We start from the raw sequence: 114,919 nt of genomic DNA, 5'->3' as shown, positions 1-114,919 counted from the left end.
GCCGTGCCGAACGCCCGGAAGGAGCCGACCGGTGCCACCCGGAACGACGCCATGATGAAGCCGAGCACGAGGGCCAGGAGGGAGGCGTAGACGGTGAGTTCGACGGTGCCGAGGAACCCTTCGCCGAAGGTGGAGAAGTTGTCTGTCAGTACGTCCACGACGCCTCCTCAGCTCGCCGGGTAGCGGTCGATGGCGGGCGGCTTCGGCGCAGGGACCCCGGAGAGGCCGAGGGTGGCGTCGTAGGCCTTCTTCCAGTCGCCGTTCTTCTCCCGGGCGGCGAGGGCGTCGTCGACGGCGAACCGCAGGGCGTTGTCGCCCTTGGGGACGCCGATGCCGTAGGGCTCCTCGGAGAACGGCTTGCCGACCACCTTGAGCTCGTCGGGCACCTTGGCGGCGTAGCCGATCAGGATGGCGTCGTCGGTGGTGACGGCGTCGACCTGATAGGTCAGCAGGTTGTCGACACAGACCGAGTAGGTGTCGTACGCGACGAGCGTCGCCTTCGGGTAGTCCTTCTGGATGCGCTGGAAGGGGGTCGACCCGGCCGCCGAGCAGACTTTCTTGCCGTCCAGGTCCTGCGGTCCCTTGATGTCGTCCTCGTCGGAGCGCACGAGCAGGCCCTGTCCTGCCATGTAGTAGGGGCCGCCGAAGCCGACGAGCTTCTTGCGGAGATCGTTGATGGTGTAGGTGCCGACGTAGTAGTCGATCTGCCCGTTCTGCAGGGCGGTCTCGCGGTTCGCCGACGCGATGGTCCTGAAGCGGATCGACTTCGGGTCGAAGCCGAGCGAGGCCGAGATCATCTTGGCGATCTCGATGTCGAATCCCGTGTACGCCCCGGTGGCGGGGTTCTTCTCGCCGAGGAACGGCTGGTCCTCCTTGGCCCCGACGACGAGGTGGCCGCGCCTCTTGGCCTTCTTCCAGGTGCCGGAGGCCGGCAGCGTGAACCCCGTGGCCACCTGGTACTTGGGCAGTTCGTCGGGCTGCGGCCCCTTCACCGGAGGGCTGCCCTCCTTGCCGCAGGCGGTCGCGGCGCAGGCGGCGAGGACGAGCGCCGCGAGCAGACGTGTCGTACGCATCATGCCTGTCCCCCCGTCAGTGCTTGAGGATCTTGGAGAGGAAGTCCTTGGCGCGGTCGCTCTCCGGGTTGCTGAAGAAGTCCTCGGGGGCCCGGTCCTCGACGATGCGGCCGGCGTCCATGAAGACGACGCGGTTGGCGGCCGAACGGGCGAAGCCCATCTCGTGGGTGACGACGACCATCGTCATGCCGTCGCCGGCGAGTCCCTGCATGACCTCGAGCACTTCATTGATCATCTCGGGGTCGAGGGCCGATGTCGGCTCGTCGAAGAGCATCACCTTGGGCTCCATGGCGAGCGCGCGTGCGATGGCCACGCGCTGCTGCTGGCCGCCCGAGAGCTGTGCCGGGTACTTGTCGGCCTGCGTCGAGAGGCCCACCCGTTCCAGGAGCTCGCGGGAGCGCCGCGTGGCGTCGTCCTTCTTCCTGCCCCGCACCTTGACCGGTGCGAGGGAGACGTTCTGCAGCACTGTCTTGTGTGCGAAGAGGTTGAAGGACTGGAACACCATGCCTACGTCGGCACGGAGCGAGGCCAGGGCCTTGCCCTCTTCCGGAAGCGGCTGCCCGTCCAGGGCGATGTCTCCCGACTGGATCGTCTCAAGCCGGTTGATCGTCCTGCAGAGTGTTGATTTCCCCGACCCTGACGGGCCGATGACCACGACCACCTCCCCCTTGCCGACGGTGAGGTTGATGTCCTGGAGGACATGCAGCTCCCCGTAGTACTTGTTCACATCACGCAGCTCGATCAGCGGATCGACGGCCATGCCCTGCCCTGCCCACTCTCAGCGGTGTCGGTCCGCGCAAACTATCCACGTGAAAACGGGACTTACTGGACGACACGCACTTATGGGCATTAACCGTATTTGCACTTACGTCATCCCGCGGCTACGTCTCCGACGCCTCCGCGTAGACCTGGGACAGCTCGGGAGCGCCCTGCACCGCCCAGTCGAGCCCCGCCTCCACCACCTGGATCTCCCGCCCCGAGGAGAGCCGCACGACGGGGCTGCCGCCGGGCCAGACGTGCCAGGTGGCGCCGGGCACCCTGCGGACGATGACCGAACCGAGGTACAGACCCGCGTCGTTGCCGAGCCACGGCAGCAGTTCGGGGTCGTCGCGCCAGCGCGGCAGGAGCTGGTCGAGCGCGGTCAACGAGGCTGGGGAGTCGTCGAGTTCGAGCCCGGCGGTGGCCGCCTGGGAGCGCAGCAGCTCGCATTCGGAGAGCAGTTCGGCCACACCGGCCGGATCCTCGTCGAACGCCGAGGCGAGTCCTGGGCTCCGTTCGGCGGACTGCTGCCTGCGCCACCTGCCGAAGAAGGAGATGTTCATGATCGGCCTCTCCGTGAGGGTGCCTCTGCTCGCCGGTCCCATGAATGTAACTTGCGTCAGTTGATCACGGAATCATGCGAGTGCCCCGACGCGTCGGCGAACTGCCGGTGCGTGGCATCCCGGCGAGTTCGGGTCGTGTTCACGCGCACCTCATTGACGCTTCTCCCCGACCTCCTTAGCTTCATGGCGCACCTGTCGTCGCGTCAGCTACAGCCATGGGGGTCTTCATGCTCCAACGTCCAGGCCGGCGTTCATGGGGTGCGGCAGCCGTTCTCGCGGTACTCGCCGGCCTCGTCCCCGTGGCGACGGCGCAAGCCGCCCCGCACAGACCCGAGCCGCTCCCCTTGGAGCGGCTCTTCGACAACAGGGCGGTCAGTGACGACGCCCGCCCCGGCGACGCGGACTTCGACGGCTCGGGTGGCTCGCTGTCGGCGCGGGACCTCGACGCGGCGGGCTGGACACCCGGCCGCTCGCTCGCGGTGGACGGGGCGCGGCTCACCCTGCCCCGCACGGCCGCGGGCGAGGCGGACAACGTCCGCGCCGACGGGCAGTCCGTACGGGTGCGCGGGCGCGGGGACGCCCTGGCGTTCCTGGTCGCGGGCACGGGCGGCGAGGCGAGCGGCACGGGGACGGTGCGCTACCGGGACGGTTCGAAGGGGACGTACCGCCTGACGGCACCGGACTGGCGCGCGGGCCCGCTCGCCACGAAGGCGGTCGCGCTGCCGCATGTGAACACTCCGGGCGGCCAACTCGCCGAGAAGGCACGGCTGTACGCCGTGACCGTGCCGCTGGCGCGCGGGCGCGAGGTCGCTTCGGTGACCCTGCCGAAGGACCCGGGCGCCCCGGATCTGCACGTCTTCTCGCTCTCCGTGCGGCAGCCGGCCAAGGGGTGGACCGGCAGCTGGTCGACGTCGACGGCCGGGTACACGGCAGTGGGCCCGTGGGCCGACCGGACCGTGCGGCTCGTCGTCCACACCAGCACGGGCGGACCTCGGGTGCGGATCCGGCTCGACAACACCTTCGCCTCGGCGCCGGTACGGATCGGGAGCGCGACGGTGGCGGTGCAGGAAGCCGGTGCCGGGGCGCGGGGCGAGCCGGAGCGGCTGTCGTTCCGGGGCGAGGCGGGCACCCAAATCCCCGCGGGGGCACAGGCGTTCAGCGATCCGCTCGACTTCGATGTGCCCGAGGACACCAATCTCCTGGTGAGCTTCCACCTCCCGGAGACGGTGACGACCGCGCCCGTCCACAGCCAGGCCATCCAGCGCTCGTACGTGAGCGGCCCCGGCGACCACGCGGCCGACGGCTCCCCGGCGGCGTACACGTCGATGATCTCTACGTGGCCGCTGCTCACGGGGGTCGACGTGGGCGGTGGTCCCGGGTCCGTGGTGCTGCTCGGCGACTCCGTCACGGACGGCGTGAAGTCGACGCAGGACGCGAACCACCGCTGGCCCAACGTCCTTGCGACACGGCTGCTCCAGCAGGACGAGGTGCCGCGCTTTGGAGTCCTCAACCAGGGGATCTCGGCGAATCGCGTGATCACGGACCGCTACCCCGGCGACGGTGTCTCCACCGACACGGGCGGCGTGAGCGCGCTGCACCGCCTGGACCGTGACGTGTTCGCCCAGACGTCGGCCCGTACGGTCGTCGTCTTCGAAGGCGTCAATGACGTGCGGTGGGGTGCGTCGGCGGATCAAGTCGTCGCCGGGATGCGGGAGATCGCCGAGCGGGCGCACGCCCGGGGTCTGCGCGTGGTGGCCGCGACGATCGCGCCCTGCCAGGGCGAGACGCTGTGCACCGCGGCGGCGGATGCCGAGCGGGTGAAGGTCAACGCCTATCTGCGGGGCGGCGATGACTTCGACGCCGTCCTCGACTTCGACGCGGTGCTGCGGGATCCGGTGAATCCGGCGCGGATGCTGGCCGCGTACGACAGCGGAGACCATCTGCATCCGGGGGACGCGGGGCTCGCCGCGATCGCGGAGTCGGTGGATCTGCGGGTGCTTGAGCCGTAGGGAACGGGCGGCGGGCGCCGCCGGCAGGTAAGTCTCCGGCCCGGCGGCACCGCTCACCGCTCACCGCTCACCGCTTCACGTCACACGTCGAGGTCCACCACGACCGGTGCGTGATCGGACGCGCCCTTGCCCTTGCGCTCCTCACGGTCCACGTACGAGTCCGTCACGGCCTTCGTGAACGCCTCGTTCCCGTACACCAGGTCGATGCGCATCCCCTTGTTCTTGGGGAAGCCGAGCTGGCGGTAGTCCCAGTACGTGAACGGGTGGTCGTACTTGAGGGGCCGCGGCACGACGTCCGAGAGGCCCGCCTCCCGCAGCGCGGCGAGCGCCGCACGCTCGGCGGGTGTCACGTGCGTGGCGCCCTCGAACAGGGCGGGGTCCCAGACGTCCGCGTCGGTCGGCGCCACGTTGAAGTCCCCGAGGACCGCGAACGGCCGGTCGCCCGCCGAATCGGCGGCGACCGCGGCCTTCAGCGCCTCGAACCACTGCAACTTGTACGCGTAGTGCGCGTGGTCCACCTCGCGGCCGTTCGGCACATACACCGACCAGACCCGGGCGGGGCCGCAGGTGGCGGAGATCGCGCGCGGCTCCTGGATCCCGTCGTAGTCGGGACCGCCGGGCAGCCCCGTCGTCACGTCGTCGAGGCCCACGCGGGAGACCAGCGCGACGCCGTTCCACCTGCCGGTCGCGTTCACCACCGACTCGTAGCCGAGCTCGCGCAGCTCGGCGGCGGGGAACTGCTCCGCGGTGGTCTTGGTCTCCTGGATGCACAGCACATCCGTACCGCTGCTCTCCAGCCAGGCGAGCAGCCTGGGCAGCCGAGCAGTGATCGAGTTCACGTTCCAGGTGGCAATGCGCATGCTTCACAACCTACCGGGCGCCACTGACAGTCCCGGGCCCCGCCCGGTCACAGCTCCGCGGACTCCCCCGGCGTGAGCCGCAGGTGCTCGGCGCCGCCGAGGGACCCGATCTGGGAGTCGTAGATCGGCCGGGCCAGGTCCGTGAGCAGCGCGTCGTGGATGTCGTAGGCACGCTGGGGCTTGACCTCGCGTACGTAGTCGATGACCTCGGAGATCTTGTTCCAGGGCGCCATCACCGGCAGCATCAGCGTGTCCACCGGCTGCTCGGGCACCGTCAGCGCGTCTCCCGGGTGGAAGACCGAGCCCTCCACCAGATATCCGACATTGGTGATCCGCGGGATGTCCGGATGGATCACGGCGTGCAGCTCGCCGTGCACCTGCACGTCGAACCCGGCGGCCTCGAAGGTGTCGCCGTGCCCGACGGTGTGCACCCGCCCGGGGAAGGCCGCCGAGATCTTCTCCGCGACGGAGCGCAGGGTCCAGATCTCGGCGGCGGGGTTGGCCTCCAGGCCCGCGCGCAGCCGGTCCTCGTTGAAGTGGTCGGGGTGCTCGTGCGTGACGAGGATCGCGTCGGCGCCGAGCGCCGCGTCCTCCTCGCTGAAGCCGCCCGGGTCGATGACGAGACTCCGGCCGTCCCGCTCCAGGCGGACACAGGCGTGCGTCTTCTTCGTGAGCTTGATGCGCTTCGCGGCAGTCGTCATGTCCCCATCCTGCTACTCCTGAGGCGTGGTTTCCTCACGGATCACGGCCTGGGCGACCTTGAAGGCGGAGTTCGCCGCGGGTACGCCGCAGTAGACGGCCGCCTGGAGCAGCACTTCCTTGATCTCCTGCGGGGTGAGGCCGTTGCGCAGGGCCGCGCGGGTGTGGAAGGCCAGCTCGTCGAGGTGGCCGCCCGCGACGAGCGCGGTGAGGGTGACGCAGCTGCGGGAGCGCCGGTCGAGGCCCGGCCGGTTCCAGACCTCGCCCCACGCGTAGCGCGTGATGAGCTCCTGGTAGTCCGTGGAGAAGTCGTCGGCCTCGGCGAGCGTGCGGTCGACGTGCGCGTCGCCGAGCACCTCGCGGCGGACCTTGATCCCCACTTCGTACGGGTCGGGGCGTCCGCCGCCCACGGCCTCGGGCTGCTCCGTGGGACCGATCTCGGCGACGGGGAAGACGGGCGACGAGGGGGCGAGGACCGGCTTGACCGGCGGGGCGCTGATCGCCGCGTGCGAACCGGTGGCGTCGTGCGCGAGCGGCCAGGCGGTGGAGAAGTGACGTACGAGAAGGTCGGTGACGGCCGCGGGCTGCTCGACGGGAGCGAGGTGGGAGGCCGCCGGCACCACGGCGAGGCGGGAGTCGGGGATGCCCGCGACGAGGGTGCGGGCCTCGCCCTGCCCGGTGACCTGGTCCTCGGACCCGACCAGAACGAGAGTGGGCACCCCTATTCGCCCCAGCTCGGCACGCACGTCGAAGGCGGCGAGTGCCTCGCAGGCGGCGATGTAGCAGCCCGGGTCGGTCGTACGCACCATCTGTACGGCCCAGTCGGTGATCGCGGGCTGCGCGGCGGCGAAGCCGGGCGTGAACCAGCGCTCGGGGGACGTACGCGCGATGGGGTCGAGGCCATTGCTCCGCACTATCACCCCGCGCTGACGGAACTCGTCGGCGCTGCCGAAGCGCGGCGAGGCGGAGATCAACGCCAGGGAGGCGACGCGCTGCGGGTGCCGCAGGGCGAGCTCGGCGCCGATCGCGCCGCCGAACGCGCAGCCCGCGTAGCCGAAGCGCTGCACGCCGACTTCGTCGAGCGTGGCAAGAAGCCGCTGAGCGAGCTCACCGACCGAGCCACAGGGGTGCGCGGGGGCGCCCCCGTGTCCAGGCATGTCGAAGCGGAACACGCGCCACTGCTTGACCAGCTCGGGTACCTGCCGGTCCCACATGTGCCATGTGGTACCCAGTGAGGGACCCAAGATCAGGACAGGGGCGTCTTCTGGCCCGTCAAAGCGGTGCTGCAGGGTGCTCTTCGGTGTCTCACTCACTCGCCTGACCCTCTCATCTGTCACGACAGCCCCTATGAGCGGGGTCCGTGCTGTAGCCGTCCGACCAGCTGGAAGACCTCACGGGCCGCATCACATTCCGTGCAACGGACGCTTTCACGCCGGGCCTTGCCCCCCTTGATCCGGCGCCAATAGTAGTCGGCGGTGCAGGGGCCACCGGCGGGCACGGGAAAGCCGACCCGGTGCAGCACGGCATCGGCCTGCCGGCCGCCGTCGCGGTTGAGGTGAGGAACTGCCGGCGGCTCAAGGAAGGTGCAACGAGGTGACCCCGAATGAAGCGTGCCAACGACGCCTCATCGCCGAGCCGTTCTGAACTTGGTCGAACTGGCTAAGCCCGCTCCCCTTCCCGTCCGATGACGTGTGACTGTGCTGCCGGTACCGGGCCGCGTCGGACGGTCAGGTTCGTGAGTAGGCCGTGGTGATCGGCAGGCCCCTATCGGGACACGCCCCGCCAGCCCGGCACCGACAACACACCATCCCCGGCCAACAGCCGACACTGTGACACTCGGACACTTTTCGGTCACACTTTTCGGTCAGGCAAGTCATGAGTCAGACCCCCGACCCGGGACACCCACCCGCCCTCCCGCTCCTAGCTCGCCTCTGCTCGGACGCCGCAGAACTTGCGCAATCGCCCTCACTCAACAGCCCACCCCTGATACCGGCCGACCAGAACAGGGAAAAAAACACGGCGTCACGTTCAGAGCACCTCGAACCCATGGAGCGGCCCCTGATAGATCCGCGAGCGCACGAACGACGTACTCGCCGACGAACCGAGCCAGGCGTACATGCAGCCGCACCAAGGAACACTGCGCACAGCTCGACGCTATCGTCACCGAGCTGCCCACCAAGCACGGTCTGGCCTGCGCTTCGACGAGATCGTCTATCGCGAAGACCTCGACAAGCTGCCGCAGTCGACGGTCTCCTGACAGGTCAGCTCGCGAAGGGCTGTACTCGACGTTGGCCCGGAGAACCCGGCGCTCGGCTCTCCGCCGCCCGTCGCTGAATCCCCAACAACCCCAGAAACACCGTTAGCTTTACAGACCCGCTGGAGGGGGAAGCCGCCCACGTGCTCCGAATGGTGGTCGATGAAGACTGCTGGCCGCTACCAGCAGCCGAACGAAAGACGATGACGGACTGGGTCGCTGCACAGTTTTTGCGGGTCCCGGCCAGGAGGCGGGCTGCCAACGAGGTGTTCGACCACCTGACGAAGATCACGTTGGCGATCGAGGGAAAGCAGGGGTTGCGCGAACGGCTCGAATCGGAGTCTGGCGGACCGGTCTGTGACGAAGAGGTCGAGCGGAAGTGGGCCGAGAAGACGGACTTCTCCAGCTACACCGTGAAGCCCCCAGTCGTACACCACCTGGCGAACATGGCTAGCGGCATCCCGGCGGCAGCTGATGTCCTGATGCAGCGCGGTTGGGTTTTGTACCGATTCAAGCGCAAAAGGTTGATCACGTCGGACCACCCCGTGACCCTAATACGTGACCCTCGGAGACCGCCCTGGATAGGCGTGGGCCTGGCAACGGCCGCTGGGGTCGCGATTCCCCTCGCCAGGCAGGTGGTGCTGCTGATGTCGGCTCCCGGAGCTCCGGACCGCACGGGGGCGCCGACTGCGGCACTAGCCCAGGACTTCAATCAGCGGTTCGCGTTCAGTGCGCGATCCGCGGTCTTCCATCATCCGGACGACACGCCTCTGGTCGGGGTGGAGTTGCCCTCTAGACGGACAAGCGAGATGCGGATTAGCCAAGATCCGGAGGACTTCATTCGGCCCGAACCTCTTCGTGACGCGTGAGCTGGCGACCCGGACACGTGAGGGCGACTGCGTTCACTGACACAGCGACTAACTTCGCTGACAACGGACAGGCACCCTGAAGGGCCCGGTGCATGAGGCTCCTGTTCCGTCTCAGTCGATCTGATCCCTGTCTCAAATGATCTGGCCCGATTCACTCGTCGTCTCAGATGATCTGTTCCCGTTCGTGCGGTTGTCGGTGGGGGCGGCAAGCGATCTTCTTTATCACGGCCTATAACCGGGGCGACATCACTCCATCGACTCCAGAATGCGGTCGAGTGTCCGGCGCCCCATTCTGCTCATCGTCGGATTACTTTCGACGTAGTACCAGACAACGCCCATCGCCTGTTGGAACGCCCATGCCTTGCCGCGCTCCCACTCCAGTTCGTCACAGACCAGTATCCGCCGAAGCACTTCCCGCGGGCCTGGCTGCAACAGGTGCCAGGCACTGACCAGATCCAGCGCAGGGTCGGCCGGGCCGAAGCCGCCGGCGTCGAGTACGCCGCTGAGCCGGCCCCCAGTAACCAGTACATTGCCGGGAATCAAGTCACCATGGCTCATCACGTCGACACCCGTGCGTGGCAACTCCCGAAAGAGGCCCCACACTTGGCGCAACCGGGGCACGTCGAGCAGCCCCTTGCTCTCCTCGAAGCACTTCGCCATCCAATCGTCGTGGTGAGCGAGAACGCCGCCACGACCCTCGCCGCTGAAGAGCCGCCCCCGCGTCTCGGCCTCCCGCAGGGCTGCGATGAAGGCCGCAAGGTCCTCGGCAAAAGCATCCGACCCGCTCGGGTCGGCATCAAAGGCGACCGTCCCCGGTAGCCATGTCTGGACCGACCATGGCATGGGGTAACCCGCTCCAGGCTTTCCCAAGGCGACGGGTTCCGGGGCGGGGAATCGAGACACCTGCGCCAGCTCCGCGCTCGCCTGGGCTTCCTGTTCCAGCACCGCCAGAGCCTCGGCAGCATCGGCCAAACGCAGTGGGAAACGCGCCGAGAGGTCGTTCCCGATGCGGAAGATAGCGTTGACCGTCCCGGTCGACGGCAGGAGTTGGATCGCCTTGCCGCTCCACTGAGGGAACTGTTCCTCGATCAGAGTCGCAACGGTTTCGGTGGTCACGTCCACTTGGTCATCGTGCATGGTCATCCTCGCAGGCCCTTCCACTAGTCCAGTTCGAAACGCCGGAAGCAGACCAGATCAACTGAGACGACAGCCAGTATTCATGCGCCAGGGTCCAGATCAACTGAGATTTGCGGCTACCCAGGTGTCTCAACCGTTCTGGTCGCCCCAGGTCACAGCCGCGGCTTCGGACCAGATCACTTGAGACGGGACAGCTCCTGCTCTGTCGCAGCGAAGGATGAGCGTTTCTCATCGAAGGCTGAGCGAGGAGGGTCATTCATTTCCGTCGTGCTGGCGAGCGGCGAGGATCGCGACGGCGTCCTCGTACGCACCGTTCGCCAGCAGGGCCAGGAACGTGTCGAGCATGTCGTCGAGAGGGCAGTCCGCTGGCAGGCTCACCATCTCACGCGCCTGCACCGAGATGTCGATGTCTGTGCCGCGTCGTTCTACCAGGCCGTCGGTGTACAGCAGCAGAGTGGTGCCGCGGTGCATTCGTACGGTGAGCGATTCGTAGCCACCGAGTCCGGTGCCGATGGGCGGGCTGGCCGGGAGCCACAACACCCCGCGCGTCCAGGCTTGCGGGCTCGTCGCCTCTGGGTGCCGCTCAGCTGCCCAGCGCCCAGCAGCAAGGGGCACTTGGTGCGGACGGTGCCGGGCTCGTTGGTGCTGAACTTCCGCCAGCGCAGGACCATCTCCAACCGCTCTGGCGGGACCGAGGCCACGGTCTCCGACGCGTTCCGCGCTGCTGGTGCCCGTTGACCAGCGGCGCGGAAATGCAGCCGTTGGCCGCCAGGACCCGGGACATCTTGAAGAACCCGCGGCGTCGTGCACTGGATGCGGGATGGTCGGCGACCAGGTCCTGCAGCAGTTCCAGGGTCACGTCCTTCAGGTGCGGGCTGCCGGCGCAAGGGGTGGGGGTTGTGGGCTGCTTCCACTTTCTGCAAGATCGATAGTGGCCCCGATGGTAAGTCGGGGCCACTCGGGGCAGTGTGCGTGCCTACTCCGCGCCCCTTCCGCATGCATACAGAGCGGTTCACGCCCTAGCGTTCGCGGCCAAACGAAAACAGCACTTCCAGAACGCGAAGCGCGCGCCCCCTGAGCTCCGGATCGTGGTGTGTTGTTGCCAAGAGGGCAAGCGCACTAACCAACGCGACGAACGACAAAGCGGCTGATACTGCCGGAATCTGCGTCATGCGTAAAGCGAAGCAGGGGCATGTGATCAGTTCAAATCCTCATGGCAAAAATATCGGCCACGGGCCCCATATTTTACGAACTGCGCACGGACCGTGACGGCAGACACCTTTCCGCCTGGCCCTCCAAGGAGGGCGACAACGATATCGCACCAGGTCAAAGGCTTGCCTCGCCTCATCCGAAGCGAGGCTGAATTTGATTCGTTCGCCGTGCGTCTTCCCGTCGAAGACGCACCCGCACCCCGCCCTCGCCCTCGCCCTCGCCCCAGTCGAACCGGTCAAGGCCCAGGCAAGACAGTGGTTTTACACAGAACGAGCGGCCACGAACTCCGTGCTCGTCTTGAGCTGGTGGCGTCCACGGCACAGCACTTGAACGTTGCCTGCCGTGTCCGTCCCGCCGATGGCGACGGTCATGCTGCTACTGCACCGCACAGCGGCGAGAACCCTGCCCTGAACGGGGCTTCTCAGACACCCACTACGGAACTTGAACGGGCGATGTCGTGTGATTACCTGACAGGTGAGGGATGGGTCCGGTAGATCTGTGCGGGTGACTGAGTCCACGCCCAGCGAGCCCACCCCCGAGGACGGCGAGCCCGCCTCCTTCGCCGAGACTGCGAAGACCTGGGTCAAGAAGCACAAGACGAAGATCGGCGTCGTCGGGGCCGCTGTGGGCCTGGCGGTCGTCGGCGTGGCCGCCCGTCTTTCCGAGAGGCAGGCCGCCGAGGACAACGAAGACTACGAGTCGACCTCTGGCTCTGTAGACGCGCGCCAGCCACGCGAGCCCTCTGTCCTTCATGTCGTAATCGATCACCTAAGGACACTCCCGGACGGTCAACACGCCAGCGAGGAGCGCAGGGCGGCGTACAAGGACGCGACTGGTGAAGACCTTCCAACTGGCCAAACCCACGTATCAGGGACTTCCCGTGGCGGCTCCCCGGAAGAGGATGAGGCTCCCCACGGAGCCGCAGCCTGAGCTCCTGAGCGAGAGCCACCGCTGCCTTCGTTCTGCTGCGGCTTTCCCCCCCCCCGTGCAGCATCAAGGTCGACGGCAAAACCGTCGCCGAGTACGCAGGGGGCGAGTCCGCGAAGGGCTGCAAGTACCACCTGAAATAGCGGGGAAGCTAACTCTCCCCGCACCCTCAGGGGACCGCGCCCCGAGCCGGGGGCTGCCCCTTGTCGTAGTTCCGCGGTGCTTCGGAGGCGGGGCCGGGTACCTGATCTACCCAGTGTCCAGATGATCCGTAACCGTAAGAGCGGCCAGGCCGTCAATGCCGTCGTCGTCGGCTGTAGTCCGCCATCCTCGGCGGCGTCCTGATGGTCCGGGAGTTCCCGGCCGAAGGGATGTTCGGTGTCCTAGCAGGACGCATCGGCGACTGGCTGCGTGGGCGTGGCAGTTCGCCGCCGGATGGACGCGGCAACCGGGCGCGTGCTCACCGGACTGGGCGTCACCGTCGCCCGTGAAAACGCCACAACAATCGGCAGGCTCCTGCCTGTTTACGCACTCGACCGCTGTCAAAACCTACGCGAAAGCTGGCGTTCGTTGACGGCAACGATCGCGCGCAAGTGGTCTACGTGCCCGCCGGTGGCAAACCTACGAAAGGCCGTTCACGTGACGGCTCGCCCTCCACCGAGGACAAGCCCCGTGCTGACGCGTGACGCCCGCCTCGGTGAACCGAGGCGGGCGTCACGGAGTTGGACAGCTCAGGCGGGGGTGATGTTCTCCGCCTGCGGGCCCTTCTGGCCCTGGGTGATGTCGAAGTTCACCTTCTGGCCTTCCTGGAGCTCACGGAAGCCGGAGGCGTTGATGTTCGAGTAGTGGGCGAAGACGTCCGGGCCTCCACCGTCCTGTTCGATGAAGCCGAAGCCCTTTTCCGCATTGAACCACTTGACGGTTCCGGTGGCCATGTGTCCTCCAAGGGGACTCGAAGTCGGCTCCCGCACTTTGCAGGGGCCCGAGGTGGTCGTCCTGGTCCTCAGAGACGCTGAACAGCAAGCTGCCCATGAACTCACGTCCATGGGCGGTACTTCGGAACCATGACTGCTGACTTGGACGCTACACGGCCCATGCAGTCGAAGCTACGGACGACGGGAGCGGGATGCCTTCCTGCCAGGCACCTCGGCGGGACACTGGCTTCAACAGCCCTGCAGAAGCCCTCTGACGGCCCGCAAGTCGCCGCACCGAACCCGGCAACACCTGGAAGCACGCCCCAACCCTGTCCGCCACCGTATGCCGTCTACCAGCTGCCACCGTGTCCACATCGGTGGACGGCCCGACTTGATGCCCTTCGGCAACAACGGCTCCAGCCGGACCCACTGGTCGTTCGTCAGATCACCACGCCCCACGAGATGTGATCATCCACGACCAAGATCCACTTTCGCAACAGGCCCTAACGGTGGCTGAACCGGTCTTCCTCCTCGAAGGGGCCATCATGACGGCCGACATCAGTGGCGATCCTGCCCCAGCCCGTCATGCCCGCGCAGCTGTCGCGGCATGGCTCGGGGCGCCGCGGGTCCCTGGCCCCGGAGTCACAACCTCACGACATGCAGTGTTTAGGCGCCCACGGTCCCGTCAATGCCCTCGCGGAGAAAGTCCGCGTGCCCGTTGTGGCGGCCGTACTCAGGAGTACGTGCACCATCACCATCCGCAGTGACACGTTCTCGTCCCATCTCGGCTGATACCCGGCCTGGTCGAGGGACTCGGCTTCCCGCTCGATACGGCGCGAGTTCTTCACCTCGGCTTCCCAGGCTGCGAACGCCTCCTGTCCGGTCGATGCGCTCGCGTCGTACGCCGCCTGGAAGTCGATCCTGTCGGACCAGACCATGGGCGCGTCATGGTTCTCGAACGCTCGACGGAACCAAGCCCGCTCCACCTCTGCCATGTGCCGTACCAGGCCGAGCAGCGAGAGTGTGGAGGGAGGCATCGACTGCCGGCGCAGCTCCTCGTCGGTAAGTCCTTCGCATTTCATGGCGAGCGTCGCGCGGTGGTAGTCGAGGTAGGCCCGCAGCATGTCGCGTTCCCTCCCGAAAATCGGCGGGTCTATGCGGGTGTCGCTGGCCACTGGTTGCGCTCCCTTGTTCGTTCCTGCGTCGGGCGTCTGTGTCTTGCTTTCCGTCGGCCAGCCCTTGATGTGGGCCGTCAGCCTGACTTGTGTCCGGTCTCGCCGCCGGGATGCTCACCTCAGGTGAGGGTGGTGTCGCCGAGTGACTGGAGCAGGGTGCGCAGCGCGTCGGCCAGTCCATCCGCTTGGTCGCGGTCGAGGGCCTGGAGCAGGCGTACCTCGTTGGCGATGTGCAGGGCGAACAGGTCGTCGACGGTCTGGCGGCCGTGTGCGGTGAGCCGGATCCGCACCGTGCGGCGGTCGTTGGCGTCCGGGACCCGTTCGACAAGGTTCTTGGTGACCATGCGGTCGATGCGTTTGGTGACGGCTCCCGAAGTGACCATGGTCGCCCTGACGAGCTGGCCTGGGGTCAGTTCGTAGGGCTCGCCGGACCTCCGGAGCGTGGTCAGGACGTCGGCCTCACTGTTGTCCAGGCCGTACTGGCGGAAGAAGTCCTGGATCTCCGCCTCAAGCAGTCGGGCTAGGCGCTGGATCCGGCCCACCACTCCGATCGGCCAGATGTCCACGTCGGGGCGTTCCCGGCGCCAGGCGTGCATCACTGCGTCGACGGCGTCGCCCATCTCGAACCTCCCTTGCTAGTCTCTTCTAGGTATCTTACTAGGAAGAGATATCGAGGAAGGTGTTGCCCATGTCCAGAAACATGCAGGCGGTCCGGGACGTTTACCAGGCGTTCACCGACGGCGACCTCGACGGGTTCATCGAGTCGCTCGCCCCTGATTTCGTCTCCCGGCAGTCGGACGCAGTCCCATGGCACGGCACCTACCAGGGACACGACGGCGTCCGGGAGATGTTCGGCAAGGTCGCCGAACGTGCCGACGCCACCTACGAACCGTCCCAGTTCATCGAGGGTGACGAGCACATCGTCGTCGTGGGCGACGCCCGGATCACCCCCAGGGGCACCGGCGCGGCAACCACCGTCCGGGAACTGCACATCTGGCGGGTCGCAGACGGCCGGCTGCTCGGCCTGGAGGTCTTCCTCAACGCCCCTGCATCCCTGCTGGCCGCGCTCGAATCCTGAGCATGCTGTCGCTCCCGGCTCTCGCCCGTCACTCCAGCGTGGTGTCGGGCGCAAGGGCCCGCAACGCGTGGTCGACGAGGGTCTCCAGTTCGGCCGGGCTGTGCAAGCCGCCCTGGTGGAGGAGGAGTCGGTAGTAGACCGGGCCGTAGAGGAGTTCCACGGCCAGGCCGAGGTCGGCGTCGGCGTGGAGCTGGCCGGCCTCACGGGCCTTGGCCAGGCGGGCGCGGCCGTCGTCGATGCGCGGCTGGAAGAGCACTTCCTGCATGCCCTGAGCCAGGTCGACGTGGTGGTGGCTGTCCGCGATCAGGCCGATGAGCGCGCGGCCGAAGCGCGGACTGCCGAACAGGCCACGTAGCAGCGCCTCCATCTGGGTCAGCAGGTCGGCCCGCAGGTCACCGGTATCGGGGAAGCTGAGGCTGTCCCGCTCGATGATTGTCTCGGGGCGTCTGGTCGTCTTCCCGACGTCATTGCGGGTCGTGGGGCGACGATTTCTGGGCCCACGGGGCCGGCCTGGTCCGGGTGTTGAGGGTTTCGGTGCACGGACCGGACAGGCCAGGTCCGGGCGGAGGTTCTCTGCCCTCGACTGGTCGACGGGCACCGTATTCAGCGCCCCTGTCCATTAGGAGCGGCAGTCCGGTCGCCGACGGTCACGCCAGGACGCAGCGTGTACCGGAGAAGTTGGTCGGCATGCACTTGTTGCAGTGCACGCACAGCGATCGGGCTGCGCTTTCCTCCCGTACGCGGTTGACGAAGTCCGGCTCGCGCAGCAGCGCGCGGGCCATCGCGACGAACTGGAACCCCTCCGCCATGGCCAGATCCATGGACTCCCGGCCGGTGATGCCGCCGAGGAGGATCAGTGGCAGGTCGAGGGCGGCCCGGAACTGGCGGGCCTCCTCAAGGAGGTACGCGTCACGGTAGGGGTACTCGCGCAGGAAGCGGTGACCGAGCATCCGTACGCCCAGACGCTGCGGCTGCGGCAGCGCGGCCGCGAAGTCCCGTATCGGCGCCCTGCCCTTGAACAGATACATGGGGTTGAGCAGCGAGCTGCCGACGGTCAGCTCAAGGGCGTCGACGGTGCCGTCGGCCTCGATCCAGCGGGCGACCTGCAGTGCCTCGTCCAGCCAGAATCCTCCGCCGACCCCGTCGTCCATGTTGAACTTCGCCAGGATCGCGATCCGGTCACCCACCGCGTCCCGCACCGCGCGCCCCGCCGCGCGGGCCACCTTCGCCCGGTTGTGCAGCGAACCGCCGTACGCGTCCATGCGCTTGTTGATCCGCGGGCTGAGGAAGGAGCTGGCGAAGTAGTTGTGCCCGAGGTGCACCTCGACCGCATCGAACCCGGACTCGACGGCCAGCTCGGCGGCGGTCCCGTGGGCACGCGAGATGCGCTCGACGTCATCCTCGGTGGCGGCGCGCGTCAGTCGCCCGCCCAGCTGGTTGAACCGCCGGCTCGGACCGAGTGCGGCCATCCGGTTCGACCGGGGGTTCGCGACCGGCCCGGCATGGCCGAGCTGCGCCGATACGGCGGCCCCCTCGGCGTGCACGGCGTCGGTGAGTCGCCGCAGGCCGGGGACGGCGGCAGGCCGCATCCAGATCTGGTCGTACTGCGTACGCCCCTCGGGCGCGACGGCGCAGTAGGCGACGGTGGTCATACCCACTCCGCCCGCCGCTACCGCCCGATGGAAATCGATCAGCGCATCGGTGACGAGGGCGCCGTCGCTGCGCCCTTCGAACGTCGCGGCCTTGATGGTGCGGTTGCGGAGCTTCAACGGGCCGATCCGGCCCGGCGACAGCACATCGGGAATCGCCCTGTCTGTCATGCCACCTCCTGAGTTGGGTATGGTCCCTCGACCGCGCGTCATCTCTAGCGGCTCACGCCACCGATTTCCATGGCCGCGGTGTCTCCGCTCAGTGGCCGGATGTCGCACACTGTGCGGCCACGCGCCGGTGCGGTTCTGAGAACGCCAGCTTGCCCATCAGTGACGGCTCGGCCTCCCGGCGCCGCCCGAACACCTCCACGTAACATTCTTGCGCCGCCTCCGACTGCGGCTCGGCGAGGTACGCCCATTCGGCGAGGTGGCAGGCCAACTGCAGGTCGGAGTCGGCGAGTTCGCGGGCGCGGGCGGCCAGCGCCGGCACACCGCCCGCCAGTTGGGCGATCTCATGCGCCTGCGCGGCCACCGGTGCGGGCAGCAGGTTCGCAGCGTGCCCGTCCCACCAGCCGCCGTAACGACGGATCACGTTGCGGCAGATGAACTCCGGCCGGTCGTAGCGCGGTTGCAGGCGCGGGTGGGCGGCCAGGTGCTCGGGGACCGCAAGTGACTGCACGATCTCGTCCGGCCGCAGGCCCGCGTTGAGCCCGTCGAGGGTGTGGCGCACGATGTGCCGGAGGTACGCGGCCATCGTCAGCAGTTCGTCGCGGATCGCCTCGGATCCTCGTACGCATTCACCATGGCCGGTGATCACACAGTCCGCGCCGAGGGCGGCCATCTCCTCGGCAGCGTCCGCCCACTCCTCCGCATACCGCTGGACCTTGCGTGGGTTGCCGGCGTTGGGCAGATAGCCGACGACGAGGTCCCCGGCGGCGATCACCCGGCGCCGCGGTGCCCACACCCACGCGGCGTCGTCGGTCTCGCCCTTGGCGTGCCGCACCACGAACCGCTCGCCTCCGATGCGGAGTTCGAGGCTGTCGCGGAACGTGATGTCCGGGACGACGAAGTCCTCGGCCGCGCTCGGCCAGCTGCGGCCGTTGGCACCGGGGCGCTGTCCGTTGATCGCGGCGTTCAGGCCCGCGGTCTTCGCGTAGCGGGCGTAGTGGGTGAGCAAGTTCTCGTGGGCGACGACACGGGGCCGTTCGCCGGCCTCCAGGAACGACCACAGGCCGAAGGCGTGGTCGATGTGGCCGTGTGTGAACACCACAGTGTGCAGCGGGAGTTCACTGCTCTGTCGCACAGCTTGCAGGAGTGCGGGGCCGTCGCCCGCGCAGCCCGCGTCGACGAGCAGCAGGCCCTCGTCCGTCTCGAACAGGGCGACGTTCGCCATGCCGGGCTGGATCATGAAGGTGCGGGGGGCGATCTCCACGACCTGGGGCGGGTGCGGTGCGGCGACCTCGCGCGCTGCGATGTGCTGGAACTGCGCGTTGCCGATGTTGCCGAAGTTCTGCCGCATCAACGCGTGTGCACCTGGGCCCAGTTGACGGTCCGCCGGGGTGGACGGCTCTTCCGCACGGACAGCCTGCGCGTTGGACGAATCGGTCACGGGAGTCTCCTCGCTGCACGATGTTCGACTAGGCGTTGACCCCGATTAAACCACGCGGTTTAATCGATCCACAGAGAGAAGGAAGACCGTGGAATCATCGACCCGATTGCAGATCCTGCTCACCGCGGAGCGCCTGTTCGCCACTCAAGGAATCGACGCGACCTCCTTGCGGCAGGTCAGCTCCGAAGCGCAGCAGCGCAATACAGCAGCGGCGAAGTACCACTTCCAGAATAAAGTGACACTGGTCAGAACCATCTTCGATCACCGACTCGACGTCATAGACGCCAGGCGCGGCGAGATGCTGAAATCCGCCGAGTCCGGGGACCGTCTCGGCGACCCGAGGGAACTGGTGGAGATCCTGGTCCGCCCTCTGGCCGAGCAGGCGACCCGTGTGAGCAGCTACTACGTCCGCTTCCTGCACCGCGTCTTCGAGTACGTCGGGCGCGATGTCACCGCCCTCCCGGAACTGGGCGGGCTCGAGGAGGCGGTGGCTGTCGGGCGCCTGGTCACCGAACGGCTCCCCGGTCTGGTCCAGCCGCCGCTGCGCCCCCGGATCAGGTGGGCAGGCCAACTGATCATCTCCGCCCTCGCCGACCTGGAGGGATCACACGGGGCCTCCACCGCACCGGAGTTGGACCCCGACTCGTACGTGACGGCGTTGATCGACGCGGTCACCGGCCTGCTCACGGCCGAGACCACCGCCCGGCCCGCCGGCGAACGGTGACGGCCGGGCGTCACAGAAGGGGAATCTCGGATGACGCCGGGATCAGAACCGACCACGACCGGCCTGCGTCTCGCTTATGCCACCGCCGGGCTGCTCATCGGCGGAGCGTGGGCGTACGGCAAGGACATGCCGCTGTGGGAGCACGCGCTGCGTCTGTGCGTGATCGTGGTGGTCGTACCGCCCGCCCTGCACCTCGTACGCAGCCGCCTGCGGCGGCGCTCGGCGGCTCGCCACCTGCCCTTGCGGCAACTGGTCGTCGCCAAGGTCCTGCTCGTGGCGGCCGCGGTGGTGGCGGAACTGCTGCTGGACCCGCTGACCGCGTGGGCCTCGTTCATCACCGCGGCGGCCCTCGCGGCCGTGGTCACCGTCGCAGGACCGACATGGCATCGGAGGCAGAGAAGCCCTGCACATGGATGAGAACCCCGCGAGTCAGTGGATGTCGGCGGCCCAACAGGCCCCGCAGGACGCCAAGTTCTTCTGGACCGGCGGTCCGGTCGAGGTCGCGGCGGACATGTGGTTCGCCTCCCTGGGTTCCGGACACGGCCTTCCCGCCAACGCGCAAGCAGTGGCCGCCCTCTACACCCACCGCGGCACCCAGGAACCCAGCCTGATGGCAACGAACCTCTACAGGTCCGCAGCCGCCGGCGCACTCGCCCACCTGCCTTCCGCATAGGTTCAGAATTCCCGGTCTCCGGCGAGAGGGAACCCCTCTCAGGAAACTCCCAGGAATCACTCCGGAACCGGTCAAGTGGAGATGCAACTCTTGCCCCCGTTCTGTTGATCGGCAATATGACCGGGGTCCGCCTGTGGCTGCTTTCCTCTACAAAACCGGCAAGTTCTCCTACCGATGCAGGTGGTGGGTCACCGTCCTGTGGGCGGGACTGCTCGTGACGGCAGGGCTGCTCGCCTCCCGCGCCGACGCCGCGCCGCCGAACGATTTCTCCGTGCCGGGAACCGAGGCACAGGAAGCCTATGACCTCCTGGAGCAGCGCTTCCCCGAGATAAAGGCGGACGGGGCCACCGCGCGTGTCGTCTTCAAGGCCGACGACGGCAAGGTGACCGCTCCGGACCAGAAGCAGGCCATCGAGGACGCCGTGCGGGCGCTCGGCGAGGCACCGCAGGTGGAGCGGGTGACCGACCCGTTCAAGACGGGCTCCGTCAGCAAGGACGGCACCACCGCCTACGCGCAGGTGTCATACGGTGTAACGGTCACCGAGCTCGCGGACACCTCGCGCGAGGCGCTGACGGACACCGTGGAGGAGATGCGCTCGCCGGGCCTCACGGTCGAGGCCGGCGGCAACGCGGTCTCCGAGAAGGCCGCGGGCGGCCACTCCTCGGAGGCCATCGGACTCGCGGTGGCCGCCGTCGTACTCGTCATCACCTTCGGCGCGCTGATCGCGGCCGGACTGCCGCTGCTCACCGCGCTGCTCGGCGTCGGCATCGCCACCAGCGCGATCAAGGCGCTCGCGGCGCCGCTCGACCTGGGCGGCACCACGTCCGTATTGGCCTCCATGCTGGGCCTGGCCGTCGGCATCGACTACGCGCTGTTCGTCGTCTCCCGCTACCGCGACGAGCTGGCCCGCGGCAGGAGCCGTGAGGACGCCGCCGCCCACGCGGTGGGCACGGCGGGCTCCGCGGTCGTCTTCGCCGGCCTGACCGTGGTGATCGCCCTCGCGGCGCTGCCTGTCGTCGGCATCCCGGTGCTGTCCCAGATGGGTCTCGCCGCGGCCGGAACCGTCGCCCTGGCCGTGCTGATCGCCGTCACGCTGATCCCGGCCCTGCTCGGCATCGCCGGGAAGCGCGTCAAGCCTGCCCGCCCCCGCCGCCGCGAGCGCCGAACCGGCGACGCACCGTCAGGGGCGGAGTCACGTCCCGGCCTGGGCGTGCGCTGGGTCCGGTTCATCACCCGGCGCCCCCTCGCGGTTCTGCTCCTTGGCACCACCGCCCTGATCACCGTCGCGGTGCCCGCCGCCTCGCTCGAACTCGGCCTTCCCGGCGACGAGTCCAAGCCGACGTCCACGACCCAGCGCCGCGCCTATGACCTGCTCGCCGACGGCTTCGGCCCCGGCTTCAACGGCCCCCTGACCGCGGTCGTACGAGCCGACGACGGCGGAGACGCCCAGGCCGCCGCACGCGACGCCGCCACCCGGATCAATGACACGGACGGCGTGGCCACAGTGACGCCGCCACGTTTCAACGACACCAAGGACACCGCCGTACTCACCGTCGTCCCGACCACGGCGCCCGGCAGCGAGGAGACCTCCGACCTCGTCCACACGCTACGCGCGCCCGAGACCGAGGGAGAGGACGCCGAGGTGCTGATCGCGGGCACGACCGCGATGAACATCGATGTCTCGCAGAAGCTCGCCGACGCGCTGCTGCCCTACATCGCGCTCGTCGTGGGCCTTGCGTTCCTGCTGTTGATCGCCGTGTTCCGCTCGATCCTGGTGCCGCTGAAGGCCGCGCTCGGCTTCCTGTTGTCCATCACCGCCGGGCTCGGCGCAGTGGTCGCCGTCTTCCAGTGGGGCTGGCTGGGCGCCCTGTTCGGGGTCGAGGTGCCCGGCCCTGTGATGTCCATCATGCCGATCTTCATGGTCGGCGTCGTGTTCGGTCTGGCCATGGACTACGAGGTCTTCCTGGTGACCCGAATGCGTGAGTCCTACGTTGCCCACCGACAGCCGCTGCGTGCCGTGGTCAGTGGGTTCAGGCACAGCGCCCGGGTCGTGGCGGCCGCCGCGATGATCATGATCGCGGTGTTCGCCGGGTTCATGGGGTCGAACGAGCAGATGGTCAAGACCATCGGGTTCGGCCTGGCGATCGCCGTCCTCTTCGACGCCTTCGTCGTCCGCATGACGCTCGTGCCTGCGGTGCTCGCCCTGCTCGGCCACCGCGCCTGGCGGCTGCCGCGATGGCTGGACCGCTGGGTGCCGCACGTCGATGTGGAGGGTGAGAACCTCCAGACGTCCGAGCCGGCACGGGCCGAGGCGGCACCGACCGACACGGGGCGGCCGGACAGCGTCGAGGTACCCGCCGAGCCGTTCGAGGTGCGCTGACGCCATGAGCCGTACAACCACGACACGGTCGGCCCGGTCCACGGCACGAACCGAGCCTGCCCCGGCACCCGGCAGCAGGCAGGACAGGACGGGAGGGGAACAGGCCCCGCTCAGGCCCAGCGGGGGTGCCCCGCGCCACGCGGCCGAAGGAGGGGCGGCCGCCGTCGCCGCGCTCGCGGCCATGGCAGTCGCCGGATACCTGGCGCTGCGCGCCCTCGGCGGCGACGGCAGCGCACCGCTGACCCAACTCGTCCCGGCCGTCATCAGCCTCGCCCTCGGCGGGAAGATCGACCTGACCGCCGACGTCGCGCCGAAGGCCGGTGCCGGCGGAGGCATGCTCGACATGCTCGGTGGCGGTGGCGGTCTCAGCCTCGGTGTCGCCGGTCAGGTGTGGGCCATGCCGCTGATGCTCAGCTTCCTGGGAGCGGCCGTCCTGGGCTGGTGCTTCTTCCGGCCGCTGCGCCGTCGCAGGCGTCCGGCACCGGCGCTGCTGATCGCCCGCACCGGCGGGGCGCTCGGTGTCACCGCCGTCATCGCGCCCGTAATGGCGTCCCTGGCACGCGGCTCGCTCAGTCTTCCCCAGAGCGTCTCGGAGAAACTCGGCAAGGGCGGCGGCTCGGGCGGCGGACTGGGCAAGCTGACGGGCGGCGAAGGAATCCCCTCCGTCGACTTCACCACGGACATCGTCCTGACCGGGTTTCTCGCGGTGCTCGAAGTGGCGCTCGTCATCGGCCTCGGCTGTGTGGCAGCCCGCCGTACATCGCTGCCGGGCCCCGTCGCGCTCAGCCGGGCACGCCTCAAGTGGAACCCGGTCACCTCCACCCTGACCGGCATCTTCACCACCCTGTGCACGCTCGCCCTGTTCCTCGCACTGCTCGCAGGAGCTGCCGCGGCGACCGGCCGCGATCAGGCGGCGAAGGCCGCGGGTGCGCTGCTCCTGGCCGCCCCGAACCTGATCTCAGGGGTCCTCACCTCCGGCCTGGGCGCCTCCTGGCAGGCCGGTATGGAGCGCCGGCAGCCTGAGGGCGGCGGCATGATGGGCGGTATGGGCGGAGGTGCCGGCGGCCTCGGTGCAGCGGCCGGCTCCGGTGCCGGCGCAGGGGCCAAGCAGGTCGACGTGAGCGGCAGGGCGGTGGCGGGCCTCCCGCTGTGGCTGATCGGCCTGACGCTCCTGGTGTGCCTGCTCGTGTACGCGGGTTACCGCACCGCCGCCCGCACCCCCGCGCGCACGGCCCGCGAAGAAACCGACGCTCTGTTGGGCCGCCACCTGGAGATCGCGCTGCGCGCCGGTGTGGCTGTGGGCCTCTGCGTCGTGGTCCTTGGCCTGGTCTCTCAGGTCTCGGTGGGTATCGGCTTCTCCCTCATGGGCAACGAGATGGGCGGGATGGACGCCGGGCTCGACGGATCGGTACGGCTCCCGGCGCTCACCGGCTTCGTCCTGGCCGGCCTGACCTGCTACGCGGGCAGTCGCCTCCACACGGTACGGGCCGGTGGGCAGCGGCAGGTGCGTCCGCGACCACGCACAGGTTCGTGAGGTTTCCTCGGAGCCGAGTTCCCGTCCGCGTGACGGACACCAGGACATGACATGTGCCGGGGAGCCGGCTCGGCCGATCGGCGTCACCGATCGGCCGGACCAGCTCCCCGGTACCAGCCCCCGTACAGCGAAGCGGAACGAACCAGCCATGACATCAGCCCGTGCGGCACGCCGCGGCACCCCGCCCAAGGGCCACCTGCTCGTCGTCGACGACGAACCGACCGTCCGCGAACTCCTTCCGGCCGCCCTGCGCTACGCGGGGTTCGACGTCGATGTCGCGGCCGACGGGGAAGAGGCCCTTCAGGTGGCGGCCCGTCGTCCCCCGGACCTGGTGCTCCTGGACGTGATGCTCCCGGGCATCGACGGCTTCGAGGTCATCCGGCGGCTGCGCGCCCAACCCCGCAGGACCGGCCAAGGGTTCGGCGGCGACGTGCCGGTCCTGTTCGTCACCGCCCGGGAAACCCGGCAGGACCGGATCGCCGGCCTCACCCTGGGCGGCGACGACTACATCACCAAACCCTTCGACCTCGAGGAGCTGATCGCCCGCATCCACGCGGTGCTGCGCCGCACCAAGGGCGAGGCGTCCGACGCACTGGCCGTCGGCGACCTCGAACTCGACCCCGAGGGACACCTGGTGACCCGGGCCGGGCAGCCGGTTCGCCTCTCCCCCACCGAGTTCCGCCTGCTGCACTTCCTGATGGCCAACGCCGGGCTGACCATGTCCAAGGCCCAGATTCTGGAAAACGTCTGGCGTTACGACTTCGAGGGCGACCCCAGCATCGTCGACACCTACATCAGCTATCTGCGCCGCAAGGTGGACCAGTCCGGGCCCAAGCTCATCCACACCGTGCACCGGATCGGATATGTACTGCGCGGACCCCGGGCATGACGGCGCCAGGACCGCTCCACAACCGGCGCTCCCCGATGGGCAGCGCGCGGCATGTCCTCGCGCGCATGTCCCTGCGCACACGCCTGCTGTGCCTGGCCACCGCCCTGGTCGCCACCGGCCTCCTCGCGGCGGGGGCTGTCGTCAGCACCACTCTCCACGGCTACCTGGAAGGGCGTGTCGACGCGCGCCTGCAGACCACGGCGCAGATCGCCGCCCGCATCACACCACCGCCGGGCACCGAGTCCCCGCAGAACGTCCGCGTCCTGAGCTCCTTCGAGGACACCACGGTGTCGTACGTGGACGACACGGGCGCCGCCCACAGCACCTTCGACTCCACCACCGCCGCTCCCGGAGGCGGGCCCCAGCTACCGGATCTCGACCGGGACGCCGTCCTCGACCGCTCGGGACAGCCCTTCACCGTCTCGGCCCGCGACGGCGACCACAGGTGGAGGGCCGTCGCGCTCACCCGTCCCGACCAGCTGATCGAGTCAGCGGACCAACCGGCCGGCAACGGCAGCGTCGTCATCGCGACCTCCCTCGACGAGGTGGACCGCACCGTCCAGAAGACCCGGACCGTCTCCCTGACCGCCGGCGGGGTCCTGCTCGCCGTACTGGCCCTGGTCGGCTGGTTCGCCATCCGCTCCGGCCTTCGGCCGCTGACCCGCATCGAGGACACCGCCGAGGCCATCACCTCGGGCGACTTCTCGCACCGGATCCCCGAGACCGCCGGTTCACAGACCGAGGTGGGACGCCTGACCACCTGCCTGAACCGGATGCTCGACCAGATCGACACCGCGTTCCGCGCCCGCGCGGAAGCGGAGTCACGGATGCGGCGCTTCTTCGCGGACGCCAGCCACGAACTACGCACCCCGCTCGTCGGCATCAAGGGATACACCGACCTGTACCGCATGGGGGCCTCACAGACCCGGCAGGAGACCGACCACATCATGACGCGGATCGCCGAGGAGTCCGGGCGCCTGACCCGTCTCGTGGGGGACATGCTCCTGCTCGCCCGCCTGGACGAGGCCGCACAGGGCCCAGCCCTCGGAATCGGCCCGGCTCCCGCCTTCCCGCTGGAGCGCGCCCCGATGGACCTGCGCACGCTGGCCGCCGACGCACTGCACGACGTACGGGCCCTGGACCCCAGCCGCCCCGTCACACTCACCGGACCGGACGGCGGCAGACCAGCCACCGCCCCGACGCTCGCGGACGAGGAACGCCTGCGGCAGGTCGTCACCAACCTGGTCGGCAACGCCGTCGCGCACTCCCCCGACGGGACGCCGGTCCGGATCGGCGTGGGCGTCAAGGACGGGCTCGCGGTCCTGGAGGTGGCCGACCGAGGGCCGGGCCTTTCTCCCGAGGAACGACTGCGGGTCTTCGAGCGGTTCTACCGCGCCGACGCATCCCGCAGCCGCACCACCGGCGCCGGTGCGGGCCTCGGCCTTTCGATCGTGCACTCCCTCGTCACGGCTCACGGCGGCGACATCGAGGTCGACACCGCCCCGGGCGAGGGCTGCACCTTCCGCGTGCGGTTCGCCCTGCTGGAACCGATGGACTGAGGATCATGGTCGAAGGCACGGTACGGACGCCATGTCTGCGCATGGGGACCCGTATCGGCAACCGACTATCCCTGGTCGAACAGGTGCGGGCGATGGTGGTCACGGCGCCCGGGCGTCGTCGGCAAGGACGTACCACGGCTGTTCGGCCGCTCCGGGATGGCCGCCGACCAGGAGGGCGGGGTGGTCGACAGGACAGCCCGAACGGAAACGTTCGCGGTAGGCGGACGGGGAGATCCCGAGGACACGTTGGAAGGAGCGGCGCATCCTCTCGGCCGAACCGAAGCCACAGCGGCGGGCGATCGCCTCGGTGTCGATGTCGGCGCTCTCCAGGAAACGCTGGGCGGCGCGTACCCGGACCTGCTCGAGGTAGCGCGCCGGGGTGGTGCCGATGTCGCGGGTGAAGGTCCGGGTAAAAGGTGAGCCTCGGGCTCCTCGACGAGGAAGAGCGTCAGCTCCATGTGCTGGGCGTTGCGCAGCTCCAGGATGACCGTCGCGATGAAGAGCAGGTTGGCGTAGCCGAGACCCGACTCGGTGAGGTCGGCCGGCGCGATACCGGCCTCGGCCATCTTCACCCGCAGGCTCCGAGCCAGACGGTGCAGCTCGTACTCGGCAAAGGTGACCTCAACAGTCTGCCCCCGGACCGAATCCGTCAGTTCGCCCAGGTGCCCCTGGATCTCGCTGGTCGTGGCGGTCAGGACAGGGTGGTCCTTGAGCTTCGTGAACGACTCGTTGGCCTGCGCGCGGAACCCTTCCTGCTCGGCCTCCCCGATGATCCGCAGCAGCCGATTCCCGTCCGAGGAGTCCAACTCCCGCTGAGCATCTCGCAGCGGCGCCAGGTAGACGCCGATCACACGGGACTGCGGGGTGAGACGTATGCGTCCGTACGTGTGCGGGAGCCGTCGGCTCCGCCTGAGCGGAACTCCCACGGGGTCAGCGGCATTCTGACGGTGTGAACAGGGAAGCCGTCGGCACCGAGTGCCTCGGTGGCGGCTTCGGGGTCAGGGCGTGTGGTGGTCATGCGGGATTCTCCTTCGTCGTGGATGAAGGGGTGTGCGTGGTACGGGAGTTGAGGTTCCGGCGGAGTGCGGGCGCGCCGGTGCCGCCGGTTGCCGGATCCCGGCCGTGGCGCATCAGTGCCGCCATGGTGAGCGCGAATGCGGCGCAGGCCAGGTAGGCGGGGCCGAACGTGACGGAGGAGGCAGGTCCGGAGCCTCCGCGCAGCCCTCCGAGCAGTGCGGAGCGCGGCGTGAACGGGGTGTCGCTGCGCGAGATCGAGGCTGCCGCGGGGCAGCGCAATACCGGGGCCGTGCGTTACCACTTCGGCTCGAAGCCGGAGTTGCTGGAGGCCGTCATCGCGCGGCGCATGGTGCCGGCCAACGAGGCGCGCGCGGCGTTCCTCGCCGAAGCCAAGGCGGGCGAGGGGACGGCCCTTGAGACCCGCACCCTCGTCGAGGCGCTGGGGTGCTGCCGCTGGTGACGCAGCTGGGCGAGCCGGGGCGGCCCCGCTGGTACCTCCGGTTCCTGGCACAGGCGTTCAGCGACCGCGAAGTGGGACGGATCATCGCCGAACTGCCGTACGGGCAGGGCCCCCGTGGACCGACGTGCAGCGGCGCGTGCTGGCCAGGCTCGACTGGGTCCCGCCTCAGCAGCGTCACGAACGCTGGATGTTCCTGGCCAGCTTTGTCACGTACGCGCTGGCGGACCGGGAGAGCCTGATCGCCACCGCCTCCTCGGACCCGCTCACGCCCCCCGACGAATTCGTGGCACACGTCATCGACGTGGGCGAGGCGCCCATCACCAGGAGGTGAGGTCTGGCAAGGCAACACGGCGTGCTCTGCTGCTGTGGCTGACCGTGTGACCGCCTGGTTCAGGATGACCGCAGGACGTCCAGGACTTCGGCGCGCCACTGACGAGCGGAAGGCAGGGCGGCGGTGAGCATCATCGACGTGTGCACATGGCCTTGGCCCAGCGTGTGGGACACCTCGACTCCTGCTGTGCCTAGGCGTTCGGCGTACGCCACTCCTTCGTCTCGCAGCATGTCGTACTCGGCGGTCATCACGTGCGTCCGCGGGAGGCCGGAGAAGTCGGTCGCCCGAAGCGGCGAGGCGAGCGGGTGGGAACGCTCCTCGGGCGAGGCGACATAGGCGGCCTTGGCCAGAGCCATAGTGGTCGCGGACAGTGCGAAGCCCTCCCCGAACTGTCGGTGGGATTCAAACTCCCCCGCCAGGTCTGTCACGGGGACCTCCAGGATCTGGAGGCGGATGTCGGGACCGCCCTCGTCGCGGACCTTGGCCGAGAGTGCGGCCGCGAGATTCGCGCCCGCGGACACCCCTCCGATGCTGATGCTGTCGGCCCGGCCACCGATCTGCGCCGCATGCTCGGCAGCCCAGAGCAGGGCGGCGTAGCAGTCTTCGAGACCGGTGGGGAACCGGTTCTCCGGAGCCTTTCGGTAATTGACCGCCACGACGACCCGGCCGGCACCGGCGGCACGCTCGCGACAGCAGACGACGGTCGAGTTCTCGAAGATCGACCCCGAGATCCAGGCGCCGCCATGCAGGTAGAGATGGATCGGATGAGGGCCCGGACCGGCCGGGCGGTACACCCTCAGGGCAATTTCGCCGCCCGTGACCGGCAGTCGCACCAGGCGCACTTCTGCGACAGCGGGAGCAGGTTCCATGTACTCCCCGGACAGCCGGTCGAACAGTTGGCGTTTCGCCGTGCGGAACTGCTCCAGGTCGTCGATCTCCGTGGCCGGGGCGGGCAGTTGCTTGACGAGCGATGCGAGCAAGGGATCAAGAGGCATGGCGTACTCCTGAGTTGGCGTGCGGGACGGCCGGCATCAGTCGGCCTCTGCGAGGCCCGGCAGTTGGACTCTGGTGGTGCCGGTGGAGGCGGCTGCCGTCGAGCGCTGCCGGGAGCGGACGAGCGGAGTGAGCACCACGATGGCCGCTGCCAGAGCGGCCACGAGATACATGCCGTTCAGTGCCGATCCCGTCGACTGTTCGATGGAGCCGAACGCGAACGGACCGGCGAAGGCCCCCAGCGCCCCGATGGAGTTGACAGCGGCCAGGGCGGCTGCGGCACCGACGCCGGACGTCGCCGTCATGGCGAAGGCCCACACGACGGTCGCGATCCCCATGACGAGCAGCATCGCGATGCCGAGCAGCAGTGCCTGCGCGACGACTCCACGGGCGCTGGGCAGCGCGAGGCTCGCCGCGAGTGCCGCGCTCATGGATCCCGCGATCAGCGCCCACTCGCTTCCCGTGCCCGTCCGACGGTAGATCCGTGGAAGCAGCAGTACGCCGAGCAGAGGGCCGACGGTGACCAGGGCGACCACGCCGCCGATGGCCGGGGTGCCGCTCACCCCCATCTCTTCGACCATCGCAGGACCGAAGAACACGGGACCGGAGAGGGCGGCCTGGAGAAGCAGGTAGACAGCGGCGCTGATCAGGACGGTCGGGTTGGTCAGCGAAGCGCTGATCGTAGAGGCGGGAGCCGGGTCCGTCGGCCCCCGCTCGGCGGCGGCCTCGGTGAGCGCCGACGCTTCTTCTGCCCGTAGCCAGCGCGCATTCTCGGGCCGGGAGGGAAGCCGCACCCACACCACGATGCCGATGACGACACTGGCGGCTCCCTCGATCAGGAACATCCACTGCCACCCGTGCAGCCCGGACGTTCCGTCCAGGGAGAGCAGGCCGCTGCCGATCGGTGCCCCGGCGATGCCGGCGGTCGTCGCCGACGCCAGCAGGAGGCCGACGGCCTTGGCCCGCTTCGCTTGTGGGAGCCAGACGCTGACGAGGTACATGAGCCCGTAGAGCCCGGCCTCGGCCGCGCCGAGCAGGACGCGGGCGAGGTAGAAGGTCCATTCGTCGTGGACGAACATGGTGGCAGCGGTGACGACGCCCCAGGTGACGGAGATACGTCCGATCCACCACCGTGGTCCGACCTTGTGCAGGATGAGGTTGCTGGGGATTTCCAGCAGCATGTAGCTGATGAAGAAGATGCCGGCGCCCAGACCGTAGGCGGCGGCGGACAGCCCGATGTCCGCCCCCAGCGAGTCCTTTGCCATGGCGATGTTCGCCTTGTCGATGCTGGCCGTGAAATACACGACCATCAGCAAGGGGATGAGACGGACCATGACTTTCCTGGCCGCCTGATCGCGGATGGTCGTCTGCTGTGTGCTCATCCTGGCCTCCTGGGACCGCACTTGCCGGGGACGGCGGGCTCGCTGATGCGCTACTCGAAGAGGTCGGGTTCGTCCCGGACGATCTCGTCCCACAGGGGACGCAGCTGGAACCACCCCGAAAGGGGGGTGCCGATCTGTTCCCGGACCACGACCGCACCGTCGTGGTCAATGTGTTTCGGAGTGCCGGCGGCCATCGCGAGAAGCTGCGCCTGGCAGGAACGCTCCATGGTGATGAACCACCAGGCCGCTTCCGGAACGGTCTGGCCCACGGTGAGGTTTCCGTGGTTCTGGAGGATGACGGCCTTGTTCGGGCCGAGCGCCCGCCCGATGCGCCGTCCCTCCTCGGTGTCGTTGACGACACCCTGGTAATCCGCGTAAAGGCCGTGGTCCTCGTAGAAGGCACAGGCGTCCTGGGTCAGCGGGTCGAGTCGGACCCCCAGGCTGGAGAAGGCTTTGCCGTACGTCGAGTGGGCGTGAGCCGCGGCGACGACGTCGGGGCGGGCGCGGTGCACCTCGGAGTGGATGCAGAACGCCGCGCGGTTCACCGGGCGCTTTCCCCCCACGACATTGCCCGCGCCGTCGACCAGAAGCAGGTCGGAGACCCGGATGTGCCGGAAGCTCATGCCGAACGGGTTGACCCAGAAGCGGTCCGGGTCGCCGGGGTCGCGTGCGGTGATGTGTCCGGCGACTCCCTCGCCGAATCCGAGCTTGCCGAACAGCCGGAACGATGCGGCGAGTTCCTGCTTGCGCAGCTGCCGCTCGTCCTCGACCGAAAGACCGGCGGGACGCAGGTTCAGAGCCGCGATCTGTTCTTCGGTGCCAAGAGCCGCCTGCGTGTGGGCTGCGAGTGTCTCCATGGAGCCCTCCATAAAATACGCGCCTGTTCATTTATGGCTGGCCGGTACTCTGGCACGCGCCGCAGGCACCGTCAATGGATCGGGGAGGATGCCCATGGCGAAGGGTGCGCAGACTCGCGCGCGAAGCGTGTCGAGACTGCAGGCAGCGGCACTCAAGGTGTTCGCGGAGCGCGGCTTCCACGGCACGTCGATCGAAGAGATCTGCACGCGAGCCGGGCTGTCACGAGGGGCGTTCTACTCGAACTTCGAAGACAAGGAAGCCCTGTTCTTCGCCCTGTTCGACGAACACGCCGACCGTGAGGTGGCCCGCCTGGACGCGGCGGTCTCGGATGCCTCAACGGTCGAGGAGGCACTCGACGGCCTGACGGGCGACGCGAACAGCGACGAGGAACGACTGTGGTTCCTCGCGTCCACAGAATTCACCCTCCACGCGATCCGGCACCCGCAGACCGCCGAGCGGCTCGCCGAGCACGATCGCCTGCTGCGGGCCCGGCTCACCGAACTTCTCACGGGATTCTTCGCACGCGTAGGGCGGCACGGGAACCCCGACCTCGACTCGCTCGCCCGCCTGCTCATCGCCCTCCACGAAGGCGCGTTGATGCAGTCGCTCGTCGAACCCGATCGGCTGCCACCGGGTGAACTGCAGCGCCGGTTTCTGCCGGCGATCCTGAGGGCCGCGGACCAGTAGGCGGTCAGGGCTGCGCGTCCACGGCGGCGAGTTCCGTGGCGATGGCCCGGAGCAGGTCGCGAGCGATGAGCCCCACCGCGAACGCGGCGATCTGGAGCAGGCACAACTCCGCGGCCATGCGCGCGAACGGACCATCCAGGAGTGCCGAAGTGCGCACGCACGATGTGATCTGCGGCTCCAGTCGGCGGAGGCTCAGGGTGTATCAGGCCGGTCGTCGTTCCTCGGTGTTCCGCTACTTGAGAATGCTCGCCCCATAGCCAACACCCCGATCAGTAGGGTCACTGTGCCGCGAACTGGACACCTGCCCTTTGCATGGAGGCAGGAAGCGACGCACCGTCGATGCGGGCCAACAGACCGGCTCCGACAGCGACCAGAAGTGCCAGCAGCACCGAAACGAGCAGAGCAAGAGCGAGCAGAACCCAGGTTGGTTGCTGGGAGGCGGTGCGGTCGATCTACTTGCGCAGGCTCACCTGCGGCCTGGCGCTCTGCGGAGCGTAACTGATCGTCTGATTCAACTGCTCTGCATTGCGCGCCGGCTGGACCAACATCGCCAGCGGCCGACGCGCTCACACCCGATTCGAAGCCGTCCTGCCAGGGCCTTCAGCCGCTCGTGCGTGGCATCCCGCCCATTCGTTCTCCCCGCGGACCCCGTCGCCGCCGCCCGTCGAAGCTGCACGCCGACAAGGGCTACGACTACGACCACCTGCGCCGATGGCTCCACAAGCGCGGCATCCGCCACCGCATCGCCCGCAAGGGGATCGAGTCCTCACAGCGGCTCGGCCGCCACCGGTGGGTTGTTGAGAGGACCGTGTCCTGGCTCGCCGGCTGCCGCCGGCTCCACCGCCGCTACGAATGCAAGGCAGAGCACTTCCTCGCCTTCACCGCCATAGCCGCAACCGTCATCTGCCACCGCCGACTCGTCCGTATGGACGGGCAGCACCAGTCAGTCTGAGGCTCCGACACTGCTGACCCAGACCCCGAAGGGCCTGCTCTCCCACTCGGCCTTGGTCTGCTCCGAGAGGCTCTGCGCGTCGTCCATGTTCGACCAGGCGATGGAGCCTGGCTCGCTGTCGGCCAGAAAGCCCTCGACGATCGGACCGAGGTCGTCGGAAGCCACATAGATACCGCTGAACGGCAACGCATCCGGGGACACAGAACCGGTTGAGCACCGGAGCTGTCCTGCCAGTTTGTCGTGCCACACGTAGAACGTCGCAACCTCAGAGAAGCTCAGATCTCGAATGCGTTCCCGGATGGCGGCAGCAGTCCACTCGAAGGCGGCCACCACCTCGGCGACGGACAGCGAACTCCTGTCCTCCTCAGTCGCGCCCAGCGACCAGGTGTTGGTCTCCCACTCCGCCCGTCGGTCAGCCGGCTCCAGTACCAGCGGCTCGTCCGCCACCTCAGCGATCCACGTCAACAGCACCACAGCAGTATCCCTGCACAGCTCGACCGAGAACTGCCAAAAGAAACGACGTCTGAAGCCGCCGCAGGCGGCCTCGGAGCCTTCCGAGTCGAGGAGGTAGTACGCGTCCTCCTCCGCGCCGATCCGGGACCAGATCATCTCGGACTACAGGGCGGAGGTGGTGGTGCCGGTGACACGCCGCAGGACCTCGGCGAGGGCTTCGACGTTGCCGTTCTCGTAGCGGAATGCGGTACCCGGCTCGGCGGTCGCCCGGGCGGTGCCGAGGTGTTCGCGGATCGTGTCCGGCCCGGTGTAGCCGTAGGGGCGCAGTTGGGGGGCGAGGACGGCGAAGTAGCGCTGGGCTTCGAGTGCCTTGTCGTACGGGCGGCCCGCGTAGGTCATCTGCGTGCCCATGTGGAGGAGGTGGTCGACCTGGGCGTCGCCGAAGGCGGTTCCGGCGAGCTCGGGAATGTATTTCGAGACTTGGGCGCCGCGGTCGAGCTGCCCTTCGTGGGCGAGGGCCGCTGCGACGAGTCCGAGGTAGGACTTGGCGGCCGAGGCGGCCGAGGCGTTGAAGTGCGGGACATGGGCTCGTACCCGTGGAGGTACTCCTCGTGCACGAGGAGTCCGCGGTGCATGACCAGCAGAGCGTCGGTCTCGGCCCGGGCGAGCAGCTCCGCGAGAGTGAGGGACTGACCGTGTGGTCCTGTGAAGGTCAGGTCGTCGAGGGCGCCAGCCGGCGAGGCGGGCAGTGGGGACGGGCCGGCGGAGCCTCGCCAGACACTGCGGCTCGGAACGAGTTCGCGCCCTGAGGTCGTGTGGCGTCGGGCCCAGGCCGGATCGGTGTACCCCCGGGCCCATATCCGGTCGGCCAGCGACGATGTGCCTGTCATGCGTCCGCTCCGCTCTTCCGGCATGCACCGTCTGGTCGAGTTACAGTACATGCTGTTCGATAACTCGACCAGATCGGTCAGTCAGCAGGCGAGGGCCGTGGTGCAGGCGTGGTTCAGGGGGTGAGGTCGAGAGCTCCCGGGGCGTCGGACGGGGTGACTCCGGTGGCCCAGACGCGGCCATAGACCGAGAGGTCGCGCAGATGCGCGGTGATTTCGGCGGCGCTGTAGCCGGTGTCGTTCTCGACCCACCAGGTGAGCAGGCCGATGAGTTCACCGGTCCATGCCCGGGCGACGACGTCGAGGGGGATGCGCGGGGTCACCGCGAGCTGCTCGGTCCGGGTGCGGAAGGCGGCCTCGGCGTGGGCGCAGATGAGGTCCGTGAACTCCCGCAGGGCCCGGCCGTCGCCCTCGCCTCGCAGGACGACTCTGTAGACGGGTTTCTCCTGCTCGGCGTGTTCGAAGATGTACTTCACCGGCAGTCCGGTGAACCCCTCCACGTGCGCCTGCCGGACCGCCGGCAGGAGGCGGTCCCGGTCCTCGGCCAGGTCGCGGACAATGCCGACCAGGAGGTCCTCCTTGTCTCGGTAGTGGGCGTAGAAGGTGGCCCGGCCGATATCGGCGCGTTCGGTGATCTCCTCGACCGTGACCGCGTGGAACCCCTTCTCCAGGACCAGTGCGACCAGGGCCTGGCGCAGTGCGGCTCGCGTCCTGCGGACGCGGCGGTCTCCCGCGGGCTTCATGTCCACTTCGTTTCCTTCTCGTCCGAACCGTTGACCTGACCCTAACGCTGCCTTTACGTTGCCGCACACCAAGCTTGTTAACGAACACACTGTTCGAAACTTCTGGAGGTGCGATGAACCTCGGACGGTACGTACGCCGGACTGCCGGCCACCAACCCGATGCCGAGGCGGTGGTCTGCGGACCCGTTCGGCTGACGTACGCGGAACTCGACGACCACAGCGACCGGCTCGCGACGGCCCTGCGCGCACTCGGCCTGAGCCGGGGCGACCGGGTTGCGACCCTCGTCGGCAACCGCGCCGAACTGGTCGTCACGGAAGTCGCCCTCTACAAGGCCGGCCTGGCCCGTGCACCGATCAACGCCAGGCTCGGCGCCGCCGAGGTGGCCCACCTGCTCGCCGAGTCCGACGCGCGGCTACTGCTGATGGACGCGGCCCATCTGGACATCGCCCGCGCCGCGGTGCCCGGTACGGGGGTGAAGGCCGTTCTTGGCTACGACGGCCCGAGCGATCTCGGTCCGGGGTACGCCGAGACCCTCGCGGGCACCGAGCCGGAACCCGTCGACACGGAGTGCGGTGAGGATGACATCGCCGTACTGCACTTCACCTCGGGCTCCACCGGCAAGCTCAAGGCGGCGGTTCAGACGTACGGCAACCGGCTGGCGCTGCTGCGCAAGTCGGTGATGAGCGCCGACACGAGGGTCGGCCCCGGGAGCCGGCAGATCCTGGCCGGGCCGGTCACCCACGCCTCGGGCATGCCGCTGATGGGCATCTTCTTCGCCGGCGGCTGTGCGGTCGTACTGCCGCGCTGGGACGCCGAGGAGTTCCTCGCCACGGTCCAGCGCGAGCGTGCCACCCATGCCTTCGTCGTGCCGACGATGGTCAACACCGTGCTCGCGCTGCCGAACGCCCGCGACTACGACGTCTCCACCCTGCGCCAGCTGATCTACGGCGCCGCACCGATGTCACCGTCCCGGATCAGGGCCGCCTGGGGCCTCTTCGGCCCTGTCCTCTCCCAGGGATACGGCTGTGGCGAGACCACCTCCGGTGTGCTCTTCCTCTCCACAGAGGACCACCGGCGCGCGATCGAGGGCGAGGACGAGGAGCTGCTGCTGTCCTGCGGACGTGCGCTCGCCGAGGCCGAGGTCGCCATCGTCGACGACAGCGGACAGCCCGTCGCCGACGGAGAGATCGGAGAGATCGCCGTCCGCGGCCCCGATGTCGTCCCCGGCTACTACAACGAACCTTCCCTCACCGCGGAGAGCTTCCGGGACGGCTGGTTCCTCACCGGCGACGTCGCCCGACGCCGCGCGGACGGCTACGTCTTCATCGTCGACCGCAAGAAGGACATGATCGTCTCCGGCGGATTCAACATCTACGCCGTCGAGGTCGAGTCCGTCCTGCACCAACACCCCGACGTCTACGAGGCCGCCGTCGTCGGCGTCCCGGACGAGCAGTGGGGCGAGGCCGTCAAGGCCGTCGTCGTGACGCGCGACGGCGCCCCCCTCACGGAGGCCGAGCTCATCGCCTTCTGCTCCGAGCACCTGGCCCGCATGAAGAAGCCCCGCTCCATCGACTTCGTCGACGCCCTGCCCCACAACCCCAACGGCAAGATCGACCGCCGCGCCATCCGCGACCCCCACTGGGCGGGCGCCGAGCGCCGCGTCAACTGAACAGGACTGGCATGCCCTTCACCCTCGAACCCTCCTATGACGACAACCCTCGCCTCCAGGAGCTCGTCGTCCGCCTGCGCGCCTACCTCACCGACGAGCTCATCCCCTACGAGCGCGAGCACGGCATCACCGCGGAGACCAAGCTCGACCGCACCACACTGGAACACGTCTGGAAGCGCAGCGCCGAACTCGGCTTCTACGGCATCAGCCTGCCCCCCGAACTGGGCGGCCAGGGCCTGAGCTTCTACGAACTGTGCGCCCTCAAAGAGGAGCTGACCGCCTCCGGCGCCGCCCTCTCCCACTCCGTGCTGGGCGACATGGGCGGCCCGCTGCGCGTCGGCGCGATCGTGAAGTACGCCACCGAGGAACAACGGGAGCGCTACCTGCTGCCCGTGGTCCGGGGCGAGCGAGCCTGTTGCTTCTCCATCACGGAGGAGGACGCGGGCTCCGACGTACGCCGCATGACGACGACCGCCACCCCGGATGGGGACACCTATGTCCTCAACGGCAAGAAGGTGTTCAGCTCGGCCGCCCCCTTCGCGGACTTCGCGATCGTCGTCGCCCGCATGGCCGGCACCGAAGAGGCGTACAGCGCCTTCCTCGTCGACCTGGACACCCCCGGCTGCACGGTTCTCGACGGTGAAGTCCCCATGTCCGGGCAGCAGATGGAGGGCGACCTCGTCTTCGAGGACTGCCGCATCCCCGCCGCCAACCTGCTCGGCGAGATCGGCCAAGGGCTGCGCATCGGCATCGGCCGCATCACCCTCAACCGCCTGCTGCACTGCCCGTCCCTCATCGGCGCCGCCCGCCGCGCCTGGGACCTGTCGGTGCACTACGCCATGAACCGCACCGTCTTCGGCCAGCCGCTCCTCGCCCATCAGGCGATCCACCACAAGATCGCCGAGATGGCCACCGAGATCTACGCCGCCCGCGCGATGGTGATGGCCACCGCCGCCAAGGCCGACCGGGGAGACAACGTCTCCGTCGAAGCCAACATGTGCAAGCTCTTCACCTCCGAGGCGTCCTTCCGCGTCGCCGACCAGGCCGTCCAGATCCACGGCAAGGCCGGGCTGACCCGCGGCAACGAGGTCGAGCAGATCTTCCGCAGCCTGCGGATGTTCCGGATCGTCACCGGCACCACCGAGATCCACAAGAACGCGATCGCCAAGGGCCTGATCTGACCCACCCCTTGGTGCCCAGGGCGGTGCCGCGGGCCCCCGCTTCGGCGAGCGGGCCCGCGGCCTCGGGGGACAACCGCCCACCTGTACGACCCCCCTGCTCCCACCCGCATCCGCAGGAGTTGCCCCATGGCACCCCATACCGCCACGCAGTCCCAGCACGCCCCCGCCCCCGCCCCCGCCGCTGACAGCCGCAGAGCCTGGCTGATCACGGCGATGATCGTGACCTTCATGGTCATCAACTTCGCCGACAAGTCGGTCCTCGGCCTCGCCGCCGTTCCGATCATGGAGGAACTCGACCTGAGCAACAGCACCTACGGCCTGATCTCCAGCTCCTTCTACTTCCTCTTCAGCATCTCCGGACTCCTCGTCGGCTTCCTCTCCACCCGCATCTCCAGCCGGGTCCTGCTCTTCGGCATGACCCTGCTGTGGGCCGTTGCCCAACTCCCGGTCCTGTTCCTGGCGTCGGTCCCGACCCTGATGGCCGGCCGTATCCTGCTCGGCGCCGCCGAGGGACCGGCGGCGTCCATGTCCATGCACGCCCTGTACAAGTGGTTTCCGCCGGAGCGCCGCGGCTTTCCCTCGGCCCTCCAGATCGGCGGTGCGGCCCTGGGCACCCTCATCGCGGCACCTGTGGTCACCTGGCTGATCGAGGGATTCGGCTGGCGCTCGGCCTACGCCGTCCTCGCTGCCGTGAGCGCGACCTGGGCACTGCTGTGGTGGCGCGTCGGCCACGACGGCCCGTACGACCACAAGCGCACAGCCGGGGGATCCAGTGAGCCCAGATTGCCTTACCGCAAGATCCTGCTGACCGGAACCGTGCTCGGCAGCATTTCCAGTGCCTTCGGCGCGGCATGGGCGCTGTCCCTCAGCCATGCCTGGCTGCCCGCCTACTTCAGGACGCAGATGGACATGTCGGCGGCGGCTTCCGCGACCGCAATCAGTGTCATGTCCGGCTTCGGGCTGGTGCTGCTACTGGCGGTCTCCCCGTTCATGGACGCGCTGAAGTCCCGTGGAGTGAGCAGCCGTTGGTCCAGCGGGGCGGGGCAGAGCATCGCCGTGTGTGTGGCCGGGTGCGCGATGGCGGCCTTCCCGTTCATCGACGCTTCCGGTCCGCGGCTCGTGCTGATCGCGCTGGCCTTCGGCGGCACCGCGGTCGCCATCCCGCTCCACTACATGACGACCGCCGAGGTCGTTCCCCCTGCCCAGCGCGGCGCCGTCTTCGGCATCGTCGCCGGCGTCGGCACCCTGCCCGGCCTCGTGGCGCCCTTCTTGACCGGCCATCTCATCGACGCGGCCGACACCCCGTCCATCGGCTACACCACCGCATTCCTCGGTGCCGGCGCGGTGATGCTCACGGCCGGTGCCTTCGCCCTGGCGGCAATCCGCCCAGAGCGCGACGCGCGGTGCCTGGGGCTCGGAGCCGAGCCTCAGCCGTTGGGGTAGGCGCCCGCTCACGGAAGTCGCACAGGAGGTCAGCGCTGCGGCCGGGCGGCGAGGGGGGCGATGTTCGGTGTTTGGTGGATGGGACAGGGGTGCCCCAATGGCGTCCGGTAGGACAGCACCTACAGGGTCAGCTCTCAGGCACTGCAAAGAGCTCGTAACAGGATCTTGGGTGAACCTTCTTTAGCCGCTTCGGTGTCGATGGTGAATGGTTGACGGAGCGGGGCGGTTGGCCCAGTCTTGGTCAGCTTGGAGCCGTCGAGAGGGCAACAAGCATGACTGAGTACGGGAACGTCTACGTCGACATGGTCGGGGACCTGTTTCACCCGGGGCACGTCGCTCTACTCAGGGCCGCGCGAGCTTTCGGGGAGCGGCTGATCGTCGGAGTGCTCTCTGACGAGGACGTGGCCGCATACAAGCGCAAGCCCATCATGACGCTGGCGGAGCGGGTGGAGGTGATCGAGGCATGCCGGTACGTCGACGTGGTGCTTCCGAACGCGCCCTACCGTGTCACGAACGAGTTCCTGGACCGGCACGGCATCGACGTGGTCGTGCACGGGGACGACCTCACGGCTGACGCGCTCAAAGAAGTCTTCGGTCCAGTGGCCGACGCGGGGAAGCTGCGCCTTGTGCGGTACACAGCCGGCGTCTCCACGACCGAGCTCATCCGACGGTGTCGCGCGGCGTCCTCTTCATCAGGGGGCGCGGCGACCTCATAAGCTCGTAACGGGGTCCTGCGATCTGGCCTTCTTCAGCCGCCTGAAGCAGATGAGGCTGCAGCCCAACAAGACGAAGGCTTCGTGGAGTTCAAGGCGTCGCTCCCAGCGGGCGGCGAGGCGTTTGAATTGGTGAAGCAGGGCGAAGGTTTGCTCGAACGTAGCGGATCCTGCCCAGGCCCTTGATATTCGGAGAGCCCTTGCGGGAGATCACTGGCAGGACCCGACGCCTGCGCAGTTCGCGGCGCATGGCCCGGGAGTCGTACGCCTTGTCGCCGAGTGCGGCATCGGGACGTCGGCGGGGACGGCCGGGACGTCCGGCCACTGGCGGGATGCCGTCGACCAGAGCGAGGGTCTGGGTGATGTCGTTGACGTTCGCGGCGGTGGTGATGACGTGCAGCGGGGTCCCCTTCCCGTCGCAGATCAAGTGGTGTTTGCTGCCAGTCTTCCGCCGGTCGACCGGCGACGGGCCGGTTGCTGCTCCCCCTTTTTCGCGCGGATGTGGGAGCCGTCTACGCACGCGCGGGACCAGTCGAGTTCGCCAGCCGCGTGCAGCTTCGCGAGCAGGATCCGGTGCAATTGGTCGAAGACGCCTGCCTGTTGCCAGCGGTCCAGGCGGCGCCAACAGGTCTGCCCGGAGCCGAACCCTAGCTCCGGGGGCAGGAGTTGCCAGGCGATGTCCTGGTGCAGGACGTACAGGATCCCCTGCAGACAGAGCCGGTCGTCCACCGGCTTCGGCCCCGGCGACCGCTCGGGCCAGGGCGGCAGCAGAGGCTCGATCAGCTCCCACAGGTCATCGTCCACGATCCACGGCCGAGTACTCACACGGCCATCAACGGCCAGATCATCACACCGGACACGCTCGACCAGCACACTCACTCAAGATCGCGTTACGAGGTCTATGCGAGCCTCGGAAGAGACAGCCCGCGCCGGTCTAGCTCACACAGACGCCAGCTACTGAGCCGCTCTCGACGCAGTACAGCCCCGCCGCCGGACCTCACGCAGCCTGACGACCAACTGCAGGAGGTTTTCACCTCAGCGTCCGGATATACCGGCTGGGGCTTTCGTGTCAGATCGTCGCGGCGGGCAGCAGCCCTTCCAGTATCTGCCTTCGGGGAAGACTCAGACCGAACCGGTCTTCCACCACCGACAGAGACCTAACATGGGCGGCGTCACGGTCCTCCTCCCCTCGATGCCGGCAGCCTGAACATCACCGCGGATGAGCTCCGGCTCCGTACCGTCCACATCCGCCGACGAGGCCGCGGTAGCGACGAGCAGCAAGTGCGGGGAGAACTGTCACAGGCTGCCCTCTTCGGACGGATATTGCGGTGCGGCGACCACGAGGCCCGCGTAGGAGAAACCCCCACCGAAGCCAAACAGGAGAAGGGGCGCGCCGGACGGGATCGAGTGCTGCCGGAGTAGTTTCGACAGAGCCAGGGGGATACTTGCCGCGGACGTGTTACCTGATTCCTGGACGTCGGTTGCGACGACCGCGTCCGTCAACTGAAGCTGGTCGGCAAGGTGCTCAACGATGCGGAGATTCGCCTGATGCGGGATGAACGCCGCCACCTGGTCAGGACGGAGGTTCGCGGCTTCCAGTGCTTTTCTGGCGTGAGGGGCGGCTTCTGTGATCGCCCAGCGGAACACCTTGCGGCCTTCCTGGACGAAAGTGCCCTCCGGCGCCTCGATGCGCGCCGCGTCGGCGAGGCCGGGCACAGTGCCCCAGACGATGGGTCCGAACGTGTCGTGCGCGCTCGCGCAGAGGACAACAGCGCCTGCGCCATCACCGACAAGGATGCAGGTGGAGCGGTCGGTGAAGTCGGTGACGTCTGTCATCCGCTCGGCGCCGACCACGATGACGGTGCGCGTGGCGCCGCCGGCGAGCAGTTGCCGGGCAGTCTCCAGTGCGTGGACGAATCCGGAGCAGGCGGCATTGACGTCGAATCCTGCCGCGCCCGTCAGGCCCAAGGACTCGATGACTCTCCCGGCCGTACTGGGTGAACGGTTCACATTCGAGCAGGTCGCGACGATCACCAGGTCGACTTCTTCACCGTGGACACGGGCATCAGCGAGAGCAGCGCGGGCTGCCTCGGACGCCATGCCGGCGACGGACTCAGTGTCCGCGAAGCGCCGGCTGACGATCCCGACGCGCTGTCTGATCCATTCGTCTTTGGTATCGACCATGCGCGCGATCTCGTCGTTGCTCACCACCCGCGGGGCTGGTAGTGGCCTACGCCCACGATTCGGGCTCCCGGCTGCGGCGACGACGTAGTCATTTCAACTCTGCCTTTCTGCTGTTTCGAGAATGGGACCTGCGGTGTCCCCGGGATGGGTCAAGGCGAGGCGCCAACTGGCCTCACCCACCCCGTGGACGGGTTCCGGGGGAGGTTGACCGGGCCTACGTCAGTAGTCGAACTTCTCGAACTGTACGTATTCCCCTGCCGTCCATTCCAGGACCGACCTCCTCAGGCCGGGACCTGTACACACATAGAATCGCCGCCGAGCCGCTGTGCCCTTGGTCAGAACGTCGTTCTTCTGGATCCGTCGGGTGCGTACTACTGTGCCGAGCCGGCGGATCCTGTCGATTTCTGCGTTTTGTTTTCCGTCGACCGATCGGGTCACGAACAGCTCCGTTACCGCTCCCAGGCCGTCGACTTTTTCCAGGACGTCGACTGCCAGCGGCAGGTCATCCGTTTTCAGGCTCCAGAGGATTCTCATCCTCCGACCGGATTCCAGCACGGGCTGCGCCTGCGCCATGAGAGGTGTGATTCCTACTCCAGCAGCCACCACGATGATGTCGTCATCGGTGCGCGACCCCTTGGCTGCGTCGGCGTACCTCACCTCTTCTTCGCCGCCGAAGTCCAAAACGGTGGCGGAAAGCGGCGCACCGGGCTTCCACTTGGCCAGGAGTGACGTGACTGGCCCGTTCCTCCGGACAGTGACCTCGAATTCGGCCCCGCTCAGCGGTCCGCGGTGTTCCGTTCCTGCGGTGCGTTCTTCAGGGGTGGGAAGCGTTGGGCTCGAGATGGTGAAGGCCCGGATGTAATCGTCGTTGAGTGAGCGGGGGTCGTGGTCGCGCATGTGTGACCATCCGCGATCGAGCGTGGCGGAAAAATCAAGAGTGACGTGCTGCCCCGCGCGCCATGGTTCGAGCTGCTGGAACTCTGCGCTCGACCGTGGGGTGGACAGATCGGGGGCGAGCCGGAAGGTGTATCGCGAGATCGTCGGCGTCAGATGGTGTGCGCGGATCAATGTCGCCGTCGCTTTCCCTACCGGTCGGCCGTCCGCGTCGACGCTGTCGGCTGAGCGGGACTCCGCTCCGCTGATTTCGTGAGCCAACCTGCGTACCGGCGGGTTGTAGGGCGACTGGTCCAGCAGTTGCCCACGGAACGGCAGCCCGTCCTTCACGAATCGAGCTGCCTCCACCCGCACGCGGACAGCGAGTTTGCTGTGCGGGATCATGGATGTGGCGTCGGCGCGGGCCAAGATCTCTGCCCGTCCTGTCAGGTAGAGGACGTCGCCGGTTTCGAAGTCGGGAAAGGTAATTCCCACGACAGGGTCGGACTTGATGTTTCCCAATGTCTGGAAGAGGCGATTCCCTGAATACTCGGGATACACCAGGACGACACCGTCTGCATCGGAGTTCGTGTGTACTCGCACGAACCCGGGAGCTCCACCCCGGTTGTTGGTGTCCATGCTCTCAGCGCCGTGCCTGCTTGAGATGAAAAAGAGGTCGGACTTGGCGATGAGTTGCACCGCCTCGGGCGGCAGCGGAAGCCGGTCGCCGACCAGGTGAGGAAATGCTTCATGAGGCTGGACGGTTTTCCTGTTCAGGTACTTCGGGCAGTTCCCCAGTGTCTCGTCCACAGCGAGGGCCACCTGCACTTCCGCAGGCCCTCCAGCCCTCCCGGCCACCATATTCTTCTCCAACGGCCTGGCCAGAACCGCTCCGCCGAGCACTCTCCCGGCAATTTTGACCCGCGTCCTGGTTTCCAGGTCGATCACCAGGCCGGCGGCCAGCCTTCCCCCGTCCTCGTGCCTGACGAGGATCCCGTCGCGGTCGCGCCCTTCCTCATCCCTCTCCTTCTCCTCGCTGCTTGCTCGGTGCATGTGGCCGTCCTCGTCGGAGAACAGCGCCTCCAGTGCCGGGTCATATCCGAGCGTGCCCTCACTTCGTCCCCCGGGCTGGTGCGCGACGTGAGCCAGCGAAGTCACCTTCAACACGCCTCTGGCCAAGGGAAGCGTGGTACCTGGTTGCCCGCCGAGCACCGTTGTCCATACGCGGCCGTTCCGGTCGACCGCCCCCAGTGCGATGAGAGGGCTCTGCGTCATCCAGGGCACGTACTCCATGGGCAGCCCGGGAGCCGTGGGATTGAATTCGTACGGCACCTTGAGAAGCCGGTGCATGGCTTCTTCACCCTCGTGCCACTGGGGCCGCGAGTGCGAAAGATTCGTCGTCATAGGCTCTTCTCCTCCCACGGTGGTTCTGCGAGAACCGCTGGGCTGTTCATCGTCGAGAACCCATGTTCTGGGCGTTGGTCCCAAAAGGTGCCTCGGTGCGGGGTTCCGGCCTGCTCGGGATTGCCGAAAGCACGGCCGCGCCGGCACTCAGGAGGGCGGTCCACGCCAGTGGCGCGGCGGTGGTGGTGTGTTCGGCGAGAACGCCTGCCAGCCACGGCCCCACGGTCTGTCCCGCGGCGAACAAGGTCGTGAACGCTGCCAATGCCGCGGTCCAGTCGACAGGCTGGGGCACGGTCCGGATGCAGGCGGTGACAGCCGCCGGGACTGCCATGAACGTCACGCCGTAAGCCGCCGCCGAGGCGACCACCGCAATCGCCGAGGATGACAGCAGAGGCAGGGCCGCGCCACCGGCGAGGCCCGCCCAGCACGGCAGCCAGGACACGTGTGCCGGGCCAGCGGGTCATCGGGCGGCTCCACAGGAACGGGGTTGCCATGACTCCGCCTCCCAGCACCGTCCAGGTCAGGATCTCCTGAAGGACCGAGGCGTGTCGATCAGCGAGGTAGACGGACAGGAAGGTGATGCAGGTGATGTAGCCGACCGCAAAAAGGAGGTAGGCCAGGGCCACGCGCCGCAGTGGGCGTACCCGCGCCCGCCCCGCTCCATCGGTGGCTTTCTCCTCATCCGGGCCCGTCGCCGACCAACTGATCAGCGTTGCAATCCCCGCCGCGATGCCCAAGCCAATCCATGCAGCCCACCAGTGATCACCCAGGGCCGGGATCGCCGCACCGCTCAGGACGATTCCTGCGCCCGTGCCAGCGAAGTAGACGGCGACGGGGGCGCTGGAGCCGGCACGAGCGGCCAGCCGGGCCGCAATCACGCCACCCGCGATGAACACCGCAGCCCCCGCCGCTCCGGCCAGGGCGCGCATCGCCACCGGTACCACGAACTCGTTACTCGCCGCCGTGCCCGCCAGCGTCACCGCGGTGGCGGCCATTCCCCAACGGAAGACGGACGCGGTGCCCCACCTGCGTACCAAGGCAGCAGTCAGCACCGCACCCACCACGTAACCGAGTCCGTTCGCGGTGCTCAATGCGCCCGCGTCGGCCAGGGTCCACCCCAGACCACCCGGCATCGCCGGCACGAGCAGTCCATAGGCGAAGCGGGCGGGACCCAGCGCTGACGCGGTCCCCAGCGACAGCCGCACGGCGGTGGCCATACCCACTCCCAGGATCGAACCGATCAGTACCATCTGAGGCTAGCACCACGATCGAACCGGTTGGTACCATCACCTCATGCCTGTTGCCAAAGGTTCGACCATCGACCCCCAGCGAACCCGCGCCACGATCGTGCACGCGGCCACCCGGGTGCTGTACGAGCGGGGGCTGGACGGCATCGGGGTGGCGGAGCTCTGCGCACGTCTTGGCGTGTCCAAGGAGACGCTCTACCGGCACTTCGGCACCAAGGACGGGCTGGTGCACGCGGTGCTCGACACGCGAAGCGACCGGGTCATCCACTGGCTGACGGATACGGTCTCATCGAGCGGAGACCGTCCTGCCGACCAGCTCACAGCTCTGTTCCGGGCTCTCCAGGGCTGGTACGACGGTCCTGAGTTCCGCGGCTGTGCGTTGATCAACGCCGCCACGCAACACCACACTGACGCCGTCCGCGCCATCGTCGCGCGCCATGTCGAGCGTTACCTCGAACTGCTCACCGGCATCGCCGAGAGGGCCGGCGCCGACGATCCGCACCGCCTCGCGCTGCAACTGCTCATTCTTGCGGAGGGTGCCACCGTCGTGGCCGACCATCACAGCTCTGCGCGGGCGGGTGAGCTGGCTCGCCAGGCCGCCCTGGCTCTCCTCGCCGCTGCGGAGCGATCCTGACCAGTCCCGCGGGTCGAGTCCCAGCGAAGGAGCCGCTCCGCCCCCTGTAACGACGGTGTCGGCTATTGATGTTCGGGTTTGCTGACCTGGAAGTTCGGCTGGTGGGTGTTCCAGCGGGCCAGGGTGCTTACGGATACGAGCTCGGTACTTGCCCTGCGACGGGTGGCCCGCTGGGCGGCGCGGTCGGAGACCAGGCTGGCAACTGCTCGGTGCGTGGCGGCGTAGGTTCCGCGGTGTCCGAGAAACCGTTGTAGCGGGCGCCACTGTTTGTGCTCGGCATTGGCGTGCTCAACACAGATCCGTGCAGAAGACTGACGGCGCCGTTGCTCACGCCAGGCGTGCTGGTCGCCGAGCGGGGCATCGTCCTTCGACTTACGGGGTGGGGCAGTGATCTGCTCTGGGAACTCGTTGGCCAGTCCGCGGTATCCCTCGTCGACCTCAGCCTTCACATTCGGGCGCAACCGGAGTTGCTCAGCGATGCCTTCGGTACGGACCGAAGTCTGGTCGTGCGTCCGTCCCGGGCGATCGACCCAGGACCACAAGGTGCGGCCCTGGGAGTCGCTGATTGTGGTGGTCTTGCAGGTGTTCTTCTTCTTTTCCCGGAGATGAAGGCGCAACGACCCGCCTGGTGGGCTTTGGGGCGGCGGATATGGGTTTCGGTGCCGTCGATCCGTAACTTCACGCCTTCGGCATCGGCGTAGGCGAAAACGTCTGCCAGGGTTTGCAGCCGGATTCCGGGCCGGTCGGGGACGGCGAAGCCCCGGCTGGCGAGCAAGGGCCGGATCTCGCCGATGGCCTCGGTGACGGTGGAGCGGCCCACTGCGTACAGCTCGTCGAGCGCGGCGTGCGGGAGCTGGGTGCGCAGGTGGGCGAGGGTGAGAAGGACCCGGTCGGTGAACACCAGCTCGTGCTTTCGACCGACCCCGGCCTGTCGGCGCCGGTCACCTCCGCGTCGTTCACGTAGCGCGGATTCCCGTCGCGCCTGCCATGGGCCAGCCAACTCCTCGATCAAACCGCCTAGATGTGTTGGGGAGAGGCCGCAGAAGGCAGGATGGGACAGGGCTGCACGGGCCCACTTCGTCTTCACACCCGAAGAACCCGTGCGGCCCTTGTCACGTCACGCCCGGAGGGTTTCGAGGGGAAGCGCGTCAGGCCAGTTCGCCTGCGAGCAGATCCATCAGCAGGCCGTTCTGCCAGGCGCCTGTGCGGTGATCGCGTCCGTAAGCGCGTATGACCCCCACGGGTTTGAACCCGACCTTGCTGTAACAGCGGATCGCCGCGGCGTTGGCCGCGGCAGGGTCGATGCACCTCGCAGCGCCCTCCCCGGCGCTTCCGGCGGAGTGAGAGCCGGGGTCCGGGATGGCGCGGCCTCGGCTTCCCGCGGGCGGCGCGCCCGGATCCACTCCTCGCCCGCGCACTCGGTCCACGCGCGGAGAAGCGCCGCTCCGGTGGGGACCAGGAAGTCGGTGAGCACCTCGACGAGGCGTTCGGGCTGGCGTCGCAGGCGGCATGCCGCTGGATGCTGAGGACCGGGCTACGGCCATAGCGGCTGACGGCCCGCCGGACCGTGGCGTGCTTGCCGGCGAGGGCGACGGAAGGCGCCACGTCCGCACTCTTCAACTGCGCTCCCCGGAGCAGGATCCACCTTAGCGGGCGCGCCCACAGACCCGGCCGGGCGCGCTCAGAACACGCGGTCGCGCCGGATGTGGTGCGGGATGAGGTCGAGGAAGGCGTGCAGCGCCCGGGTCGGCGGACGCGTCGCCGAGGCGACCACGCTGAGCGTCCAGGACAGACATTCGTCCGCGAGGGGGACGGAACGTACCGCGTCCCCGGCCGCCGTCGCGAAGTCCGGGGGCAGCAGTGCGACGCCCAGACCGTGCGCCACGTACTCCGCGATCGTGGTGATGTCCGATACCTCGATCAGGACGCGCCGGGACAGCTCCGCCCTCGTGAAGGCGTCGTCCACGATCTGGCGCTGCCCGAACCCTATGGGCATGTCGACAAAGAGTTCCCCGGCTACGTCCCTCAGCCGCACGCTCTCGCGGAGAGCCAGTGGGTGACCGGCGGGAACCAGCAACTGGACCTGGTACCTCTTGACGGCCCACACCCTGATGTACGCATCCGTGATGTCGGCTCCCACGAAGGCCACGTCGACGTGGCCTTCCTTCATCTTTTCGATCAGCCCGGAGGTCCCCCGCTGGGAGGTCTCGGTACGCAACCGGACCTCCGGATGACGCCGGTGGAAGTCGCCCGCCAGTGCGGGCACGTCGATAACGGTCAGCCCGCTGAGAACGCCCACGGTGAGGCTGCCACGCAGCCCCGTGGAGAGCGGCTCCACCGCGGCTCTGGCCCGGTCGAGGGCCTCGATCGCGCTACGCGCCTCGGGCAGGAACGCCGAACCGGCCTCCGTCAGACTGACCGACCGGGTGGAGCGGATGAGCAGTTCGGCCCTCAGCTCCTGCTCCAGGGCCTTGATTCCGGCCGAGAGCGTGGACTGTGTGACGTGCAGTTGCTGGGCCGCCCGGGTGAAGTTCAGTTCCTCGGCGACCGTGATGAAGTACTCCAGTTTTTTCTGGTCCACCGATCCCTCATTCATCGTCATTCCCGATTGGACTTTCGGAAACATTCGTTGGACACGATAGCCAATCGGGGCGACCGTTGCGTGCGGGCCACCACTTCGTCCAGGAAAACGTCAGTGACATCAGCGAAAGAGGATGACCATGCGTGTACTGCTCACCGGCGGCACCGGCTACATCGGAGCCTCGGTGCTCGACCGGCTCACCTCCGGCGGCCACCAGGTGACGGCCGTGGTCCGCTCCGCAGAGAAGGCCGAACTGGTGCGGGCCAAGGGCGCGGCGCCAGCGATTGCCGACCTGTCCGACGGTGAGGCCCTCCGGGGGCTCGCGGCCGCGAGCGACGGCGTGATCCACGTGGCGTCACCGGGTGACGAGAGCAGTGCGACCGTCGACGAGGTAGCCGTCACCGGCTTTCTGCGCGCACTGCGGGACACGGGCCGGCCCTTTGTCTACACCACCGGCGTCTGGCTGCATGGCAGCGGTTCCGCGATCACCGAGTCGACCGCCATGAACGCCCCGCGCCTGACCGCCTGGCGGGTGCCGCTTGCCAAGCAAGTACGTGACGCGCAGGGCGTCAGGACCTCAGTCATCGCACCGGCGGTGGTGCACGGGCACGGCGGCGGCCTGCTGAATCTCGTGGCCGCCGGCCCGCGCACCGCGGGGGACGCCCCGGCCCTCACCATGGTCGGGCCCGGTGACCAGCACTGGAGCACCGTGCACGTGGACGACCTGGCCGAGCTGTACGTGCTCGCGCTGGAGAAGGCCCCGGCCGGTTCGTACTTCTTCGGAGCCGACGGCGTGAACCCGACCGTACGGGAGATCACCGAAGCGGTGAGCCGCTCCGTCGGTCTGGCCGGACGGGTCGAGCCCGAGCCCGTCGTGCAGACACTCGACCGGCTCGGCCTGCTCGGCGAGGCCCTCCTGCTCGACCAGCAGGCCTCGGGCGACACCGCCCGGCGCGTGCTCGGCTGGTCGCCCCAAGGGCCGTCGATCCTCGACGACATCGCGCGTACGGACTTCTGAGCGAGAACCGCGTCACCCCGGGCTCCGCGGCGGGTGGGGCCCGACCGACACCCAGTGGCCGGACACAAGGCCCTGTCCGGCCGCCCCCTTCCTGCCTTACTGAAGGGCTTCGACATGACCATACCCACCGCACCGCCTGCGTCAGACCGCCGTCCTGCCGGATCCGGTCCGCCGTCACCGGGGCACTCCCGCCCGTCCGCGGCCCGCGGCGGTTTCCTGGCCGTCGCGGCGGCCATCGCCGCCGGAATGGTGGTACCGATACAGGCCCGGCTCAACGGCGAACTGAGCCAGCACCTCGATGACGGTATCGCCGCAGCGGCGATCAGCTTCTCGGGTGGATTCGTCCTGCTGTCCCTCGTTGCGGTCTTCTCCTCCGGACTGCGTGGCGCGCTGCGCCGAATGGCCGAGGCCGCCAGGGACGGCCGGCTTCCCCGCCGATATCTGCTGGCCGGTGTACTGGGCGGCACGTTCGCGCTGGCCCAGTCCACCGCCGCGCTGATCACCGGCATCGCCGTGTTCACCGTGTCGGCCATCGCCGGTCAGACCCTCGCCGGTCTGATCGTGGACGCCCAGGGCATCGGCGGCGGCTTGAGACAACACCCGGGCGCCGCCCGGCTCACGGGAGCGGCCGTCATCCTGGTGGCCGCAGTCGTGTCCGCGCTGCCCCGCTTCGCCGACACCCCAGCGCCAGCCACCATCGTCCTGCCAGCCCTCGCCGCGATAGCCGCCGGCTGCATGCTCGGCGTGCAGCAGGCCCTGAACGGTGCGTCGACCGCCGCGTCGGGGTCGCCGCTCGCCGCGACCTGGCTCAACTTCTTCGTCGGAGCGGTGTTTCTCACCGCCGCCTGGGGCGTGAAGACTCTCGTCCAGGGAACGTCGGGGCATCCGCTGCCCACCAGCTGGTGGGTCTACCTCGGCGGCCTGTGCGGCATGGTGTTCATCGGCGCCTCGGCATTTCTCGTACGCCGGATCGGTGTCCTGCTGCTGAGCATGGCCTCGATCGCGGGACAGCTGGCCAGTTCGATCGCCCTGGACTTCCTGGCACCCTCCGGCGGCCAGTCCCCCTCCGTCCTCACCGTTTTCGGGGCGTTGCTCACCTTCGTCGCTGTCTGGATCGCCTCCCGGCGCCCACGTGGCACCACCGGCAAGTGATCCACGTCCGTGTCCGGACCGGGCGCGGACCTGACCCACCGTCTCTTTCTCAACGGACAAGCAACACAGTGCTGCCCGCGGCACGGAAGGAACAACAGATGTCCCACAACCAGCCACAGAACAAGGAACGCATCCTGATCAAGGGCGCGTACCTGATGACGCAGGACGACAAGCTCGGCAACTTCGTGGGCGACGTCCTCGTCGCCGACGGCAGGATCGTCGAAGTCGGCCGGGAGCTGTCCGACGACCGGGCCCGGGTCGTCGACGGCACGGGGAACGCCGTGCTGCCCGGCTTCATCGACACCCACCGCCACAACTGGCAGGGGGCACTGCGCAACCTGGGCCCCGCCTGGACCTACGAGGAGTACCGCCGCAACGTACAGATCGGCCTCGGCCAGCACTTCGAGCCTCGGGACGTCCACGTCGGCAACCTGGCGGCGGACCTGATGTCCCTCGACTCCGGGGTGACGACCGTGCGGGACGAGTCCCACATCAGCAACAGCCCCGAGCATTCGGACGCGGCGATCGCGGCGCACTGGGAGTCGGGCATCCGCGCCGTCTTCGACCACGGCTGGCCGTCGACGGAGGCCGAGCAGTGGCAGTTCGGCAGCGATCGCACCCATCCCGCCGACATCCAGCGCATCCGCGACGAGGTGCTGTCCGACGATTCGGCGCGGGTCACGCTGAACGCGATGCTTCGCGGACCGGAGCTGTCCACCCCCGACGTCTCCGCGCACGACATCCGGCTGGCCCGGGAGCTGGGCCTGCGGATCAGCATGCACGTGGGGCTCGGTGAGTGGGGCTCGCAGCAGCAGGCCGTACGGCAGCTGGAGGAGTCGGGGCTGCTCGCCTCGGACATGACGTTCATCCACCTGTGCACCTCGACCGACGACGAGTTGAGGATGCTGGCGGCGCACGGGGCCACCGCGTCCGTGGCCGGCGCCCTGGAGGTCTTCATGCCGGGCCTCGGCCAGCCGGCCACCAACCGGCTGCTGGCCGCCGGTGTCCGGCCGAGCCTCAGCGTGGACACCGAAACGATCGTGAGCGGTGACATGTTCGGCGTCATGCGGGCAACGCTCGCCTACCAGCAGCTGATCCTCGCCGGCGCGGCCGGGCCCATGGACCGCGTCCCCGGGCTGCCGACCTTCGACGCCGCCGACCTGCTGTCCTTCGCGACCATCGAGGGCGCACGGGCCGCGGGCATCGACAACCGCACCGGCAGTCTGACCCCCGGCAAGGAGGCCGACCTGATCATGATCCGCCTCGACCACACCAACACGCTGCCCGCCACGGACTTCGCCGCCACGATCGTCGCGGGCGGCCACGCCGGCAACGTCGACCTGGTCATGGTGGCGGGTGAGGTCCTGAAGGAGAACGGTGTGCTGAAGGCCGGGGACGCCGTCTTCGACGAGGCCACGGCCTCCCGTGACCGGCTGTTCCACGCCGCCGGCCTGCCGCTCCCCGCCTGAGCCGACCGGTCCGGCCACGTTACCGCTCACCGACGGCGCGTGGCGTACTCGGTACAGACTCTCGTTCAGATGCCGGGAGTCAGGCGCACCCGCGCTTCCCCCATCCGGTGCTGTCACCGGGTGCGCGGTTCGCCGGAGGTGGGTGCGTAGCTGCGGCTCACGCAGGCTTTGGCAGGCATTCCCCGGAGCGGTCGCGTCCGACGCCCTCGCCGCAAAAACGACTCAGGCATCCTTCCACCCTGCCCGACCACTACCTTCAAAGCTCAATAGCCTGGCCTGACACTTGATCCGCTCCCGGGACAACTCGTCAGACGATCTACTCCGCAGACAGCCGTCGACGACCAGCGTGAGCCTCTCGCGAACCGGTCACACCAGCCCTTTGACCTGCGGCGTCAAGTTGGCGGAGGCTCAGTGGAGGTGCCTTTAGCCATGTCATGAGCTGATCCACTCAATAGCCGACCATGTCGTAAGGGGACGGAGCTGGGTGCGTTCGAGGTCTTCAGCCCTCGGATGCTGTCTTGCGGCCGGACGCCGACTCAGCGGGCGTTGTGGAAGATGACGCCGAGGGCACGCAGAAGCTGTCACAGCCCCTATGACCGGGGTCCTGGCTGTAACTGTATGACCAGGTGGAAGACCTTTCGGGTCGCCTCAGGGCTCCCCAATTCCTGGCCCACTTCAGCAGATCGCGGTATCCCGCCGCGGTGGCCGGGAACTCGCCGACGGCGAGCACTGTCGCTGTCAAGGAGAGCACCGCAGCCACATGGGCATCCTGGTGCGTGTCCACTCCCAGCACCACATCCCCCGCAGGGCGACGACGACGGATCTACGGAGCAGACGGCGTATTCGACGTGATCTTTGTGCGCATGGTCGATCCGGACATGCCTGTTCCCCTTCCGGTCCGACTGCGCGTCGCGTTGCCGGTACCGGGCTGCGTCAGGCGGTCAGAAACGTGAGGACGCCACAATGATCGGCAGGCCCCTATCGGGACACACCCCGCCGGCCCGGCACCGACAACGCACCGTCCCCGGCCAACAGCCGACACTGTGACACCAAGACACCACGGTCAAACAACACCTGAGTCAGACCCCGGACCCGGGACAGCACCCGCCCATCCTCCCGCCCTCTCACAACACCCGCACCCCTCGTGTTCCAACTCGACCGTCGACCGAGGCCATATGGCGGCTGGCGTTCGGAAATGGCAGGAAACGCGCATAGAAGAGACGCAGCAGGGACGTACGCGTTGCGGCAGACCTGTGTTCCTCCCAGAGCGACCCCCTGGGCTCGGGCCCCCAAGATCGGCAGCACCGCTATGTGCGGAGTGGGCGCTAGCGAATCTGAGACTCGGCCTCTCGGTTGCGCTGGAGGCTGGCGGAGCCGACCGCCAGGAGCGCTGCGGCGAGCGAGGTCACGGAGAGCACGGTGAACAACTCGGCGTAGCCGCCCAGTTGTTGGGCCAGGCTCGCTCCGGCCCAGGGTGCCAGTGCTGCGGCGACGGTCGCCGGGGCGGCCAGGAGTCCGGACAGGCGGCCGTAGTGGGTGGTGCCCCAGCGGTCGGTGATGGCGGTTGCCTGGAGGAGGGTGAGGTTGCCTCGGACGATGCCGGCCAGGACGGCCAGGAGGATGAGGAGCGGGATGGGGCCTGGGACGAGGCCGAGCGCCAGTGTGGTGGCCCCGCCGGCTGCGAGCAGCGCGGCGGTGCGGGTGGCAACGCCCGTGCGGCGGGCGAGGGTGGCGTAGAGGGTGCGGCCCAGGGTCTGTCCGGCTCCGCCAAGTCCCAGGGCCCAGGCTGCCGTTGTCGGATCTGCGCCACGTTCCGTCAGGAGTGGTACGAGGCCGATGACGACCCCGTACACGGCGAATCCCGACAGGGTGAAGGCGGCGGCGAGCAAGAGGAAGGGGCGCCCGCGCGCGATGCTGCGGTGCCCTTCGGCCGTCAGATGGTCGGGTTGTGGTGGCGCCGGTGGCCAGGGTGCGCGCAGTGCGAGGGCGTGGGCGGGGATCGTGATGAGGGCGAGGATCGCGGCGAGGACTGCGTAGGTCGCACGCCAGCTCAGGTGGTCCGCCAGGACAGCGGTCAGCGGGGCGAAGACGGTGGAGGCAAGGCCGCCCGCGAGGGTCACCACGGTGAGGGCGCGCACGCGGTGCGGGCCCCACCACCGGGTGAGGGCAGCGAACGCCGGGTGGTAGAAGGTGGCCGCCATGGCTACCCCGGCGAGCAGCCAGGCCGCGACGAAGGCCGCCAGGTTCGGGGCGGCCGCGATGGCCAGTACAGCCGTCACGGCAATGACCGAGCCCGCGGTCATCACCATGTGCGGGCCGCGGCGATCGAGGGCGCGCCCCACGGGTATTCCAGCGGCGGCGGATACGAGAAGGGCCCCTGAGAAGGCTGCGGTTGTGGCCGCCGTCGACCATCCCGTGTCGGCGGTGATGTGGGAGTTCAGGACGGGGAAGGCGTAGTAGACGATGCCCCAGCTGGTGATCTGGGTGGCGCACAGCGCGGGCAGAACAGCGCGCGGCCGCGAGCGGTCCGGTGTTCCGGTCGCGGCCGCGTCTGCGTCTGCGTCGGTGCGGGACACGGTGGTCAGCAACCGCCGGAGGTGATTGGCGCGCCGACGCCGAGCTGCACCACGGCCGGGGTGGCGCAGCAGCCCCCGCCGGACTCCTCCGCGCTCTCGGGCTCGTCGAACAGTCCGGCCCCGCCGCAGACGCCGCTTTCGGGGAGCGTCAACTCCACGCGCTCGGCGGCGTCTTGGTCGCCTGCGAGCGCCGCGGTGATCGAGCGGACCTGCTCGTATCCGGTCATGGCGAGGAAGGTGGGCGCGCGGCCGTAGCTCTTCATGCCGACGACGTACACGTCCTGCTCGGGGTGTGCGAGCTCCTTCGCGCCGTGGGGGTACACGGTGCCGCAGGAGTGGACGTTGGGGTCGATCAGCGGTGCGAGTTCGACCGGGGCCTCAAGGCGCTCGTCCAGGTTCAGGCGCAGTTCGGCCAGGACCGAGGTGTCGGGGCGGAAGCCGGTGAGGACGATGGCTTCATCGATGGGGTCGAGGCGGCGGCCGTCTTCCCCGACCAGGACGAGCTGCTCCGCGTCGCGTTCCACGGCCTGGGTGCGGAAGCCGGTGACCGCGCTGGCGTATCCGTCGTCGACGGCGGCCTTGGCTCGCAGGCCGAGGGCGCCGCGCGCGGGGAGCTGGTCGGACTCGCCGCCGCCGAAGGTCGAGCCGCCGATGCCGCGTCGCAGGATCCACACGGCGTGTGTGCCGGGGGCCTCCTTCGCCAGGTCTGCCAGGTACGCGAGGGCGGTGAAGGCCGAGGCGCCGGAGCCGACGACCGCGGTGCGCTTGCCCGCGTAGCGGGCCCGTACGGCAGGGTCCTTGAAGTCCGGGACGCGGTACGAGATGTGCTCGGCGGCGGCCTTCTCGCCGAGGGCGGGGAGGCCGTCGCCGCCCGCCGGACTGGGAGTGCTCCATGTGCCGGAGGCATCGATCACCGCGCGGGCCGTGAGCCGCTGCTCCGTCCCGTCGGCGTTCACCACGTGGACGGTGAAGAGCTGCTGCTCGCGTTCGGCGTCGACGACACGGTCACGGCCGACGCGGGAGACACCGGTGACCCGGGCGCCGAAGCGGACCTTGTCGCCGAGCACGTCCGCGAGCGGCTGAAGGTAGCGGGAGGCCCAGTCGCCACCGGAGGGATACGTCGCACCGTCCGGCTTCACCCAGCCCATCGGGGCCAGGAGCTTCTCCGCCGCCGGGTCCACAACCTCGGCCCAGGTCGAGAACAGCCGCACGTGCGACCACTCACGCACCGCCGCGCCCGCGGACGGGCCGGCCTCCAGGACCAGCGGTTCCAGGCCGCGGTCGACCAGGTGCGCGGCGGCGGCCAGGCCAATGGGGCCCGCACCGATGACGACTACCGGAAGCTGCTGCTCACTCATGACTGCTGTCTCCTCATGCACGGATGTTGCGTATGGCTGGGCGGGCGAAGGTGAAACGGGAGCGCCGGGGTGGCGGGTCAGCGGAGCGGACTGAAGTGAGTGACCGAAAGCTCCGTGCGGCGCCGGTGGGCGGTGGAGCGGCAGGCGGCGTCGCAGACCTGCGAGCAGCTGTCGCAGAAGCTGGTGCGGGCCAGGTGGCGGGCGGCGATGCGGGCACTGGTGTCGCTCAGCAGCGTGCGGATACGTATGGCCATGACGGCCTCCCTGATTCGACATCTATCGATGCGGCGTGATGGGGCCGAGCTTGCCATCTACATAGACGAGTGTCAACATAGACGTATGTCGAATATAAAGGTGCTGGAGCTCACCCCCGTCGTGACCGACGGCGGCATGGTGTGCTGCCCTCCCGTGGTCGAGAAGGAACTGTCCGCGCCGGACGCCGAGCGGATCTCGGCGATGTTCAAGGCGCTCGGCGATCCGGTGCGGCTCCGCCTGTTCTCGAAGGTCGCCTCGCACGCGGGCGGCGAGGCGTGCGTGTGCGACATCTCCGACGTCGGCGTGTCCCAGCCGACGGTCAGCCACCACCTGAAGAAGCTCAGGGATGCGGGCCTGCTCACTTCGGAGCGGCGCGGCACCTGGGTCTACTACAAGGTCGCCCCGCAGGCGCTGACCGTCCTGGCAGGTGTACTCACCGTCGCCCGCTGAAGCCGGGGCCTCCCCTTGCCCCCCGTACCGCAGCGCGTCGCTCGATGTTCGCCTTGACGCCACCCTTCGACTTCATTAATCGGCGAGCATCTATGTTCCATTCGCGGCATCCCGAGGGGGACAACGGTGCGGAGCGCACGCCCAAGACGTACGTATCAAGGCATCGGATCGATCGCTGCGATCTCACTGGCGACCGTGCTGTCGCTGGCCGGTTGCGGGTTGGCGGGCTTCGGCGAGGACGACGACGGCGGTGAGGGCCGCGCGTCCGCCGACCATGCTGCCGTCGCCGGGATCGATTGCGTGAAGAAGGGCCAGGTTTCCGGATCCGGGTCGACCGCCCAGCAGAACGCGATGAAGTACTGGATCAAGCAGTACCAACGCGCCTGCCCCGGCGTGCAGATCGCCTACAACCCGCTCGGCTCCGGAGCCGGCGGCGCCCAGTTCCTGCGGGGTGCGACCGCATTCGGCGGCTCCGACAGCGCGCTGAAGCCCGATCAGATCCAGCAGTCGAAGGAAGTGTGCCCGGGCGGCAGAGCGATCGACCTGCCGATGGTGGGTGGTCCTATCGCGATCGGGTACGACGTGCCCGGCGTGGACGACCTCGTCCTGGACGCACCGACCCTTGCCAAGATCTTCGACAAGCGGATCACCAGGTGGGACGACCCTGAGATCCAGGAGCTGAACCCCGGCGCCAAGCTGCCGTCGATTCCAGTGCGGCCCGTGCACCGGTCGGACGACTCAGGCACTACGCAGAACTTCCAGGCGTACCTCGCGGGCGCCGCCCCTGAGGTGTGGTCGTATCCGGCAGAGAAGTCCTGGCAGGGCAGGGGCGGTGAATCCGCCAGCGGGTCGAGCGGTGTCGCCTCGGAGGTGACCTCGGGATTTGGCGCGATCGGATACTTCGAGCTGTCCTTCGCCGCGGCCAGCCATATCAAGACCGTCAGCATCGACACGGGGGCGCCCGAGCCCGTCGTCCCGACACCCCAGACCGCATCAGACGGTATCGCTGCGGCCCAAGTCGCTGGCAGGGGCAAGGACATGACCCTGAAGTTCCGCTATCGGACCTCTGCGCCTGGCGCCTATCCGATCTCCTTGGTCACGTACGAGATCGTGTGCGACAAGGGCAACCAGAAGGAGACCCTGCCCGCCCTCAAGTCCTTCCTGACGTACACCGCGAGCGAGGAGGGGCAGAAGCACCTCTCCCGGATTCACTACGCTCCACTGCCGAGGTCCCTCGCGGACCAGGTGCGTCACGTGGTGCGCACGCTCTCCTGACGGATCGTGGCGTACGCGGATCAGCTCTACGGCGTGAGCAGTTCGGCGATTTCTCGGGTGGCATCGCGGGCCGGGCGGCCGACGCCGATGAGGGTGGCGGAGGCGGGCCCCGTCCAGTCGCCATAGCCGAGGAGATGGAGTCGAGGTTCGTCGATGGCGCGCGTCCCAGTGGTGGGGATGTGGCCGCGTGAGCCTCGGAGTTGGAGCGGGGCCAGGTGGGAGAGGGCGGGGCGGAAGCCCGTGCACCAGATGACCGCTTCGGCCTCGGCGAGGGTGCCGTCGGCCCACTGCACGCCATGCGGCGTGAGGCGGGTGAACATCGGTGACGCCTTGAGGAGCCCCGCGTCGCGGGCCTCGCGCACCGGCGGTACGGCGACGATGTCGCCCAGGGAGGCCACGCCGCCCGTGTCGCTGCGGCCCTCTTCGAGGGCTCGGCGGCGGGCGGTCGCCGCGTCGAACAGGGCGCGGCCGTCGATGTTGTCGGCGAGGAAGCGCGGTGGACGCTGGGTGACCCAGGTCAGCTCGGTGTCATACGCGAGATCGGCGGCGATCTGCGCGCCCGAGTTGCCGCCTCCGACCACGACAACGCGCTGCCCGGCGAAGTCGCGCGGTGTGCGGTACTCGACGGTGTGCAGTTGGCGGCCCCCGAAGACGTCCCGACCTGGGACAGCGGGAAGGAAAGGCCGCCACCAGGTGCCGGTCGCGCTGATGACGGCGCGGGCCAGCCAGGTGCCGGTGTCGCCCTCCACCCGCAGGAAGGCCCCGTCGCGGTGGACGCCGCGCACGGACACCGGCCGCACGACCGGGAGTCCGTACCGCTGCTCGTAGTCGGCCAGGTAGTGGACGACGTGACCGGCGTCCGGGTACATCTCGCCGCTCTGTACGGGCATGGGGCGGCCCGGCAGGGACGAGAAGGCTGCCGGGGAGAACAGGTGGAGAGAGTCCCAGGCGTGCTGCCACGCGCCGCCCGGCTCGGACCCCGCATCGAGGATGACGAAGTCCAGGCCCAGGCGGCGCAGGTAGTAGCCGGCGGCGAGCCCGGACTGGCCGCCGCCGATCACCACCACGTCAGCGTGCTGTGTCACGCCGCTCGTGCCTCCGCGCACTTGGGGCAGCGCACGGTGCGTGCCACGGCTTCGTCCGGAGCACCGAGCACCGTCCCGCGCCGAACAGGCCGTGCGTCCACGCGCGCGTGCGTCTCGCAGACGGCGGCTCCGCAGTCGTGGCAGACGCCGACGGCCGTGCTGGTCGTCGCCCGCTCTCGGCAGTCGAGGCAGTGCATCAGTACTCCTTACTCAGCGTTGTGACTACTGGGTGTCGTGATCGCGGACGCGGCGAACTTCTTCCGCCAGGCCAGCGCGACGTACACGAGCCCGATCAGAACGGGGACCTCGATGAGCGGACCGACGACGCCGGAGAGGGCCTGGCCGGACGTCACGCCGAAGGTGGCGATGGCGACGGCGATGGCCAGCTCGAAGTTGTTGCCCGCCGCAGTGAACGCGAGCGTCGTAGTGCGGTCGTAGGCGAGACCGAGGCCCTTGCCCAGCAGGAAGGTGCCGAAGAACATCACCGCGAAGTACACGAGCAGCGGCAGCGCGATCCGGACGACGTCCACCGGCTGCGAGGTGATCGTCTTGCCCTGCAGGGCGAAGAGGATGACGATCGTGAAGAGCAGCCCGTAGAGCGCCCAAGGACCGATCTTGGGAAGGAAGTTGGACTCGTACTTCTCGCGGCCGAGCTTCTTCTCGCCGATGCGGCGGGTGAGGAAGCCGGCGAGGAGTGGAACGCCGAGGAAGATGACGACGTTCAGTGCGATCTTCCACATGGAGATGTCGAGGTGCTCGCCGTCGCCCAGGCCCAGCCAGCCCGGGAGCAGGTCGAGGTAGAACCAACCCAGCAGGCCGAACGCGATGACCTGGAAGACCGAGTTCAGCGCGACCAGGACGGCCGCCGCTTCACGGTCGCCGCAGGCGAGGTCGTTCCAGATGATGACCATGGCGATACAGCGGGCGAGACCGACGATGATCAGGCCGGTGCGGTATTCGGGCAGGTCGGGCAGGAAGATCCAGGCAAGCGCGAACATGACGGCCGGGCCGACGATCCAGTTGATGACCAGCGACGACGCCATCAGCTTGCGGTCGCCGGTGACGGCGTCGAGCTTGTCGTAGCGGACCTTCGCCAGGACCGGGTACATCATGATCAGCAGGCCGATCGCGATCGGCAGGGAGATGCCCCCGATCTCGACCTTGGCGAGCGTGTCGTTCAGGCCCGGGATCAAGCGCCCGAGGCCCAGGCCGACGCCCATCGCGATGAGGATCCACACCGCGAGATAGCGGTCGAGTGTGGACAGCTTGGCGACGATCGAGGCATCCTCACCGCCCTGGGGCGGTGAGGTGGTGCCGGGTTCGGTCGCGGTCATCAGCAGGCTCGCTTTCGGTCGGTCTCGATGGTCGTGCGCGCGGTCTCGGCGAGGTCGCCGAACATCCCCGCGAGGCCGTCGAGGACCTCGGGGTGGAGCTTGTAGTAGGTGAAGCGGCCGCACGGCTCGGTCTCCACCACGCCCGCCTCGCGCAGTACGCGCAGATGGTTGGAGAGGTTCGTCTGCCGGGCGCCCGTCTCCTCCACGAGATGGCTCGTACAGAGGGTCTCGTGGGCGAGCAGGGTCACGATCTGAAGCCTGAGCGGGTCGGCAATCACCCGGATCAGGTCAGTGTTGGCTGACGTCATCATGGACTGATACTGTCACATCAGTTCACGGTGATGCCACCGGGTGCTGATATCAATCGAGCCTGACTTCGTCGCGTAGATCCGCGAGACCGCGAGACAAGAGAGACCTCTGATGTCTGAGAAGCCCTCCGTCCTGTTCGTCTGTGTCCACAACGCCGGCCGTTCCCAGATGGCCGCGGCCTGGCTGACGCACCTGGCGGGTGACCGCGTCGAGGTCCGCTCGGCCGGCTCCAACCCGGGCGACGCCGTTAACCCGGCCGCCGTCGAGGCCATGCGCGAGGTCGGTATCGACATCTCCGCCGAGACCCCCAAGATTCTGACGGTCGACGCTGTCAAGGAGTCGGACGTCTGCATCACGATGGGCTGCGGCGACACCTGCCCCGTCTTCCCCGGCAAGCGCTACCTCGACTGGAAGCTCGAGGACCCGGCAGGCCAGGGTGTCGAGGCCGTCCGCCCGATCCGCGATGAGATCAAGGCCATGGTCGAGGGTCTGATCGCTGAGATCGCCCCGGAGAAGACGGCATGAGCACCGACACCGACATACACAACGTCATCGTCATCGGTTCCGGCCCTTCCGGCTACACCGCTGCGATGTACGCGGCGCGCGCCCAGCTGAAGCCCGTCGTCTTCGGCAGTTCGATCTTCGTCGGCGGAGCGCTCACCACCACTACTGAGGTGGAGAACTTCCCCGGGTTCCCCGAAGGCATCGACGGCCCGGTCCTCATGGAGAACATGCGGGCCCAGGCCGAGCGCTTCGGCGCCGTGATGATCGACGACGACATCGTGTCCGTCGACCTGACCGGCGACATCAAGGAGCTCACCGACAGCGAGGGCACCGTCCACCGGGCGAAGGCCGTGATCGTCTCGACCGGCTCCGGCTACCGCAAGCTCGGCCTGCCGAACGAGGACGCGCTCTCGGGCCGCGGTGTCTCCTGGTGCGCGACCTGCGACGGCTTCTTCTTCCGTGACCGCGACATCGTCGTGGTCGGCGGCGGGGACACGGCGATGGAGGAGGCCACCTTCCTCACCCGGTTCGCCAAGTCGGTGACCGTCGTCCACCGACGCTCGGCTCTGCGGGCCTCCCAGGTCATGCAGAATCGCGCGTTCGCCGATGACAAGATCTCCTTCGCCTTCGACAGTGAGATCGCCGAGATCAAGGAAGAGAAAGGCATGCTCGCAGGGGTCGTGCTCCGCGACACCATCACCGGGAAAACCCGGGACCTGGACGCGACGGGCCTGTTCATCGCGATCGGTCACGACCCGCGCACCGAACTCTTCAAGGGCCAACTGGAGTTGGACGACGAGGGTTACCTCAAGGTCGAGTCCCCCTCCACCCGTACGAACATCCCCGGCGTCTTCGGTGCGGGCGATGTCGTCGACCACACCTACCGCCAGGCCATCACCGCCGCTGGTTCCGGCTGTGCGGCCGCCCTGGACGCCGAGCGCTACCTCGCCGCCCTCGCCGACACCGAGAAGACCGCCGAGCCGGCCATGGCTGCGGCCGCGGTCTGATCGACCCGACACACCAGGAGGCCCTCATGGCTCTCAAGAACGTGACCGACGATTCCTTCGAAGCGGACGTCCTCAAGAGCGACAAGCCCGTCCTCGTCGACTTCTGGGCGGCCTGGTGCGGCCCCTGCCGCCAGCTCGCCCCGTCCCTCGAAGCCATCGCGGCCGAGCATGGCGAGCAGATCGAGATCGTCAAGCTCAACATCGACGAGAACCCGGCCACCGCCGCCAAGTACGGCGTCATGTCGATCCCGACCATGAACGTCTACGTTGGCGGCGAGGTCGCCAAGACCATCGTCGGCGCCAAGCCGAAGGCCGCACTCGAGCGCGACCTCAAGCACTTCCTCGGCTGACCGCAGCTTCAAGGAGGGGTCTCCAGGGCCCCTCACTCCCCCACCCAGGCATGCAACAGACTTGGATGACGCATGCCGAAGCGGCTGATCCCTCACCACCGGGGCGGCCCATCTCACGAAGGAGCCATGAATGTCCGCTGTCGAGGTGTACGACCCGGCGATGTGCTGTTCCACCGGTGTCTGCGGACCGTCGGTCGACCCGGCGCTGACCCAGTTCGCCGCTGACATCGAGTGGCTCGGCACCGCCGGTGTCGAAGTGAACCGCTTCGGGCTGTCGACCGACCCCGGCAAGTTCGTCGCGGACTCCCAGGTGAACTCGCTCCTGAAGGAGAAGGGCGACGACGCACTGCCCGCCGTCCTCGTCGACGGCGTCGTGCGCTGCTCAGGCCGGTACCCCACCCGCGTGGAACTGGCCGAGTGGACCGGTGCGCCCACGGAACGTCCTGGCCTCATGATGATCCAGGACTCCGGCGCCGACGGCGGCTGCTGCGGCCCGGAGGGCTGCTGACATGACCCTCGCCGCACCGTCCGCTGTTCTCGGTGGCCTGCGCGCCACCGCGACGCCGTATCTGTTCTTCACCGGCAAGGGCGGTGTCGGCAAGACGTCGACCTCCTCGGCGGCCGCCGTCGGTCTTGCCGACGCCGGCCGCAAGGTGCTCCTGGTCAGCACCGACCCGGCCTCCAACCTCAACGAGGTCCTGGGAGCCGAGGCCGGACAGGAACCCACACCCGTCCCCGGCGTGCCAGGGCTGTACGCGATGAACATCGACCCAGCCGCCGCCGCAGCGCAGTACCGCGAGAAGGTCGTCGGACCCTACCGAGCGGCCCTCCCCGCCTCGGCGATCGCCCAGATCGAGGAGCAGCTCTCCGGAGCGTGCACCGTCGAGATCGCCGCCTTCAACGAGTTCGTCGCGCTGCTGACCGACCCGGAGATCGCGACCCGGTTCGATCACGTCGTCTTCGACACCGCGCCGACCGGACACACCATCCGGCTGCTCAGCCTGCCGGCCGCGTGGTCCGACTTCCTGATCACCAACCCCGGCGGCGCCTCCTGCATCGGACCGCTGGCCGAGTTGGGCGCACAGCAGCAGCGGTACGCCCAGGCGATGGAGGCGCTCGCCGACCCGGCGCGCACCACCGTTGTCCTGGTCACCCGCCCCGATACCGGCCCCCTGGAGGAGGCGGGGCGCACCGCCTCGGAGCTACGTGCCCTCGGCATCGGCCACCAGCGCCTGGTCATCAACGGCGTGTTCACCGCCGAGCGCCAGGACGACCCCCTGGCGGTCGCCTGGCAGCGGCGCGCAGAGGAGGCGCTGGCCCAGCTGCCCTCCGGCCTGGCCGACATCACCGAGGTGGACCGAGTGCCACTGCTGGCCGTCCCGCCCATCGGGCTCTCCGCACTGCGCGCCATGCTCGCCCCGCAGACGGCCGCTGAGCCGCTCACTGCTACGCACGCCCCGGGAGTCGAGACCACGGGGCTTGGCCCGCTGGTGGACGAGATCGCCGACGGCGGCAGCGGCCTGGTGATGACGATGGGCAAAGGCGGGGTCGGCAAGACCACCGTGGCCGCCGCGGTTGCTGCCGACCTCGCCCGCCGCGGACATCCGGTCACGCTGACCACCACCGACCCGGCGGCCCATGTCGAGATGATCGCGGGCGCCGGGAGCGCGAACATGCGGATCACCCGCATCGACCCCGCCGCCGAAACCGCGGCCTACACCGCCGCCGTGCTGGCACAGGCCAGTACGAGCCTGGACGAGGACGCCCTCAGGCTGATGGCCGAGGACCTGGACTCCCCGTGCACCGAGGAGATCGCGGTCTTCTACGCCTTCGCCCGCACTGTGGCCGAAGCCGCCGACCGGTTCGTCGTGGTCGACACCGCCCCCACCGGACACACGCTCCTGCTGCTCGACGCCTCCCGGGACTACCAGCGGCAACTGTCCCAGCAGACGGGGCAGACGCCGCCCGCGGAAGCCATGGAGCTCCTTAACCGGCTGACCGATCCGGACTACACCCGGATTCTGCTGGTGACACTGCCGGAAGCGACTCCGGTGCACGAGGCCGCAGCCTTGCAGGCCGACCTCAACCGGGCAGGCATCAAACCGTTCGCCTGGGTGGTGAACCAGAGCCTCGCCGTCGCCTCACCAGTCGACCCCCTCCTCGCGGCCAAGGCCGACGCCGAATGCCGCTACCTCACCGAGGTCACCACGGAGCACGCCGAGCGCACAGCAGTCCTTCCATGGACGGCGGCTCCGCCCATCGGCACGGAGCGGCTGGTCGAACTGGCCGCAGGCGGCCGGTAATACAGCAAGCGGTGGGCCGCGCCGGTGAGGCTTCAGCATTTGGGGCGCGCCAATTTGCCCGCGCCTGGATGGCATCCACCTCTAAAGTGGCGCAATGGCGCGCTCTTGGACTCGGCTGCACGAGCAGCTCGGTCAACCTCCTGGTCCTCTCTCGTACGACATGGTCACCGCCGCCGTGGCAGACAGGTTGGACGAGAAGGACGACCTCGACTGGAAGGAAAAGCTGCCGAGCTTCGCGCCAAAGCCAGGGATCTGGAACGAGTTTGCCAAGGACGTCGCCGCCATGGCGAACACTCGCGGCGGGCTGCTCGTGTACGGCGTCAGCGACCAGATTGAGCTGGTCGGCGTCGACTTGGCGATGGTCGACAAGAAGCAGATGCTCAGTGCCGTGCGCAACGGCATCCAGCCCTACATCTCCGGCGTCGACTTCATCGAATTGCCTGCCCCGGGCGGCGGCGGTCCAGACTTCCTGGTCGTCGATATCCCGCCTAGCGAGATGGCGCCGCACTTTCAGTACGGCTGGGAGCAGAAGGACAAGGACCGGGTCACCTTCAACGCGCCGTACCGGATCAACGACGACACCTTCTACATGACCGAGCACCAGGTTGCCCGCGCCTACCAGGACCGCTTCACCCGCCGGGTCACCGCCGATGCACTCCTCAAGGAACGCCTCGTACAGGCAACAGAGATCGTCTTGAGTGAATCGCCGGAGGCCCACGCTTGGTTGGTCATCGTCACCCAGCTCACCCGCCCCGTCCCTCACCTGGTGCCGCGGCCGCTCCAGGCTGAGGCCAGAGAGGTGCTTCAGCTGGCGATCAGGAAGGCCGTTCGGGTCGGGGGTGCCACTGGTCGGCCAACGGTCCTATCTGGCCGTCTGGCTGACGATTTGCGTGTCGGTCTACGCCGGTGGACCGGGAGCAACTTTCTTACCTCTGACTACCGCAGCCTCAGCTCCGGGAAGCGGGGCGTTCTAGTCGAGCTCCATCACGACGGGGCAGTCGTGGTCGGAGTGGACTTGAGTACGCGCCTGGCTGCTGGAGACGACATCGCTGTCGACACGGGGGAACTGGGTGCTGTCGCCCAGGAAGCTGTCACCCTGGCCGATACCCACCGTCTGCATCGTGCTCCTGACACCGCTGTCGAGATCACCGCCGCGGTGCCAACAGCCCACACGAACCGGCGCATCGTCCCGTTCGAACGCGAATTCGGCATGTCGGCACCAGCCGAGGGGGCGCGGCACCCGAGGCACCTGCTGCCCTCATCCACCGAGCTGGCCCCCAACGCCGACGACGAGACCCTGCGGTCGTGCGCCCACGAGCTCGCCGACGGCCTCCTCCACCAATTCGGGATCGACTTCCAACGCTGACCGCGAAGCCTCGATCCTGCGCACCGGCGCTGCGGCGGTAGGTCAGACAGTCACAGGCTCAAGGATTTCGCGGACCCTGCGCAGACCTTCGTGATTCAGCGAGTACCAGGACCAGGTGCCCCGGCGTTCACGGTCGAGGATGCCTGCCTCGGTCATGATCTTCAGGTGATGGCTGACCGTCGGCTGCCGGAATCCCAGGCAGTCAGCGAGGTCGCATACACACGCCTCGCCGCTCGGCGCGCGTTCGATCAGGCGGAGGATCTGCAGACGCGTGGGGTCGGCGATGGCCTTCAACGCCGCCGCAAGCCGTTCGGCCTCATCGCGGTCGATCAGCAGGCATGCGAGAGCTGGAGTGCACGTTTCTGCTGCCGCGTCGTCCGGCGTCGTCTCCGATGCGCTCAATGCAGTGATGGCCATCTATTCACCATAAGCGCCGGTCAAGTGGGCCCCATGTGGTCGAGACCACAGCTGGGACCTTGTTCACCCACCGTTCACCTTCGCTTCCGCCTATGCAGAACATAGACAAGTAACTATCCTCCGAGGTGGGGGAGGATCGATCCCGGAGGAGGATCTGCCGCATGGATGAGCTGGCCCCACTTGGCCGCCGCACTCCGCCGCTGCGGGATCTCGGTCCCGTACTGGAACGCATCACGGCCCGCCTGGCCGCGCGGTACAGCAGGTCGTTCTCGCGGGAAACGGTCGAGAGCTACGTCGAGGAGTGCTCCTGGCAGCTCTCGGCAAAGTCCCGTGTGGGGCACCATCTGCCGGTACTGGTCGAGCGGTTCGCCGATCAGCGGCTCGGTGCGCTGGCACGGGGCCGAGGGCTTTCGCCGAAGCCGGTGCCCGAGGTGCTGTTCGTGTGTACGGAGAACGCGGGGCGGTCTCAGTTGGCCGCTGCTCTGATGCGCCACCGGGCAGGCGATGGGATCCGCGTGCTCAGCGCCGGGTCCGAGCCGGGTACGGAGATCGCCCCGGTGGTGTTGTGGCTCCTTGGCGAGCAAGGGCTGGGCGTGGGCGGGGAGTTCCCGAAGCCGCTGACCGCCGAGGTCGTCACGGCCGCCGACGTGGTGGTGACCCTGGGGTGCGGTGACGCGTGCCCCGTGCGACCGGGGCGCCGCTATCTCGACTGGGATCTGCCAGACCTGGCCGGTCTGGACATCGAGAGCGCTCGTGCGGTGCGGGACGGATTGGCCGTACGCATAGCCGCACTGGTGCGCGAGCTGTTGCCCACCGCGCCGGCCCAGGTATGAGTTGCTCCGGCACAGGGGTGAGCCTAGGTTCGGCAGCCTGACTCGTGTGATCGCCATCGGCGGGAGCGACGCCGGAATCAGCACCGCGCTTCGGGCCCGGGAACTCGACCCGGACAATGAGGTCACCGTAGTGGTGGCCGACGCCTACCCCCAACTTCTCGATCTGCGGCATCCCTTAATACGTATCCGGTGAAGTGCCCCACTAGAGCGACCTCGCACACCGCACCTCCGACGATCTGGCCCCCACCGGTATGGACGTGCGGGTCAACACCCGTGCCACGCACATCGATCCGGCCGGGAAGTGGCTCACTGTGCGGGACGCAGACGGGCGGAGCGAGGAACTGGCGTATGACGCGCTGGTCGTGGGGACGGGGGCCATCAGTGTGCGGCCGCCCATCGAGGGGCTGGAGAGCCTGCGTCCCAAGGACGGTGTGCATCTGCTGCACAGCATGGGCGACACCTTCGAGCTGGAGCAGTCGCTCGTCGAGCGGCGCCCTGCCAACGCCGTGATCATCGGAGCCGGTTACATCGGTCTGGAGATGGCCGAAGCACTCACCACACGCGGCATCGCCGTCACACAGATCGAGGCGCTGCCCGAAGTCCTGCCGACTGTCGACGCCGAACTCGGCGCACTGGTACGCGACGAGCTGGTCGATCATGGCGTCGACGTACTGACCAACACCACCGTCCGGGCCATCTCACGCGACGCCGATGACCGGCTGCGCGTGGCAGCCGTCGGAGAGGACGGTTTGGAGCTGATCCGGCTCACCGACCTCGTCCTGGTCGTGGTTGGCGTACGACCCGACACCACCCTCGCCGCGGAGGCGGGCGCCGAACTCGGCTTCAAGGGCGCGATCGCGGTCGACGAGCGGATGCGTACGTCGCTGCCCGGTGTGTACGCCGCCGGGGACTGCGTCGTCACTCATCACCGGCTGCTCGGCGCGACGTGGGTGCCGCTGGGCACCACCGCGCACAAGCAGGGCCGAGTCGCCGGCGAGAACGCGCTGGGTGGACAGCGCAGCTTCGCGGGCAGTCTGGGCACGCAGGTCGTGAAGGTCTTCGACCTGGTAGCGGCGCGCACGGGGCTGCGGGAGCACGAGGTGCTGGCCGCCGAGCGCGGCTGGAGTCCGGCGACCACCTCCTCCAGCCCGGACGACCACAAGGCGTACTACCCGGGCGCCACCCAGATCGCCGCTCGCATCACTGGTGACAGCGGCAACGGACTGCTGCTCGGCACCCAACTCGTCGGTCGGCGCGGTGCGGAGATCTCCTAGCGCGTCGACACGTACGCGACCGCGCTGTTCCACGGCATGGACGTGGACGAGGTCAGCGACCTCGACCTCTCCTACACCCCGCCCCTGGGGTCGCCGTGGGATGCGGTGCAGGTCGCCGCGCAGGCGTGGGTGCGGGAGCACGGGCTGAAGTGAACCGGCCGATGGCTGGTGTCGCCATGCAGCCAGTAGGCCGGAGGCGGCGAGAACGCGCTTCCGTCAGGGATCCGTGTTCGTGAGTCACAAATGCTCCGGGGAACTCTTGTACGTCAGCTTGATGCAGTGCGGCAGACTCGACGTTGCCCCTCGCCGTCGCGGACGGGCGAAGCCCCGTGCGGTAGGGATTGAGACCTTGACAGCTAGCGCAGACAGCACAGGAACCATGCAGACGACCCCGCATCCGGGCAGCGAGTCGAACGCCGCGGCGCCATCCGCCCATGAGGTGGACTTCCCACCGGTACAGAACGGCGTCGACTACCTTCTCAGCGTCGTCGACCACCTCACTGCCGCCGAACAGCCTGGCCCTCGAGACCTGAAGTACGCCGTCCTGCACCTCCAAGCCGCGGCCGAGGTCCTACTCAAGGCCCGCCTTCAGCTCGAACACTGGAGCCTCGTCGTCAAGGAACCCGGCCTCGCGATCCGTAAGAAGTTCGAGGCTGGCGACTTCGACAGTTGCACGACTGCCGGCGCCATCGACCGCCTCAGAGGCATCGCTGGCGTGACCGTGGGTGACAAGTCGGCCAAGAGTTTGGCCATCCTGTCCCACTGGCGTAATGCTCTCCAGCACTACGGCCTCACAGTGAACGCCCGTGCAGTCGAGAGCCGCGCGGCCCAAGTCCTGGACTTCCTCATTGCGTTCGTGCACGACGAGCTCTTGCCTGCCCTGTCCGGGGAAGAGACCGCTTCGGTCAGCACCCATCTGAACCAAGTCGGAGACAAGGTCCGCACAATCCAGTCGTTCATCGACGCACGCCTCAAGCGACTGGCTGACGAACTAAAGGACGACCAGCACCGCACCCTGGAGTGCTGCATCTGCGGCGAAGCCACCCTCGTGGTCGGCGAGAGTCCCAAGGCCTTGTCGTGCCGCTTCTGCCACACCACTTGGGACGACCCGAATCATGCGCTCACCGACTACGTGATGACCTACGACGTCAATATGGACAGCAACGTTCAGCAGTGCCCGAACTGTAGTGAGCACGCGTTGTTGGTCGACGGGGCGCGCGTTGTCCAGGCACCCGAGGAACGCCGCTCGCTGTGCTTCTCGTGTGGCACAGACTTCGACGCACTGGCCGAGTGCAGCGACTGCCTGAACACGTACATACCCGCCTCAGAGGACGATCTCGGCTTGTGTGAAGACTGCCTGGCTGCCCGGTACACCAGGTTCTGACAGCACTCCCGCAGGGCCCGACAACTGGTGGCCACCTCTCTGTGTCGACCGGCGTTGCCAGTCACGAGGTGGGCATCGGGCGCGATGACGCGGCCGTGCTCCCCGCAGCCCGGCACTCCAGGCGATAGCCCATGCCGCGGATCGCGTCGATGGTGCAGCAACTTCCGCCCTCGTCCATCAATTTGTGGCGCACGCGCCGCACGTGGACGGTGAGGGTGTTGCTATCGAGGTGGTCCGTTCCCCACAGAGACTGGGTCAGTTCCGCACGTGAGACGACCCGGTTGGCGTGCTCCATCAGATACCGCAGCAGCATGAATTCCCGCACCGGCAGTTGCAGCGAGCGCCCGCGGACATAGACGTGAAATCCCGCCGGATCAAGCTCTATGTCACCCACCACCAGAGGCCGGGCCGAGTCGTCACCGCCCCCGCGGTCCGACTTGAGGAGCGGGACGATCTCCTCTGCCCGGTAGGGGCGGGCCACGAAAGCGATAGCGCCGGCCGCCACCGCGGCCGTCGCCTCCTCGGCCCCCTCTGGTCCGGCTCCCACGAGGACCGGCACCGGGTGAAGCCTAGCGATCAGCTCGGTCACCCGCGCCGCGTTGACCACCGGGAGTGGGGCTCCGAGCAGCACCGCGCGCGGGTGGAGGGTGCCGACCTGCATGAGGGCCTCGGCGCCGTCGTGACAGACGACGGTCCGTACGCCCGCGTTCTCGAAGCGGGCCAGCGCCTCGGCGGCCAGCTCCTCGTCGGGCTCGGCGAGCAGCAGGTCGGGATGCGCGTCGTCGGCCGGACCGCCGCGCACGGCGGCGATCTGCGGCCGGTGTGATTCGGGAGTCACCCGAGATACTCCTTCACGTACTGGTGCGCAAAGGGACGCCACTCGGGACTGCTCTCAGCCGAAGCGGCCGGAGATGTAGTCCTCGGTGCGCTGGTCGGAGGGGTTGGAGAAGATGCGGGCCGTCTCGTCGTACTCGACGAGCCTGCCGTGCCGTTCGCCCTTGTCGTCCACGTCCGCGGTGAAGAAGGCCGTACGGTGCGAAACCCGCGCCGCCTGCTGCATGTTGTGCGTGACGACAATGATCGTGAACTCCTCCGTGAGGCGCTCCATCAGGTCCTCGATCTTGGCCGTGGCGATCGGGTCAAGGGCCGAGCAGGGCTCGTCCATGAGGATCACCTCGGGCTTCACCGCGATGGTGCGCGCGATGCACAGCCGCTGCTGCTGGCCGCCGGAGAGGGCGAGCGCGGAGGTCTTCAGCTTGTCCTTGACCTCGTCCCACAGGGCGGCGTGGGTGAGGGTCTCCTCGACCAGGTCGTCGAGATTGCCCTTGAAGCCGCCCACCCGGGGCCCGTACGCGATGTTGTCGTAGATCGACTTGGGGAACGGGTTCGGCTTCTGGAAGACCATGCCGATGCGGCGGCGGACCTCGATGGGGTCGACCTCGCGGCCGTACAGATCCTCGGTGTGGTAGCGCATCTTGCCCACCACGCGGGCGGTGGGGATGAGGTCGTTCATGCGGTTGAAGCAGCGCAAGACGGTCGACTTGCCGCAGCCGGAGGGGCCGATCATCGCGGTGATCTGGCGGTGGCCGATGTGCATGTTCACATCGCGTACGGCCTCGTGCTCGCCGTAGAAGACGGACAGGCTGCCGATCTCGAAGACCGGGCTGGTGAGGGCCCGCGCCTCACGGTAGGCGACCTGCGGGGTCCGGGTGCCGCCGCCGGTGGCGTCGGAGGGAGAGGTCATGGCTGCCTCCTGGTCAGCGGGAACTGTCGTGTCCCCGCGGTCAGTTGCTGGATTCATGGCGGTCACCACTGGCGGGAGTAGCGGTTGCGGATCCAGATCGCGAAAGAGTTCATCGCGAGGAGGATCACCAGGAGGATGACGATCGCGGCGGAGGCGAGCGAGACGAACTCGGCCCTCGACTGGCTGATCCAGTTGAAGATCTGGATCGGAAGCACCGTGAACTGGCTCTCCACGCCGGTGGGGTTGAAGGTGATGAACGTCAGCCCGCCGAGCAGCAGCAGCGGGGCGGCTTCCCCGATCGCCCGTGACAGGGCGAGGATCGCGCCGGTCGCCATGCCAGGCACGGCCGCCGGGAGAACCTGGCGCCAGATGGTCTGCCACAGGGTGGCGCCCAGAGCGAGAGATGCTTGGCGGATCGACTGCGGTACGGCACGGATCGCCTCCCGCGAGGAGATGATCACAACTGGCAGGACGAGCAGCGACAGCGTCAGGGACGCCGTCAGGACGGTCTGCCCGAAGCCCAGGCCGCGGGAGATGACGCCGAGCCCGAGGATGCCGTAGACGATGGAGGGGACGGCGGCCAGGTTCTGGATGTTGATCTCGATCGCGCGGTTCCACCAGCGGTCCGGATCGGCGTACTCCTCCAGGTAGATCGCGGTGAGGATGCCGACCGGCAGGCAGTACAGGGCGGTGAACGCGATGACCCAGATCGTGCCCATGATCGCCGACTGGGCGCCGCCCTTGGTCGGGTCGATGATGTCGGGGAAGTTCGACCAGAGGCGGGAGTCGAGCCGGGGCCAGCCCTCGACGACCACATAGGTCAGCAGCCCGGCCAGGAAGACCACGCCGACGGCGAGCGACGCCAGGAGGCTGAGGTGGAAGAACCGCTCACGCCACGGGGTGCCACTGCCCTTGAGGCGGGGCGGCTCCGGAACGTCCGCGACACTGATGTCGCGATCCATGACCTTGCTCATCACTCGTACACCTCCCGGTACTTGCGCACCAGGCGAATGCTGACCAGGTTCATCACCAGCGTCAGCACGAAGAGCAGGGAGCCCACCGCGAAGATCGTCTGGTAGCCGGTGGAGCCGGTCGGCAGGTCACCGATGCCGGCCGCGGCGATGAACGCGGTCATCGTCTGCATGCCCTCAAGCGGGTTGAAGGACAGGTTGGGCCGGCCGCCCGCCGCGATCGCGACGATCATCGTCTCACCCAGCGCCCGGGAGATACCGAGCACGACGGCGGCGACGATCCCGGACAGCGCGGCCGGGAAGACGACGCGGGTGGAGACCTGCATCCGGGACGAGCCGAGCGCGAAGGCGCCGTCGCGCAGGGCACGGGGCACCGCGTTCATCGCGTCCTCGGACATCGACGCGATCGTCGGGATGATCATGATGCCCATGACGAAGCCGGCGGCCAGGGCATTGAAGATCTGCGGCCCCTCACCGCCGGGCCAGAAGTCCTGGAGCATCGGGGTGATGGCCTTGAGCGCGAAGAAGCCGTAGACGACGGTGGGGATACCCGCGAGCACCTCGAGCACCGGCTTGAAGACGGTGCGGACACGGCGGTTGGCGTACTCGCTCAAGTACACCGCAGCGCCCAGACCGAGCGGCACCGCGACGAGCAGCGCGATGAGCGTGACCATCAGCGTGCCGCCGACCAGCGGGAGCACGCCGAAGGACGGCGGCTTGAACAGCGGCGACCAGTCGGTTCCGGTGATGAAGTCGCCGAAGTTCACCTTGCCGAAGAACTCTCCGGCCGGGGGGATCAGCGCGATGACGATGCCGACCGTGGTCAGCACCGAGACCAGGGAGGCGGCCACCAGGAGGACCTTGATGGCCTTCTCGCCGTGACGCGGCTGGGACCGCTTCAGGAAGCCGGGGCTTCCTGAAGCGGTCCGCCGCCCAACAGGTGGGGACGTCATGACTTGCGCTGCTCCCGCAGTGCCTCGAGGTCCTTCTTCAGCTCCGTCTCCTGCTCTGGGTTGAGCGGGACGAACTGAGCCTTGGAGGCGATGTCGGCGTTGTTCTCCACGTAGTACTCAACGAACGCCGTGACTTCCTTTTTGTCCAGAGAGGAAGCCTTGGGGTAGATGAACAGCGGCCGGGAAAGCGGCTTGTAACTGGCGTCCTGCACGGTCTGCTTGGTGGGCTCGACGCAGCCGTCGCCGCCGTCGACCTTCAGGACCTTGAGCTTGTCCTTGTTCTCCTCGTAGTACGAGAGGCCGAAGTAGCCCATGCCGCCCTTGGAACCGGAGACGCCCTGGACGGTGACGTTGTCGTCCTCACTGGGGCTGTAGTCGGTGCGGGAAGCACCTTCCTCGCCGTTGATGGCCTCGGTGAAGTAGTCGAAGGTGCCCGAGTCGGTGCCCGCGCCGAAGAGTTCGAGCTTCTGGTTCGGGAACTTCGGGTCGACCTCATTCCAGTTCTTGACCTTGGACTTCGGCTCCCAGATCTTCTTGAGCTGGTCGACCGTGAGGCACTCGGCGAAGTCGTTGTCCTTGCTGACCACGACGGCGAGCCCGTCGTTGGCGACCTGGAACTCCTCGAACTTGACGCCCTTCTTCTCGCAGGCCGCCTCCTCGTCGTCCTCGATCGCACGGGAGGCGTCGGAGATGTCGGTCTCGCCGTTGCAGAACTTCTCGAAGCCACCGCCCGTACCGGACGTGCCGACCGTGACCTTGACCCCGGCGTTCTCCGCCTGGAAGAGCTGGGCCGCCGCTGTCGACAGCGGGGCCACCGTGCTGGACCCGTCGACCTTGATGGTCCCGGCCAGCTTGTCTCCGTCACCGTCCCCGGAACCCGCGTCGGCACCGCCGCACGCGCTAGCGGCCAGCAGGACAGCTGCCGTCAGAGCCAAGGGAGCCTTGGCCCGGCGCAATGAAGTGGGAATGTTCACGACTCTCGACCCTCGTTCTGCCAGGTGATCTGGCGATTTGGATCGGTGCGCAGCGCGCTCCGTTCGGACACCTTGGATCGAAGCTGGCCTATATGAACTAAGGGTGTACGGGCGCCTCCTCAAGCGTGAACGATAGAGGGTCATCTATATAGTTCGATCATGATGCAAGGTGACAGGTGGGCGCGCGGGGGCGGAGTCGCCCGGGGATGCTCCTGAACGCTGACTGAACGCGGCACGGGCGGAGGTGCGGCCCGCGAGGGGCGACTCGCTTCCCGGAGGGGCAAGTTCGATCGGAGTTCACCCTTCCGCCTCCTCGCATGGGGGGCGCGCGCCTAGCGTCATTGATCGACAGTCGCCTATCTTCCTGGTGACTCTTCCCGGTGGCTGGCTTCTGCCCGCCCTTCTTCGCGTGGAGGATTCGTGCTCGATCAGCCCGACGGCCGCACCGACCGTTCCGCCGACCTGCCCCTGCTGCCCAACGGTCACAACACCGCACGGTCCGCGCTGACATGCCGCTATCGCTGCGGTGAGGCGTGCGCACACGAGGCCCCCAATCGCTCGCTCAATCCCTACTTCGGCGATGTCGTCCAGAGGGTGCTCTCCCGCAGAGGCGTCCTGAAAGCGGCGAGTGTGGTGACGCTGGCAGCAGGGGTTGGCGCAGCGGCCACCGCCCCTGCCGCAGCGAACGGCCATCCCTCCGGCGGACGTCCGCCCCGTGGCTTGGACTTCGAGCCGGTGGCACCGAACACCGCGGACGCCGTGACAATCCCGCCCGGCTACGCGCAGCAGGTCGTCATCCGCTGGGGCGACCCGGTCCTCGCAGGCGCTCCCCGCTTCGATGCCCGCAAGCAAAACGCCAAGGCCCAGGCGAAGCAGTTCGGCTACAACGCCGACTACATGGCGCTGCTCGACGCGCCCCGACGCCGCGGCCACCAGCTGCTCGTGGTCAACCACGAGTACACCAGCGAAGAGATCATGCACTTCGGCTACGACCCGGCCAACCCGACGCGCGCGCACGTCGAGATCGCCTGGGCCGCACACGGCCTGACCGTCCTCCTGGTCCGCGCCGACCACCGCTCCGGCCGCCTGTGGCCGGTGGTCGGGGACCCCCTCAACCGCCGCATCACCGCCACCACCCCGATCCGCCTCACCGGCCCGGCGGCAGGCAGCGACCTGCTCAAGACCCACGCCGACCCGACCGGTCGCACCGTCCTGGGCACGCTGAACAACTGCGGCGGCGGCATCACCCCCTGGGGCACGGTCCTGACCGGCGAGGAGAACTTCAACCAGTACTTCGCCAACGCCGCCGCCGTTACCGACCCGACCGCCAAGCAGCGCCTGGCGCGTTACGGCCTGCCCACCGGAGCCAGCGGACGCCAGTGGGAGCGTTTCGACGACCGCTTCGACATCGGCAAGGAGCCCAACGAGCCCAACCGGCACGGCTGGGTCGTCGAGATCGACCCCACCGACCCGACCTCAACTCCTCGCAAACGCACGGCACTCGGCCGCTTCAAACACGAGGCCGCGGAGCCGCGCCTGACCCGCGACGGCCGGGTTGCCCTCTACATGGGCGACGACGAACGCTTCGACTACCTGTACAAGTTCGTCTCCACGCACACGTACAAGAAGGGCGACAGCCGCGCCGCCCGCGAACACAACCTGCGCCTGCTCGACGAAGGCACCCTGTACGTCGCCAAGTTCACCGGCGACAGCCCGGACGCCGAGATCGACGGCACCGGAAAGCTGCCGGAGGACGGCGAGTTCGACGGTTCCGGCGAGTGGATCCCGCTCGCCACCGGCAACAAGTCCCACGTGCCCGGCATGAGCGCCGAGGAGGTGTACGTCTTCACACGCCTGGCCGCCGACAAGGCGGGCGCCACGAAGATGGACCGTCCCGAGGACGTCGAGCCGCACCCGCACACCGGCCGCGTCTACGTCGCCCTGACCAACAACACCGACCGGGGCAAGGCCGGCAAGGCGGGCCCGGACGAAGCCAATCCCCGCAACGGCAACAAGCACGGCCACATCCTGGAACTGGACGAGCGCCGCTCCGACGCCGCGTCCACGTCCTTCCGCTGGCGCCTGATGCTGGTCTGCGGTGACCCCGATGACCCCTCGACGTACTTCGCGGGCTACGACAAGTCACAGGTCAGCCCTATCTCCTGCCCCGACAACGTCGCCTTCGACGCCCACGGCAACCTGTGGATCGCCACCGACGGCAGTGCGCTCGGCTCGAACGACGGCCTGTTCGCGGTACCGGTCAAGGGATCCGAGCGCGGCCACGTGAAGCAGTTCCTCACCGTGCCCGTCGGCGCGGAGACCTGCGGCCCCATCATCACCGAGGACCGCATCCTGGTCACCGCCCAGCACCCGGGCGAGGTGGACGGCGCCAGCGCCGAGAAGCCGGGCTCCCGCTGGCCGGACGGGGCGGGCTCCATTCCCCGTCCGTCGGTAGTGACGGTGTGGAAGGAGAAGCACCGCTAGTAGTTCAGGTGCCTGTCCGGGCCCCGCAGCCTCCGTGGCTGCGCGGGCCGGACAGGTCACGATCGGCCACGGACCAGCTTTCGCAGCACGTATGCCGCATCGCGCCCGACACCGCGCAGGGAGGCGGAGGCGTTGTTGTGCTGATACTCGAGACCGACGTACCCGAGACCGGGAACGCTGGTCGAGACACCGGCGCGATGCAGCGGAGCTCCGCGCTCGTCCAGGGCTCCGGTCCCGGCGAGATAGGCGACGTCCGGCCGGAAGCCCGTCGCCAGGATGACGGCATCCGCACGCTCGCGGGTGCCGTCGGCCCACACGACCGTGTCACCGTCGAGCCGCGTGAACAGCGGCCTGCGGTCGGGGTTGCCGCTGTCGAGTGCGGCCCGGTACCGGCCGTCATCGATGACGGGCATGGACTTCTTCCCTAGGAAGCGCCCCAGCGGCGCACTGTCGATGCCGGTCCGGGTAAGCCACCAGTGCAGATCGCGCCCGAGGGGCCGCTGGTCGATCCACCGCACGGGCACCCGAGAGGCAAGGCTCACGCGAGCGGTCTTCGCCAGCTCGACCGCGATCTGGACGGCGGAGTTGCCCGCGCCCACGACGATGACGCGCTGTCCGGCGTAGTCATCGGGCGCGCGATAGTCGGAAGAATGCCGGACCGAGCCGGGGAAGTCGTCGAGACCGGGCAGCTCGGGAATGCTGGGGTTGCCGAACCCGCCGGTCGCGGCGATGACGTACGTCGAACCGACCTCAAGACCGTCCTCAGTGGCCACGATGAACCGGGCATCACGGCCTTCGACGGACACCTTCGCCACCCGCTGGCCGCAGCGGATGTCGGCGCCAAGCCTGTCGGCGTACGACCTGAGATACCCCACCACCTCGTCCCGGCGCTGGTATCGCTCACGATCGCCAGCGACTCGTACGCCGGGCAGGGAGGAGAACCGGGCGGGCGAGAAGAGGGTGAGGCTGTCGTAGTAGTGGCGCCACGAGCCCGTCGCTTCGCCCCCGGCCTCCAGGACGACGGCCCGGCGACCTGTCTTCTTCGCTGCGTATGCGGTGGCGAGTCCCGACTGGCCGCCACCGATCACGACAATGTCTGTGTGTTCCATGAGCACACCGTATCGTCATATCGGGAGGTGACGATAGATAGATGTGGAATCCTGTCTCCCGACGCAGAGGAGAACGCCGTGACCGCCCCCGCCCAGCCCGACCAAGATCTGCAGGACTTCCTCAAGGCCCTGGCCAGCGAGACCCGTCAGCAGCTGATGCTCCACTTCACCGGCGGCATCGAGCTGACCGTCAACGAGGTCGCCGAGCGCGCCGGTCTGGGACAGTCCACGACCTCGGAACACCTGTCGATCCTCCGGCGCGGAGGGCTGCTCGTCTCCACCCGCGAGGGCAAGCTCGTGCGTTACCGCACGAACGCGGAGGGCATCACGGAGCGACTGGCCGGCCTGCAGAGCTACTTGGTGAGCTGCTGTCCGCCTTCGGAGCGATCCGACAACACCTGCTGATCGCCGGTGCGGCCAGCGCTATCAACTCATACGCATCAGAGGCCAGTTCAGCATCCCGATCGGGGCGGATCTCGTCAGCCGGCCTCGAACCACCGACCGACCAAGTCGCCACGCGCCGTGCTCCGCCCCCGCTGAGGCTCGGCTCACCCTGTCTACGGCACTGGCGCGCCTCAGTCACGCCCACTTCGATCTTCAATAGTTCGAGCACCACTTCGATGCCCCATAAATGGACGGCTGCGAACAGGATTGGTTGTGCCGGTGCCTTCTCCGGCGTCGAGGTGCTGGAGCGAGTAACTACCAAGGCTACGAGGCAATACCCAACTGAGCGACGTCCGGTGTGCCGAACAGGTCGTCGAAGCGACGGGCTCCCTGGGTAGAGATCAGAAAGTACGGGGCGCCCGATCCTGCAATGCTGTGTGGCCCTTTCTGTCCCTCGACGAGCACGTCGTACGGCGACCACGCATCAAGGCCATCGAACACGTAGTAGACCGGGAGCTGCGTCCAGGCAACGAGCTGCAAATGCGCCAGCACCGCAGACCGTTCGACAGCATGTCGGCCCGTTCGCCTGCTGGTCATGCCGCCCTTGCAGTCGATCAGTACGAGTTCCTTGGCCTTCGCCGCAATGAGATCCGGGAACCAGCGAATGGAACTGTCGGTCTTCCGGAGCGCGCATTGAAGCGCGCGGCTCAGCTGCCCTTGGCCCCAGAAGTCGACGTCCCAGCCTCGCTCGGTGAGTTGTTCGGCGACGTACCGCTCATGCGCGTCACCTATTGCTTTCCGCTGCTGAAAGCTCGTCATGGATGCAGTGTGGCCCGCAGAGGAGAGCAGGTAACCTGGCGTGGATTGAACCTAGCCAGTCCCATCCTGTCTCAGTAGTTCTCACTGTGTTCGCCCCAGTCCGTGGACGTCCGGCTACGTCCGCAGACGTTCATCGCAACTTGGCCGAAATTCGGCAGCATAACGGTGCGGGCTACCGTCGCCACCTACCTAAGCGTCTCCGCCCCTATGCGCAGGGTTCTGGCTGTGGCTGTTCAATAAGGTGGAAGACCTCCCTGGCCGCATAGCGCTTGAGGCACCGGATGATTTCACGCCGGGTCTTGCCCTCCTTGATCCGGCGCTCGTAGTAGGTCTGGGTACGTGGGTCGACCCGCAGACGGGTGAACACGATCCGATGCAGCGCTGCGTTGGCCTGCCGGTCGCCACCGCGGTTGAGACGCCGGAACTGCCGGCGTCCCGAGGAACGCTCGACGGGACTGACCCCGCACAGCGCGGCGAACGACGCCTCACTGCCCAGCCGTTCCGGGTTGTCCCCCACCGCGATCAGCAGAGCGACAGCCGTGTCCGGACCGATCCCCACCACCTCAAGCAGCTGCGGGGCATGGCATTCCACGAGCCGGGCCAGACGAGCGTCCACCTCCCGGATCTGCTGGGAGAGCTGGCCGATCCGGTCAGCCAGCAGACCCAGCGTGATCCGCGTGGCCTGCAGCACGGACTCCTCGCCGACCCCCTGATGACTGCTCAGGTCGGCGAAGCCCGCACAGGTACGGAAGAGTTCGGCATTGCCCAGTCCGGCCAGTTCTTCCCGTAGAGCTGGGTCGGCAGTGATGAGGACAGCCTTGAGCTGATTGATAGCCTGCGTGCGGGCCTTGACGCCCGACACCTTCGTGAGCTTGTACATTCTCGCGATCTGCACCGGCCCATCACCCGCCTTGGCCTGGGCGCGGGCCCGCCCGCTCAACACGGCTCGCGCGGCGTTCTGCGCATCGAGCGGATCCGACTTGCCGCGGCGCCGGCCGTCGGCCCGATCCATCCGGTTCACGTCCAACACGTCGACGCCCTGCGCCAGCAGATAGCGCGACAGGGATGCCCCGTAGGAGCCGGTCCCCTCCACCCCAGCCCGCCTCACCACACCCGACTTCCTGGCCCACTTCAGCAGATCCCGGTACCCGGCAGCGGTAGCCGGGAACTCGTCAGTGCCCAGCACTGCCCCTGTTACGGCAAGCACCGCACCCACGTGGGCATCCCGGTGCGTGTCCACTCCAACACCACCTCCCCCACAGGACGGCGACGGCGGGTCTGCGGCGCGAGCGACGTACTGGGCACCGTCGAAGTCGACATGCCCGATCCCCTTCCGGTCCGACGACGTGTCGCGTTGCCAGCACCAGGCCAAGCCAGGCCGTCAGAATCGTGAGAACGCCACAACCATCGGCAGGCCCCTATCGAGACACACCCCGCCAGCCCGGCACCGACAACGCACCATCCCCGGCCAACAGCCGACACTGCGAAATTCAGACGCTCCGGTCAGAGATGTCATGAGTCAGACCCCAGACCCGGGACAGCACCCACCCATCCTCCCGCCCGTCACAGCATTCCCACCTGGAAACAGGGAGCATGCTCAGTCTCAGCTCTTACGGCACCGGGATCTGACACCAGCCGATCGTTCGCGACCGATTCGCAACAGGTGGCCGAGCAACAGCGCTGCTCACGGCGAGCACTCGATACGCTCGCAGACGCCGCATCCGTATGAGCAGCACCTGGTCGGCAAGGGCCTCAGCTGTCACATCGCTGTCACCAACAGCGTCGACGCACCAAGACCACCAAGACCAAACCTGCGCGAACGCCGCCGAACTGGACCACGTGGACGTCAGAAGACGGTTCCGACTACCTGTGCCATGTGGTACCGAGGGAGGGGCCCAGGATGAGGACCGGGGCGTCTTCCGGCCCGTCAAAGCGGTACTGCAGGGTGTTCTCAGGTGTCTCGCTCACTCGCCCGACCCTCTCATCTGTCACGGCAGCCCCTCTGAGCGGGGTCCTGGCTGTGGCGGTTCAACCAGGTGGAAGACGTTCCGGGCAGCGTATCCGTGTGTTCGGCCGAGGGGTGAGCGGGACCGGCCGCGCCCGGTACGGCAGCAGGGCCCGGACCGCGTATCGCGGTCCGGGCCCTGCCCCATGCGGTGCCGCCCTGCGGCGACGCTGCGTCAGCTCTGTGCGGTGTCGTCGCTCGTCTGCCCGGCGCCCTCGGCGGTGCCCACCTTCTCGCGCATCTTGCGCACCAGCTCCGCCTTCTGGTCGGCGGCGCTCTGGCGGTCGAGGTTGCGGTGCGGACCGTTGTTCTGGCGTTCGGCGCGGGACAGCTTCTTGCGCTTGCCGCCGCCCATGCCCACGGGGTTGTTGATGTTCTTGCTCACGGGTTCTCCCGGAATGATGTGAAGTGATCAGTGATCTACGGATTCATCGGTGGGGGACGGGCGCGCGGCGACGTCGAAGGACGTCAGCGGGGGCCCATCGCGCTCTCACTCGTAAATCGGCGTCTGGAAGAACATGGCCAAGACGTTACCCGGTTCCGTCGGCCCCGCACACCACGTTTCTCGCCGTCCCGGCGTCGGCCGGGCCTCCTTCGGCTTGTGACTTATTGCGTTGCGGGGAAGTCCGGGGGCGTTTTAGCCTCGTGTGGTTCCGCCGGTGCCCGTTCCGGGGCCCGGCGCTGTGTTTCGAGGTGATGACGTATCTCCCAGGCCAAGTAAGCAGCCGCTCGTTCCGAGGCTCTTTCCGGTCGTCCGCGATGGCGGGCTTCCGACGCATACCTCGACGGCGGTGCTTCCTGATGGCCTGGGCTCGTTGCACCCTGCTCTCCCCTGTCGCGCTGTAGGCGTGCGGGGGCATGCCCAGGCCTGCCCCCGCCCCTTTTCCTTCTGTACGCGAACAGGAATCTTCCTCGTGTCGACCGACACCCATACCCACGGTCACCCACGCCCCGCAGGGGCTGCCCGTGCCGCCACGATCACCCTGGTCGTGGTGCTGATCGCCGAGCTGATGAACGCGCTCGACGGTTCCATCGTCCACACCGCCCTGCCCTCCATCCAGGCGGACACCAGCGCCTCCAGTGCCGCGGTGCAGTGGATCCCCGCCGCCTACACCCTCACCTTCGCCCTCGCCCTGATCACCGGCGGGCGCCTGGGTGACCTCTTCGGGCGCAAGCGGGTCTTCATCGCCGGTACCGTCCTGTTCACGCTGGCCTCGCTGCTGTGCGGGATCGCGACCGGACCGGAGTTCCTGGTCGCCGCCCGGGTCCTCCAGGGCGCCGGAGCGGCGGCCATGGTGCCGCAGGTCATGGCCACCATCGCGGTCACCTTCGACGGGGAGTCCCGTGCCAAGGCGTTCGGCTTGTACGGCATGATCATGTCGCTCGGCGGCGTCCTCGGCCCGGTCCTCGGCGCCGTCCTGACCTCCGCCGACATCGCCGGTCTCGGCTGGCGGACGATCTTCCTGATCAACCTGCCCATCGGCCTGGCCACCGTGCTGTTCGCCCTCCGGTACATCCCGGAATCTCGGGACCGGCAGGCCAGGCGTCTGGACCCGCTGGGCATGCTGCTCTCCAGTGCGGGTGTGCTGCTGATCGCCTTCCCGCTCACCGTGGGCGGCGAACGGAACTGGCCGGCCTGGAGCCTGGCCATGCTCGCCGCGGGCGTCGTCGTACTGGCCGTGTTCGTGGGCCAGCAGCGGGCCAGGACCGCCCAGAACGGGTCCGCGCTGGTGGCACTCTCGCTGTTCCGCGGCAAGGCGTTCGCCGGCGGGCTCGCCGCCCAGCTGGTCTTCGGCCTCGTGTCCGGCGTGTTCCTGCTGACGTGGGTGCTGTTCATGCAGTCCGGCCTCGGGCTTTCGCCCGGGCAGTTCGCTCCGGCGTCCGTCGCCATCTCCGTCGGCGGCATGGCCGGCGCGATGCTCGCCTCCAAGTGGGCAGGACGCCACATGCGGCGCGTGCCGCAGGCCGGGGCGGTGCTGATCGCCTGCACCCTGGTCGGCTACCAACTGCTGGTCTCCGCCCAGCGGACCGAGGTGCCGTTCGTGGCCGCCGTCGCCCCGATGGTCCTCGTCGGGGCCGGGTTCGGCATGGTCGGAGCGGGTCTCGCCGGTCTCACCCTCAGCCAGGTCGGCCACGAGGACGCCGGATCCGCGGCGGGACTGTTCAACACCGCCATGCAGCTCGGCACAGCCCTCGGTATCGCGACGGCCTCCGTCGTGTTCTTCAACCACGCCCCCGCGGGCAGCCACGGCACCACCGTGACCGAGGCGTTCGCGGGCAGCATCTGGTACGTCGTCGCCGCTCTCGCGGTGATGTGGGCGCTGATGTTCCGGTTGCCGAGGCCGGTCAAGGCCGCCTGAACCACGTCCGGCGGCCTGCCCTGCGAGGGGGCGGGCCGCCGGGCCCCTTTCCCCCTCCCTCGGGGTGCCGCACCGCCCTGCCGGAAGCGACGGCGCCCATCCCGGCCCGGGCCCCGAACCCCGCTTCTCCTGTGCGCAGTCGGCGTACGGGACAGCCCTGGCCTGCCCGTATCCCCGGACCCCACAGCAACAGGAGCCCCTCTCCCGTGTCCCGCGACACCCACACGACCACCATCAGCAGCCGGCCCGCGGGCCGCGCCCGGGCCCTCACCCTCGCCGTCGTCCTGACCGCAGAGTTGATGAACGCCCTCGACGGCTCCGTCGTCTACACCGCCCTGCCCTCCATCGCCGCCGACACCGGCGCCACCACCGCGGCCCTCCAGTGGATCCACGCCGCCTACGCCCTGACCTTAGCCCTCGGCCTGATCACCGGCGGCCGGCTCGGCGACCTCTACGGGCGCAAGCGGATCTTCCTCGGCGGCACGACCGTCTTCACTCTGGCCTCGCTGCTCTGCGGAATCTCGACCGGACCGGACCTCCTGATCGCCGCCCGCGTCCTGCAAGGCGCAGCGGCCGCGGCGATGGTCCCGCAGGTCCTGGCCACCCTGCACGTCACCTTCGAGGAGGGCTCCCGGGCGAAGGCGTTCGGCCTGTACGGGACGGTCATGTCGCTCGGCAGTGTCACCGGACCGGTCCTGGGCGGTGTCCTGACCCAGGCCGACCTGTTCGGCCTGGGCTGGCGGCCGATCTTCCTGATCAATCTGCCCATCGGGATCGCCGCGGTCGTCCTCGGCCTGCGCTGCATCCCCAAGTCCCGCGACCGCACCGCCGGGCGCCTGGACCCGCTCGGCATCTTCCTGTCCGCGCTCGGCCTGCTGCTGATCACGCTCCCGCTGACGGTGGGCGGCGAACACGGTTGGCCCGCCTGGTCGTTCGCGACGTTCGGCGCCGGCCTGCTCGTCATGGCGCTGTTCGTGGGCCAGCAGAAGGCCAAGACGCGCAAGGACGGCTCACCCCTGGTGGTCCTCTCCCTCTTCACCGGCCGCGCCTTCAGCGCCGGGCTCGCCACCCAGCTCGCCTTCGGCCTGCTGTCCGGGGTCTTCTTCCTGTCCTGGGCGCTGTTCATGCAGGACGGCCTCGGCCTCACGCCGGGCCAGGCCGCTGCCGGTTTCGTCGCCGCGTCCCTCGGTGAGATGAGCGGCGCCTGGCTCGCCATGAGCCTCGTAGCGCGCTACGGGCGAGCCGTGCCGCAGGCCGGGGCCCTGCTCGCCGCCGCCACCCTGTGCGGGTACCACCACCTCATCACCACCGAGGGCACCGGCATGGGAACGGTGCCGGCCGCGGCGCCGATGCTCGCCGTCGGTTTCGGCCTCGGCATGATCGGCGCCCCGCTCGCCGACCTGACCCTCGGCAAGGTCTCCCACCAGTACGCCGGGTCAGCCTCCGGCCTCTTCAACACCGGAACGCAGCTCGGCATCGCGCTGGGCACCGCGCTGACCACCGTGGTCCTCTTCACCGACATCAGCGCCGGCACCCGCGGCCCAGCCATGAACGCCGCTTTCGCCGACAGCCTCGGGTACGTCGTCGGCACACTCGTCACGATGTGGGCGCTGATGCTCCTGCTTCCCAAGCGAACCCGCACCAGCTGACGGTCGACGGTACCGGGCTCAGACGAGGGTTCCCGTGACGTCGTCCTCGGCCTTGCGCACGGCGGCGCGCAGCAGGGATGCGCCCGTGGGTGTGAGGGTGTGCAGCACGGCCGGGCCGTTCCGAACGGTGGTGATGAGTCCCGCGTCGCGCAGCGCGGTGGCGTGTCTGCTGGCGGCGGAGGCCGAAACTCCGGCAGCGCGGGCGATCTCGCCGGTCGTGGCGCCGGCGGACGCGGCGCGCAGGGCGACCGCTCGGGCACGTCCGAGGACGTTGGTCAGGGACCGCTCGGGGGCGCTGCCAGGCACGGGGCGGGCCTCGGGCTCGTGGAGCAGCGAGTACCAGAGCACGGGCGGCAGCCCCGGGTCGGCGAAGGCGACCGGCTCGCCCCAGTTGAAGTACGAAGGGACGAGCGTGAGCCCACGGCCGTTGAGGTGCAGGTCCCGGTCGTCCGCCTGTCTGGGGTAAGCGACCTCCAGGACGGGAGGGCGCCAGTGCAGCATGGGCCCGAGTCCCGCGAGCATGCCCTCCACTCCGCCGTCGAGGAGCCCTCGGCAGCATGCCGCCCTCTCGGCCTCGATGCGCGCCTGGACCTGCTCCTTGTGGGGGGCGACGACGGCCTCGTAGTAGGCGCGCAGCACCCCCACGAACTCCTTGCGCGCTTCCAGTCCGGCCAGTTGCCCGGCCCAGGCAGGTGCTCCGACGGTCCGGTCGAGGATGTTCATCTCCGTGATGACCCGTCGCGCAGGCGTAGCCAGAATTGACTCAAGACCCGCGTCCAGTCCGTCCACCGCACCGACCGGGGTGAGAAAATCCGGATAGTACGCGGCCCTTGGATACAAGGGCAGCAGAACACTCCGCAGTACGCGCTCCAGTTCCTTCTCCCGAAGCCGCTGCCGTGCCGCGCGGTGCCACCCGGCGAAGGCCCACCTGCCCCTGCGGGACTGGAACCGGTGCAGAGTCGCGGCTATCTCGGAGAGCGGATCAGGAGCGGAGGCGAGCCTGGTCCTCGCCAGATCCACGTCGGTGAAGTGAATGCGGAGCATGTCGTTCCCCCAGGTGAGTACGGCTCTCGCTCTACAGCGCACCAGTGTTCGTTCGGCACGGGATCGGCCCGACGATCGTAGGTAGCTGCGATCAAGAATCGATAAACAGGGGTTCAACGAATGTGCGGCGTAGGCGTGGGCCGGCGGCGAGGCGGCCGCGGGGCCGTTCCAACAGGTCGACGCCCGGACACCGCGCCCCCGACATCGTTGTCGAAGGCGCGGCCTGCGCGGGTCGCGGCCCTACGGGATGAGGCAAGCCCCAAGTGAGCACCACGCGGGGGAGAGTGCGGTCGCCCTACGGTGTGTAGACGGCGTCACTGCCGTACAACTCCCTGGTGAACGCCGAGACATCGGCGCTGCGATCGGTGCCGTCGAGGTTGTACGTCAGATAGACGCCGTACCCCTCGCTGACGGTGCGGCGGGCTAGGTCGGCGGCCGTGCTCTGCGAGGTCCGGCCGATCTCGACGGCCGCCGGCGACAGCTTCGACTTGGGCAGTGCGATGCGGGGGACCTGCCAGGTGCCGTAGTACGGGTTCCAGGCGTAGTCGAACTTCGACGAGATGTCGACGCCGCCGTAGGAGAGGCGCGACGCGGCCGGGCCGATGTTGTAGAGGCTGATGATCTTGTCCGGCATGTTCGCGCGCAGCGCCGTCACCAGGTGCACGAACGAGCCGGCGTTGGGCTGGCCGGTGCCGTTCTTGCCGTACTCGGCGTACTCGTCGTCGAAGTCGATCCCGTCGAGACCGTACTTGGTCACGGTGTCCGACAGCTGCTTCGCGAACGCCGAAGCCGCTTGCTGGGACGGGAAGTTGGCGAACCCCGCGCCCTGGTGGTTGCCGAGCACCGAGAGGACGACCTTGATGCCCTGCCGCTGCAACGGCCGTATCTGCGTGGCGGCGTTGTCGAGGACGCGTTGCACGTTCTCGTTGAAGTGCAGATACGCCTTCTTCTTGCCCGTGTCGTAGTTGATGTTCGCCGCGAAGATCACGGCGACGTCGAAGGCGTTGCCGCCGCCGTTGGCGAGCGTGTACTTGCCGACGTTGAGCATGCTGTTGTTATTCACCTCGACGTACGCCACCGAGGTCGGTCCCTGTTTCGCGGGAGCGGGAGCGGGGGCCGCCGCCGCGCCGGTCGCGGCGGTCGTGCCGAAGGCGAGGGCCGCGACGGCCGAGAGCGCGAGCACCGCCGTCCGCGCTCTGCTCCGTACAAGAGTGAACATCGTTGTCCGGTCTCCTATCGCATGGGTCGGCGCCCGGCCTGTTCGCAAGCGCCGAGTGAGCCTCCGATCTTTCCGCTCCCGTGACCGAATCCCCAGAATCATGCGCGAACTCTTCACAACTCCCGCGGGTGGCTGCGCCGCAGAAGGCGCCTACCGTTCAGTGCTCGTGCGGCTCCTCGCGGTGCACCGGGCCATGCGGCTCCTGGCAGTGCGAGGAGCCGTCCGCCGCTTCCCCGTGCCGGGCCACCTGCAGCACCTTCTCCGCCAAGTGGTCGACCTGGACCGTGGTGTGGGTGATGCCGTAGTCGTGACGCAGCAGTTCCTCGAGATCACGGCGGACGGCGTGGCAGTCACCGCCCGGTTCGACCAGGACGTGCGCGGACAACGCGGCCTGGCCGGACGTGATCTGCCAGATGTGCAGATCGTGCACCTCGACGACGCTCGGCTGGGCGACGAGTTTGTCGCCCAGGGAGTCGGGGTCCACGTCGGCGGGGGCGGCTTCCAGAAGAATGCGGCCCGACTCACGTATGAGCCCGTACCCGGCCTTCACCATGAGGGCGACCACGACGAGTGTGGCGATCGCGTCGGCGCGGGAGTAGCCCGTAAGGACGACGACCAGGGCGGCGACGGCGGTGCCGATGAAGGCGAACAGGTCGTTGAGTATGTGCTGGTAGGCGCCCTCGACGTTGAGCGAGGAGCGGTTGGCCCTGGAGATGCACCAGGCGGCGGCCACGTTCACGACGATTCCGGCGAGGGCCGTGACGAGCATCAGTCCGCCCTCGACATCGGGCGGGTCGATCAGCCGGCGCACCGCCTCGTACGCCAGCCAGGCACCGAGCAGCAGCAACGTAAGGCCGTTGGCCTGGGCGGAGAGGATCTCGGCGCGCTTGAGGCCGTAGGTGAAGCCGCCGCGGGCCGGGCGCGCGGCCAGGCGCATCGCGATCAGGGCGAGGACGATCGAGGCGGCGTCCGTGAGCATGTGCGCCGCGTCGGAGATCAGGGCCAGGGATTGCGCCATGATGCCGACGACGACCTCGGCCGCCATGAAGGTGGCGAGCAGTGCGAGCGCGATCCCCAGCCACCGCCGGTCCGCGTCCGCCGATACGCCGTGCGAGTGCCCCGCGTGCCCGCCCGCGCCGTGCTCATCCTTGTGGTCACGCATGGTGCGCACTTCCCCCCTCGCGACAGACGCCTTGGCCCGCAGTGAACCGCATGAGGCGAGGGATCGACAAAGGCTGCACCGGTGACCGTTGTCATGTCCGTTAGGAGCGCTCTGACCTGGGGAAACACCTGGGAAGTACCTGGGGAAATATCCAGCCGCCAGACGACCGACTAGGCCGCCGACGGACTCAGCAGGCCTCGGACGATGACCTGGACGACCTCCCAGAGCTTTTCCTCCAGGTCGAAGGCCGTGCGCGCCAGCGTCCAGCGCAGGGCGAGACCGTCGACGGCGGACGCCAGGGCGAGGGCCGCGGCCTCGGCTCGTCGGGCGGCTTCGTCAGACGCCTCGGGAGTCGCCTCGCACACTTCGAGGAGAAGTGTGCGCATGTATTCCGTGTACTGCTCGTGGTGCAGGCTGTAACAGGCCCTGATATCAGGGATGTTCTGGGCGAGCGAGAGCAACTCCAGTGCCAGCGGGCCCTTTTCCGGGTCTTTCGTGAGTTCCCTCGCGAACCCGCGGACCAGTTCTTCCAGGCGCTCGGAGGCCGGCCCGGGGGCGGCCATCAATGCGTCCATGCCGCGCTTCTCGGCCGACAGCATCTGGTGGACGAGCCCGGTCGCCAGCTCTTCCTTGTTCTTGAAGTACCAGTACAGAGCGCCTTTGCTCAGCCCTGATTCCTTGACGATGTCGTCCATGCGAGCACCGTGATAGCCCTGCCGGGCGAAGACCGTGGCCGCCGCCTGGAAGATCTGGCGCCTCCGTGCCGCGCTGCGCTCCTCGTCCGCCATTTCGCCCTCTTTCCCCGTCGTTCCGTCATTCCGTGCCCGCCGTTTCTGGAATCGAGCACTGTTTTCATCACCAACAAGATAGCGCTAGACCGGCCAGTCGGTCTAGCGCTATGGTGAGGCTCGACCGACTGGTCAGTCGAGTTCTTTGAGGAGTCGCGGTGAACCCCCAGAAAGCTCCGGACGAGGCACGTCCGGCCCCGCCCCTGCTGCACAGGCTCGGCGTCTGGAGTGCCACACATGCCTGGCGAGTGGTGGCCGTCTGGCTGGTCGTGCTGGTGGGGGCCGGGCTGCTCGTCCCGCGGTTCACCGACAGCCTGACCGGCTCCTCGCTGAGCATCACGGGCTCCGAGTCCGCCCGCGCGGAGAAGCTCATGAAGGAGCGGTTCGACAGCGCGATCACCGAGGACGTCGTCGTGGTCTTCGACTCGGCGACACGCTCGGTGAAGGACCCGGCGTTCCGCGAGGCCGTCGAGCGCGGCATCTCCGAACTGCGGGACCAGGACGGCGTGGCCAGCGTCGAAGACCCGTACGCCCCGGACGGAGAAGCCCAGTTCTCCGACGACGGCCGGACAGCGCTCGTGCTGGCGGGTCTCACCGGCGACGAACGTGACCGTCAGGAAGTCGCGCCCAAGCTCCAGGAGGCGCTCGACGGCACCGCGCGCGGCGACATCGAGGTCATGCTGACCGGGTCGAGCGCGCTCAACGCGGCGGTGGTCGAGCAGGAGGACAAGGACCTCGCGCGGGCGGAATCGATCGGCCTGCCGATCGCACTGATCGTCCTGCTCATCGCCTTCGGCACGCTCGTCGCCGCTGGACTGCCGCTGATCCTTGGTGTGTTCGCGCTCATGACGTCCTTCGGCGCTCTCGGGGCTCTCAGCTACCTCACGACCTTCGACACCTTCGTCCAGGCCGTGGTCACCATGCTCGGTCTCGCCCTGGGCATCGACTACTGCCTGTTCATGGTCACCCGGCAGCGTGAAGAGCTCGGCAGCCGCCGCGGCCGGTCGATCCCCGAAGTCGTCGGTGCCACCATGGCGACCGCGGGCAAGGCCGTGCTGTTCTCGGGGTTCACGGTCCTGGTGTCGGTGGCCGGGCTCCTTCTCGTCCGCGCACCCGTCTTCCGGTCGATGGCGCTGGGCGTCATGGTGGCGGTGGCCGTCATGCTCGCGGTGGCGATGACGCTGCTGCCCGCCGTGCTGGCCCTCCTGGGCACCAGGATCAACCGGTTCGCCGTACCAGGACTTCGACGTGCCGTGCAGCACCCGGACCCCGAGCACTCGGTCTGGGCACGCTGGACACGCTTGGTGTTGCGCCGTCCCGTGCTCGTCGGAGGCGCGGCCACGCTGGTACTGCTGCTCGCGGCAGCTCCCGTGTTCGGGCTGAAGCTCGGGTTCGACGTGGGCGCGAGCGCCGTCGCCGACGCCCCGGCCGGCGCGGGCTACAACCTCGTCGCGAAGAAGTTCGCCCCGGGGACGGCCACCCCCGTACAGGTCGTCGTGACCAGTCCCGACGGCCGGCTGGACAACGCGGGGCTGAAGTCCATCGACCGGCTCAGCACGCTCGTCAAGGACAACAAGCAAGTCGACGGCGTCCTTTCACTGACGGACGCGCTGAAGGAACAGACCGGCGCCACGGATCAGGAGGCCCTGCGCACCGCGCTCGCCGACGACAAGGGCGAACTCGACCGCATCGTCAGCTCATCGGGCGACGCCACGATCCTGACGGTGTTCTCCAAGAGCGCCCCGGACTCCGACGCGACCATCGACCTCGTCCACTGGATCCGCGACACCGCGGCTCCCCGGGCGGCCGGACCGGAGAGCGGCATCGTGGTCGACACCGGAGGTCTGACCGCGCAGACCATCGATGTCGGCGCGGAGATCAACAGGGGAACGCCGTGGGTCCTGACGGCCATCCTCGGGATGTCCTTCCTGCTGCTCCTGCTCGCCTTCCGCAGCCTGGTCCTGGCGCTCAGCGCGATCGTGATGAACCTTCTCTCCGTGGGCGCCGCGTTCGGCCTGCTGACCTGGGTCTTCCAGGACGGCGCGGGCGAGGCCCTGTTGGACTTCACCAGCCGCGGCTTCATCCAGGCCTATCTGCCGATCCTGACCTTCGTCGTCCTCTTCGGCCTCTCCATGGACTACGAGGTGTTCCTCATCTCCCGGATGAAGGAGGAGTGGGACCGCACCAAGGACAACACGCGCGCCGTCACCGTCGGGGTCGTCCACACCGCCAAGGTCATCACGGCGGCAGCCGCCATCATGGTGGTGGTCTTCGCCTCCTTCATGATCACCAGCGTGGTCGAAGTGAAGCAGATGGGCTTCGCCCTGGCTGTCGCGGTGCTCGTCGACGCCACGCTGATCCGCGTCGTGGTCGTACCGGCCGTGATGCGGCTGCTCGGAACGGCCAACTGGTGGCTTCCCGCGTGGCTCGACCGGGCGCTTCCTCGCGTGCAGCTCACGGAGGGGCCGAGTCCCGCGGCTGACGACGGCACGGAAGACAGCGATGCGGGCCGGGACGACCCGGCCACAGCACGGTCGACAACCTCCGCCTCCTCATCCGATTGAGCCCGTGCCGCAACGGCCGCGCACACAGGGAGCACCAGTGTCTGGCACTCACGAGGCAGCTCACCGCTGGCTCGGTCTACTCTCGCTGAGTCTCGGCCTCTTGGTCATCGGTCTTGACACCACCATCCTGACCGTGGCCCTGCCGACCCTCGCCACGTCGCTGGAGGCGACGACCTCCCAACTGCAGTGGTTCACCGACGCGTACACGCTGGCCTTCGCCGCCCTGCTCCTGCCGTCGGGGGTGCTGGGCGGCAGGCTCGGCCGTAAACGCGTCCTGGTCGCGGGCTTGTTGCTCTTCACGGCGGGTCTTGTGCTCGCGGTGCTCGCGGACACCTCCGGCGGCCTCGTCCTCGCCCGCCTCGTCATGGGCGTGGGCGCGGCCGCAATCGCACCACAGGCACTGGCACTTGTGCCTCTGCTCTTCCCGCGGGACCAGCGGCCGCGGGCGGCAGCTCTCGCGACGGCCACGTTCGCGCTGGGGCTGCCGCTCGGCCCGCTGATCGGTGGCGGTCTGCTGAACTCGTTCTGGTGGGGATCGATCTTCCTGATCAACATCCCCGTGCTGGCCCTCGCACTGGTCGGTGTGGTGCGGTACGTGCCTGAGGCCAGGGGCCCGCGGGTGCCTCTCGACGTCGTCGGGTCGGTGCTGGCCCTGACGGGGATCTCCGCTCTTCTCTACGGCATCATCGAGGCACCGAACCGGGGATGGGGCGACCCGCTGGCGCTGCTCGCGATCTTCACGGGTGTGGCGCTCCTCTGCGCGCTGCTTCTGTGGCTGCGGCAGGCCCCGCATCCCCTGGTCGACCTCTCCCCCTTCCGCAGCGCTCACTTCGCGTGGGGTACGGCCACCGTCTGCGTGGTCATGTTCGTGCTCCTGGGCATCCTGTTCGTGGTCCCGCAGTTCCTCCAGCAGGTCCAGGGGCATGACGCCATGGCCACCGGGATCCGGCTGATGCCGATGTTCGTCGGCGTGCTGTTCGCCACGGTGGCGGCCGAGAAGCTCGTGAGCAGGTTCGGCATCAAGTGGGTCGTCGCGGTGGGCATGCTGCTGTGGGCGATCGCGCTGATACTCCTGGGACGGCTCGCCGCGGACAGCACGTACGCGGCGACCGCTCTCGCGTTGGCGATCGCCGGCGTGGCGCTCGCCCTGACGCTGCCGACCACGTTCGACGCCGTGCTCAGCTCCCTCCCGCCGGACACCGCCGGTGCGGGATCGGCGCTTGCCAACGCCTGCCGACAGGTCGGTGCCGCCGCGGGCATCGCCGTACTGGGCAGCGTCCTGAACACCGTCTACCGCGGTGAGCTCGACGACGGGGCGGTGCCCCAGCTCGCCGGTGGGTCCATGGATGCCGTGCGCGACCATCTCGCAGGAGCCGAAGCGGCGGCGGCCGCGCTGCCCTCGGGCCAAGGGCAGGCGGTGCTCGCCGCCGCGCGGGACGCATTCGTCTCCGGCATGTCGGCGGCGTCCCTGGTCGGCGCCGGGGTCGCCGCCGTGATGTCGCTCCTGGTCGTGGCCATGCTGCCGGCGCGGGGCGGCGACGGGGCTTCAGCGAGGGCTGACCCGGGCCCTGACTCCGGGGCTGGGGCGCAGGTTCACCAGTAGTTCGGGCTTCACGTCGGAGCCCTGCGGGAGGAGCTCGATGTCCAGGCGCTGATTGAGCAGGGCCGTCAGCAAGTGGCCTTCCATCATGGCCAGATGGCTGCCGGGGCACACATTGCTGCCCGTACCGAACGGCAGATAGGCGCCCTTCGGCAGCGCCTTCTCCGCCTCCCGGGTGAAGCGGTCGGGGTCGAAGCGTTCGGGATCGGGGAAGACCTCCCGGCGCCGGTGCAGGCTGAAGGCGTTGATGAACACCATCGTCCCCGCCGGGACCGCGTAGCCGCCGATCACGGTGTCCCGGATCGCCTGGCGCGGTATCACCGCGGCGGGCGGGTACAGCCTCATCGCTTCCTTGAACGCCCTCAGGCAGTATGGGAGTTGGGCCAGGTCCTCATAGCGCACCGGCCGTTTTCCGAGGACCCGGTCCACTTCCGCGCGGACTCGTTCGAGGATTTCCGGGTGGCGCGCCAGCAGATACAGTGTCCACGCCTGGGCGTCGGCCGACGTCTCCTGTGCGGCGCCCCAGGCGGTGAGCACCTCATCGAGGAGCAGCTCCTCGGTCATGGTGCCGCCGTCCTCGTATCGCGCGCCCATCAGGTCGGACAGGAAGTCCTGCGGCAGTTCGCCGGGGCTCTCCGCCGAGTTGGCAGCCTGCCGTTGCCTGATGAAGCCCGCGATCCACCCCCGGAAGGTGTCGATGTTCCGCCTGGCCCGCAGGTTGCGCGGCGTGGGCACCCAGATCGGAAGCGCGACCGCGCTGGTGATGGCGTGCATCTCCCAGTCGAACGCCTCCGTGATGGCCCGGGCGATCGACTGGTTCTCCCGGGTGGAGGCGCTGAACAGCAGCTTGGTGACGATGTCCATCGTGAGTGCGTTCATCTCGACGACGAGGTCGACGTCGGCGCCGCTCCCCCAGCGCTTCACCGCGCTTTCGGCCACGGCGACAATGGCATCCGCGTGCTTGGGTATCCGGCGCGGCGAGAAGTGCGGGACCACCAACCGGCGTTGTCTGTTGTGGAGTTCACCTTCGCTCGTCAGCAGCCCCTTGCCCATCAGCGGTGTGAGGGCACGGGTCTGGCGCCGGCCGCGGCCGAAGTCGGCCGCGCGGTCGATCAGGACTTCTCTGGCGGTCGCCGCCGAGGAGACGACGACGGCCGGGCTCCGCCCGATGCGGAAGCCCATGACGCCGGCGGAGCCCTCCGCGATCTCGTGCAGGGCAGCGATGGTGTCCTCTTGAAGCTCGCGTGCGTGACCGAGCAGCCGTCCGCCTCGGGCCTCCGGCAGGGGCGCCGCCGCGGCGGCCACGCCCTCCGACTCGCGGTGTGCGGTGGTACTCACGTTACTCAAGCTCCTGCTCCTTCCGGCTTTGCGCGGTCGAGCAGTGTTCCGGCCCGCTGGTGTGATCGGCACACGCTCCACAAGCGCCGCAGGGAGTGGAGAAGGCCCGGGCTCTCGGTGAGGCGGTAGGCGGAGTCCTCGGGGAGGCCGGCGACCAACCGGGCGTGCGCGACGGGGTAGTTGTGGTAGGGCAGCCCGGGCATCAGGTGATGCAGCGCGTGCAGCCTGAGTCCGACCGGCGCCCACAGCTCGCCGAGCACCCTGGCCCGAGGATGGTTCACCGTGTCCATCATCTGCTCGACGATGCTCATCTCGTCCTCGTCGCCGATGTACCGGTGAGCGGCAAGCAGACGCAGCGAGTTGATGAACGCGACCGCGACGAACAGGGCGTACCACTGGACGAGACGGCCGATCGGCACCACCCCCGTGGACAGCAGCACCGCCGCGCCGACGATCCACGCCAGGCAGAGGAACTCCTGGAGCCGCCAGCTCCACTTCTCCTCCGCGGTGGGCTGGCGGCCACGGTAGTCAAAGTCGATCTTCAGTGCGGAGAGGTTCCGGTAGAGGTACTCCCGCACCTTGGGCACGAACCACGAGAGCGGTGTCACGAGCCCGAAGCGGTAGGGGCCGAAGAAGGGCAGGACGAACGGAGTGATCAGCAGTCCCACGATGTTCGACGGCGCCATCCTGGCGAGCGGCAGGTACTCGGCGTCCTGCGGCGTGCCGTACAGCTTCCTGTTGTGGTGCTCGCCATGGCACTCGTACATGAAGGTCGGGATCATCATCGGGATGCCGAACAGTGCGTTCCACCCCAGGCGGAACGGGCCGAAAGCCTGCTTCTTACGGAAGTGCGCGATCTCGTGGATGAAGGCGAAGCAGCGGAACGCCGCGAACACCGAGACCAGGAAGGCGAGCACGCCGAGCACGCTGAACCCGCCGAGCGGCTCCACCGCCCAGAAGGCGACGGCCCCGACCGTCACGGAGAGCAGGAAATCCGTCCAGTAGACCCCCATCCTGGGGCGGAACAGGCCGCGCAGGAGGTCGTGCGCCTCCTTCACCGAGAAGCGGCTCATCGCGCGTTCGAGCTCCGGCTCCCAGGGAACGGCCCGCCGTCCGGTCCCGCCGGCGACCGTCATGACGCCCTCCTGCCGCGGAACCGGCGCAGCGCCATCCGGGCCTTGCGCACCTTCGTGTCGGCGATGTCGAGGACGGTGCCCAGCGTGGTCATCGTGACGAGCATCGGGCCGGAGCCCGCCATCAGCACGGGCCGGTGCTCGTGGCCCGTCACCTTCATGAACTCCGGCTCCTTGATGGCCGGCAGGGTCAGGTCGGCGCGGGAGAGCTTGTGCACGTACGGGAGTCGCCAGATGCCGGGAAGTGCCGCGTGCGCGCGCAGGCCGGCCTTGGTCGGCGGCAGTTTGATGTCGTTCTCCAGGCGCCACAGGGCCCGGCTCTCCAGGCTCCGGTGCCATTTCTCGACCAGGCCCGCCACGCGGTGCGGGTCGAGGTGGTGCCAGGGGGAGGACTGGGACAGGAACAGCCGGCGTTCGAGTCCGGCCCGCAGCCGGGCGTGCTCGACCGTCTCCTCATCGGTGCGGCCGCCGGTCTCGGTCAGCCAGCGCGAGACCCGGAAGCGGCCCAGGAGCGCGGCACCGAAGATCATGTAGTCCAGGAGGTGGTCGAGGATGAAGAAGCGGCTGTCGGCGATGGCGGGCCCGTACTTCGACTGGACCATCGAGCGCATGATCCGCCAGTCCGCCGTGACGGCGCGGTTCACGTGGTCCAGGTAGTCGAGGTCGAGATGGCCTTGGCGGACGTCGCGCTGGGCGATGTTGGCGATGTGCCAGGAGGTGGACATCGACAGGCTGATGCCCTGGCTGTAGAAGGCGTCGATGATCGACGAGGCGTCGCCGGCCATGGCGTAGCGCTTGGGCGAGATGAACGTGTCGGTCATGCGCTGGACGTCGCGGTAGGCGCTGAACTCCAGGACGTTGTCCTCGGTCAGCCAGTCGAGGAGGGGGTAGCGGCGCAGGATCTTCCAGAAGACGTCTCTGGCGTTGCCGTCCTCGGGCGGGCGGCCCTGGCTGTAGGTCACGCCGACGCTGATGCGGTCGCCGTTGAGGCGGATCAGCCAGATCCAGTAGCCGTCGCCCCAGAGGTGGAGGGTGTTGCGGTCCCGGTGCGCCTCGCCCCCGTCGGGGAAGGAGAAGTTCCAGCGCTCGTCGAAGTTGTCGTCCGAGCAGTTGGAGAACTGTGCCCACGCCGCGGTGGTGGCGAAGCCGTCGTCGAGGCGCAGTTCGTGGTCGAACCGTTTGGCGAGCACCCGGGTGCGGCCCGTGCAGTCGACCATCCAGCGGGCGGATATCTCCCCGCTCTCCTTCTTGTTCCGTGAACTCCAGCGCAGGACATGGTCGTTGTCGTCGTCGCCGAGGTCGATGTCGCGGACCAGGCCGCTGTCGAGGAAGGTCAGTCCTTCGAAGTTCCTGGCGCGTTCGCGGAGCACCGCCTCGATCTCCGGGCGGACGATCTGCGAGTCCTTGAACATGGTGCGGTGGAAGAGCGGATCCTCGATCTTCTCGATCCAGTGCGGAGGCAGGTCGCTCTCGAATCCCCACTCGGAGACCGAATCGTCGAAGCTGGTGCGGCCCTCGAGGCCGTGGGCCATCCAGAAGCCCTCCTTCCCGAAGGACTCCTCAAGGGACTCGTCGAGTTCGCCGATGGCGCGCAGGAAGGCGTTGGAGTACACCAGCAGGGACTCGCCGACCTTGTAGCTGGCGAGTTGCTTCTCGGTCGGCTGGTCGATGACGACGACGGACAGGCCTCGCTTGGCCAGGGCGATGGCATTGATCAGACCGACCACGCCGAAGCCCATGACGCAGACGTCGGCGCGTATCCGGTTCGGGCTCGTGGCCTCGCCGTCGTCCTTGGCCATTGCCGTTGTCTCTTTCGGTTCAGGCACCGGGGGCTCCTTGGTCGGCGGGGCGGGGGGCGAGGCGGGCGAAGCGGCGGGCGACCCGGCGGTGGCGGTGCGCGAAGAGCTGCTCGACCGTCCGGCGGTAGAGGGGGGTGATCGGACGCAGATGGGGCTTGAGGAGGTAGGTGAGCTGATCGGTGAGCACCGCACCGCCCGGCCTGTCGTCGACGGTGCGTTCGTGGATCCAGGCGTGGGCGGACGACATCCTGGACACCTCCAGGAACCGGCGCCCTTCCTCCCGTTCGGCGATGGTCACGTCGTCGTAGTCGTAGGGGAGAAGCCGGCCGAGCAGGATCCAGGAGCGCCCGAGCGGTTCGGCCAGCGGCACGTCGGCGAGGGAGGGGCGCTCGCCGCGCATGGCGCGGGGGACGGTCATCCGCATCACGGGGGCCAGTTCGGCGTTGATGCCGTCCAGGCGGGTGGCGGCCGTCCACACCTGGAGCCGGTCGGCTCCCGGCAGGAAGGTCGACCGGTGGACCCGTTGCCAGAGCTTGGCGTGCTTGCCTTCGAGGTCGGGGAAGTGGGCGAGCACGGAGGGCGGGGGCCGGTGGCCGCTCTCGGCCGGGGCTGTTTCGCTGCGCGTCGTTTCACTCATGGCCAGGGTCTCCCGTGGGCTGGTCGGTGTGCTCATCGGGCAGGTGGAGCCGGTATCCCAGGCGCTGGGCCTCGTCACGCAGCATGCGTACGAGCTCGACGGAGAGCTTCTCGCCGTGGCTGACGACCGGGTCGTGCAGCCGGTGCGCGAGGATCATGGTCTCGGCGGTGCAGGCGTACGTGACGCCGCTGGGCACGCCGAAGTCCACTCCGAGGTCCTGGCGCCCGGGCATCTCGACCAGTCCGCCTGCGACCACCTTGAGATCGGGGCGGGCCTTCTTCAGCTGCGGGCCCACGTTGGGCGGCTGCGACACATCGCAGACGGCGGCGCCCTGCCGGACGAGTTCGGGTCTGATGAGCTGGTCGGGCGTCGAGGTCGCGGCAAGGATCAGGTCACCGCCGGGCAGCACCGCCTCGGACTCCAGCGACCAGGTGAGCAGGCCTTCCTTGGACAGTTCGGCGGCGATACGGGCGTGATCCACACCCTCGGCGGCCCGGGCACGGACGGCCCACGCCAGAGACCCGGCGGCGGGATTCCCGCCGAGCTCCGCCAGATGCGCGACGACCGCCTGAGCGGCCGCGGTCAGGCGCTCCTGGCTGCGGCGCCGGTTGGCCGGATTACCCACGAGGACCAGGCTGCCGACCTTCTCCGCGAGCAGCAGGCTGGAGGCCAGGCCGATCGCGCCCGCACCGCCGAGAACCACGCAGCAGGCCGCGTCGAGACGGATGCCCTGCTGGACGGCGGCTTGTTCCAGTCCGTCCACGGCGGCGGCGACGGTGTACGCGTTGCCGGTGGTCACGGGGACCTTGACGTCTTTGAGGGCCGTGGCGTTGGCGGTGACGACGGACGTGTAGGCGCCGAGCCCGACGAGTTGGGCGCCGCGCGCCACGGCGTCGTCCACGGCCTCCTGTACCAGCGCCGTGGCCCTGGCCGTCGGCATGTCCAGCAGGCGCTGCGCTCCGTAGGGCAGGGCGTAGATCTCGCCGTAGGAGCTCTCGCCCGTGTCGGTCCGCACGCGACACCTGCCGACCAGCATGGCCGCGGCCGTGTCGACGTTGCGGCACTGGTTCATCCGGTCGAACAGGACACGTACCTGTTCTCCGGGCAGGCCGAGGCGGCTGTCGTAGCTCTCGTAGCTGGCCATGTCGGTGGGGTGAGCGATGAAGGCCCAGCGCGGTTCCCCCGCGCTGGGCCGCAGGGGTTGGTCAGGCACCGCGGGACGCGCCGGCAGTTGGGCAACCGCCTGCTCCCGCGCTTCTTCCGCGTCCCGCGGGCCTGTCTTGGGGAGCAGGTGGGCGAAGAAGCGCCGGCTGTCACCCTGCTCGATGACACCGAGCCCTCGGTCGAGGGCTGCCAGCAGCGTGTCGCACTCCTCCTCGGTGACCGTCAGCGGCGGCTCGACGCGCAGCACGCTGTTGGCGAAGTAGGCGGGGGCCAGGCGGATTCCCTCGTTGCGCAGCAGGTAGCCGCAGAGGAATCCGGCCAGGCCCTCCTGGTCGGCGAGGGAACGGAAGAGGCCCTGGCTGACATGGATGTCGGGGTCGTCGGACAGTTGCACCCCGAGGAGCAGCCCCTGGCCGCGCACGTCCGCGACGAGGTCGGGATGCTTGGCCGCGACGCGCCTGAGGCCGTCGAGGAGGTACTCGCCGCGCTCGGCGACCTGTCGTACGAGTGCCTGGTCGTCGGCGGTCAGGAGCTCCACGGCGCGCACGCCGACGCGGGAGCAGAAGGCGTTTCCCCCGAAGGTCGACGTATGGCGCAGGCCGAAGTCCTCGGTGAGTGAGTCCTCGCCGAAGAGCACTGCTCCGATGGGGACCATCCCGCCGCCCAGGGCCTTGGCCAGGGGCATGATGTCGGGCACCACCGCGGTGTGTTCACAGGCGAACAGGCGGCCCGTGCGGCCGAGGCCCGTCTGGACCTCGTCGATGATGAGTTTGGCGCCGAACCGGGTGCACAACTCGCGTGCGGTGGCGAGGTATCCGTCCGGTGCGGGGACGATGCCGCCCTCCCCCTGCAGGGCCTCGACGATGAACGCGGCTGTCTCGTCGCCATGTTCGTCAAAGGCCCGCTTCAGGGCGTCGGCGTCACCGAAGGGAAGGTGCGTGAACCCGGGAGAGGGGGCTCCGAACGGCGTCTGGTAGCGGGGTCGGCCCGTGGCGGACAGGGCGCCCAGTGTCTTGCCGTGGAAGGAGTTGCGTGTGGAGATCACCAGGGTGCGGCCGGTGGCCGCCCTGGCCAGCTTCAGGGATGCCTCGACCGCCTCCGCGCCGCTGTTGCACTGCCAGACCTGGTTGAGGTGACCCGGGGCGGCCTGGGCGAGGCGCTCGGCGAGCAGGGCGGAGGCATCGAGAAGGGAGGGCAGCGTCAGGCTCGGCTCTGCCGACTGCTGGAGGTCGCTGATCGCCTCCCAGATCTCGGGGGGATTGTGGCCGAAGGGCAGCGCCCCGTAGGCACCGGCGAAGTCGAGGTAGGAGTTGCCTTCGGCGTCGTAGAGCCGGGTGCCGGCGCCGCGCACATAGTGGACGTCCATGCCGAGCCCGTCGAGCATGCGGGCGACATAGGGGTTGGAGTGCCGGCGGTATCGTTCCGCGGTCTCGCCGCGGTCGGCGACACCGCTCAGCCGGGCGCGAAGGGCGGCCCGCTTTTCCTCGGCCGTGCTGGTCACAGGTGTGGAAGCCACGTTGGGGTCACCGTCCGTCTTCGGAGTCGAGTGCCGCGAGGAGTCGGTCGAGTTCTTCCTCGGACAGGTCATCGAGGTTTTCGAGGGCGCGACGGGCCTCTTCCGAGGTCGGCCCGCGCTGGTTTCCGGCTGCCGTGAGGGTGCGAGCGATGTCCCGCAGGGTCGCGCCCTCCATGAGCACGGTGATCGGGATCGACGTCCCGAGGTCGTTCTCCAACCGGTTCTTCAGCTCGACGATGGACACGGAGTCGATGTCCAGGTCTCTGGCCGAACGGTCGGGGTCCAGGGCTTCGGAGTCGGCCTGCATGAAGTCGGCCAAGTGCGCGATGAGCCGCTCCAGTACGGCGCTCTCGTCCAGGTCCGTGCCCACCGGCGGGTCCGCGACGATGGTCGAGGCGGCCGCGGCGTCCGTGGTGGGGCTCGCGTGCTTGACCCAGTGCTTCTTGCGCTGCCAGGGGTAGGTCGGCAGTGGGACCATGCGCGCAGGCCCGGGGTGCAGCGCGCTCCAGTCCACCGCGCACCCGGCGGACCACAGTTGGCCGACGGCCGTCCACAGTCCGAGCCGTTCGTCCTGGTTCTTGCGCACGGTGGCCACGGCGATGCCGCCGCTCGCCCCGCTCTGGTCGAGCGCCGTCCGCAGATGAGGCAGCAGCGCCGGGTGTGGTCCCAGCTCGACGAAGGCGCTGACCCCGTCCGCGAGCATGGCGTCGACAGCGCTCCTGAACAGGACAGGGCGCGCGGCGTTGTCCGCCCAGTGCTCGGCCCCCAGGTGTTCCCCGGGCAGGAGCGCACCGGTGACCGAGGAGTACACAGGGGTACGCGAAGCTGCCGGCAGCAGATCCTTCAGGTCCGTCCGCAGCTGATCCGCGACAGGGCCGAGGCCGGGGCTGTGGAAGGCGTAGTCGGTTGCCAGGCGGGTGACACGCCACTCCGAGAAGTACTCGCGCAGTTCCTCCATCTCCTCGACCGGGCCCGAAATCACCGTTCCCTGAGGGCCGTTGACGGCTGCGATGCCGACGCCGACTCCCGGAGCGGACGGCGTCGACCGCGCTCGGGCCAGCGCCGCGGCGACCTCGTCGGCGGGCGCCCGGACGGCGAACATCGCGCCTCCGGCGGCGTGTTGGTGCAGGGCCTCACCTCGGGCGAGCAGCACCTGCACGGCCTGCTCGCGGGAGAGGGCTCCCGCGGCGACGGCGGCGGAGACTTCGCCGACACTGTGTCCGCACACGGCGGCCGGAGTCAGACCCCAGCCACGCAGCCGTTCGGTCAGAGCCGCCTGCAGGGCGGCGATGGCGAGCTGCGCGAACCGGGTGTCGGACAGGGCCCGTTCGGAGCCGGACCCTGCCAGGGTCGACAGGAGCGGGGGCCCGCCCGCCTCCGTGACAGCCTCGTCCCACGCCGTCAGCTCCTCTTGTACGAGGGGGTCTTGCTCCGCGAGCGCGATACCCATGCGTGGCCACTGCGCCGACTGCCCGGAGTAGACGAAGGCCAGTTTCCGCTGCGTGGCGGGGGATCCGGCGAGGATGGCCGGGCTGCTTGCCGCACGCCTCAACGCGTCGGGAAGCAGTTCGGGGCGGGCCGCGGCGACTGCCGTGCGCCAGGGGTGATGTCCTCGACGCCGGGCCGCCGCCGTGGCCGCCTCCTGGATCTCCGAGGCGTCCATGCCCTCCAGGCGCGCGGCGAATCGCTCCAGCTGCGCCGAAAGGGCGGGGGCGGTTCGCGCGGAGAGGGGAATCAGGGTGGGGGCGTCATGGGCCTGGGACTGGGCCTGGCCCTGGCCCTGGGCCGAGGGCCGTCGCGGGGCGTTGGCGTGGTCGCGCACCGCGGGCACGGCGTCAGGGTGGGCGATGATCAGATGCGCGTTGGTGCCCCCGAAGCCGAAGGAACTGACGGCCGCGAAACGGGATTCCGGGGAGGTCCACGGCTCCAGACGGCGCGGTACGGCGAAGCGCTCGCCCTCCAGCTCGATGAACGGGCTGATCTCGCCCAGGTTGATCTGCTGCGGTATGCGGCCGTGACGGATCGCGCCGACTGCCTTGATCAGTGAGGCGACCCCGGCCGCGGACTCCAGGTGACCGAGGTTGGCCTTGACCGAACCCAGCCAGCAGGTGGGTGCTTGATCACCCCCCGCTCCGTACACGGCGCGGATCGCCTCGTACTCGATCGGGTCCCCCAGGGGCGTACCGGTGCCGTGCATCTCGACGAACGTGATGTCCCGCGGGCTCTTTCCCGACGCTTGCAAGGTGCGGCGGAGCAGCGCTTCCTGGGCCAGCGGTGAGGGCGCGGTCAGGCCGTTGGTCCTGCCGTCCTGGTTGGTCGCGTCCGCGAGGATGACGGCTTCGATCGGATCGCCGTCGGCGAGCGCGTCCGAAAGCCGCTTGAGCGCCACGAGGCCCGCGCCCTCGCCCCGGACCATGCCGTCCGCGTCGGCGGCCAGCGCCTTGGTGCGGCCGTCCGGGGCCAGCGGCAGCGCGCGGCCCGTCATGGTGGTGGACAGCGGGGACAGGATGAGGTTGACGCCCCCCGCGAGGGCCCGGTCGCAGTCGCCCGCCCGGAGGCTCTGGCAGGCGAGATGGATGGCGACCAGTGAGGAGGAGCAGGCGGTGTCCACCGCCATGCTCGGGCCCTGGAGCCCGTACTCGTAACTCACACGGTTGGCCAGCAGACTCCGTGCGCCGCTGCCCGTGGAGAGCCGGCTGCTGACGTCGGGCCTGGCCGCGAGCGAGGCGAGCATGTAGTCCTGGTGGCCCGCGCCGATGAAGACCCCCGTCGGCGTACGCCCGAGTTCGGCGGGTGTCCAGCCGGCTCGTTCGGCGGCTTCCCAGGCGATCTCCAGCAGAATGCGCTGCTGCGGGTCCATCAGGTCGGCTTCGGTGTCGCCGATTCCGAAGAAGCCGGGGTCGAAGCCGTCGACGTCGTCGATCTGCCCGGCGTGCTGGGCCAGCCGGGCGAACGCCGGGTCGTCCAGCGCGCTGAAGTCGATGCCGCGCCAACGGTCGCCGGTGAGCGGACGCACCGCGTCACGGCCTGCCTCCACCAACTCCCAGTATTCTTCGGGGCTGTTGGAGCCACCTGGCAGGCGGCAGGTCGCGGCGACGATGGCGATGGGCTCGGCCGCACGGCCCTGTTGGGTCTGCAGTTCCGTGACGCGGGTGCGCAGGGTGCGGATGGTTTCGGCGGCGCGGAGCAGCGCCTGGTCGGTCGAGTCGGTCGAATTGCTGGTCATGGCGGCCCCCTTAGGACGTGCTTTCGAGCTCGGCCAGCAACTGGTTGAGCGCATCGGACGGCTCCGCAGGACTGTCGGCCGCCGTCGATGAGGCATCGCGTTCGCGGCGTTCGATCAAGTTGGCCAGTTCCGCCGAGAGTTGGCTGATCGTGGGTTGTGCCCATACGAGGGCGACGGACAGGCGCAGGCCCAGTTCCCTTTCGAGCCGGTTGCGCAGTTCCACGCCCATCAGGGAATCGAGTCCCAGCTCCACGAAGGGCAGCTGATCGGGGTCTGTGCTGGGCAATCCGCCGGGCAGGATGCTGCTGAGCGTGGTGCGCAACCATTCACCGAGCCGCGTGCGGCGCTCCTCTCCACTGGCCGCCTGGCCCGGCTTCGGGGCCTGGGCGGGTGCGGCGCCGCCCGTCGGTCCCGCGAGTTCGGACAGATGCCGCAGCGCTACGCCCTGTATCTGGACCAGGAGCTCTCCGGCGGTGTCCACCAGGGCCAGATCGATGCTGACTTGGCCGTCCGCCTCGTGCAGCCAGCCGTAGGCGGTGCCGCGGTCCGCGGCCCACAGACGCGGGGTGACATGGACGGCGCCGATGCGCGCGACGGTGAACTCGTCCAGTGGGGGAAGGTCCTCGTAGGAGTCGAAGAGCGCGTCGGCGAGCGCGGGCAGCGTGGGGTCCAGGAGGCTGGGGCCTTGCGCGGGGCGGCCGGTGGGCAGCTGTGCGGACAGCGGCTGTGCGGGCACGGTCACCTCGACTTGAGCCATGGCTGATCGGGTGGGAAAGGGTTCGGGCGCTGAACCGGAACCGACGGTGCACGTCGCGGCGGTGGTCCACCGGCCGGATTCCTGGAAGAGGAACGACACCAGCGCTGAGGACGGCTGGGGGGTGTCGCCTCCGCGCAGCAAAGCGAGTTGAAGGGGTACCTCGGGGTCGGCCGGGAGCCGTCGGCGCATGTCCACGTCCCGTATCCGGCACACCTCGCCGATGCCCGCCTGGCCCGCCGCCCAGGAAGCCAGTGCGACCAGCTCCGCGGCCGACAGGGCGGGCCGCCCTGCGACGTGGTGCTCCTCGCGTGCGCCGGGCAGTGTCAGGTCGGCGATGAAGGTGCCCGGCTGTAGCGCCACTTCCGTCAGGACTCCGGGGACGGCCTTGGAGACGGCGGCGTTCTCGGGGGGCCGGTGTGCCTGCTGCCGCTGGAAGGGGTGTCCCGGCAACCGGTGCGCCCAGTCACGGGTGAGGGCGTCGGCCACCGCGTCCGGCCGCCGGCCCTGTTCGTACAACTCGGCGGCCACGCCGTGCAGTCCGTAGGGCATGGGCCGGTCCCGGTGGGCCGTTGCGAGTGCGGCGACGGGCCGGCTGCGGCCTTCGATGCTTTCGCGCAGCGCGACGAGCAGTACGGGGTGAGGGCTGATCTCCAGGAGGTGGGTGATGCCGTGGTCGGCCATGGCGACGACGGCTTCCTGGGCCCGGACCGGTCTTGTCAGGTTCTCCTTCCAGTAGGCGGTGTCCAGGTGGCCGTCGAAGCGTTCGCCCTGGACGGAGGAGTAGAAGTCGACGGCTTCGGCGCGTTCCTGTGTGGGTTCCTTTGGGGGCTGCTGTGTGGGCTGCTGCGTGGGTTCCTCTACGTGGCCCAGCGCGTCGACGAGTTGTTCCGCGGGGCCGCGCATCAGTGGACCGTGCGAGGGGTAGTCGACCTTGACCCGCCGTGCGTCGCGCCCCAGGCGTTCGAACTCCGCCATGGCGTCGGCCAGGTCGGCGTCCGCTCCCGAGAGCACACAGGTGCGGGGGCTGTTGTCAGCGGCGACGGTGACCGGGCTGTCCAAGCTCAGCAGGATGGCCCTGGCCTCGTCCGCACCCGCATCGACCACGGCCATGCCGCCCCTGCCCCGCGCGGCCTCCACCACGTCGTTGCGGGCCCGAAGGACCCGGCAGGCCGTCGTGAGGTCGAGCTTTCCGCCGGCGACGGCAGCGCTCACCTCACCCATGCTGTGACCGACCACCGCGTCCGGCCTGATTCCCAGCTCGGCGAGGCCTGCGGTGAGTGCCAGCTGAACGGTCATGATCAGTGGCTGGGCGACGGAGATGTCGTCGAGATCCGCGCTCTCCTCGCCCCGCAGCGCCCGCAGCGGGCTCCATCCCAGCAGGGGTGCGAACGCCGCGTCGATGTCCTCGGCACACCGTGCGAAAGCCGGGCTTGTGCGCAGCAGTTCCCGGCCCATGCCTTCCCACTGCGAGCCGTGGCCCGAGTACACGAAGCCCAGTCGCGCGAGGGGAACCTGGGCGGTCGGTGAGACCGGCCTGCCCCTTGATGCGACCTTCTCCAGCTGCCCGAGGAGTTCTTCCTGGTCGGCCGCGACCAGCCCGGCGCGCCACGCGAAGTGGGTGCGGTGTACCGCAGCCGCGCGGGCGGCTTCGTGGATCTCGGCCCAGCTGTCGGCTGTCTGTACGTGCTCGGTCCACGAGCCCGCCAGGGCGACCAGAGCGTCCTCATCGCGCGCGGACAGCGGCAACAGGGCGGGCCCGAAGGCCGCCCGCACACCACTCCGTACGGGGGAACGGTTCGGCGTGCGGGCGATGATGGCGGAGGCGTTGGTGCCTCCGAAACCGAACGAGCTCACCGCCGCGCAGTGCGCCAGGTCCGGCCAGGGCAGGTCGGTCACAGGGACGTGCAGGCGGTAGGCGTCGAGGTCGATGCGTGGGTTGACGTCGGTGAAGTGCGGGTTGCGCGGGATGACGCCGTGGCTGAGGACGAGGGCGGCCTTGATCAGGCCGAGGATTCCCGCGGCCGCCTCCAGGTGCCCGATGTTCGCCTTGATCGAGCCGACGGCCAGCTGTGGCCGGCCATCGCCGAGCGCGTCGGACAGCGCCGCGGCCAGGGCGCGCGCCTCGATGGGGTCCCCCAGCGGCGTTCCTGTCCCGTGCAGTTCAGCGAACCCGAGCTGTTCGGCGGAGGTGATGCCCGCGCGCCGCAGGGCGTCGACGATCAGCTCGGTCTGGGCGCGTCCGCTCGGGGCCGTCAGGCCATTGGTGCGGCCGTCCTGGTTGACGGCGGTCGCGCGGATGACGGCGTGGATGTGGTCGCCGTCCGCGAGCGCGTCGTCCAGGCGCCGCAGGACGACGGCCCCGGCGCCCTCGGAGCGTACGTATCCCTTGCCTGAGGCGTCGAAGGTGCGGCAGCGGCCATCGGCAGCCAGGGCGGTCAGACCGGCCGCGCCCAGTTGTGGCACCGGCGAGAGCAACGCGTTCACTCCCCCGGCCAGCGCCAGGTCGCACTCGCCGGAGAGCAGGCTCTGGGCGGCGAGGTGCACGGCGACGAGCGAGGAGGAACAGGCGGTGTCCACCGTCAGCGAGGGGCCTCGCAGGTCCCACAGGTAGGAGAGTCGGTTCGCGGTGATCGCGTGGGCGAGTCCCGGGTTCGTGAACGGTCCGGCAGCGGCGGCCTGTGGCTGCGCGCCCAGAAGCATGGCGTGATCGTGCGTGGCCTGCCCGAAGAAGACTCCGGTGCGGCTTCCCGCCAGTTCGCCGGGAACCACGCCCGCGTTCTCCAGGGCACGCCAGGAGACCTCCAGGGCGAGTGCCTGCTGGGGGTCCATCACGGCCGCCTCGGCCGGGGAGATCCCGAAGAACGCCGGATCCCATCGGCCGATGTCTTCGAGGAACCCGCCCCACTGTGCGCCGGCGCCGTGCTCGCCGGCCGCCCGTACGGCGGCGGTGAACTCGGTGCGTTCCTCGGGTACGCGGGTGATCTCGTCGCGTCCTTCGAGCAGTAACTGCCAGAGAGCTGTCGGGCTGTCCGCTCCGGGGACCCGGCAGCCGAGCCCGACGACGGCGATGTGAGCGGCTTCGGGGGCCGTGTCAGACACGGTCGTCCTCCGGCGAGGTCTTGCGGGCGAGGAACCGCGCGAGGTCGTGGATGGTCGGGTGGTCGAAGAGCCACTCCGGCGGCACTTCGAGCCCCAGGCGCTCGCCGGCAACACCCGAAACGGCCACGACGGCGGCCGAGTCGAGCCCGAGTTCGACGAACGTCATGTGCCAGTCGACGCGTTGCCCGTCGGGAAGTTCGAGGTCCGCGGAGATCGCCGCCTCCAGCATGGCCGCGATCTCGAGCTCGTTCCCGTTCACCACAGATTCGGTGTTCACCGCTGTCCTCCCTCAGATATGAACCCCCGGCGCCACAGAGCGACGGGCCTCAGCTCGTCCGCGCTCCACCGCAGGACGGCCTCATGGCGCCGGACCTTTCCGCTGGTGGTCCGGGGTACGGCTCCGGCGCGCAGCAAGCCGACCGCTGCCACCGGGATGCCGTGCTCCTCCAGTACGGAGTTGCGCGCCGCGGCTATGACGGCGTCGTAGTCGACGTGATCGCCGTAGTCGGTCAACTCGCAGACGAGCACGACCTGTTCGGCCTGGTCCGCCTGTGCTGCCTGTCCCGCCTCCGGGCCGTCGTCGGCCCGCGGCACGCTCAACGCCGCGGCGCGCACGGCCAGCGGGTGGCTGTCCTCGACGGTGCCCTCGATGTCGTGGGGGTAGTGATTGGTGCCCCGGTGGACGATGACGTCCTTGATGCGGCCCACCACGCTGACTTGGTGGTCGTGCCAGACGCCGAGGTCGCCTGTGCGCAGGTAGGTCCTCTCGCTGTCCCGGTGGCCGGGCTGCGAGACGCGTGCGCGAAAGGTGCTGTCCGACTCCTTGGGGCGGCCCCAGTAACCGCCCGCCACGCTGGGCCCGTGCACCCAGATCTCGCCGACCTCGCCCGGCTGTTTGCGGACCCGGGTGACCGGGTCGACGATCGCGATCTCGGTGTCCTCCGCGAGGGCCCGGCCGCATCCGACCAGCACGGTGTTCCGCGTTCCTTCGGCGGCTGCCACCCGCTGCTGCCCGCCCAGCACGTCCGCGGAGACCTCGGACAGAGCTGGGGCGGCCTTCTGACTGAGGCAGCTCACCACCAAGGTGGCCTCGGCGAGCCCGTAGGCGGGCATCATCGCGTGGGGGTCGAAGCCATAGGGGGCGTAGGCCTTGGCGAACTGTTCGATGGTCCGCGGGCGTACCGGTTCCGCTCCGTTGAGTGCGTGCCGCAGCGCCGACAGGTCCAGGCCCTCGCGCCGTTCCTCAGTGATCTTCTGTACGGCTGTCGCGTATCCGAAGTCGGGTGCGATGGTGAAGGTGGCCCGGGTGCGGCTGAGGGTGTGCAGCCATCGCAGTGGGTTACGCAGGAAGCCTGCCGGGGTCGCCATGTGCAGGCTCATCCCGGCCCACAGCGGGTGGCAGACCATGCCGATGAGCCCCATGTCGTGGAAGAGGGGCAGCCATCCCGCCGCCGACTGCCCCGGCCCGGTTCCCAGGTTGGCGCTCAGTCGGGTCACGTTGTGGACGAGGTTGGCGTGCGAGACCATCACGCCCTTCGGGTTCGACGTCGAGCCCGAGGTGTACTGCAGCAGCGCGAGATGCTCCGGCCGTGACCGCGGCCCGGGGAAACCCGCCGGCCCCGTCGCCGAGCGGTCGGCTGCCCGCGGATCCAGCATCACGGGGTCCAGCCCTGCTGCCCGGCTCACCTCACGGAGCCGTGGGTGCAGGTCCGGTTGCGCGATGATCGCCGATGGCTCGCAGTCCCGGAGGATCTGCGTGAGCCGGTGGTCGTAGGCCCGGCCCGCCCGTGCCGTCGACAGCGTCGGCGGATGGAAGGTGACGGCCACGGCATCGGCGAACGTGCAGGCGAAGAAGGAGGCCACGTAGTCCAGGCCGTTGGGCAGGGCGATCAGGACGAAGGGCCGGTGGTGTGTCCGCGGCGGGAGGTCTGCCAGGACCGTCGCCAACGAAGCGGCGTACCCGCACAACTGCGCGTAGGTCAGGGTCTCTTCACTGCTCTGCGGTGTCGTGTACGCGATGGCGTCGGTGTCCCCGCGCGTCTCGGCGTGAGCCGCCAGGGCGTGGGCCAGGGTCCGCGGTTCAGACACGGGCGGCCGGTGTATGAGGGGTGGCATCGGGCCTCCCCTCGTTCCCGAGCGCATCGATCATTCCGTCCACGGCGATCTCCGTGAGCCAGCGGTCGACCGCCGCGATGGAGTCGTCCAAGGACGTGGGGCGGAAGCCGAGTTCGCGCTGTGCCCGGCTCGTGTCGTAGAAGAGCTGGTTGACGGTGAGCCGGGCGTTCTCGGGGACCAGGAAGGGGGACTTGAGCGGGTCCTTGCGGAAGGCGGCGACGATTGCGCCGACCCGGCCGGCCGCCGTCACGGCGAAATTGGGGATCGCGCGCTTGGGCGGCGTGCCTCCGACGACGCGGGCCACCTGCGTGAACAGTTCGCGGTAGGTGAGGTTGACCGAGGAGACGATGTAACGGCGTCCCGGTTTTCCCCGCAGCATGGCCGCTCGCAGGCCCTGGTTCATGTCCTCGATGGAGGTGAACGCCGCCCCTCCCAGCGGGTAGGCCGTCAGCTTCCCCTGGCGGGCGGCCTCCACCAGCATCGCCCAGCCGTAGCGCCGGTCGCTGTAGGGGGCGATGCACGCGCTGAGGTTGACGATCACCACTTCGGGGCCGCCCGCCCGCCAGCCACGCATGAGCTCGCGCTCCCCGGCCCGTTTCGTGATCATGTAGCTGTTGCTGCAGGCGGAACGGGAGATGTCGAAGTCCTCGTCGGCGAGTTCACCGATGGCGGGGTAGCCGATCGCGGAGATCGACGAGGCGTGCACGATGCGGCGCACCCCCGCGGCCCGTGCCGCCTTGACGAGGTTGGCGCAGCCCCGCACGTTGACCTGCTCCATGAGGGGGTGCAGCTTGTTGAGGGTCACCGCGATGCCGGCGAAGTGGTAGACCTCGTCGATGCCCTGCAGTGCCTCCTCCAGCGAGGCGGGGTCGGTGACATCGCCGCGCCGCACCTGACAACGGTGCAGGTGGTGTTCGAGCCCGCCCGGGCCGTCGCCCGGCCGGAGGAGGACGACGACGTCCGCTCCGTCGTCTATGAGGTGGCGCGCGAAGGCGGAGCCAAGGCTTCCGGACGCTCCGGTGATCATCACTCGGGTCACAGGACCAGGTCCTTTCCGTAGACGGCATAGGTGCGGACGGGGTCAGTGCCGGTCTGCGCCATGTAGGAGCGGCTCTGCCAGTTGTGCTCGTGGATCCAGGTGGTGTGCACGTCGCGGTACGAGCCGATCCGGCCCAGGGCGACCTTGGCGATCTCGCCGACCAGGACGCGCCCGATGCCGAGGCCCTCGTGTTCGGGCCGTACGCCGATCATCAGGACGACGGCGCCGCGGATGCCGGCCTTGAGTTCCGCGTAGCGCTCCATGAACGCGTCGGTGACTTCACCGCCCGCGGCCTTCAGCAGCTCGTTGCCGTCGGCGGCCAGCATGCTGAAGGCGACGGTCTGCCCCTGGTACTCCACGAACCGCGTGAGCCGGGGGTCGATGAGCTCGCGCAGCTCGCCGAGCTGGAAACGCAGCACCGGCTTGCTGATGGCGACCATGTCGTGGTTGTCGGCGAACGATGCGGCAAGCAGCTCCTGGACCAGGTCGATCTCGCTCTCCCACTGTTCGGGATCCAGATCGCGGATGCGCAGACCGAGCCGCACTGACACCTCCTCGCCCCTGCGGGCCAGTCGCGACATGGCGTCGGCGTCGTGGTCGGCCCGCCAGCTGAAGGTGTCGGTGCGGAAGTCGCGCAGGTAGCCGGCCTGGGAGAGGAGGTCGGCGTAGTGCGGGGGGTTGTGCGGCTGGAACACCGCAGGCTGGTTGTCGAACCCGTCCACGAGAAGCCCGAACTCCTGCGTGGCGCAGTAGGAGTAGGGGCCCGCGACGCGCTCCATGCCACGGTCGGCCAGCCATCGTTCGGCGGCGCTCAGCAGCGCCGAGGCGACCTCGGGATCGTCGACGGTCTCGAACCAGCCGAAGAAGCCGGTCTTGCCGAAGCGTTCCACGTAGGCGGGGTCGATCGTCGTGGAGATGCGCCCCACGGTCCGGCCGCCGGAGTCGGTGGCCAGGAAGTGCTCGATCTCCGCCTCGGAGAAGTACGGGTTGGTCTCGGGGTCCATGAACCGTCGTACGTCGGACGACAGAGGCGGAACCCATCGGTCATCCCCCCGATAAAGGTCCGCGGCAAAGGAAATGAAGCGGTCCACCATCTGGCGTCCACGCACGGGAACTACTGACAGCACAAGGTGTTCCTCCCCCTCGACGACCGAAAGGCCGGAATAAGCGAAAGTCGGCTTGGTGGAGTTGGCCGAAGCCTTTCCATCCACCCGGGGCCGATCGATCTCGGATTCAACCTTCCACGCAAGTGGAAATCAACCACGTTTCTCGATTACCCCCGCCACTGCCCGACGACACAACACCTGACCTGCACTTTCAGCTTTGAGATACAAGATTCATTTTCATCTGGCCGGTGGCATGAAAACCGTTTCCAGGAAATTGATGAACGTTTGATGGACCCTTTGAAATGGCGGATGTGGCGTGTTAGGTTCCATCACTCAAAGCAGACGCCAAAGGAATGAGGTATTCCACTTCCATCCTCGGATTGGACGCTCAGAAAGGAAGTGATCGTGAAGAATGCCGCTGTACTCTGCGGAATAGGCGCATGGTTACCCCCGAAGGTGGTGACTAATGAAGACCTGTCCGGGCAGCTTGAGACGACCGACGAGTGGATCCGCACCAGAACAGGGATCCGCCGGCGCCACATCGTCGATCCGGGCATGTCCACGGGAGACCTCGCAGTCGAGGCCGGCCGGCGCGCTCTGAAATCCGCGGGCGGCGAGCCGGTGGATCTCGTCATCCTCGCGACGACCACACCCGACCACCCCTGCCCGGCCACCGCACCCGCCGTGGCGCATCGGCTCGGCCTCATCGATGTCGCCGCCTGGGACCTGTCAGCCGTCTGCAGCGGATTCCTCTATGGACTGGCTGCCGCCAAGGGGTTCATCGCGGCCGGAACGGCGCATCGCGTGCTGCTCATCGGCGCCGACGCCTTCTCGACCATCCTCGCCCCGGACGACCGCACCACCCGCCCGATCTTCGGTGACGGCGCGGGGGCCGTCGTCCTGCGTGCGGGGGAACCCGACGAGCTCGGCGCTCTGGGGCCCTCCTCCCTGGGCAGTGACGGCTCTTTGCGGGAACTGATCACCGTCGAGGCAGGCGGTTCCCGTATCCCGGCCGGCCCCTCGACGCAGGTGCACACCGACCCCGAGCGCTACTTCACCATGCAGGGCAAGACCGTCTTCCGGCATGCGGTGGCCCGGATGGCCGGAGCCGCGCAGGAGGTGCGCCGTGACGCCGGCTGGTCCGCGGCCGAGGTGGACTGTTTTGTCGCCCACCAGGCCAACTACCGCATCCTGCAAGCCGTC

At 68.6% G+C, this 114,919-nt stretch carries 102 protein-coding genes and 6 pseudogenes (2 of these 108 running past the window's edge); 42 read left to right on the top strand and 66 right to left on the bottom strand.

The window, feature by feature from the left end; all coding sequences use genetic code 11:
• The 4 genes from E5671_RS36560 to E5671_RS36545 form a co-directional block, all read right to left on the bottom strand.
• Positions 1–158, bottom strand: the 5' portion of a protein-coding gene (locus E5671_RS36560; protein ID WP_160508168.1) for an ABC transporter permease subunit. 487 nt of this gene lie to the left of the window's left edge; only the first 158 of its 645 coding nucleotides appear in the window; the start codon lies at positions 156–158; the stop codon falls past the left edge of the window.
• A 9-nt stretch (positions 159–167) separates the two neighbouring features.
• Entirely contained in the window at positions 168–1,073 is a 906-nt protein-coding gene (locus tag E5671_RS36555) for a glutamate ABC transporter substrate-binding protein (RefSeq protein WP_160510641.1), read from the bottom strand.
• A gap of 16 nt (positions 1,074–1,089) precedes the next feature.
• The gene (locus E5671_RS36550; RefSeq protein WP_160508167.1) at positions 1,090–1,833 is read right to left on the bottom strand and encodes an amino acid ABC transporter ATP-binding protein; all 744 of its coding nucleotides are present in this window, start codon (positions 1,831–1,833) and stop codon (positions 1,090–1,092) included.
• Positions 1,834–1,954: 121 nt separating this feature from the next.
• Positions 1,955–2,395: a DUF6278 family protein gene (locus tag E5671_RS36545; RefSeq protein ID WP_160508165.1), complete on the bottom strand. Its 441-nt coding sequence runs from the start codon at positions 2,393–2,395 to the stop codon at positions 1,955–1,957.
• 227 nt (positions 2,396–2,622) lie between these two features.
• On the opposite strand from E5671_RS36545, the gene E5671_RS36540 reads away from it, so the two are divergent.
• Positions 2,623–4,404, top strand: a complete 1,782-nt coding sequence (locus tag E5671_RS36540) for an SGNH/GDSL hydrolase family protein (protein ID WP_160508163.1) — start codon at positions 2,623–2,625, stop codon at positions 4,402–4,404.
• Positions 4,405–4,484: 80 nt separating this feature from the next.
• On the opposite strand, the gene E5671_RS36535 is transcribed toward E5671_RS36540, so the two are convergent.
• The 3 genes from E5671_RS36535 to pcaDC are packed head-to-tail and all read right to left on the bottom strand — an operon-like array spanning position 4,485 to position 7,276.
• Positions 4,485–5,264, bottom strand: coding sequence for an exodeoxyribonuclease III (locus tag E5671_RS36535; RefSeq protein WP_160508161.1), 780 nt, complete (start codon positions 5,262–5,264; stop codon positions 4,485–4,487).
• A 47-nt stretch (positions 5,265–5,311) separates the two neighbouring features.
• Complete coding sequence (locus E5671_RS36530; RefSeq protein ID WP_160510640.1) at positions 5,312–5,944, bottom strand: MBL fold metallo-hydrolase; 633 nt, start codon at positions 5,942–5,944, stop codon at positions 5,312–5,314.
• A gap of 33 nt (positions 5,945–5,977) precedes the next feature.
• Entirely contained in the window at positions 5,978–7,276 is a 1,299-nt protein-coding gene (gene pcaDC, locus E5671_RS36525) for a bifunctional 3-oxoadipate enol-lactonase/4-carboxymuconolactone decarboxylase PcaDC (RefSeq protein ID WP_160508159.1), read from the bottom strand.
• A gap of 1,021 nt (positions 7,277–8,297) precedes the next feature.
• On the opposite strand from pcaDC, the gene E5671_RS36520 reads away from it, so the two are divergent.
• Positions 8,298–9,086 carry a DUF4238 domain-containing protein gene (locus E5671_RS36520; RefSeq protein ID WP_336606077.1) on the top strand — a complete coding sequence of 263 codons (789 nt, stop codon included), beginning with the start codon at positions 8,298–8,300 and terminating at the stop codon, positions 9,084–9,086.
• Positions 9,087–9,332: 246 nt separating this feature from the next.
• On the opposite strand, the gene E5671_RS36515 is transcribed toward E5671_RS36520, so the two are convergent.
• The 3 genes from E5671_RS36515 to E5671_RS36505 form a co-directional block, all read right to left on the bottom strand.
• A complete protein-coding gene (locus E5671_RS36515) occupies positions 9,333–10,229 on the bottom strand; it encodes an aminoglycoside phosphotransferase family protein (RefSeq protein WP_160508155.1) in 897 nt (298 codons plus the stop codon).
• Positions 10,230–10,475: 246 nt separating this feature from the next.
• Entirely contained in the window at positions 10,476–10,763 is a 288-nt protein-coding gene (locus E5671_RS36510; protein ID WP_336605954.1) for a SpoIIE family protein phosphatase, read from the bottom strand.
• A gap of 479 nt (positions 10,764–11,242) precedes the next feature.
• On the bottom strand, positions 11,243–11,395 hold the full coding sequence (locus tag E5671_RS36505; protein WP_160508153.1) for a hypothetical protein: 153 nt from the start codon (positions 11,393–11,395) through the stop codon (positions 11,243–11,245).
• A gap of 544 nt (positions 11,396–11,939) precedes the next feature.
• On the opposite strand from E5671_RS36505, the gene E5671_RS36500 reads away from it, so the two are divergent.
• Positions 11,940–12,365 (top strand): hypothetical protein, encoded by a 426-nt coding sequence (locus tag E5671_RS36500; RefSeq protein ID WP_160508151.1) that lies wholly within the window; start codon positions 11,940–11,942, stop codon positions 12,363–12,365.
• 728 nt (positions 12,366–13,093) lie between these two features.
• Here E5671_RS36500 and E5671_RS36495 read toward each other — a convergent pair.
• From E5671_RS36495 to E5671_RS36480, 3 genes and pseudogenes are all read right to left on the bottom strand, one after another.
• On the bottom strand, positions 13,094–13,297 hold the full coding sequence (locus E5671_RS36495) for a cold-shock protein (RefSeq protein ID WP_160508150.1): 204 nt from the start codon (positions 13,295–13,297) through the stop codon (positions 13,094–13,096).
• Positions 13,298–13,942: 645 nt separating this feature from the next.
• Positions 13,943–14,400: pseudogene (locus E5671_RS36485) on the bottom strand (DinB family protein).
• Between the two features lie 170 nt (positions 14,401–14,570).
• Positions 14,571–15,071 carry a MarR family winged helix-turn-helix transcriptional regulator gene (locus E5671_RS36480; RefSeq protein ID WP_160508148.1) on the bottom strand — a complete coding sequence of 167 codons (501 nt, stop codon included), beginning with the start codon at positions 15,069–15,071 and terminating at the stop codon, positions 14,571–14,573.
• Between the two features lie 68 nt (positions 15,072–15,139).
• On the opposite strand from E5671_RS36480, the gene E5671_RS36475 reads away from it, so the two are divergent.
• The gene (locus E5671_RS36475) at positions 15,140–15,529 is read left to right on the top strand and encodes a nuclear transport factor 2 family protein (protein ID WP_160508146.1); all 390 of its coding nucleotides are present in this window, start codon (positions 15,140–15,142) and stop codon (positions 15,527–15,529) included.
• A 28-nt stretch (positions 15,530–15,557) separates the two neighbouring features.
• On the opposite strand, the gene E5671_RS47145 is transcribed toward E5671_RS36475, so the two are convergent.
• The 4 genes and pseudogenes from E5671_RS47145 to E5671_RS36460 form a co-directional block, all read right to left on the bottom strand.
• The gene (locus E5671_RS47145) at positions 15,558–15,959 is read right to left on the bottom strand and encodes a TetR-like C-terminal domain-containing protein (RefSeq protein WP_443032808.1); all 402 of its coding nucleotides are present in this window, start codon (positions 15,957–15,959) and stop codon (positions 15,558–15,560) included.
• Positions 15,942–16,100 (bottom strand): annotated as a pseudogene (locus E5671_RS47830) (NF041680 family putative transposase); the annotation flags it as partial. The gene E5671_RS47145 and the pseudogene E5671_RS47830, both read right to left, overlap by 18 nt.
• 76 nt (positions 16,101–16,176) lie before the next feature.
• A complete protein-coding gene (locus E5671_RS36465; RefSeq protein ID WP_160508143.1) occupies positions 16,177–17,349 on the bottom strand; it encodes an NADH:flavin oxidoreductase in 1,173 nt (390 codons plus the stop codon).
• An 88-nt stretch (positions 17,350–17,437) separates the two neighbouring features.
• The gene (locus E5671_RS36460) at positions 17,438–18,787 is read right to left on the bottom strand and encodes an alkyl sulfatase dimerization domain-containing protein (protein WP_160508141.1); all 1,350 of its coding nucleotides are present in this window, start codon (positions 18,785–18,787) and stop codon (positions 17,438–17,440) included.
• Positions 18,788–18,875: 88 nt separating this feature from the next.
• Here E5671_RS36460 and E5671_RS36455 point away from each other — a divergent pair, with 88 nt between their 5' ends.
• From E5671_RS36455 to E5671_RS36425, 7 genes are all read left to right on the top strand, one after another.
• Entirely contained in the window at positions 18,876–19,511 is a 636-nt protein-coding gene (locus E5671_RS36455; RefSeq protein WP_160508139.1) for a TetR family transcriptional regulator, read from the top strand.
• A gap of 30 nt (positions 19,512–19,541) precedes the next feature.
• Positions 19,542–19,928: a hypothetical protein gene (locus E5671_RS36450; RefSeq protein ID WP_160508137.1), complete on the top strand. Its 387-nt coding sequence runs from the start codon at positions 19,542–19,544 to the stop codon at positions 19,926–19,928.
• Positions 19,921–20,184: a hypothetical protein gene (locus E5671_RS36445; RefSeq protein ID WP_160508136.1), complete on the top strand. Its 264-nt coding sequence runs from the start codon at positions 19,921–19,923 to the stop codon at positions 20,182–20,184. Before E5671_RS36450 ends, E5671_RS36445 begins: the two co-directional genes overlap by 8 nt.
• A 133-nt stretch (positions 20,185–20,317) precedes the next feature.
• A complete protein-coding gene (locus tag E5671_RS36440; RefSeq protein WP_160508134.1) occupies positions 20,318–22,564 on the top strand; it encodes an MMPL family transporter in 2,247 nt (748 codons plus the stop codon).
• 4 nt (positions 22,565–22,568) lie between these two features.
• Positions 22,569–24,098 (top strand): streptophobe family protein, encoded by a 1,530-nt coding sequence (locus tag E5671_RS36435; RefSeq protein ID WP_160508132.1) that lies wholly within the window; start codon positions 22,569–22,571, stop codon positions 24,096–24,098.
• A gap of 148 nt (positions 24,099–24,246) precedes the next feature.
• Positions 24,247–24,987, top strand: coding sequence for a response regulator transcription factor (locus tag E5671_RS36430; RefSeq protein WP_160508130.1), 741 nt, complete (start codon positions 24,247–24,249; stop codon positions 24,985–24,987).
• Complete coding sequence (locus E5671_RS36425) at positions 24,984–26,546, top strand: sensor histidine kinase (RefSeq protein ID WP_237330315.1); 1,563 nt, start codon at positions 24,984–24,986, stop codon at positions 26,544–26,546. Before E5671_RS36430 ends, E5671_RS36425 begins: the two co-directional genes overlap by 4 nt.
• A 99-nt stretch (positions 26,547–26,645) precedes the next feature.
• On the opposite strand, the gene E5671_RS36420 is transcribed toward E5671_RS36425, so the two are convergent.
• Both E5671_RS36420 and E5671_RS36415 read right to left on the bottom strand, forming a co-directional pair.
• Entirely contained in the window at positions 26,646–26,936 is a 291-nt protein-coding gene (locus E5671_RS36420; RefSeq protein WP_160510637.1) for a helix-turn-helix domain-containing protein, read from the bottom strand.
• A gap of 457 nt (positions 26,937–27,393) precedes the next feature.
• Positions 27,394–27,564: a hypothetical protein gene (locus E5671_RS36415; RefSeq protein WP_160508128.1), complete on the bottom strand. Its 171-nt coding sequence runs from the start codon at positions 27,562–27,564 to the stop codon at positions 27,394–27,396.
• Positions 27,565–27,792: 228 nt separating this feature from the next.
• On the opposite strand from E5671_RS36415, the gene E5671_RS36410 reads away from it, so the two are divergent.
• Entirely contained in the window at positions 27,793–28,023 is a 231-nt protein-coding gene (locus E5671_RS36410) for a hypothetical protein (protein ID WP_202121403.1), read from the top strand.
• Positions 28,024–28,147: 124 nt separating this feature from the next.
• Complete coding sequence (locus E5671_RS36405; protein ID WP_160508124.1) at positions 28,148–28,354, top strand: hypothetical protein; 207 nt, start codon at positions 28,148–28,150, stop codon at positions 28,352–28,354.
• Positions 28,355–28,413: 59 nt separating this feature from the next.
• Here E5671_RS36405 and E5671_RS36400 read toward each other — a convergent pair whose 3' ends face one another.
• From E5671_RS36400 to E5671_RS36390, 3 genes are read right to left on the bottom strand one after another with little or no spacing between them, the layout of a single operon-like run.
• The gene (locus E5671_RS36400) at positions 28,414–29,349 is read right to left on the bottom strand and encodes an alpha/beta hydrolase (protein ID WP_160508122.1); all 936 of its coding nucleotides are present in this window, start codon (positions 29,347–29,349) and stop codon (positions 28,414–28,416) included.
• Between the two features lie 36 nt (positions 29,350–29,385).
• The gene (locus E5671_RS36395; RefSeq protein ID WP_160508120.1) at positions 29,386–30,729 is read right to left on the bottom strand and encodes an MFS transporter; all 1,344 of its coding nucleotides are present in this window, start codon (positions 30,727–30,729) and stop codon (positions 29,386–29,388) included.
• Between the two features lie 50 nt (positions 30,730–30,779).
• Complete coding sequence (locus E5671_RS36390; protein WP_202121402.1) at positions 30,780–31,586, bottom strand: class II aldolase/adducin family protein; 807 nt, start codon at positions 31,584–31,586, stop codon at positions 30,780–30,782.
• A gap of 127 nt (positions 31,587–31,713) precedes the next feature.
• On the opposite strand from E5671_RS36390, the gene E5671_RS36385 reads away from it, so the two are divergent.
• A complete protein-coding gene (locus tag E5671_RS36385; RefSeq protein WP_336605952.1) occupies positions 31,714–32,274 on the top strand; it encodes a TetR/AcrR family transcriptional regulator in 561 nt (186 codons plus the stop codon).
• 4 nt (positions 32,275–32,278) lie between these two features.
• On the opposite strand, the gene E5671_RS36380 is transcribed toward E5671_RS36385, so the two are convergent.
• Complete coding sequence (locus tag E5671_RS36380) at positions 32,279–32,431, bottom strand: hypothetical protein (RefSeq protein WP_160508114.1); 153 nt, start codon at positions 32,429–32,431, stop codon at positions 32,279–32,281.
• 363 nt (positions 32,432–32,794) lie between these two features.
• Between E5671_RS36380 and E5671_RS36375 the strand changes: the two genes are divergently transcribed.
• On the top strand, positions 32,795–33,226 hold the full coding sequence (locus E5671_RS36375; RefSeq protein WP_272902914.1) for a transposase: 432 nt from the start codon (positions 32,795–32,797) through the stop codon (positions 33,224–33,226).
• On the opposite strand, the gene E5671_RS36370 is transcribed toward E5671_RS36375, so the two are convergent.
• The 3 genes from E5671_RS36370 to E5671_RS36360 form a co-directional block, all read right to left on the bottom strand.
• Positions 33,218–33,835, bottom strand: coding sequence for a hypothetical protein (locus tag E5671_RS36370; protein ID WP_237330314.1), 618 nt, complete (start codon positions 33,833–33,835; stop codon positions 33,218–33,220). The two genes, E5671_RS36375 and E5671_RS36370, sit on opposite strands and share 9 nt — an antisense overlap.
• 6 nt (positions 33,836–33,841) lie before the next feature.
• A complete protein-coding gene (locus E5671_RS36365) occupies positions 33,842–34,537 on the bottom strand; it encodes a serine hydrolase (protein ID WP_237330313.1) in 696 nt (231 codons plus the stop codon).
• A 145-nt stretch (positions 34,538–34,682) separates the two neighbouring features.
• Positions 34,683–35,309: a TetR/AcrR family transcriptional regulator gene (locus tag E5671_RS36360; protein ID WP_202121401.1), complete on the bottom strand. Its 627-nt coding sequence runs from the start codon at positions 35,307–35,309 to the stop codon at positions 34,683–34,685.
• 113 nt (positions 35,310–35,422) lie between these two features.
• Here E5671_RS36360 and E5671_RS36355 point away from each other — a divergent pair, with 113 nt between their 5' ends.
• The 4 genes from E5671_RS36355 (at position 35,423) to E5671_RS36340 (ending at position 40,319) form a co-directional block, all read left to right on the top strand.
• Entirely contained in the window at positions 35,423–36,979 is a 1,557-nt protein-coding gene (locus tag E5671_RS36355) for an acyl-CoA synthetase (RefSeq protein WP_160508110.1), read from the top strand.
• A gap of 11 nt (positions 36,980–36,990) precedes the next feature.
• Positions 36,991–38,160: an acyl-CoA dehydrogenase family protein gene (locus E5671_RS36350; RefSeq protein ID WP_160508108.1), complete on the top strand. Its 1,170-nt coding sequence runs from the start codon at positions 36,991–36,993 to the stop codon at positions 38,158–38,160.
• Positions 38,161–38,286: 126 nt separating this feature from the next.
• Positions 38,287–39,603, top strand: coding sequence for an MFS transporter (locus E5671_RS36345; protein ID WP_160508106.1), 1,317 nt, complete (start codon positions 38,287–38,289; stop codon positions 39,601–39,603).
• 272 nt (positions 39,604–39,875) lie between these two features.
• Positions 39,876–40,319, top strand: coding sequence for an adenylyltransferase/cytidyltransferase family protein (locus E5671_RS36340; protein ID WP_160508104.1), 444 nt, complete (start codon positions 39,876–39,878; stop codon positions 40,317–40,319).
• On the opposite strand, the pseudogene E5671_RS36335 reads toward E5671_RS36340, so the two are convergent.
• The 4 genes and pseudogenes from E5671_RS36335 to E5671_RS36320 all read right to left on the bottom strand — a co-directional run bounded on the left by E5671_RS36335 (position 40,314) and on the right by E5671_RS36320 (position 45,994).
• A pseudogene (locus E5671_RS36335) lies at positions 40,314–41,141 on the bottom strand (IS5 family transposase). The gene E5671_RS36340 and the pseudogene E5671_RS36335 sit on opposite strands and share 6 nt — an antisense overlap.
• 471 nt (positions 41,142–41,612) lie before the next feature.
• Positions 41,613–42,592, bottom strand: a pseudogene (locus E5671_RS36330) (beta-ketoacyl-ACP synthase 3).
• Positions 42,593–42,719: 127 nt separating this feature from the next.
• Complete coding sequence (locus E5671_RS36325) at positions 42,720–44,777, bottom strand: pyridoxamine 5'-phosphate oxidase family protein (protein WP_160508101.1); 2,058 nt, start codon at positions 44,775–44,777, stop codon at positions 42,720–42,722.
• Positions 44,774–45,994: a YbfB/YjiJ family MFS transporter gene (locus E5671_RS36320; protein WP_202121400.1), complete on the bottom strand. Its 1,221-nt coding sequence runs from the start codon at positions 45,992–45,994 to the stop codon at positions 44,774–44,776. The genes E5671_RS36325 and E5671_RS36320 overlap by 4 nt, the downstream gene beginning before the upstream one ends.
• Positions 45,995–46,070: 76 nt before the next feature.
• On the opposite strand from E5671_RS36320, the gene E5671_RS36315 reads away from it, so the two are divergent.
• Positions 46,071–46,658 carry a TetR/AcrR family transcriptional regulator gene (locus tag E5671_RS36315; protein WP_160508100.1) on the top strand — a complete coding sequence of 196 codons (588 nt, stop codon included), beginning with the start codon at positions 46,071–46,073 and terminating at the stop codon, positions 46,656–46,658.
• 62 nt (positions 46,659–46,720) lie between these two features.
• Here the strand turns inward: E5671_RS36315 and E5671_RS47520 are convergent, their stop codons facing one another.
• The 4 genes and pseudogenes from E5671_RS47520 to E5671_RS36300 form a co-directional block, all read right to left on the bottom strand.
• Positions 46,721–47,275, bottom strand: a complete 555-nt coding sequence (locus E5671_RS47520; RefSeq protein ID WP_336605951.1) for a transposase family protein — start codon at positions 47,273–47,275, stop codon at positions 46,721–46,723.
• A 200-nt stretch (positions 47,276–47,475) separates the two neighbouring features.
• A pseudogene (locus tag E5671_RS47515) lies at positions 47,476–47,559 on the bottom strand (hypothetical protein); the annotation flags it as partial.
• 247 nt (positions 47,560–47,806) lie between these two features.
• Positions 47,807–47,962 (bottom strand): annotated as a pseudogene (locus E5671_RS36305) (aminoglycoside 6'-N-acetyltransferase); the annotation flags it as partial.
• A 377-nt stretch (positions 47,963–48,339) separates the two neighbouring features.
• Positions 48,340–49,239 (bottom strand): LysR substrate-binding domain-containing protein, encoded by a 900-nt coding sequence (locus E5671_RS36300; protein ID WP_160508098.1) that lies wholly within the window; start codon positions 49,237–49,239, stop codon positions 48,340–48,342.
• A 139-nt stretch (positions 49,240–49,378) separates the two neighbouring features.
• Here E5671_RS36300 and E5671_RS36295 point away from each other — a divergent pair, with 139 nt between their 5' ends.
• The 3 genes from E5671_RS36295 (at position 49,379) to E5671_RS36285 (ending at position 52,878) form a co-directional block, all read left to right on the top strand.
• Positions 49,379–50,257 carry an NAD-dependent epimerase/dehydratase family protein gene (locus tag E5671_RS36295; RefSeq protein WP_237330312.1) on the top strand — a complete coding sequence of 293 codons (879 nt, stop codon included), beginning with the start codon at positions 49,379–49,381 and terminating at the stop codon, positions 50,255–50,257.
• 114 nt (positions 50,258–50,371) lie between these two features.
• Positions 50,372–51,409, top strand: coding sequence for a DMT family transporter (locus tag E5671_RS36290; protein ID WP_160508094.1), 1,038 nt, complete (start codon positions 50,372–50,374; stop codon positions 51,407–51,409).
• Positions 51,410–51,507: 98 nt separating this feature from the next.
• Positions 51,508–52,878, top strand: coding sequence for an amidohydrolase family protein (locus E5671_RS36285; RefSeq protein ID WP_160508092.1), 1,371 nt, complete (start codon positions 51,508–51,510; stop codon positions 52,876–52,878).
• A gap of 1,325 nt (positions 52,879–54,203) precedes the next feature.
• On the opposite strand, the gene E5671_RS36280 is transcribed toward E5671_RS36285, so the two are convergent.
• From E5671_RS36280 to E5671_RS45575, 3 genes are all read right to left on the bottom strand, one after another.
• Positions 54,204–55,454, bottom strand: a complete 1,251-nt coding sequence (locus tag E5671_RS36280) for an MFS transporter (protein ID WP_336605950.1) — start codon at positions 55,452–55,454, stop codon at positions 54,204–54,206.
• A 5-nt stretch (positions 55,455–55,459) separates the two neighbouring features.
• Entirely contained in the window at positions 55,460–56,812 is a 1,353-nt protein-coding gene (locus tag E5671_RS36275) for an NAD(P)-binding domain-containing protein (protein WP_160508090.1), read from the bottom strand.
• Between the two features lie 77 nt (positions 56,813–56,889).
• Positions 56,890–57,066: a hypothetical protein gene (locus E5671_RS45575; protein ID WP_202121398.1), complete on the bottom strand. Its 177-nt coding sequence runs from the start codon at positions 57,064–57,066 to the stop codon at positions 56,890–56,892.
• Positions 57,067–57,151: 85 nt separating this feature from the next.
• Here E5671_RS45575 and E5671_RS36270 point away from each other — a divergent pair, with 85 nt between their 5' ends.
• Positions 57,152–57,517, top strand: coding sequence for an ArsR/SmtB family transcription factor (locus E5671_RS36270; protein ID WP_160508088.1), 366 nt, complete (start codon positions 57,152–57,154; stop codon positions 57,515–57,517).
• A 195-nt stretch (positions 57,518–57,712) separates the two neighbouring features.
• Positions 57,713–58,792 carry a phosphate ABC transporter substrate-binding protein PstS gene (pstS, locus tag E5671_RS36265; protein WP_336605949.1) on the top strand — a complete coding sequence of 360 codons (1,080 nt, stop codon included), beginning with the start codon at positions 57,713–57,715 and terminating at the stop codon, positions 58,790–58,792.
• Positions 58,793–58,818: 26 nt separating this feature from the next.
• On the opposite strand, the gene E5671_RS36260 is transcribed toward pstS, so the two are convergent.
• From E5671_RS36260 to E5671_RS36245, 4 genes are read right to left on the bottom strand one after another with little or no spacing between them, the layout of a single operon-like run.
• Entirely contained in the window at positions 58,819–59,877 is a 1,059-nt protein-coding gene (locus E5671_RS36260; RefSeq protein WP_160508086.1) for an ArsO family NAD(P)H-dependent flavin-containing monooxygenase, read from the bottom strand.
• Positions 59,874–60,074 carry a DUF2180 family protein gene (locus E5671_RS36255; protein WP_160508085.1) on the bottom strand — a complete coding sequence of 67 codons (201 nt, stop codon included), beginning with the start codon at positions 60,072–60,074 and terminating at the stop codon, positions 59,874–59,876. The genes E5671_RS36260 and E5671_RS36255 overlap by 4 nt, the downstream gene beginning before the upstream one ends.
• A 9-nt stretch (positions 60,075–60,083) precedes the next feature.
• Positions 60,084–61,211, bottom strand: coding sequence for an ACR3 family arsenite efflux transporter (arsB, locus tag E5671_RS36250; RefSeq protein ID WP_160508083.1), 1,128 nt, complete (start codon positions 61,209–61,211; stop codon positions 60,084–60,086).
• Positions 61,211–61,522, bottom strand: coding sequence for an ArsR/SmtB family transcription factor (locus E5671_RS36245; protein ID WP_160508081.1), 312 nt, complete (start codon positions 61,520–61,522; stop codon positions 61,211–61,213). Before E5671_RS36245 ends, arsB begins: the two co-directional genes overlap by 1 nt.
• A gap of 109 nt (positions 61,523–61,631) precedes the next feature.
• On the opposite strand from E5671_RS36245, the gene E5671_RS36240 reads away from it, so the two are divergent.
• The 6 genes from E5671_RS36240 (at position 61,632) to E5671_RS36215 (ending at position 67,050) form a co-directional block, all read left to right on the top strand.
• Positions 61,632–62,045, top strand: coding sequence for an arsenate reductase ArsC (locus E5671_RS36240; protein ID WP_160508079.1), 414 nt, complete (start codon positions 61,632–61,634; stop codon positions 62,043–62,045).
• Entirely contained in the window at positions 62,042–63,031 is a 990-nt protein-coding gene (gene trxB / locus E5671_RS36235) for a thioredoxin-disulfide reductase (RefSeq protein WP_160508077.1), read from the top strand. Before E5671_RS36240 ends, trxB begins: the two co-directional genes overlap by 4 nt.
• 26 nt (positions 63,032–63,057) lie before the next feature.
• A complete protein-coding gene (trxA, locus tag E5671_RS36230; RefSeq protein ID WP_160508074.1) occupies positions 63,058–63,381 on the top strand; it encodes a thioredoxin in 324 nt (107 codons plus the stop codon).
• Positions 63,382–63,511: 130 nt separating this feature from the next.
• A complete protein-coding gene (gene arsD, locus E5671_RS36225; RefSeq protein ID WP_160508072.1) occupies positions 63,512–63,889 on the top strand; it encodes an arsenite efflux transporter metallochaperone ArsD in 378 nt (125 codons plus the stop codon).
• Between the two features lies 1 nt (position 63,890).
• Positions 63,891–65,684, top strand: coding sequence for an arsenical pump-driving ATPase (arsA, locus tag E5671_RS36220; protein ID WP_160508070.1), 1,794 nt, complete (start codon positions 63,891–63,893; stop codon positions 65,682–65,684).
• 160 nt (positions 65,685–65,844) lie between these two features.
• The gene (locus tag E5671_RS36215) at positions 65,845–67,050 is read left to right on the top strand and encodes an AlbA family DNA-binding domain-containing protein (RefSeq protein WP_160508068.1); all 1,206 of its coding nucleotides are present in this window, start codon (positions 65,845–65,847) and stop codon (positions 67,048–67,050) included.
• Between the two features lie 42 nt (positions 67,051–67,092).
• Here E5671_RS36215 and E5671_RS36210 read toward each other — a convergent pair whose 3' ends face one another.
• Positions 67,093–67,467: an ArsR/SmtB family transcription factor gene (locus E5671_RS36210; RefSeq protein ID WP_160508066.1), complete on the bottom strand. Its 375-nt coding sequence runs from the start codon at positions 67,465–67,467 to the stop codon at positions 67,093–67,095.
• Between the two features lie 161 nt (positions 67,468–67,628).
• Between E5671_RS36210 and E5671_RS36205 the strand changes: the two genes are divergently transcribed.
• From E5671_RS36205 to E5671_RS36195, 4 genes are all read left to right on the top strand, one after another.
• Positions 67,629–68,300: an arsenate reductase/protein-tyrosine-phosphatase family protein gene (locus tag E5671_RS36205; RefSeq protein ID WP_160508064.1), complete on the top strand. Its 672-nt coding sequence runs from the start codon at positions 67,629–67,631 to the stop codon at positions 68,298–68,300.
• 46 nt (positions 68,301–68,346) lie between these two features.
• Positions 68,347–68,493, top strand: coding sequence for a hypothetical protein (locus tag E5671_RS46605; protein ID WP_237330311.1), 147 nt, complete (start codon positions 68,347–68,349; stop codon positions 68,491–68,493).
• Between the two features lie 64 nt (positions 68,494–68,557).
• A complete protein-coding gene (locus tag E5671_RS36200; RefSeq protein WP_336605948.1) occupies positions 68,558–69,574 on the top strand; it encodes an NAD(P)/FAD-dependent oxidoreductase in 1,017 nt (338 codons plus the stop codon).
• Positions 69,575–69,953: 379 nt separating this feature from the next.
• The gene (locus E5671_RS36195; RefSeq protein WP_160508063.1) at positions 69,954–70,958 is read left to right on the top strand and encodes a hypothetical protein; all 1,005 of its coding nucleotides are present in this window, start codon (positions 69,954–69,956) and stop codon (positions 70,956–70,958) included.
• Positions 70,959–71,019: 61 nt separating this feature from the next.
• Here E5671_RS36195 and E5671_RS36190 read toward each other — a convergent pair whose 3' ends face one another.
• The 5 genes from E5671_RS36190 to E5671_RS36170 all read right to left on the bottom strand — a co-directional run bounded on the left by E5671_RS36190 (position 71,020) and on the right by E5671_RS36170 (position 75,600).
• On the bottom strand, positions 71,020–71,796 hold the full coding sequence (locus E5671_RS36190) for a winged helix-turn-helix domain-containing protein (protein WP_160508061.1): 777 nt from the start codon (positions 71,794–71,796) through the stop codon (positions 71,020–71,022).
• A gap of 54 nt (positions 71,797–71,850) precedes the next feature.
• A complete protein-coding gene (gene pstB / locus E5671_RS36185; RefSeq protein WP_160508059.1) occupies positions 71,851–72,702 on the bottom strand; it encodes a phosphate ABC transporter ATP-binding protein PstB in 852 nt (283 codons plus the stop codon).
• A gap of 62 nt (positions 72,703–72,764) precedes the next feature.
• Positions 72,765–73,676 (bottom strand): phosphate ABC transporter permease PstA, encoded by a 912-nt coding sequence (gene pstA, locus E5671_RS36180; protein WP_237330309.1) that lies wholly within the window; start codon positions 73,674–73,676, stop codon positions 72,765–72,767.
• Positions 73,676–74,626 (bottom strand): phosphate ABC transporter permease subunit PstC, encoded by a 951-nt coding sequence (gene pstC / locus E5671_RS36175; RefSeq protein WP_160508057.1) that lies wholly within the window; start codon positions 74,624–74,626, stop codon positions 73,676–73,678. Before pstC ends, pstA begins: the two co-directional genes overlap by 1 nt.
• Positions 74,623–75,600, bottom strand: coding sequence for a phosphate ABC transporter substrate-binding protein PstS family protein (locus E5671_RS36170; protein ID WP_160508055.1), 978 nt, complete (start codon positions 75,598–75,600; stop codon positions 74,623–74,625). The genes pstC and E5671_RS36170 overlap by 4 nt, the downstream gene beginning before the upstream one ends.
• Positions 75,601–76,020: 420 nt before the next feature.
• On the opposite strand from E5671_RS36170, the gene E5671_RS36165 reads away from it, so the two are divergent.
• Positions 76,021–78,084: a PhoX family protein gene (locus tag E5671_RS36165; protein ID WP_443032745.1), complete on the top strand. Its 2,064-nt coding sequence runs from the start codon at positions 76,021–76,023 to the stop codon at positions 78,082–78,084.
• A 56-nt stretch (positions 78,085–78,140) separates the two neighbouring features.
• On the opposite strand, the gene E5671_RS36160 is transcribed toward E5671_RS36165, so the two are convergent.
• Positions 78,141–79,193: a flavin-containing monooxygenase gene (locus E5671_RS36160; RefSeq protein WP_160508053.1), complete on the bottom strand. Its 1,053-nt coding sequence runs from the start codon at positions 79,191–79,193 to the stop codon at positions 78,141–78,143.
• A 78-nt stretch (positions 79,194–79,271) separates the two neighbouring features.
• Here E5671_RS36160 and E5671_RS36155 point away from each other — a divergent pair, with 78 nt between their 5' ends.
• A complete protein-coding gene (locus E5671_RS36155; protein ID WP_336605947.1) occupies positions 79,272–79,598 on the top strand; it encodes an ArsR/SmtB family transcription factor in 327 nt (108 codons plus the stop codon).
• A 303-nt stretch (positions 79,599–79,901) separates the two neighbouring features.
• On the opposite strand, the gene E5671_RS36150 is transcribed toward E5671_RS36155, so the two are convergent.
• The 3 genes from E5671_RS36150 to E5671_RS36135 all read right to left on the bottom strand — a co-directional run bounded on the left by E5671_RS36150 (position 79,902) and on the right by E5671_RS36135 (position 82,786).
• Positions 79,902–80,396: a hypothetical protein gene (locus tag E5671_RS36150; RefSeq protein ID WP_160508051.1), complete on the bottom strand. Its 495-nt coding sequence runs from the start codon at positions 80,394–80,396 to the stop codon at positions 79,902–79,904.
• A 205-nt stretch (positions 80,397–80,601) separates the two neighbouring features.
• Complete coding sequence (locus tag E5671_RS36145; protein WP_336605946.1) at positions 80,602–81,636, bottom strand: IS110 family transposase; 1,035 nt, start codon at positions 81,634–81,636, stop codon at positions 80,602–80,604.
• A gap of 940 nt (positions 81,637–82,576) precedes the next feature.
• Entirely contained in the window at positions 82,577–82,786 is a 210-nt protein-coding gene (locus E5671_RS36135; RefSeq protein ID WP_160508050.1) for a DUF6243 family protein, read from the bottom strand.
• A 529-nt stretch (positions 82,787–83,315) separates the two neighbouring features.
• Here E5671_RS36135 and E5671_RS36130 point away from each other — a divergent pair.
• Both E5671_RS36130 and E5671_RS36125 read left to right on the top strand, forming a co-directional pair.
• Positions 83,316–84,761, top strand: coding sequence for an MFS transporter (locus tag E5671_RS36130; protein WP_202121397.1), 1,446 nt, complete (start codon positions 83,316–83,318; stop codon positions 84,759–84,761).
• Positions 84,762–84,967: 206 nt separating this feature from the next.
• On the top strand, positions 84,968–86,410 hold the full coding sequence (locus E5671_RS36125; RefSeq protein WP_202121396.1) for an MFS transporter: 1,443 nt from the start codon (positions 84,968–84,970) through the stop codon (positions 86,408–86,410).
• An 18-nt stretch (positions 86,411–86,428) separates the two neighbouring features.
• Here E5671_RS36125 and E5671_RS36120 read toward each other — a convergent pair whose 3' ends face one another.
• From E5671_RS36120 to E5671_RS36105, 4 genes are all read right to left on the bottom strand, one after another.
• Positions 86,429–87,454: an ArsR family transcriptional regulator gene (locus tag E5671_RS36120; RefSeq protein WP_160508048.1), complete on the bottom strand. Its 1,026-nt coding sequence runs from the start codon at positions 87,452–87,454 to the stop codon at positions 86,429–86,431.
• A gap of 295 nt (positions 87,455–87,749) precedes the next feature.
• Positions 87,750–88,673, bottom strand: coding sequence for an endo-beta-N-acetylglucosaminidase H (locus E5671_RS36115; protein WP_160508047.1), 924 nt, complete (start codon positions 88,671–88,673; stop codon positions 87,750–87,752).
• 157 nt (positions 88,674–88,830) lie between these two features.
• Entirely contained in the window at positions 88,831–89,835 is a 1,005-nt protein-coding gene (locus tag E5671_RS36110; RefSeq protein WP_160508046.1) for a cation diffusion facilitator family transporter, read from the bottom strand.
• Between the two features lie 170 nt (positions 89,836–90,005).
• On the bottom strand, positions 90,006–90,623 hold the full coding sequence (locus E5671_RS36105) for a TetR/AcrR family transcriptional regulator (protein WP_160508045.1): 618 nt from the start codon (positions 90,621–90,623) through the stop codon (positions 90,006–90,008).
• A gap of 158 nt (positions 90,624–90,781) precedes the next feature.
• On the opposite strand from E5671_RS36105, the gene E5671_RS36100 reads away from it, so the two are divergent.
• Both E5671_RS36100 and E5671_RS36095 read left to right on the top strand, forming a co-directional pair.
• On the top strand, positions 90,782–93,187 hold the full coding sequence (locus E5671_RS36100; RefSeq protein WP_160508044.1) for an MMPL family transporter: 2,406 nt from the start codon (positions 90,782–90,784) through the stop codon (positions 93,185–93,187).
• Positions 93,126–94,790 (top strand): MFS transporter, encoded by a 1,665-nt coding sequence (locus E5671_RS36095; protein ID WP_237330307.1) that lies wholly within the window; start codon positions 93,126–93,128, stop codon positions 94,788–94,790. Before E5671_RS36100 ends, E5671_RS36095 begins: the two co-directional genes overlap by 62 nt.
• Here the strand turns inward: E5671_RS36095 and E5671_RS36090 are convergent.
• The 11 genes from E5671_RS36090 to E5671_RS36040 are packed head-to-tail and all read right to left on the bottom strand — an operon-like array spanning position 94,734 to position 113,614.
• Positions 94,734–96,125: a cytochrome P450 gene (locus E5671_RS36090; protein ID WP_160508042.1), complete on the bottom strand. Its 1,392-nt coding sequence runs from the start codon at positions 96,123–96,125 to the stop codon at positions 94,734–94,736. The genes E5671_RS36095 and E5671_RS36090 overlap by 57 nt on opposite strands.
• A 5-nt stretch (positions 96,126–96,130) precedes the next feature.
• Positions 96,131–97,261 (bottom strand): fatty acid desaturase family protein, encoded by a 1,131-nt coding sequence (locus E5671_RS36085; protein WP_160508041.1) that lies wholly within the window; start codon positions 97,259–97,261, stop codon positions 96,131–96,133.
• Positions 97,258–99,084, bottom strand: a complete 1,827-nt coding sequence (locus tag E5671_RS36080) for an FAD-dependent monooxygenase (protein WP_160508040.1) — start codon at positions 99,082–99,084, stop codon at positions 97,258–97,260. The genes E5671_RS36085 and E5671_RS36080 overlap by 4 nt, the downstream gene beginning before the upstream one ends.
• Positions 99,077–99,694 (bottom strand): hypothetical protein, encoded by a 618-nt coding sequence (locus E5671_RS36075; RefSeq protein WP_160508039.1) that lies wholly within the window; start codon positions 99,692–99,694, stop codon positions 99,077–99,079. Before E5671_RS36075 ends, E5671_RS36080 begins: the two co-directional genes overlap by 8 nt.
• Positions 99,687–102,374 carry an aminotransferase class III-fold pyridoxal phosphate-dependent enzyme gene (locus tag E5671_RS36070; protein WP_160508038.1) on the bottom strand — a complete coding sequence of 896 codons (2,688 nt, stop codon included), beginning with the start codon at positions 102,372–102,374 and terminating at the stop codon, positions 99,687–99,689. Before E5671_RS36070 ends, E5671_RS36075 begins: the two co-directional genes overlap by 8 nt.
• 7 nt (positions 102,375–102,381) lie before the next feature.
• Positions 102,382–105,600: a type I polyketide synthase gene (locus E5671_RS36065; protein ID WP_160508037.1), complete on the bottom strand. Its 3,219-nt coding sequence runs from the start codon at positions 105,598–105,600 to the stop codon at positions 102,382–102,384.
• Between the two features lie 10 nt (positions 105,601–105,610).
• On the bottom strand, positions 105,611–109,456 hold the full coding sequence (locus E5671_RS47505; RefSeq protein WP_160508036.1) for a type I polyketide synthase: 3,846 nt from the start codon (positions 109,454–109,456) through the stop codon (positions 105,611–105,613).
• On the bottom strand, positions 109,449–109,733 hold the full coding sequence (locus tag E5671_RS46590) for a phosphopantetheine-binding protein (protein ID WP_160508035.1): 285 nt from the start codon (positions 109,731–109,733) through the stop codon (positions 109,449–109,451). The genes E5671_RS47505 and E5671_RS46590 overlap by 8 nt, the downstream gene beginning before the upstream one ends.
• The gene (locus E5671_RS36050) at positions 109,730–111,544 is read right to left on the bottom strand and encodes an AMP-binding protein (protein WP_160508034.1); all 1,815 of its coding nucleotides are present in this window, start codon (positions 111,542–111,544) and stop codon (positions 109,730–109,732) included. Before E5671_RS36050 ends, E5671_RS46590 begins: the two co-directional genes overlap by 4 nt.
• A complete protein-coding gene (locus tag E5671_RS36045) occupies positions 111,537–112,610 on the bottom strand; it encodes an SDR family NAD(P)-dependent oxidoreductase (protein ID WP_160508033.1) in 1,074 nt (357 codons plus the stop codon). The genes E5671_RS36050 and E5671_RS36045 overlap by 8 nt, the downstream gene beginning before the upstream one ends.
• Positions 112,607–113,614: an N-acetyltransferase gene (locus E5671_RS36040; RefSeq protein ID WP_160508032.1), complete on the bottom strand. Its 1,008-nt coding sequence runs from the start codon at positions 113,612–113,614 to the stop codon at positions 112,607–112,609. Before E5671_RS36040 ends, E5671_RS36045 begins: the two co-directional genes overlap by 4 nt.
• A gap of 507 nt (positions 113,615–114,121) precedes the next feature.
• On the opposite strand from E5671_RS36040, the gene E5671_RS36035 reads away from it, so the two are divergent.
• A protein-coding gene (locus E5671_RS36035) for a beta-ketoacyl-ACP synthase 3 (protein ID WP_160508031.1) crosses the window boundary here: on the top strand, positions 114,122–114,919 show its 5' portion. Its footprint extends 216 nt past the window's final position; only the first 798 of its 1,014 coding nucleotides appear in the window; it begins with the start codon at positions 114,122–114,124; its stop codon lies off the right edge, out of view.

This window comes from Streptomyces sp. BA2 (assembly GCF_009769735.1).
In the GTDB taxonomy this organism is placed as follows: Bacteria; Actinomycetota; Actinomycetes; order Streptomycetales; family Streptomycetaceae; genus Streptomyces.
Note: the sequence above shows the minus strand (reverse complement) of the source record. Positions and strands in the feature narration are given on the sequence as shown.

Bases quoted from the DNA above. Each gene is read 5' to 3' on its own strand.
- pstC (WP_160508057.1), bottom strand. From the start codon at position 74,626: ATGACGTCCCCACCTGTTGGGCGGCGGACCGCTTCAGGAAGCCCCGGC.
- E5671_RS36540 (WP_160508163.1), top strand. From the start codon at position 2,623: ATGCTCCAACGTCCAGGCCGGCGTTCATGGGGTGCGGCAGCCGTTCTC.
- E5671_RS36095 (WP_237330307.1), top strand. From the start codon at position 93,126: ATGCGGGCCGGGACGACCCGGCCACAGCACGGTCGACAACCTCCGCCT.
- E5671_RS36350 (WP_160508108.1), top strand. From the start codon at position 36,991: ATGCCCTTCACCCTCGAACCCTCCTATGACGACAACCCTCGCCTCCAG.
- E5671_RS36255 (WP_160508085.1), bottom strand. From the start codon at position 60,074: ATGCACTGCCTCGACTGCCGAGAGCGGGCGACGACCAGCACGGCCGTC.
- E5671_RS36240 (WP_160508079.1), top strand. From the start codon at position 61,632: ATGTCTGAGAAGCCCTCCGTCCTGTTCGTCTGTGTCCACAACGCCGGC.
- E5671_RS36105 (WP_160508045.1), bottom strand. From the start codon at position 90,623: ATGGCGGACGAGGAGCGCAGCGCGGCACGGAGGCGCCAGATCTTCCAG.
- E5671_RS36325 (WP_160508101.1), bottom strand. From the start codon at position 44,777: ATGACGACGAATCTTTCGCACTCGCGGCCCCAGTGGCACGAGGGTGAA.
- E5671_RS36210 (WP_160508066.1), bottom strand. From the start codon at position 67,467: ATGGCCATCACTGCATTGAGCGCATCGGAGACGACGCCGGACGACGCG.
- arsD (WP_160508072.1), top strand. From the start codon at position 63,512: ATGTCCGCTGTCGAGGTGTACGACCCGGCGATGTGCTGTTCCACCGGT.
- E5671_RS36480 (WP_160508148.1), bottom strand. From the start codon at position 15,071: ATGGGCGACGCCGTCGACGCAGTGATGCACGCCTGGCGCCGGGAACGC.
- E5671_RS36065 (WP_160508037.1), bottom strand. From the start codon at position 105,600: ATGACCAGCAATTCGACCGACTCGACCGACCAGGCGCTGCTCCGCGCC.
- E5671_RS36315 (WP_160508100.1), top strand. From the start codon at position 46,071: ATGCCTGTTGCCAAAGGTTCGACCATCGACCCCCAGCGAACCCGCGCC.
- pstA (WP_237330309.1), bottom strand. From the start codon at position 73,676: ATGAGCAAGGTCATGGATCGCGACATCAGTGTCGCGGACGTTCCGGAG.
- E5671_RS36555 (WP_160510641.1), bottom strand. From the start codon at position 1,073: ATGCGTACGACACGTCTGCTCGCGGCGCTCGTCCTCGCCGCCTGCGCC.
- E5671_RS36290 (WP_160508094.1), top strand. From the start codon at position 50,372: ATGACCATACCCACCGCACCGCCTGCGTCAGACCGCCGTCCTGCCGGA.
- E5671_RS36400 (WP_160508122.1), bottom strand. From the start codon at position 29,349: ATGCCTCTTGATCCCTTGCTCGCATCGCTCGTCAAGCAACTGCCCGCC.
- E5671_RS36120 (WP_160508048.1), bottom strand. From the start codon at position 87,454: ATGCTCCGCATTCACTTCACCGACGTGGATCTGGCGAGGACCAGGCTC.
- E5671_RS36430 (WP_160508130.1), top strand. From the start codon at position 24,247: ATGACATCAGCCCGTGCGGCACGCCGCGGCACCCCGCCCAAGGGCCAC.
- E5671_RS36245 (WP_160508081.1), bottom strand. From the start codon at position 61,522: ATGATGACGTCAGCCAACACTGACCTGATCCGGGTGATTGCCGACCCG.
- E5671_RS36550 (WP_160508167.1), bottom strand. From the start codon at position 1,833: ATGGCCGTCGATCCGCTGATCGAGCTGCGTGATGTGAACAAGTACTAC.
- E5671_RS36110 (WP_160508046.1), bottom strand. From the start codon at position 89,835: ATGCGTGACCACAAGGATGAGCACGGCGCGGGCGGGCACGCGGGGCAC.
- arsA (WP_160508070.1), top strand. From the start codon at position 63,891: ATGACCCTCGCCGCACCGTCCGCTGTTCTCGGTGGCCTGCGCGCCACC.
- E5671_RS36345 (WP_160508106.1), top strand. From the start codon at position 38,287: ATGGCACCCCATACCGCCACGCAGTCCCAGCACGCCCCCGCCCCCGCC.
- E5671_RS36320 (WP_202121400.1), bottom strand. From the start codon at position 45,994: ATGGCCACCGCCGTGCGGCTGTCGCTGGGGACCGCGTCAGCGCTGGGT.
- trxA (WP_160508074.1), top strand. From the start codon at position 63,058: ATGGCTCTCAAGAACGTGACCGACGATTCCTTCGAAGCGGACGTCCTC.
- E5671_RS36465 (WP_160508143.1), bottom strand. From the start codon at position 17,349: ATGACAGACAGGGCGATTCCCGATGTGCTGTCGCCGGGCCGGATCGGC.
- E5671_RS36360 (WP_202121401.1), bottom strand. From the start codon at position 35,309: ATGAAGCCCGCGGGAGACCGCCGCGTCCGCAGGACGCGAGCCGCACTG.
- E5671_RS36085 (WP_160508041.1), bottom strand. From the start codon at position 97,261: ATGACGGTCGCCGGCGGGACCGGACGGCGGGCCGTTCCCTGGGAGCCG.
- E5671_RS36425 (WP_237330315.1), top strand. From the start codon at position 24,984: ATGACGGCGCCAGGACCGCTCCACAACCGGCGCTCCCCGATGGGCAGC.
- E5671_RS36435 (WP_160508132.1), top strand. From the start codon at position 22,569: ATGAGCCGTACAACCACGACACGGTCGGCCCGGTCCACGGCACGAACC.
- E5671_RS36215 (WP_160508068.1), top strand. From the start codon at position 65,845: ATGGTCACCGCCGCCGTGGCAGACAGGTTGGACGAGAAGGACGACCTC.
- E5671_RS36295 (WP_237330312.1), top strand. From the start codon at position 49,379: ATGCGTGTACTGCTCACCGGCGGCACCGGCTACATCGGAGCCTCGGTG.
- E5671_RS36475 (WP_160508146.1), top strand. From the start codon at position 15,140: ATGTCCAGAAACATGCAGGCGGTCCGGGACGTTTACCAGGCGTTCACC.
- E5671_RS45575 (WP_202121398.1), bottom strand. From the start codon at position 57,066: ATGGCCATACGTATCCGCACGCTGCTGAGCGACACCAGTGCCCGCATC.
- E5671_RS36370 (WP_237330314.1), bottom strand. From the start codon at position 33,835: ATGATCTGGTCCCGGATCGGCGCGGAGGAGGACGCGTACTACCTCCTC.
- E5671_RS36115 (WP_160508047.1), bottom strand. From the start codon at position 88,673: ATGTTCACTCTTGTACGGAGCAGAGCGCGGACGGCGGTGCTCGCGCTC.
- E5671_RS36415 (WP_160508128.1), bottom strand. From the start codon at position 27,564: ATGACCACCACACGCCCTGACCCCGAAGCCGCCACCGAGGCACTCGGT.
- E5671_RS36495 (WP_160508150.1), bottom strand. From the start codon at position 13,297: ATGGCCACCGGAACCGTCAAGTGGTTCAATGCGGAAAAGGGCTTCGGC.
- E5671_RS36505 (WP_160508153.1), bottom strand. From the start codon at position 11,395: ATGACGCAGATTCCGGCAGTATCAGCCGCTTTGTCGTTCGTCGCGTTG.
- E5671_RS36450 (WP_160508137.1), top strand. From the start codon at position 19,542: ATGACGCCGGGATCAGAACCGACCACGACCGGCCTGCGTCTCGCTTAT.
- E5671_RS36075 (WP_160508039.1), bottom strand. From the start codon at position 99,694: ATGAGTGAAACGACGCGCAGCGAAACAGCCCCGGCCGAGAGCGGCCAC.
- E5671_RS36150 (WP_160508051.1), bottom strand. From the start codon at position 80,396: ATGACGAGCTTTCAGCAGCGGAAAGCAATAGGTGACGCGCATGAGCGG.
- E5671_RS36205 (WP_160508064.1), top strand. From the start codon at position 67,629: ATGGATGAGCTGGCCCCACTTGGCCGCCGCACTCCGCCGCTGCGGGAT.
- E5671_RS36445 (WP_160508136.1), top strand. From the start codon at position 19,921: ATGGATGAGAACCCCGCGAGTCAGTGGATGTCGGCGGCCCAACAGGCC.
- E5671_RS36160 (WP_160508053.1), bottom strand. From the start codon at position 79,193: ATGGAACACACAGACATTGTCGTGATCGGTGGCGGCCAGTCGGGACTC.
- E5671_RS36390 (WP_202121402.1), bottom strand. From the start codon at position 31,586: ATGGAGACACTCGCAGCCCACACGCAGGCGGCTCTTGGCACCGAAGAA.
- E5671_RS36340 (WP_160508104.1), top strand. From the start codon at position 39,876: ATGACTGAGTACGGGAACGTCTACGTCGACATGGTCGGGGACCTGTTT.
- E5671_RS36275 (WP_160508090.1), bottom strand. From the start codon at position 56,812: ATGAGTGAGCAGCAGCTTCCGGTAGTCGTCATCGGTGCGGGCCCCATT.
- E5671_RS36355 (WP_160508110.1), top strand. From the start codon at position 35,423: ATGAACCTCGGACGGTACGTACGCCGGACTGCCGGCCACCAACCCGAT.
- trxB (WP_160508077.1), top strand. From the start codon at position 62,042: ATGAGCACCGACACCGACATACACAACGTCATCGTCATCGGTTCCGGC.
- arsB (WP_160508083.1), bottom strand. From the start codon at position 61,211: ATGACCGCGACCGAACCCGGCACCACCTCACCGCCCCAGGGCGGTGAG.
- E5671_RS36545 (WP_160508165.1), bottom strand. From the start codon at position 2,395: ATGAACATCTCCTTCTTCGGCAGGTGGCGCAGGCAGCAGTCCGCCGAA.
- E5671_RS36515 (WP_160508155.1), bottom strand. From the start codon at position 10,229: ATGACCATGCACGATGACCAAGTGGACGTGACCACCGAAACCGTTGCG.
- E5671_RS36535 (WP_160508161.1), bottom strand. From the start codon at position 5,264: ATGCGCATTGCCACCTGGAACGTGAACTCGATCACTGCTCGGCTGCCC.
- E5671_RS36040 (WP_160508032.1), bottom strand. From the start codon at position 113,614: ATGGACCCCGAGACCAACCCGTACTTCTCCGAGGCGGAGATCGAGCAC.
- E5671_RS36365 (WP_237330313.1), bottom strand. From the start codon at position 34,537: ATGGGCCCGGGGGTACACCGATCCGGCCTGGGCCCGACGCCACACGAC.
- pstB (WP_160508059.1), bottom strand. From the start codon at position 72,702: ATGACCTCTCCCTCCGACGCCACCGGCGGCGGCACCCGGACCCCGCAG.
- E5671_RS36195 (WP_160508063.1), top strand. From the start codon at position 69,954: ATGCAGACGACCCCGCATCCGGGCAGCGAGTCGAACGCCGCGGCGCCA.
- E5671_RS36395 (WP_160508120.1), bottom strand. From the start codon at position 30,729: ATGAGCACACAGCAGACGACCATCCGCGATCAGGCGGCCAGGAAAGTC.
- E5671_RS36285 (WP_160508092.1), top strand. From the start codon at position 51,508: ATGTCCCACAACCAGCCACAGAACAAGGAACGCATCCTGATCAAGGGC.
- E5671_RS36270 (WP_160508088.1), top strand. From the start codon at position 57,152: ATGTCGAATATAAAGGTGCTGGAGCTCACCCCCGTCGTGACCGACGGC.